This is a genomic window from Xanthomonas sp. NCPPB 1826 (genome assembly GCF_056725285.1).
In genome coordinates this window covers 4713974-4828876 of record NZ_CM161521.1, presented here as the reverse complement: position 1 = coordinate 4828876, position 114903 = coordinate 4713974, and the positions used below count along the sequence as shown (strand labels likewise).

General features: G+C 65.4%; 95 protein-coding genes, 3 pseudogenes and 1 riboswitch (1 of these 99 running past the window's edge). Of the genes and pseudogenes, 60 read left to right on the top strand and 38 right to left on the bottom strand.

Features of this window, described 5'->3' with window-relative positions:
* The first annotated feature begins 98 nt into the window (after window positions 1-98).
* From AC1PLA_RS20305 to AC1PLA_RS20275, 7 genes and pseudogenes are all read left to right on the top strand, one after another.
* On the top strand, window positions 99-4313 hold the full coding sequence (locus AC1PLA_RS20305) for an RHS repeat domain-containing protein (RefSeq protein ID WP_481105238.1): 4215 nt from the start codon (window positions 99-101) through the stop codon (window positions 4311-4313).
* Window positions 4314-4321: 8 nt separating this feature from the next.
* The gene (locus tag AC1PLA_RS20300; protein WP_481105237.1) at window positions 4322-5272 is read left to right on the top strand and encodes an RHS repeat-associated core domain-containing protein; all 951 of its coding nucleotides are present in this window, start codon (window positions 4322-4324) and stop codon (window positions 5270-5272) included.
* Between the two features lie 45 nt (window positions 5273-5317).
* Window positions 5318-5698: a hypothetical protein gene (locus tag AC1PLA_RS20295; protein WP_146096917.1), complete on the top strand. Its 381-nt coding sequence runs from the start codon at window positions 5318-5320 to the stop codon at window positions 5696-5698.
* A 279-nt stretch (window positions 5699-5977) separates the two neighbouring features.
* Window positions 5978-7090: pseudogene (locus AC1PLA_RS20290) on the top strand (IS3 family transposase).
* 636 nt (window positions 7091-7726) lie between these two features.
* Window positions 7727-8161 (top strand): hypothetical protein, encoded by a 435-nt coding sequence (locus AC1PLA_RS20285; RefSeq protein WP_481105236.1) that lies wholly within the window; start codon window positions 7727-7729, stop codon window positions 8159-8161.
* A gap of 10 nt (window positions 8162-8171) precedes the next feature.
* Entirely contained in the window at window positions 8172-8621 is a 450-nt protein-coding gene (locus AC1PLA_RS20280; protein WP_046345097.1) for a 3-dehydroquinate dehydratase, read from the top strand.
* Complete coding sequence (locus tag AC1PLA_RS20275; RefSeq protein WP_016903869.1) at window positions 8602-8829, top strand: hypothetical protein; 228 nt, start codon at window positions 8602-8604, stop codon at window positions 8827-8829. The genes AC1PLA_RS20280 and AC1PLA_RS20275 overlap by 20 nt, the downstream gene beginning before the upstream one ends.
* A 90-nt stretch (window positions 8830-8919) precedes the next feature.
* On the opposite strand, the gene AC1PLA_RS20270 is transcribed toward AC1PLA_RS20275, so the two are convergent.
* Entirely contained in the window at window positions 8920-10650 is a 1731-nt protein-coding gene (locus AC1PLA_RS20270) for an outer membrane protein assembly factor BamB family protein (RefSeq protein WP_481105235.1), read from the bottom strand.
* A 52-nt stretch (window positions 10651-10702) separates the two neighbouring features.
* On the opposite strand from AC1PLA_RS20270, the gene AC1PLA_RS20265 reads away from it, so the two are divergent.
* Window positions 10703-10933 (top strand): hypothetical protein, encoded by a 231-nt coding sequence (locus tag AC1PLA_RS20265; protein WP_481105234.1) that lies wholly within the window; start codon window positions 10703-10705, stop codon window positions 10931-10933.
* A 284-nt stretch (window positions 10934-11217) separates the two neighbouring features.
* Here AC1PLA_RS20265 and AC1PLA_RS20260 read toward each other — a convergent pair whose 3' ends face one another.
* Complete coding sequence (locus AC1PLA_RS20260) at window positions 11218-11802, bottom strand: gluconokinase (protein WP_065049481.1); 585 nt, start codon at window positions 11800-11802, stop codon at window positions 11218-11220.
* 158 nt (window positions 11803-11960) lie between these two features.
* On the opposite strand from AC1PLA_RS20260, the gene AC1PLA_RS20255 reads away from it, so the two are divergent.
* The 3 genes from AC1PLA_RS20255 to AC1PLA_RS20245 all read left to right on the top strand — a co-directional run bounded on the left by AC1PLA_RS20255 (window position 11961) and on the right by AC1PLA_RS20245 (window position 19469).
* A complete protein-coding gene (locus AC1PLA_RS20255) occupies window positions 11961-13343 on the top strand; it encodes an MFS transporter (protein WP_481105233.1) in 1383 nt (460 codons plus the stop codon).
* 2 nt (window positions 13344-13345) lie between these two features.
* On the top strand, window positions 13346-15760 hold the full coding sequence (locus AC1PLA_RS20250) for a GH36-type glycosyl hydrolase domain-containing protein (RefSeq protein WP_481105232.1): 2415 nt from the start codon (window positions 13346-13348) through the stop codon (window positions 15758-15760).
* A gap of 259 nt (window positions 15761-16019) precedes the next feature.
* Window positions 16020-19469 (top strand): hybrid sensor histidine kinase/response regulator, encoded by a 3450-nt coding sequence (locus AC1PLA_RS20245; protein WP_104555644.1) that lies wholly within the window; start codon window positions 16020-16022, stop codon window positions 19467-19469.
* Between the two features lie 95 nt (window positions 19470-19564).
* On the opposite strand, the gene AC1PLA_RS20240 is transcribed toward AC1PLA_RS20245, so the two are convergent.
* Complete coding sequence (locus tag AC1PLA_RS20240; RefSeq protein WP_039521230.1) at window positions 19565-20149, bottom strand: manganese efflux pump MntP; 585 nt, start codon at window positions 20147-20149, stop codon at window positions 19565-19567.
* Window positions 20150-20161: 12 nt separating this feature from the next.
* Window positions 20162-20324, bottom strand: a riboswitch (yybP-ykoY riboswitch).
* Window positions 20325-20919: 595 nt separating this feature from the next.
* Complete coding sequence (locus AC1PLA_RS20235; RefSeq protein WP_104595345.1) at window positions 20920-21669, bottom strand: IclR family transcriptional regulator; 750 nt, start codon at window positions 21667-21669, stop codon at window positions 20920-20922.
* Between the two features lie 180 nt (window positions 21670-21849).
* Here AC1PLA_RS20235 and fucP point away from each other — a divergent pair, with 180 nt between their 5' ends.
* Both fucP and AC1PLA_RS20225 read left to right on the top strand, forming a co-directional pair.
* Window positions 21850-23157: an L-fucose:H+ symporter permease gene (fucP, locus tag AC1PLA_RS20230; protein WP_481105231.1), complete on the top strand. Its 1308-nt coding sequence runs from the start codon at window positions 21850-21852 to the stop codon at window positions 23155-23157.
* Complete coding sequence (locus AC1PLA_RS20225) at window positions 23154-23522, top strand: L-fucose mutarotase (RefSeq protein WP_104575721.1); 369 nt, start codon at window positions 23154-23156, stop codon at window positions 23520-23522. Before fucP ends, AC1PLA_RS20225 begins: the two co-directional genes overlap by 4 nt.
* Before the next feature lie 456 nt (window positions 23523-23978).
* Here AC1PLA_RS20225 and AC1PLA_RS20220 read toward each other — a convergent pair whose 3' ends face one another.
* The 5 genes from AC1PLA_RS20220 to AC1PLA_RS20200 form a co-directional block, all read right to left on the bottom strand.
* Complete coding sequence (locus tag AC1PLA_RS20220; RefSeq protein ID WP_104647741.1) at window positions 23979-25298, bottom strand: L-fuconate dehydratase; 1320 nt, start codon at window positions 25296-25298, stop codon at window positions 23979-23981.
* A 497-nt stretch (window positions 25299-25795) separates the two neighbouring features.
* On the bottom strand, window positions 25796-26653 hold the full coding sequence (locus AC1PLA_RS20215) for a fumarylacetoacetate hydrolase family protein (protein ID WP_016901782.1): 858 nt from the start codon (window positions 26651-26653) through the stop codon (window positions 25796-25798).
* A 158-nt stretch (window positions 26654-26811) separates the two neighbouring features.
* Window positions 26812-27582 (bottom strand): SDR family oxidoreductase, encoded by a 771-nt coding sequence (locus AC1PLA_RS20210; RefSeq protein WP_039521219.1) that lies wholly within the window; start codon window positions 27580-27582, stop codon window positions 26812-26814.
* Entirely contained in the window at window positions 27579-28451 is an 873-nt protein-coding gene (locus AC1PLA_RS20205; RefSeq protein WP_349780275.1) for an amidohydrolase family protein, read from the bottom strand. The genes AC1PLA_RS20210 and AC1PLA_RS20205 overlap by 4 nt, the downstream gene beginning before the upstream one ends.
* Window positions 28448-29473 (bottom strand): aldo/keto reductase, encoded by a 1026-nt coding sequence (locus AC1PLA_RS20200; protein WP_481106237.1) that lies wholly within the window; start codon window positions 29471-29473, stop codon window positions 28448-28450. The genes AC1PLA_RS20205 and AC1PLA_RS20200 overlap by 4 nt, the downstream gene beginning before the upstream one ends.
* 337 nt (window positions 29474-29810) lie before the next feature.
* Here AC1PLA_RS20200 and AC1PLA_RS20195 point away from each other — a divergent pair, with 337 nt between their 5' ends.
* Window positions 29811-31439, top strand: coding sequence for a family 43 glycosylhydrolase (locus tag AC1PLA_RS20195; RefSeq protein WP_481105230.1), 1629 nt, complete (start codon window positions 29811-29813; stop codon window positions 31437-31439).
* Window positions 31440-31554: 115 nt separating this feature from the next.
* Here the strand turns inward: AC1PLA_RS20195 and AC1PLA_RS20190 are convergent, their stop codons facing one another.
* From AC1PLA_RS20190 to AC1PLA_RS20180, 3 genes are all read right to left on the bottom strand, one after another.
* Window positions 31555-31758 carry a hypothetical protein gene (locus AC1PLA_RS20190; RefSeq protein WP_481105229.1) on the bottom strand — a complete coding sequence of 68 codons (204 nt, stop codon included), beginning with the start codon at window positions 31756-31758 and terminating at the stop codon, window positions 31555-31557.
* Window positions 31759-31761: 3 nt separating this feature from the next.
* The gene (locus AC1PLA_RS20185) at window positions 31762-32325 is read right to left on the bottom strand and encodes a peroxiredoxin family protein (protein WP_179466138.1); all 564 of its coding nucleotides are present in this window, start codon (window positions 32323-32325) and stop codon (window positions 31762-31764) included.
* A 494-nt stretch (window positions 32326-32819) separates the two neighbouring features.
* Entirely contained in the window at window positions 32820-33740 is a 921-nt protein-coding gene (locus AC1PLA_RS20180) for a DUF4424 family protein (protein WP_481105228.1), read from the bottom strand.
* Window positions 33741-33884: 144 nt separating this feature from the next.
* On the opposite strand from AC1PLA_RS20180, the gene AC1PLA_RS20175 reads away from it, so the two are divergent.
* Window positions 33885-34382 (top strand): hypothetical protein, encoded by a 498-nt coding sequence (locus tag AC1PLA_RS20175; RefSeq protein ID WP_481105227.1) that lies wholly within the window; start codon window positions 33885-33887, stop codon window positions 34380-34382.
* Between the two features lie 82 nt (window positions 34383-34464).
* On the opposite strand, the gene AC1PLA_RS20170 is transcribed toward AC1PLA_RS20175, so the two are convergent.
* Together AC1PLA_RS20170 and acs are read right to left on the bottom strand one after the other, a co-directional pair.
* Window positions 34465-35133, bottom strand: a complete 669-nt coding sequence (locus AC1PLA_RS20170) for a response regulator transcription factor (protein ID WP_016901792.1) — start codon at window positions 35131-35133, stop codon at window positions 34465-34467.
* A gap of 208 nt (window positions 35134-35341) precedes the next feature.
* Window positions 35342-37285 (bottom strand): acetate--CoA ligase, encoded by a 1944-nt coding sequence (gene acs / locus AC1PLA_RS20165; RefSeq protein WP_047127634.1) that lies wholly within the window; start codon window positions 37283-37285, stop codon window positions 35342-35344.
* A 294-nt stretch (window positions 37286-37579) separates the two neighbouring features.
* Between acs and AC1PLA_RS20160 the strand changes: the two genes are divergently transcribed.
* The 6 genes from AC1PLA_RS20160 (at window position 37580) to AC1PLA_RS20135 (ending at window position 44458) form a co-directional block, all read left to right on the top strand.
* On the top strand, window positions 37580-38962 hold the full coding sequence (locus AC1PLA_RS20160; RefSeq protein ID WP_047125022.1) for a DcaP family trimeric outer membrane transporter: 1383 nt from the start codon (window positions 37580-37582) through the stop codon (window positions 38960-38962).
* A gap of 84 nt (window positions 38963-39046) precedes the next feature.
* Complete coding sequence (locus AC1PLA_RS20155) at window positions 39047-39364, top strand: DUF485 domain-containing protein (protein ID WP_039521212.1); 318 nt, start codon at window positions 39047-39049, stop codon at window positions 39362-39364.
* Window positions 39361-41088, top strand: coding sequence for a cation acetate symporter (locus AC1PLA_RS20150; protein WP_024937572.1), 1728 nt, complete (start codon window positions 39361-39363; stop codon window positions 41086-41088). Before AC1PLA_RS20155 ends, AC1PLA_RS20150 begins: the two co-directional genes overlap by 4 nt.
* Window positions 41089-41601: 513 nt before the next feature.
* The gene (locus tag AC1PLA_RS20145; RefSeq protein WP_243849993.1) at window positions 41602-42639 is read left to right on the top strand and encodes a glycerophosphodiester phosphodiesterase family protein; all 1038 of its coding nucleotides are present in this window, start codon (window positions 41602-41604) and stop codon (window positions 42637-42639) included.
* 152 nt (window positions 42640-42791) lie between these two features.
* Entirely contained in the window at window positions 42792-43631 is an 840-nt protein-coding gene (locus AC1PLA_RS20140) for a peptidylprolyl isomerase (RefSeq protein ID WP_481105226.1), read from the top strand.
* Entirely contained in the window at window positions 43628-44458 is an 831-nt protein-coding gene (locus AC1PLA_RS20135; protein ID WP_481105225.1) for a hypothetical protein, read from the top strand. Before AC1PLA_RS20140 ends, AC1PLA_RS20135 begins: the two co-directional genes overlap by 4 nt.
* Before the next feature lie 151 nt (window positions 44459-44609).
* Here the strand turns inward: AC1PLA_RS20135 and AC1PLA_RS20130 are convergent, their stop codons facing one another.
* Window positions 44610-45758: an ROK family protein gene (locus AC1PLA_RS20130; RefSeq protein WP_211921249.1), complete on the bottom strand. Its 1149-nt coding sequence runs from the start codon at window positions 45756-45758 to the stop codon at window positions 44610-44612.
* Window positions 45759-45917: 159 nt separating this feature from the next.
* Between AC1PLA_RS20130 and AC1PLA_RS20125 the strand changes: the two genes are divergently transcribed.
* Genes AC1PLA_RS20125 through AC1PLA_RS20110 form a run of 4 tightly spaced genes read left to right on the top strand, consistent with a single transcriptional unit; the run spans window position 45918 to window position 51061 of the window.
* A complete protein-coding gene (locus AC1PLA_RS20125; protein WP_481105224.1) occupies window positions 45918-48536 on the top strand; it encodes a TonB-dependent receptor in 2619 nt (872 codons plus the stop codon).
* Complete coding sequence (locus tag AC1PLA_RS20120; protein WP_481105223.1) at window positions 48526-49791, top strand: phosphodiester glycosidase family protein; 1266 nt, start codon at window positions 48526-48528, stop codon at window positions 49789-49791. The genes AC1PLA_RS20125 and AC1PLA_RS20120 overlap by 11 nt, the downstream gene beginning before the upstream one ends.
* Window positions 49792-49847: 56 nt before the next feature.
* Complete coding sequence (gene xth / locus AC1PLA_RS20115; protein WP_349780285.1) at window positions 49848-50627, top strand: exodeoxyribonuclease III; 780 nt, start codon at window positions 49848-49850, stop codon at window positions 50625-50627.
* Complete coding sequence (locus tag AC1PLA_RS20110; RefSeq protein WP_102581259.1) at window positions 50624-51061, top strand: GFA family protein; 438 nt, start codon at window positions 50624-50626, stop codon at window positions 51059-51061. The genes xth and AC1PLA_RS20110 overlap by 4 nt, the downstream gene beginning before the upstream one ends.
* Window positions 51062-51116: 55 nt before the next feature.
* Here the strand turns inward: AC1PLA_RS20110 and AC1PLA_RS20105 are convergent, their stop codons facing one another.
* Complete coding sequence (locus AC1PLA_RS20105) at window positions 51117-51368, bottom strand: GlsB/YeaQ/YmgE family stress response membrane protein (RefSeq protein ID WP_016901812.1); 252 nt, start codon at window positions 51366-51368, stop codon at window positions 51117-51119.
* Between the two features lie 126 nt (window positions 51369-51494).
* Here AC1PLA_RS20105 and AC1PLA_RS20100 point away from each other — a divergent pair, with 126 nt between their 5' ends.
* The gene (locus tag AC1PLA_RS20100) at window positions 51495-52091 is read left to right on the top strand and encodes a 4'-phosphopantetheinyl transferase family protein (RefSeq protein ID WP_349808984.1); all 597 of its coding nucleotides are present in this window, start codon (window positions 51495-51497) and stop codon (window positions 52089-52091) included.
* 111 nt (window positions 52092-52202) lie between these two features.
* On the opposite strand, the gene AC1PLA_RS20095 is transcribed toward AC1PLA_RS20100, so the two are convergent.
* Both AC1PLA_RS20095 and AC1PLA_RS20090 read right to left on the bottom strand, forming a co-directional pair.
* Window positions 52203-53789 carry an alkaline phosphatase D family protein gene (locus AC1PLA_RS20095; protein WP_481105222.1) on the bottom strand — a complete coding sequence of 529 codons (1587 nt, stop codon included), beginning with the start codon at window positions 53787-53789 and terminating at the stop codon, window positions 52203-52205.
* A 262-nt stretch (window positions 53790-54051) separates the two neighbouring features.
* A complete protein-coding gene (locus tag AC1PLA_RS20090) occupies window positions 54052-55680 on the bottom strand; it encodes an alkaline phosphatase D family protein (RefSeq protein ID WP_481105221.1) in 1629 nt (542 codons plus the stop codon).
* Window positions 55681-56032: 352 nt separating this feature from the next.
* Here AC1PLA_RS20090 and rsmG point away from each other — a divergent pair, with 352 nt between their 5' ends.
* The 8 genes from rsmG to rpmG all read left to right on the top strand — a co-directional run bounded on the left by rsmG (window position 56033) and on the right by rpmG (window position 66456).
* A complete protein-coding gene (rsmG, locus tag AC1PLA_RS20085) occupies window positions 56033-56674 on the top strand; it encodes a 16S rRNA (guanine(527)-N(7))-methyltransferase RsmG (RefSeq protein ID WP_481105220.1) in 642 nt (213 codons plus the stop codon).
* A gap of 139 nt (window positions 56675-56813) precedes the next feature.
* Window positions 56814-58634, top strand: coding sequence for a DUF885 domain-containing protein (locus AC1PLA_RS20080; protein WP_481105219.1), 1821 nt, complete (start codon window positions 56814-56816; stop codon window positions 58632-58634).
* Window positions 58635-59141: 507 nt separating this feature from the next.
* Entirely contained in the window at window positions 59142-59525 is a 384-nt protein-coding gene (locus AC1PLA_RS20075) for a hypothetical protein (protein ID WP_016902720.1), read from the top strand.
* 55 nt (window positions 59526-59580) lie between these two features.
* A complete protein-coding gene (locus AC1PLA_RS20070) occupies window positions 59581-60852 on the top strand; it encodes a TolC family protein (protein WP_481105218.1) in 1272 nt (423 codons plus the stop codon).
* Window positions 60853-61070: 218 nt separating this feature from the next.
* On the top strand, window positions 61071-62333 hold the full coding sequence (locus AC1PLA_RS20065) for an efflux RND transporter periplasmic adaptor subunit (protein ID WP_481105217.1): 1263 nt from the start codon (window positions 61071-61073) through the stop codon (window positions 62331-62333).
* A 323-nt stretch (window positions 62334-62656) separates the two neighbouring features.
* On the top strand, window positions 62657-65836 hold the full coding sequence (locus tag AC1PLA_RS20060) for an efflux RND transporter permease subunit (protein WP_481105216.1): 3180 nt from the start codon (window positions 62657-62659) through the stop codon (window positions 65834-65836).
* A gap of 202 nt (window positions 65837-66038) precedes the next feature.
* A complete protein-coding gene (rpmB, locus tag AC1PLA_RS20055; protein ID WP_002809459.1) occupies window positions 66039-66275 on the top strand; it encodes a 50S ribosomal protein L28 in 237 nt (78 codons plus the stop codon).
* 13 nt (window positions 66276-66288) lie between these two features.
* Window positions 66289-66456, top strand: coding sequence for a 50S ribosomal protein L33 (gene rpmG / locus AC1PLA_RS20050; protein ID WP_002809462.1), 168 nt, complete (start codon window positions 66289-66291; stop codon window positions 66454-66456).
* 376 nt (window positions 66457-66832) lie between these two features.
* Here the strand turns inward: rpmG and AC1PLA_RS20045 are convergent, their stop codons facing one another.
* The 3 genes from AC1PLA_RS20045 to AC1PLA_RS20035 all read right to left on the bottom strand — a co-directional run bounded on the left by AC1PLA_RS20045 (window position 66833) and on the right by AC1PLA_RS20035 (window position 69811).
* Window positions 66833-67855: an amidohydrolase family protein gene (locus AC1PLA_RS20045; protein WP_102584196.1), complete on the bottom strand. Its 1023-nt coding sequence runs from the start codon at window positions 67853-67855 to the stop codon at window positions 66833-66835.
* Between the two features lie 236 nt (window positions 67856-68091).
* Window positions 68092-69147, bottom strand: a complete 1056-nt coding sequence (locus AC1PLA_RS20040) for a 4-oxalomesaconate tautomerase (protein WP_481105215.1) — start codon at window positions 69145-69147, stop codon at window positions 68092-68094.
* On the bottom strand, window positions 69140-69811 hold the full coding sequence (locus tag AC1PLA_RS20035) for a 4-carboxy-4-hydroxy-2-oxoadipate aldolase/oxaloacetate decarboxylase (protein ID WP_166764836.1): 672 nt from the start codon (window positions 69809-69811) through the stop codon (window positions 69140-69142). The genes AC1PLA_RS20040 and AC1PLA_RS20035 overlap by 8 nt, the downstream gene beginning before the upstream one ends.
* Window positions 69812-69912: 101 nt before the next feature.
* On the opposite strand from AC1PLA_RS20035, the gene AC1PLA_RS20030 reads away from it, so the two are divergent.
* A complete protein-coding gene (locus AC1PLA_RS20030; RefSeq protein WP_481105214.1) occupies window positions 69913-71223 on the top strand; it encodes a LysR family transcriptional regulator in 1311 nt (436 codons plus the stop codon).
* Between the two features lie 13 nt (window positions 71224-71236).
* The gene (gene cls / locus AC1PLA_RS20025) at window positions 71237-72655 is read left to right on the top strand and encodes a cardiolipin synthase (RefSeq protein ID WP_349782760.1); all 1419 of its coding nucleotides are present in this window, start codon (window positions 71237-71239) and stop codon (window positions 72653-72655) included.
* Between the two features lie 10 nt (window positions 72656-72665).
* Here cls and AC1PLA_RS20020 read toward each other — a convergent pair whose 3' ends face one another.
* The gene (locus tag AC1PLA_RS20020) at window positions 72666-73061 is read right to left on the bottom strand and encodes a VOC family protein (protein ID WP_481105213.1); all 396 of its coding nucleotides are present in this window, start codon (window positions 73059-73061) and stop codon (window positions 72666-72668) included.
* Window positions 73062-73228: 167 nt separating this feature from the next.
* Here AC1PLA_RS20020 and AC1PLA_RS20015 point away from each other — a divergent pair, with 167 nt between their 5' ends.
* The 4 genes from AC1PLA_RS20015 to AC1PLA_RS20000 all read left to right on the top strand — a co-directional run bounded on the left by AC1PLA_RS20015 (window position 73229) and on the right by AC1PLA_RS20000 (window position 78691).
* Window positions 73229-74623, top strand: a complete 1395-nt coding sequence (locus AC1PLA_RS20015; RefSeq protein WP_481105212.1) for an FAD/NAD(P)-binding protein — start codon at window positions 73229-73231, stop codon at window positions 74621-74623.
* Window positions 74624-74929: 306 nt separating this feature from the next.
* Window positions 74930-77116, top strand: a complete 2187-nt coding sequence (uvrD, locus tag AC1PLA_RS20010; protein ID WP_102582151.1) for a DNA helicase II — start codon at window positions 74930-74932, stop codon at window positions 77114-77116.
* A 114-nt stretch (window positions 77117-77230) separates the two neighbouring features.
* Window positions 77231-77869 (top strand): hypothetical protein, encoded by a 639-nt coding sequence (locus tag AC1PLA_RS20005; protein WP_146093951.1) that lies wholly within the window; start codon window positions 77231-77233, stop codon window positions 77867-77869.
* 375 nt (window positions 77870-78244) lie between these two features.
* Complete coding sequence (locus tag AC1PLA_RS20000) at window positions 78245-78691, top strand: universal stress protein (protein WP_046346103.1); 447 nt, start codon at window positions 78245-78247, stop codon at window positions 78689-78691.
* 161 nt (window positions 78692-78852) lie between these two features.
* On the opposite strand, the pseudogene tagK reads toward AC1PLA_RS20000, so the two are convergent.
* Window positions 78853-79483, bottom strand: a pseudogene (gene tagK, locus AC1PLA_RS19995) (transcriptional regulator TagK).
* A 338-nt stretch (window positions 79484-79821) separates the two neighbouring features.
* Between tagK and AC1PLA_RS19990 the strand changes: the two are divergent.
* Window positions 79822-79949, top strand: a pseudogene (locus tag AC1PLA_RS19990) (type VI secretion system contractile sheath small subunit); the annotation flags it as partial.
* Window positions 79950-80325: 376 nt separating this feature from the next.
* On the opposite strand, the gene AC1PLA_RS19985 reads toward AC1PLA_RS19990, so the two are convergent.
* Both AC1PLA_RS19985 and AC1PLA_RS19980 read right to left on the bottom strand, forming a co-directional pair.
* On the bottom strand, window positions 80326-81015 hold the full coding sequence (locus AC1PLA_RS19985; protein ID WP_349782762.1) for a hypothetical protein: 690 nt from the start codon (window positions 81013-81015) through the stop codon (window positions 80326-80328).
* A 124-nt stretch (window positions 81016-81139) separates the two neighbouring features.
* Window positions 81140-81703: a TetR/AcrR family transcriptional regulator gene (locus tag AC1PLA_RS19980; RefSeq protein WP_047127615.1), complete on the bottom strand. Its 564-nt coding sequence runs from the start codon at window positions 81701-81703 to the stop codon at window positions 81140-81142.
* Between the two features lie 65 nt (window positions 81704-81768).
* Here AC1PLA_RS19980 and AC1PLA_RS19975 point away from each other — a divergent pair, with 65 nt between their 5' ends.
* Both AC1PLA_RS19975 and AC1PLA_RS19970 read left to right on the top strand, forming a co-directional pair.
* On the top strand, window positions 81769-82803 hold the full coding sequence (locus AC1PLA_RS19975) for an NADP-dependent oxidoreductase (protein WP_481105211.1): 1035 nt from the start codon (window positions 81769-81771) through the stop codon (window positions 82801-82803).
* Entirely contained in the window at window positions 82803-83186 is a 384-nt protein-coding gene (locus tag AC1PLA_RS19970) for a hypothetical protein (protein ID WP_047127613.1), read from the top strand. The genes AC1PLA_RS19975 and AC1PLA_RS19970 overlap by 1 nt, the downstream gene beginning before the upstream one ends.
* A 214-nt stretch (window positions 83187-83400) precedes the next feature.
* Here AC1PLA_RS19970 and AC1PLA_RS19965 read toward each other — a convergent pair whose 3' ends face one another.
* Window positions 83401-83541 carry a glutamyl-tRNA(Gln) amidotransferase gene (locus AC1PLA_RS19965; protein ID WP_481105210.1) on the bottom strand — a complete coding sequence of 47 codons (141 nt, stop codon included), beginning with the start codon at window positions 83539-83541 and terminating at the stop codon, window positions 83401-83403.
* A gap of 296 nt (window positions 83542-83837) precedes the next feature.
* Here AC1PLA_RS19965 and AC1PLA_RS19960 point away from each other — a divergent pair, with 296 nt between their 5' ends.
* The 3 genes from AC1PLA_RS19960 to AC1PLA_RS19950 all read left to right on the top strand — a co-directional run bounded on the left by AC1PLA_RS19960 (window position 83838) and on the right by AC1PLA_RS19950 (window position 87438).
* Entirely contained in the window at window positions 83838-84260 is a 423-nt protein-coding gene (locus AC1PLA_RS19960; protein ID WP_481105209.1) for a DUF2147 domain-containing protein, read from the top strand.
* Between the two features lie 131 nt (window positions 84261-84391).
* Entirely contained in the window at window positions 84392-84931 is a 540-nt protein-coding gene (gene ecfK, locus AC1PLA_RS19955; RefSeq protein ID WP_026064380.1) for an ECF-type sigma factor EcfK, read from the top strand.
* Complete coding sequence (locus AC1PLA_RS19950; RefSeq protein ID WP_481105208.1) at window positions 84910-87438, top strand: serine/threonine-protein kinase; 2529 nt, start codon at window positions 84910-84912, stop codon at window positions 87436-87438. Before ecfK ends, AC1PLA_RS19950 begins: the two co-directional genes overlap by 22 nt.
* A gap of 198 nt (window positions 87439-87636) precedes the next feature.
* On the opposite strand, the gene AC1PLA_RS19945 is transcribed toward AC1PLA_RS19950, so the two are convergent.
* Window positions 87637-87918 carry a DUF2782 domain-containing protein gene (locus AC1PLA_RS19945; RefSeq protein WP_039515413.1) on the bottom strand — a complete coding sequence of 94 codons (282 nt, stop codon included), beginning with the start codon at window positions 87916-87918 and terminating at the stop codon, window positions 87637-87639.
* A gap of 77 nt (window positions 87919-87995) precedes the next feature.
* Here AC1PLA_RS19945 and polA point away from each other — a divergent pair, with 77 nt between their 5' ends.
* Window positions 87996-90797: a DNA polymerase I gene (gene polA, locus AC1PLA_RS19940; protein WP_481105207.1), complete on the top strand. Its 2802-nt coding sequence runs from the start codon at window positions 87996-87998 to the stop codon at window positions 90795-90797.
* 429 nt (window positions 90798-91226) lie between these two features.
* Here the strand turns inward: polA and hemF are convergent, their stop codons facing one another.
* From hemF to AC1PLA_RS19920, 4 genes are all read right to left on the bottom strand, one after another.
* Entirely contained in the window at window positions 91227-92126 is a 900-nt protein-coding gene (hemF, locus tag AC1PLA_RS19935) for an oxygen-dependent coproporphyrinogen oxidase (RefSeq protein WP_024937543.1), read from the bottom strand.
* A 1071-nt stretch (window positions 92127-93197) separates the two neighbouring features.
* Window positions 93198-93776 (bottom strand): hypothetical protein, encoded by a 579-nt coding sequence (locus AC1PLA_RS19930; RefSeq protein WP_184353592.1) that lies wholly within the window; start codon window positions 93774-93776, stop codon window positions 93198-93200.
* Entirely contained in the window at window positions 93773-94489 is a 717-nt protein-coding gene (locus AC1PLA_RS19925) for a hypothetical protein (protein ID WP_102255129.1), read from the bottom strand. The genes AC1PLA_RS19930 and AC1PLA_RS19925 overlap by 4 nt, the downstream gene beginning before the upstream one ends.
* A 309-nt stretch (window positions 94490-94798) precedes the next feature.
* Entirely contained in the window at window positions 94799-97159 is a 2361-nt protein-coding gene (locus AC1PLA_RS19920; protein WP_481106236.1) for a S9 family peptidase, read from the bottom strand.
* Between the two features lie 367 nt (window positions 97160-97526).
* Here AC1PLA_RS19920 and AC1PLA_RS19915 point away from each other — a divergent pair, with 367 nt between their 5' ends.
* Entirely contained in the window at window positions 97527-98870 is a 1344-nt protein-coding gene (locus AC1PLA_RS19915) for an AMP-binding protein (RefSeq protein WP_026064401.1), read from the top strand.
* Between the two features lie 71 nt (window positions 98871-98941).
* Here the strand turns inward: AC1PLA_RS19915 and AC1PLA_RS19910 are convergent, their stop codons facing one another.
* Together AC1PLA_RS19910 and AC1PLA_RS19905 are read right to left on the bottom strand one after the other, a co-directional pair.
* Entirely contained in the window at window positions 98942-99949 is a 1008-nt protein-coding gene (locus AC1PLA_RS19910) for a chorismate transformation FkbO/Hyg5 family protein (RefSeq protein WP_166773871.1), read from the bottom strand.
* Window positions 99946-101328 carry an NAD(P)/FAD-dependent oxidoreductase gene (locus AC1PLA_RS19905; protein ID WP_481105206.1) on the bottom strand — a complete coding sequence of 461 codons (1383 nt, stop codon included), beginning with the start codon at window positions 101326-101328 and terminating at the stop codon, window positions 99946-99948. Before AC1PLA_RS19905 ends, AC1PLA_RS19910 begins: the two co-directional genes overlap by 4 nt.
* A gap of 291 nt (window positions 101329-101619) precedes the next feature.
* Between AC1PLA_RS19905 and xanC the strand changes: the two genes are divergently transcribed.
* The 10 genes from xanC to fabG all read left to right on the top strand — a co-directional run bounded on the left by xanC (window position 101620) and on the right by fabG (window position 109266).
* Entirely contained in the window at window positions 101620-101889 is a 270-nt protein-coding gene (gene xanC / locus AC1PLA_RS19900) for a xanthomonadin biosynthesis acyl carrier protein XanC (protein WP_011260626.1), read from the top strand.
* A gap of 37 nt (window positions 101890-101926) precedes the next feature.
* A complete protein-coding gene (locus AC1PLA_RS19895; protein WP_481106235.1) occupies window positions 101927-102610 on the top strand; it encodes a COG4648 family protein in 684 nt (227 codons plus the stop codon).
* A gap of 53 nt (window positions 102611-102663) precedes the next feature.
* Window positions 102664-103413 carry a lysophospholipid acyltransferase family protein gene (locus AC1PLA_RS19890; RefSeq protein ID WP_481105205.1) on the top strand — a complete coding sequence of 250 codons (750 nt, stop codon included), beginning with the start codon at window positions 102664-102666 and terminating at the stop codon, window positions 103411-103413.
* 11 nt (window positions 103414-103424) lie between these two features.
* Window positions 103425-103712 (top strand): ApeI family dehydratase, encoded by a 288-nt coding sequence (locus AC1PLA_RS19885; protein ID WP_102255125.1) that lies wholly within the window; start codon window positions 103425-103427, stop codon window positions 103710-103712.
* Window positions 103709-104683 (top strand): LpxL/LpxP family acyltransferase, encoded by a 975-nt coding sequence (locus tag AC1PLA_RS19880; protein ID WP_039524636.1) that lies wholly within the window; start codon window positions 103709-103711, stop codon window positions 104681-104683. Before AC1PLA_RS19885 ends, AC1PLA_RS19880 begins: the two co-directional genes overlap by 4 nt.
* Window positions 104607-105254: a LolA-related protein gene (locus tag AC1PLA_RS19875; RefSeq protein WP_039512723.1), complete on the top strand. Its 648-nt coding sequence runs from the start codon at window positions 104607-104609 to the stop codon at window positions 105252-105254. The genes AC1PLA_RS19880 and AC1PLA_RS19875 overlap by 77 nt, the downstream gene beginning before the upstream one ends.
* Before the next feature lie 42 nt (window positions 105255-105296).
* Window positions 105297-105572 (top strand): hypothetical protein, encoded by a 276-nt coding sequence (locus AC1PLA_RS19870; RefSeq protein ID WP_181143298.1) that lies wholly within the window; start codon window positions 105297-105299, stop codon window positions 105570-105572.
* Entirely contained in the window at window positions 105562-107928 is a 2367-nt protein-coding gene (locus AC1PLA_RS19865; RefSeq protein ID WP_166769561.1) for an MMPL family transporter, read from the top strand. Before AC1PLA_RS19870 ends, AC1PLA_RS19865 begins: the two co-directional genes overlap by 11 nt.
* Complete coding sequence (locus AC1PLA_RS19860; protein WP_481105204.1) at window positions 107915-108364, top strand: hotdog family protein; 450 nt, start codon at window positions 107915-107917, stop codon at window positions 108362-108364. Before AC1PLA_RS19865 ends, AC1PLA_RS19860 begins: the two co-directional genes overlap by 14 nt.
* A gap of 164 nt (window positions 108365-108528) precedes the next feature.
* Window positions 108529-109266 (top strand): 3-oxoacyl-ACP reductase FabG, encoded by a 738-nt coding sequence (fabG, locus tag AC1PLA_RS19855; protein WP_039512713.1) that lies wholly within the window; start codon window positions 108529-108531, stop codon window positions 109264-109266.
* 264 nt (window positions 109267-109530) lie between these two features.
* Here fabG and AC1PLA_RS19850 read toward each other — a convergent pair whose 3' ends face one another.
* The 5 genes from AC1PLA_RS19850 to AC1PLA_RS19830 form a co-directional block, all read right to left on the bottom strand.
* The gene (locus tag AC1PLA_RS19850) at window positions 109531-109761 is read right to left on the bottom strand and encodes a hypothetical protein (protein ID WP_228600172.1); all 231 of its coding nucleotides are present in this window, start codon (window positions 109759-109761) and stop codon (window positions 109531-109533) included.
* Window positions 109762-109958: 197 nt separating this feature from the next.
* Window positions 109959-111581, bottom strand: a complete 1623-nt coding sequence (locus tag AC1PLA_RS19845) for an NAD(P)/FAD-dependent oxidoreductase (protein ID WP_481105203.1) — start codon at window positions 111579-111581, stop codon at window positions 109959-109961.
* Window positions 111578-112399, bottom strand: a complete 822-nt coding sequence (locus AC1PLA_RS19840) for a glycosyltransferase family 2 protein (RefSeq protein ID WP_481105202.1) — start codon at window positions 112397-112399, stop codon at window positions 111578-111580. Before AC1PLA_RS19840 ends, AC1PLA_RS19845 begins: the two co-directional genes overlap by 4 nt.
* Window positions 112396-113169 (bottom strand): beta-ketoacyl synthase chain length factor, encoded by a 774-nt coding sequence (locus AC1PLA_RS19835; RefSeq protein WP_104593392.1) that lies wholly within the window; start codon window positions 113167-113169, stop codon window positions 112396-112398. Before AC1PLA_RS19835 ends, AC1PLA_RS19840 begins: the two co-directional genes overlap by 4 nt.
* A complete protein-coding gene (locus AC1PLA_RS19830; protein WP_024940579.1) occupies window positions 113169-114365 on the bottom strand; it encodes a beta-ketoacyl-[acyl-carrier-protein] synthase family protein in 1197 nt (398 codons plus the stop codon). The genes AC1PLA_RS19835 and AC1PLA_RS19830 overlap by 1 nt, the downstream gene beginning before the upstream one ends.
* 218 nt (window positions 114366-114583) lie before the next feature.
* Between AC1PLA_RS19830 and AC1PLA_RS19825 the strand changes: the two genes are divergently transcribed.
* Together AC1PLA_RS19825 and AC1PLA_RS19820 are read left to right on the top strand one after the other, a co-directional pair.
* Window positions 114584-114844, top strand: coding sequence for a YcgL domain-containing protein (locus tag AC1PLA_RS19825; RefSeq protein WP_039529613.1), 261 nt, complete (start codon window positions 114584-114586; stop codon window positions 114842-114844).
* A protein-coding gene (locus AC1PLA_RS19820; protein WP_481105201.1) for an ankyrin repeat domain-containing protein crosses the window boundary here: on the top strand, window positions 114837-114903 show its 5' end (the start). It continues 3254 nt past the right edge of the window; only the first 67 of its 3321 coding nucleotides appear in the window; the start codon lies at window positions 114837-114839; the stop codon falls past the right edge of the window. The genes AC1PLA_RS19825 and AC1PLA_RS19820 overlap by 8 nt, the downstream gene beginning before the upstream one ends.

Genomic DNA, 114903 nt, shown 5'->3' with positions numbered 1-114903 from the left:
AAAAATGGTCCGTTAATCCAATAAAAATCAGTTAAATGCAAATCCGTTGATGTCCATGCGCTAGACGTAGGATTGAAATAGAGATTAATGGAAGCCAAATGAAAAAAAGATCAAGCTACTATCCTAGTTCACTTATAATTCTAATGGTTGGGCTTTTCTCTTCGGTTCCTTCCGTTGCGGTGACACCGCAGCAGGAATACGAGCTACGCGTACGTGATAATAAAGGCGGACAAGGGGTAATCGATGGCGCGTTCGGCGAAAAGGTAAGTCTGTACAGCGGGTCTCTCATGTTTCAACAGATGGACATTGAGCAACCAGGGATCGGACTTCCAATCCAGTTGATCCGTACTTACGATGTCAAGGATTTAAAGCCTCAAAACGAACCAGCACGAGCTCTATCAGATTGGCGGCTAGAAGTTCCTCATATAGAAACACTGTTCGAAGCTTTCACCGAGCAAACCGACTATGTCGGAACATTTTTTAGTGGGAATCGTTGTACGAACTTCAAGAAAGCACCTGCAATTTCGATGAACACCGGGCCGACCACTCGAGTCACTTACACCCCGGAAGATTGGTGGGGGGGCTATCAACTGGTTATACCTGGGCTCGAAAACCAAGACCTTATGCTTCGTGATTCGTCTAACAACTTAACACCGCAAATGGCTGGGGGGGGAGGGCTGAGGAGCTTTCCAATTGTCAGCAATCAGCAATGGATGGTTAGCTGTTTAGCATCTACTTCCAATGGATTGTCTGGTGAAGGGTTTCTTGTTGTATCACCGCAAGGAATAAAATATTGGATGGATTGGCTGATATATCGGCCGTATCCAGAGCTCAATTTTGCCCAAGGTGGGCCGCAAGTCATGCGTCGAAAGACAGCGATGATGATGGTCTCGCGTATAGAAGACCGCTTTGGTAATTCACTAACTTACCAATATGACAGCGCAGGAAATTTAGCGAAAATCCAAGCGAGCGACGGACGAGTTCTAACGCTCGCTTACGAGACGTGGACTAATTCCAACAATTCCTCCTCAGGAAGCCGACTAAGCTCGGCCACCTTACAAGCTAGCGATGCTACTCCCAGAACTTGGCGCTACTCTTATCTAGTTGGGGGGGACTCCAGATCCAGGCTTGTAAACGTGACGCAGCCCGATAATTCCTCGTGGGCAATCGACTTTAGTGGATTTCAAAACTGGTCAGGATCGCCATCTACAGTCGGCAGCGGCTGTGTCCCGTCTTTAGTTAATGGAAATGGTACAAAAAGTGGGACAATACGACATCCATCTGGGATGTCTGCTACTTTTGTAATTGGCTCTATTCTAAGAGGCCGTTCGTACGTAAATTATAAGTGTGAAGCTCCGGATTCAAGTACAGCAGCAGGCCTAAGAAATTTCAATATTTATAGCGCTAACGCTATTCTAAGTAAACGGATTTACGGACCGGCAATGCAGGAGAAAATCTGGACATATCGATACTCAGCCCCTGGAAACAGCTGGGCGAAAGACTGCAGTCCGGCGTGTACAACTAATGTATGGACAGAGCTGACTGAGCCGGGTGGCGTAACATCACGCTATACCTTCAGTAATCGCTTTGACTCTAGCGAAGGTCAGCTGCTGCGTTTTGAAACATACGCGGCCGGCGTAGGGTCGCAAATGTTAAAAGACGAGTACTATCAATACGCGTCTTCATCTTTGGGGCCGTGGCCAACAAAGCTTGGAAATGGTTTTTTAGATACTCTCAATGATCAAATGCTATCCACGCTCTCACCACTTCAAAAGCGTAGGATATTCCAGGACAGCGTGGAATACACGACAGAGATGGCGGACTTTGATGCCTTCGCAAGGCCCACGAAAATATCTTCCTACAGCCCGTGGTATCGCCGCGACGACAAGATCGAATACCTAGATAACTTTGCAAAATGGATACTTGGGTCTGTATCTGCGTTGTCTAATATCAATACTGGAAAGGTTTCTGAAAGAAAAACATTTGATTCCAATTCAATGCCTTTGCAGGCATGGACATTCGGAAAATTGTCAAGCACCTCATCTTACAATGCAGACGGAACTCTCGCATCCATAAAAGATGGACGAGGGAATACTACAAATTATTCGAACTGGAAAAGGTCAACCCCTGGCCTAGTGTCTTATGCCGACGGAACTGCTTTGTCTAGGCAGGTAAATGACTATGGCTGGATTACGAGTGTTACGGATCAAAATAGAAATACCACATACTATGAATATGACGCGATGGGAAGGATCGCGAAACAACAATATCCCAACGGGGATTCAGTTTTGTGGAATCAAGCTGTCACAGAAACCGCATTCATAAATACGTCTGAGTACGAAGTGCCGCCTGAGCATTGGCGCACCGTAACTTCGATTGGCAACTCTCGCAAAATCACTTACTTCGATGGTGCACTACGTCCTATTTTGACGCGGGAATATGACGCGGCAAATGAGCCAGGTACTCAGCGCTTCCAAAGATTTTCATATGACCATAAGGGAAGAAGCACATTTATCTCCTATGTAGGAGAAGTGCCCAATATCGAAAAAGGGTTTTATATTCAATATGACGGGCTGGGGCGAGAGAGCTCGCTATCACAGAATTCCGAGCTCGGTTTGTTGAGGACGACGACCGAATATCTACCACAAGGCCAAAAGCGTGTGACAAATCCTCAGGGGCAAAGCACTCTGACGGGCTATCAAGTATTTGGTCAGCCATCTTATGACGACTTGGTCTGGGTTCAGCGTCCGGAAGGAGCTACAACGGAGATCACCAGAGATGTTTTCGGAAAAACACTTTCGATTAGTGCGCGTGACCAGAGCGGGTCAGTCACCAGCATTAGAAGGTACGTATATCATCCTGAATATCAGACGCTTTGCAAGGTCGTAGAACCTGAAACAGGTGCTACAGTGCTAAATTATGATGAGGCGGGAAATCTGACCTTGTCAGCTGGCGGCCTTGAATTACAGTCTGCCAGTGAGTGTAATTTGGCAGAGGCAACGGCTTCCGGTCGTAGTGTGACAAGGCTGTATGATAAATTGAATCGCCTTAGTGCAATCGATTTCCCTGGGGGAAATGGAAATCAATCGATAAGATACTGGCCTGGTGGGTTAGTTAGACAAGTAGATACGCTAAACGATGGCGTGGTGAGCTACAACAATTATTCTTATAATAAAAGAAATCAGTTGATCAATGAGGTCCAAGCACAAGCGGATGGCGAAGCCTTTTCAATGGCTTATGCTTACGACGCTAATGGACATCTGGAACGGAATCGATACCCATCAGGCCAAACGGTTGATTATTCACCGAATGCACTTGGACAACCTACCCAAGTGGGTCCTTACGCTAGGGACGTTAGTTACTATCCAAATGGTGCGATCAAACGGTTTATTTATGGGAATGGAATTGTCCACTCGATGGTTCAGAATGATCGTCAGCTTCCAGACATCAGTCGTGATTCCAGCGATGTCGACCTGACCCACTATGGCTACGATTATTATTTAAATGGGAATGTCGCCGCTATAAGCGACGGCGCCGCTGGGAATAGCCAGCGTGGTAATCTCACTATGACCTACGATTATCTGGATCGACTAACTTCGGTTTCATCCCCAATCTATGGCATAGCGAAATATAGCTACGATGCGTTGGACAATTTGATACATGTTGAAGCGAGAGGGCGTAATCAATTTTTCTGCTACGACCCAAGATGGCGGCTCACTAATGTGAAAATTGATGGATGCAACGGAGGCACTGTGGTAGGGATGGCCTACGATGCACAAGGCAATTTGATCAATAAAAATGGTCAAGCCTTTCGCTTTGATCTCGGGAATAGAATGCGTGAAGCAGTGGCTAAGGAAAGCTATCGTTACGACGCAAACGGTCGAAGGTCGCTGATATCGCGGTCTGCAGGAAATATTCAGACCTTTTACGATCGATCCGGTTATCTACGGTTTCGTAAAGATGGATCAAACTTTAAAACTGTAGATTACATCTACATGGGGAATAGTTTGGTGGCTGAAGCCGAATGGGCGTTTGGCTCCTCCCCCTCTGCAAAAGATTACTTAAGCTGGCAGCCGACGCCTGGAATAAAGGAGTACGTTGTCGAGGAAAGCATAGACGGAGTGGTCTGGACTTTGGTTTATAAAGGCAGCGCTAGCAGTTGGGCCTCCTTGTCGAGGCCCTCCGGAAAATACTTCTATAGAGTGTCTGCGTGCAGTGATGAGTCTAATTGCACCGCTGTTTCCAGCCTGGCGCATTCGCAGAGATCGAGCGCAAGCATCGTACCTGTTCTCTATCAGCTGCTACTCAACTAGGTTGCCGTATGAATAACCGACATATCTATCGGGTTTATGTATTAAAAAATACTTTCTTAATCTGGCTATTCACTATCTATTCGGTGGCCGAAGTTCAAGCACAGACGATACGCTACATACATACCGACGGACTGGGCTCGATTGTGCTCGTTACAGATCAGAATAAGAGTGTTGTTGAGCGACGAGAATATGAGCCGTATGGATCATTGCTAGGCGCTGTTGTTGATGGCCCCAGTTACACGGGTCATGTTGCTGATAGCAGTACTGGGCTTTATTACATGCAGCAACGCTATTATGATCCTGCAATAGGTAGATTTATATCTGTCGATCCAGTCTCCACCGACGTCGGGACAGGATTTAATTTCAATAGATACTGGTACGGAAATAATAGTCCTTACGCTTATATTGATCCAGATGGGCGTGCAACGGTGGCTATTGGTCGAAGCGGCAGCGCTATTGCGATCGGAGGTGTAACATATTCCGATCAATGGACATTTAGCTTTCCTTCAGGCGATCCTAGCACTTGGCGTTTAGGTCGCTTAATACAGGCCGGTGGGCAGGCGGGCACTAACATCGATGTTGGAGCTAACTATGTTTTTAGTTATTCAGAAGCAAATTCAGCGGAAGAAATGGCAGGTACAGGTTTGGAAGCATCAGTGGGGGGCGCTTTGAACATTGGAGAAGTGCTTGAACTATCTGTCGGTTATGACAGCACTGTTTGTTCAGGTTGTAAAAAAACGCAAACACTCTCGGTTGGCCCAAAATTAGGCTTGCTTCCTGCTGAAGTGCACGCATCAATAACGCGGGGCTTTGGGGTAACTCTTATAGGAAGATCCCCTTTTAGAACCCCTACCGTCACAGTGGGTGCTCCAGTTCCGATCACTGGACCCGTAGATATGCCTTCTAGGGTGCCGAGTGTTACAGTGGGAAGCCCGCAGCCTGAGCGACCTGGTAAGTAGTCTTATCGCAATTTATTCATTGATTATTTTCATTTGGAGAGTGTGGTGATATTTGAAAATCTTACACCAGGGTGGGGGTTTTTCTTTGGCGTTATCCCAGGGGGGGTCTTTATGGCAATTAATATGGTAAGGCTATCCGTGCTGGGTAGGAGGGTTCGCTCAATGGCGATATTGGAAGGTCAAGATTGGGATCTCAATAAGGATTTTCATCGACGCCTCCAGATATTAAAGGATCCTAGCTTGATTTTGTGCCCGGGCGAGAGTCAAAGTCTTTCCGATCTAAAGAAAATTCTCATTAAAAAGTATCCGGGGTTCATGGCAAAACACATTATTTCTGGATTTATGATGGCAGTAGGTGGTACAGCTGGGATGCTGATAGGTCTGTATACGCAAGAAGCGGTTCACGCAGTTGCAATCCATATTTAAAGACAGTCAAGTTTTATTAAGTTCCTAAAGTCTCGAGTTGCGTGCGACGTCCATTTATTTTTGAGTGGTCCCGGCTTGGATTCCAAATCCTAGCCTGGGGATATTAGGCGTGAAGAGGGGCTTCACCGAGAAACAGATCATTGGCTTCCTGCGTGAGGCTGCAGCGGGTGGAGCTTTCAGCCTCTAGTAAAATTGATCCAGCGAGACTTATAGGTCTCCGGGCACGCCAGAAACCGAGCAGATCAACGATGCGCAAGAGACAAGTTCACCAAGAGCCAGATTGTCGCCACGCTGAAGGAGGTTAAGGGCGGCCGCCAGATCAAGGATGTGTGCGTTGAACTGGGCATTTCCGAGGTGACGTACTAATTATAGAGGTCCAAGTACAGCGGCATGGAGGCAGCTGATGTGCAGCGCCTTCGCGACCTGGAGACCGAGCACAGCAAGCTCAAACGCATGTATGCAGAGCTCGCGATGGAAACCATGCACTCAAGGATGTCATCGTAAAAAAGCTGTAGACCCGGCGCACAAGCGCCCGCTTCTTGCCTGGCTCGTCGAGCAGCATGGCTGGAGCGAGCGCCGGGACTGTTCAGTGGTTGGCGTGGCTCAGGCGTGGCTCACTCGACAGCGCGCTATCGGTGTCGTCCCGATCGCGACCAAGAAGCCATTGCGCTGTTGTCCGAGTTGGCCGAGCGCCTTCCTGGGCGTGGTTTTGGAGAGCTGTTTCAGACCATCCGTTGTCGCGGACATGTGTGGAACAACCGGAGTGTTTGGCATGTGCGCTGCCTGATGAAGCTCAATCATTGTCATCGCAGCAGGCGCCGGATACCGATGCGTCAATCACAGCCGCTGGTATGCGGTGATCGAACCAATACTGGATGGTCGATCGATTTCATGTCCGATGCGCTATGGGACGGTCGACGGTTCCGCATGTTCAATGTCATCGACGATTTCAGTCGGGAAGCCTTGGCGATCGAAATGGACTTGAATCTGCCGGCTGCGTCATCCGAACATCGGAACGCATCGCGGCCTGGCCCGGTAATCTGAACAGGCTTCGTCTGGACGAAAGACCTTAATTTTCCGCGCTGACTTGGTCGAGTGGGCGGAGCGCAAAAGCATTGCATTGAATTTGATCGGGCCGAGGTGTTCGATGCAGAACTGCTTCATCGAACGTTCCAACGACACCTACCGAGGCGGCGTACTAGAAATGCACATTTTTTCCGCACCATGAGCGAAGTCCGCGATCAGACCTGGCATTAGCTGGCCGACTACAACCAACAGATCCCGCACGACAGCTTGGGCGGGCTAACGCCCGCCGAGTTCCGTGATCCATATATCCGCAGACCTCTAAATTCAAGCTGGCACTATTTATGGGAGTCCGCACCTGGTGTTTAAGTCTTCACTCATTCAGCTACAGTGAATGCCTTAATTTGCATTGAAGTTCCGTTGCAACCGTCCACGTAAATTTCTACCGTGTTCTTGCTTTGCAGAGATGTTAGTGCCATGGAAAGAATCTCTTTGTACATCAATGCGTTGGGTGTAATCATGAAACGATTTCCACCGCCGCAGCCTGTTCCCGCAGGTAGCGGGCCTTCAGTGACTATATATATGGCTTCTCCTCCCCATCCAGTGGCTATGTTCTTTATCTTCTGTCCCCCGAGTGAGTAGGCCGCGAAGCATTGGGAGCTTGCCAACATCAAAGTTAGAAAAACTAGTCTACGGATCATAAAAATACCGAAGTAAGGTGAATGAATTAATTCAAGCTGCGTTGTTCAATGCACTGCCGGTCCTGTACTTACAGATCCGGTGACTGGAATAATTTTTTCTTATCGCCCCTGTTCCCCTAACTCGAACCTACACGCCCCATGTCTAGGTTGCCACAGTGTGAGAACAGGTTCCAGTTGTGTTTGGTACTGCGCGTGGAAATTACTACGCATTCTTTATGCCCGACCACTAATCCGCAAATAGCCCCTTTATGCCCGGCAGGCCTACCTTGGCACTCCCGCACTGTGGTGCGTTGAGTCGAACACGATGTGTATCCTGATTTTGCAAGGTCCGCAGGCCGATCCGGCGCAGGTGGCGCCGATGCAGCTGCCCGAGTGTGCGGGACGTGCGTTGCGCACGCTGGCGTGTGCCGATGTCGGTGGCTTGATCGCCGGCTTGCAGGCCGCCGGTGGCGATGCCGAGGTGGAGCTGGTGTTGCTAGATTCGGGCGATTTGTCGGCCTCCGAGCGTGCGCAGGTGCATGCGAAAGCCTTGCGCGCAGCATTGGATGCGCTACCCACGCCGTACATCGAACTGCATACCGATGCCGATCAGGAGCTGGAGCCATGGCTGCATCCGCAGCACGCGCCGTTGGCGGTGGTGATTACGCCGCACGATGCGCCGCGCGCCTATGAGATGTCGCTGGGCATTGCCGCGCGTTGTCTGCCGTCGCTGTGCGCGCCCTTGCGCGCCGCTGCCTGAGGAAGCCACCATGTCGATCATGATCGTGCGTGGGCCGGAGGCGGCGATGCCGCTGGTGCGTGGACCGCAGCCATTGCCGCGGGCCGTCATTCGGCAGCTCGTGCAATGCGCCGGCGACGCGGGCAAGACGGTGGCCTTGCGTGCCTGCGGGTCGGAGCAGGAGCTGCTGGACGCCTTGCGTGTGGCCGGGCAGGCGCGGATGGAAATCGCGTTGATCGATCCGGGTAGCTGCGTGGACAGTGCGCGCCTGCACCGTGTGCTCAGCGCGTTGCCGTATCCGTTCGTGGAGGCTCACGACGATAGCGTGGACCGTCCGGAGCGTTGCCTGCCGGAGGGGTTCGGGCAACGCATTGCGACGGTGCGCGGTTACTGCGCGCAGAGCTATCTGCTCGGGCTGGAAATCGCGCTTGAACATCTGGGCTGCACGGAGATCCAGGGCGATGTCCACGTCGGTACCTGAGCTGCGCCAGCTGCATTACTTCGCCGACTACGAGGGTTATTGCGACGGTCGGCCGGTGCTGTGGGGGCAACTGGCCCACAGCGTGGACGTGCCTGCCGATGGCGTGCTGGATGCCGCCGGGCTGGTCACCGCGTTGCGCCGCCGTGCGGCGGAGGCGCATGGGCTGGAAGCGGGGCAGATCCGCTTGTGCCAGGTCACGCGGCTGTAGCGGCGTGATACACAACGACGCCACCCGAAGGTGGCGCCGTCGTTCTGCCGTGCTTGTGCGTCGCTCGACGCAGATCACAGGGGTTGACGCTTACTTGGCCGGGCTGGCCTCCGGCACGAACTTGGTCAGCTGGTTGGCCGTTGCGGCAGTGCCGAAGTTGAAGCGGCCGTAGCCGGCGCCCCAGTACAGCGCACCGTCCACGATGGCCGGCGAGCTGATCACCGAGCCGGTGGCGTCGTGGTTCCACAGCGTGGCGCCGGTGTCGGTATCCAGGGCGACCATGTTGCCGGCCATCGAACCGGCGTAGAGCAGGTTCGGCGACACCGTCAGCGAGCCCTGGCCACCGGCCGGCACATTCGGATTCACGCGGTTGATGCCGGGCACCTTGACCTGCCACTTGATCCTGCCGGTGGCGGCGTCCAGCGCTGCCCACGAGCCGCCGTTGTGGCTCTGGGTATTCGCAGGCCCCAGCGTATAGGTGGCGTTGGTGCTGTTGTTGATGGCCACATAGACCTGCGACTTGTACGGATCGAACGCAGTGCCCCACTCGACGCCGCCAGTGGTGCCGCCGGGGCCGACCTGAGTCGACCACACCTTGGCACCGGTCTTGGCGTCGAAGGCCCAGTAGATGCCGCTCTTCTGCCCTGCGCCGACCAGCTGCTGGGCCTTGCCATCGCGCCACACGGTGAACAGCTGCACGCCGGCACCGCCGAAGTCGTAATCAGGCCCGGTCAGGTTGGTTGCCTGGGTGTTCGGGCACAGGCCATTGGTAGGTGCCACGATGCACGACAGGTTCCAGGCGTCGTAGCCTTGTGCACGGTCGGCCCAGACCAGCTTGCCGGTGTCCAGATTCAGCGAGATCACCGAGTCGACGTAGTTGTCCGGTGCCATGCACGCCAGTTCATCCTGCACGGTGAGTTCGCTGCCGCGGTAGGAGCGTGCGTTGGACACGCAGTTACCCACGCTGGCGGGAATGTTGTAGTTGTTGCCGGTGCCGAAATACAGGCGGCGGCTGATCGGATCGATCGCCACCTGGCCCCACACCGATGCACCGGTATAGCCCTCGGGCACGTTGTAGAACTGCCACACCTTCTTTCCGGTGTTCAGATCCAGCGCCACCACGCTGCCGCGGAAGCTGAAGGTGTGGGTCGGGTCCAGGTTGCCCCAGTCGCCGGAGGACACGGGCACGTAAACGCGGTTGCCGTAGATCACCGGCGAGGAGGTGATGCGCGCCTGCGGGTTGGCTTCGGCGGCGGTCTTCCACAGCAGCTTGCCGGTCTTCTTGTCGATCGCCAGCACGGTGCCGGCGGCCTGGTCGCCGACGATGATGCTGTTGGCGCTGATGGCCGGCGTGTTGCGCGTCACCGAGTTGGCATTGCCGGTGTAGTCGGACAACTTGGCCTGCCAGTTCGGCTTGCCGGTCTGGGTGTCGACGCTATACAGCGTGCCGCCCCAATCGGGCACGTACAACGTTCCACCTTCCACGCTCGGCGTGGCCGAGATGTCGCCGGTGGTGGTCAGGGTCCAGGCCGGCTTGAGGCCTTTGACGGTGGTGCGGTTGATCTTCCACTCGCCCGGCGCAAAGCGCTGGTTCAAGTAGCCGCCGCCGGCGGTGGTCCAGCTGGTGGGGCTGGCGAACGGCAGCTGATTGCCGAAGCTGCGCCAGATCTGGCCGGAGCGTGCAAAAGCCTGGGTATCCAGCGACGACACCGACTGTTGTGCGGTTGCGGGGCCGGCCTGGGCGAAAGCCACTGCGCTGGCAAGCAGGCAGGGAATGAGCGTCAAACTGCGAAATCGCAAGCGGCGAGTTGAATTTGTCATCACGGCATGTCCATAGATGGAAGGAAGCGCTGGATCCCCCCGGATCTGCCGAGTGAAGATGGCCGATTGTGGCGAGCGTGCAACACACGCACCTTCCCGCATTCATTCAACGGTCGGGTCCGCTCGCATCTGGTGCCACCAGCTCGAAAAAATTGCGTTCAACGTGTTCGCTATTCGCACAAATGCTGATGATTCATCACGATCGGCGGCCGCTGCGATAGAAAAAATGATTGGCCGCGATGCATGCGTATTTGCACGCAAATCAATGGTCTGCAAAAAGTAACCAGGAAATTTTGCGCCACCTTGTGAGGCTGGCCACTGTGTTGAAAAGCCCTTCTTCCCGCGGGGCGAGATGACACGGTTTGCGCGCCACTGGCGCGCGTGCCTTGGAGCGCCCGCGTCGCAAACGCGGGCCGGGGCGCGGAGCGGGATTGGGGTGAGGGTACGGGGCGAAGCTTGTGTGTCGTCAAAATGCACGAGGCTTCGCACGTCCCCTCATCCGCCCCTTCGGGGCACCTTCTCCCGGAGGGAGACGGAAACAGCCATGTTGCTGCGCTATCCGGCGCGTTATGCGCTTTGCGGCGAGGGCACGGCGGTGTGCACTGCAGCGGGAGCGATCAGCGCCAACTGCGCGATCGCATCCTGCACCACCTCCGCCACCGTGGCGTCCACATCCACCGACACCACATCGGCTTCGTCCAACGGCAATTCCAGGGTCTGCAACTGGCTATCGAGCAGGCTGGCCGGCATGAAGTGGCCGGCGCGTGCGCTCAGGCGTGCGGCGATCACGTGCGGGGCCGCGTGCAGGAACACGAAGCGGATCGGAATGCCGCTGCGGCGCAGCAATTGACGGTGCGTGCCGCGCAAGCCCGAGAACGCGAGCACCACCGACTCGCCGGCCTGTACGCAGTCGCGCAAGGTGGCCGCCAGCAACTCAACCCACGGCAGACGCATCGCATCGGTGAGTGGCTGGCCGGCGGCCATCTGCGCGCGTGCGGCCACGCTGTGGTAGTCGTCGGCATCCAGAAAACGGTAGCCGTAATGCGCTGCCAGGGCCTGCGCGATGGTGGTCTTGCCGCTGCCGGAAACGCCCATCACCACGATGGCCAGGGGCGAAGCGGACGCGGGTGTAGCGGGGGCGGCGGTGTCCATCACGTCAGGTTATATCTCCGGATCGATTCGGCATTTTGCCGGATTTCACATTGGCGGCAGTCGATGCGTGGTGTAGCGTCGGCGCTCCTCGCCAGGTGAGCGGGCCGCCCAGCGTAACGGCGCGCTCGGCCGGGTTCAACGCACTCCAAGGTCTGCCGATGACGTCATCGCCTGCAACGTCTCCTGCATCGGCGCGCCTGCGCTGGCGCGAAAAGCTGGGCTACGGTGCCGGCGATCTGGGCCTGAATCTGTACTGGGCCAACATCTCCGCATTCCTGTTGATCTTCTACACCGACACCATGCATCTGCCGGCAGCAGCGGTGGGCACGATGATCCTGTTGACCAAGATCGCCGATGCGATCGCCGATCCGGCGATGGGTGCACTGGCCGATCGCACACGCAGCCGCTGGGGTAAATTCCGCCCGTATTTGTTGTGGGGCGCCGTGCCGATGGCGGTGACCGGCGTGCTCGCCTACACCACGCCTGCGCTGGATCAGAACGGGCGCATGTGGTGGGCCACAATCAGCTTCCTGGTGATGATGCTGGCCTACACGGTGGTGAGCATTCCGTACTCGGCATTGTCCGGCGTGATCACCGCCGACAGCAGCCAGCGCACCAGCTTGATCAGCCTGCGCTTCATCGCCGCGTTCGCCAGCACCACGTTGGTGAATTACTGCACGCTGGATCTGGTGGCGTGGTTCGGTGCCGGCAACGATGCGCTGGGCTGGCAGCGCACGATGATGCTGTACGGCGCAGTGGCCGTTGCACTGTTCGTCACCGTCGCATTGACCACGCGCGAGCGCGTGCAGCCACCGCCGCAACAGCGCACGCCGATCCGCCGGGATATCGCCGACCTGCTGCAGAACAAGCCGTGGTGCGTGCTGTTCGTACTGTCGCTGATCATCATGATCACCATTGTCATGCGCGGTGGTGCGGGCGTGTATTACCTCAAGTACTACGTGCAGCGGCCGGACCTGACCGGGCTGTTTCTGGGTGGCTATTCGGCGTCGCTGGCAGTGGGCGCGGCGATCACGCCGTTGCTGACACGGCATTGGGACAAGCGCCAGTTGATGACCGCGCTGATGGCGGTGGTGGGCGTGTTGAGTTGCCTGATGTTTTTCATTCCTGCCGATGCGGTGTGGGCGATCTTCGCGCTGAACATGCTGATCGGGCTGGCATTGGGGCCGAAGTCGCCGCTGGCATTTTCGATGTATGCCGACAGCGCCGACTACACCGAATGGCGCACCGGCCGGCGCGCCACCGCGATGACCTTCGCCGCCGCGACCTTCTCGCAAAAGCTCGGTGGCGCGCTGGCCTCGGCCGGTATCGCCTGGGTGCTGGCGGGCATGGGCTATGTGGCCAACAGCGCGCAGTCGGCGGGGTCGTTGACCGGCATCGTGCTGCTGCTGACGGTGATCCCGGGCGCGGTGGCGCTGCTGGCAGCCTGGACCATGCGTTTCTATCCGCTCGATGATGGCCTGTTGCGCCGCATCCAACACGAACTGGCCGCGCGCAAGCGCGACGAACAGGAGCACCGCTGACCGTGTCTGCACTCTCCCACGCCGATTCCAGGTCCACGTCCGACGACGATCTTTCCGCGTTGCTGGCGCCCAGCGCCGACGGCACGCGCTATGCGCTCTACAGCCCCACCGCGATGCCGAACGCGGGCGGATTCCTGTGGAACCGCCGCATGATGCTGCAGCTGACCTGCCGTGGTTACGCCACCGGGCAGTTCATGCAGCCGGAGCCGGCCAAGTACGCGCATGCGCCGCTGCTGGAAGCGCGCAACTTCATGATGCCCGAGCAGCCGTACTACGCGCATCATCCCGGGCGCTTCTTCTATCTCAAGGACGAAGACAACGGCGCGTTGTATTCGGTGCCGCACGAACCGGTGCGCGCAACGCCGGAGCAGTTCGCGTTTTCCGCGGGCAAGCACGATGTGCGCTGGCGGGTGCGCCACGACGGCATCGTGGTGGACCTGTGCGTGGCGTTGCCCACGGACGATGCAGTGGAGCTGTGGGAATGCCGCGTGCATAACCAGTCCGGGCGTACGCGCCGGCTCAGCCTGTATCCGTATTTCCCGATCGGCTACATGTCGTGGATGCATCAGGGCGGCGCTTACGAGCCGGCGCTGGGCGGCATCGTCTGCCGTAGCGTGGCGCCGTACCAGAAGGTGGACGACTATTTCCGTCAGCGCGATTTCAAGGACTGCACCTTCCTGTTGCATGAGCAGCCGCCGGTGGCCTGGGATGCGCAGCAGATGGCCTTCGAAGGCGAGGGCGGCCTGCATGCACCCTCGGCCATCCAGGCCGAGCAGCTGGGCAATAGCGATGCGCACTACGAGAACCCGGCCGCCGCGTTGCAGTATCGGCTGACGCTGGATGCCGATGCGGCAAACGTGTACCGCTTCGCGTTCGGGCCGGCCAAGGACGATGCGGAGATCGCCGCGCTGCGTACGCGTTATCTATCCGAAGCCGGCTTTGCCGCCGCCGCGCGCGATTACACGCAGTATCTGCAGGGCGGGCAGGGTTGCGCGCAGATCGCCACGCCCGATCCGGCCCTGGACAACCTGGTCAACCATTGGTTGCCGCGGCAGGTGTTCTATCACGGCGACGTCAATCGCCTGACCACCGATCCGCAGACGCGCAACTATCTGCAGGACCACATGGGCATGGCCTACCTGCAGCCGGCCACCGCACGTGCGGCGTTGTTGCACGCGCTCTCGCAGCAGGAGCCCAGCGGTGCGATGCCAGATGGCATCCTGCTGGTGGAAGGCGCCGAGCTGAAATACATCAACCAGGTGCCGCATACCGATCACTGCGTGTGGTTGCCGATCTTCCTGAGCGCCTATCTGGCCGAAACCGGCGATGCCAGCGTGCTCGATGCGGTGGTCCGCACGCACGATGGACAGGCGCTCAGTGTGGCCGAGCGACTGGATGCGGCGATGCAGTGGCTGCTGGATGCACGCGATGCACGTGGCTTGAGTTTCATCGCGCAGGGCGATTGGTGCGACCCGATGAACATGGTCGGCTGGCGCGGCAAGGGCGTGTCCGGCTGGCTCACCGTGGCCACCGCGTATGCGCTGCGGCTGTGGTCGGGCATCTGCGCAGCGCATGGGCGAAGCGCGCAGGCGGAAACGTTTGCGCAGGCCGTGCAGGCGATCAACGCCGATGCCAACCGCGAGCTGTGGGACGGCAACTGGTATGCGCGCGGCATCACCGACGATGGCGTGCGCTTCGGCATCGCCGAGGATGTGGAGGGACGCATCTATCTCAATCCGCAGAGCTTTGCGCTGCTGGCCGGCACCGCCGACAGCGCGCAGCGCGCGGCCTTGCTGGAGGCGGTGCGCGAGCAGCTGCATACGCCGTACGGGCCGGTGATGCTGGCCCCGGCCTACACGCACATGCGCGATGACGTGGGCCGGTTGACGCAGAAGTGGCCGGGCGCCGCGGAAAACGGCGCGGTCTACAACCACGCGGCGGCGTTCTACCTGTACAGCCTGTACCAGATCGGCGAAGCCGACCGCGCCTGGGAGATCCTGCGCGCGCTGCTGCCCGGCCCCACCCGCGAGGACGTGCTGCAGCGCGGCCACCTGCCGGTGTCGCTGCCCAACTACTATCGCGGCGCCTGGCACCAGTATCCCCGCACGGCCGGGCGTTCCAGCCAGCTGTTCAACACCGGCACGGTGGCCTGGGTGTATCGCTGCGTGCTGGAAGGGCTGTTCGGCCTGGTCGGCGAAGGCGATGCATTGGCGATCCGCCCGCAGCTGCCGTCGCACTGGCCGCAGGCCCGGGTGACGCGCCAGTTCCGCGGCGCGCAGTTCGAGGTGACGCTGACGCGTGAACCGGGGCGTACGCACGTCGACGTTGAGGTGGATGGCACCGCCTGCCCGGACCAGCGCGTGCACGGCATTGTCGCCGGACGCACGTACCAGGTGCAGGTGCGGCTACCGGGCTGAGCGGCCCGCCAGGTGCGGCGCCTGATTGGGGCAACTGCGATAACTGCCAAGCTGGTGTAGGAGCGCGCTTGCGCGCGATGAGGCCTTCCCGCCGGTGTGCTGCCGCGCGCAAGCGCGCTCCTACGGGCGATGAGGCTTTCCCGCCGGTGCCCTGTCGCGCGCGAGCGCGCTCCTACGCATGTGCGGCCAGGCGTGCTGTTCCCCACTCCCGATTCCCCACTGCGTAAACTCCCCGTTCGCATCGGCCTAGGAACGCCCCTTGGTATCAAGCTGGATCCTGCTGCTGGTCTCCGTCGGCTATGCCGTGCTGTTGTTCGGCGTGGCTTGGTGGGGCGACCGTCGTCCGCTGTACCCGGAGCGGCCGTGGCTGCGGCCGGCGGTCTACAGCCTGGCGCTGGCGGTGTACTGCTCGTCGTGGACCTTCTACGGCGCGGTCGGGTCGGCGGTGCGCAACGGCATCGGCTATCTGCCGATCTACCTGGGCCCGCTGCTGTTGCTGCTGTTTGGCTGGCGCATCATCGAGCGGCTGGCGCTGATCGCACGCGCCGAAAACACCGTCTCCATCGCCGATTTCATCTCTTCGCGCTATGGCCGCTCGCGGCGGCTGGCGGCGCTGGTGGCGGTGATCGCGCTGGTCGGCATCGTTCCGTACCTGGCGCTGCAGTACAAGGCGGTGGCGATGAGCCTTGAGGTGCTGACCGGGCATAGCAGTGCCGGGCGCGGCATCCTTGCCGATCCGGCGCTGTACGTGGCGCTGTTGATGGCCTTGTTCGCGACCTTGTTCGGCACCCGCCAGGTCGATGCCACCGAACACCACCGCGGCATGATGCTGGCGATCGCGCTGGAGTCGGTGATCAAGCTGATCGCCATCGTCGCGGTGGGCCTGTTCGCCTGGGTGTGGCTGAGCGACCACCAGGTGCCCATCGCCGACTCGGCGCGCACCTTGTTCGAGCACACCCCGTCGGTGGGTTTCATTTCGCAGACCTTGCTGAGCTTTCTGGCGGTGATCTGCCTGCCGCGCCAGTTCCATGTGGCGGTGGTGGAATGCAGCGACGTCGGCGACATCCGTCGCGCGCGCTGGTTGTTCGGTGCGTACCTGGTGATCATCTCGGCGATGGTGGTGCCGATCGCATCGGCCGGCGTGGCCTTGTTCGGCAAGGGCAGCACGGTGGTCGACGACGCGGTGGTGCTGGCGCTGCCGCTGAGCCAGGGCAACACCGTGCTGGCATTGGTGGCCTATGTGGGCGGGTTCTCGGCCGCCACCGGCATGGTGATCGTGGCCAGCATCGCGTTGGCCACCATGGTCAGCAATGACCTGGTGATGCCGGTGCTGCTGCGCCGCCGCGGCAGCGCCGATGCGCGCGCGGCGGTGGCCTCGCGGGTGTTGTGGATCCGTCGCGTCGCCATCCTGTTGCTGGCGCTGATCGCCTACGGCTACCACCGCAGCGTGGCCAACGACACCACCTTGGCGGCCTACGGCCTGATGGCCTTTGCGGCAGTGGCGCAGTTCGCCCCCGGCGTGATCGGCGGGTTGTACTGGCGCGGGGCCAGCCGCAAGGGCGTGGAGACCGGCATGGTGCTGGGCTTCATGACCTGGATCTACACGCTGCTGCTGCCGGCCGCCACGCGCGCCGGCTGGCTGCAGCCGGAGTGGCTGGTGGACGGGCCGTTCGGCATCGCCTGGTTGCAGCCGCAGCAGCTGTTCGGCATGCGCGGCTGGGACCCGCTGGCGCATGGCACGTTCTGGTCGCTGCTGATCAATGTCGGCGCGATGATGCTGGTCTCCGCACGCTGGCGCCCCGGGGTGGACGAACGCCTGCGCGCCGCGCCCTTCCTGGACCCGTACGCACAGCGGCCGGCGGTGGCCGGCGACTGGCCCGGGCATGTGCGTGTGGCCGACCTGCAGGCCCTGGCCGAGCGCGTGGTGGGCGAGCGGCATGCGCACCGCGCCTTCGTCGACCAGGCGGTGCTGCTGGAGCGCGAGCTGCAACCCACCGTGGTGGCCGACCGCGCCTGGGTGCAGTTCACCGAACGCCTGCTGGCCGCCTCGATCGGCGCGGCCTCCGCACGCCTGGTGCTGACCAGCCTGTTGCGCGGCTCGGGCATGGACCTGGGCGAGGTGGTGGCGGTGCTGGACGAGGCCGGCCAGGAGCTGCGCTTCAATCGCGAGATCCTGTCCACCACGCTGGAAAACATCAGCGCCGCGGTCAGCGTGGTCGACCCGGAGATGCGCCTGACTGCGTGGAATCGCCGCTATCAGCAGCTGTTCGGCTACCCGGACGGCATGCTGTATGTCGGCCGCCCGGTGGCCGATCTGATCCGCTACAACGCCGAGCGCGGCGAGCTGGGCGAGGGCGATATCGAAGATCAGATCGATCGTCGCATTCGCCACATGCGCGCCGGCTCGCCGCATGTGTTCGAGCGCACCCGCAGCGACGGCAAGGTGATCGAGATGCGCGGCCAGGCGCTGCCCGGCGGCGGTTATGTCACCAGCTACAACGACATCACCGACTACAAGCGTGCCGAACGCGCTTTGCTGGACGCCAACGAGAACCTGGAGCAGCGCGTGGCCGACCGCTCGCGCGAGGCCGAGCTGGCGCAGCAATCCAAGACGCGCTTTCTGGCCGCGATCAGCCACGACGTGTTGCAGCCGCTCAATGCCGCGCGGCTGTTCGCCTCGGCCCTGCGCGAGAGCCATCAGAACAACGAGGAACAACGCCATCTGGCCGAGCGCGTGGATGCCTCGCTGCGTGCGGCCGAGGAGTTGCTCGATGGCCTGCTCGACGTCTCGCGGCTGGATGCCGGCGGCCTGCGGCCCACGGTCGAGGATTTCGATGCCAGCGCGCTGATGCACGAACTGGCCGCGCAATACGCGCCGGTGGCTTCCAGCCGCGGCCTGCAGCTGCAGGTGCACAGTCGCCCGTTGTGGGTGCGCAGCGACCGCCGCCTGCTGCGCCGGGTGATGCAGAACTTCCTCGCCAATGCGCTGCGCTACACGCGCCAGGGCCGCATCGTGCTGGGCATGCGCGGACGCGGCGCGCACGTGGAGCTGCAGGTATGGGATACCGGCCCGGGCATTCCCGAGCACCACATGCGGCAGATCTTCGAAGAATTCCGCCGCTATCAGCAGCCGTTCGACTGGGGCGAGCAGGGCCTGGGGCTGGGCCTGTCGATCTGCCAGCGCATCTCGCGCCTGCTCGACCACGACCTGAGCGCACGCAGCCAGGTCGGCCGTGGCAGCATGTTCTCGATCCTGCTGCCGCGCGTGGCGGCGGTCCCGCTGCCGCCGGTGCTGCCGGTGGCCGTTGCGCGCGCGCTGCCCAGCGGCGATTCGCTGGCAGGCCTGCGCGTGCTGTGCGTGGACAACGACCGCGAGATCCTCGACGGCATGCGTGCGCTGCTCGGTCGCTGGCAGGTGGAGGTGATTACCGCCAGCACCGTGGACCAGGCGCTGGAACGCGCGCGCGAACAACCGGACCTGATGCTGGTGGATTACCACCTGCACGACCGGCTCGATGGCCTGGACACGCTGGATGCGCTGCAGGCCGTCGCCACCGCGCCGATTGCCGGCGCCCTGCTCACCGCCGACGGCCGCGACGAACTCAAGCAGCTCGCGCGTGCGCGTGGCTATCGCCTGTTGACCAAACCGGTGAAGCCGGCCTCGTTACGCGCGTTTCTGAGCGCGCATCACGATGCGAAAACGCGCTGACCGATGCGATTGCAGCGTAGGAGCGTGCCTGCGCGCGACGAAGCTTTATCGATAACGCCCGGTCGCGCGCAGGCACGCTCCTACGAGGGAGGTGCTTACGCTGCGCCGCTGAGGTGTTCGTAGAGGATGACGCTGCCGACGATCACCAGGATCAAGCCGCCGAGGATCTCGGCGCGCTTGCCGATCAGGTTGCCGAGCACGCGGCCCAGCATGACGCCTGCGGTGACCATGCTGAAGGTGCACAACCCCACCACCACCGCTACCACGCCGATATGCACGTCCAGAAACGCCAGGCTCACGCCGACCGCCATCGCATCGATGCTGGTGGCAAAACCGGTGGTGGCCAGTGCCAGCAAGCCGTGCCGTTTCGGCGTCTCAGACGTTGCTTCTTCAGCGTCGTCCGCATCGTTTCGCAGCCCGGCCACGATCATGTGCGTGCCCAGCGCACCGAGCAGCACGAAGGCGATCCAGTGGTCGTAGTCGGACACATAGCTGGACGCCGCGCGTCCCAGCAGCCAGCCGATCACCGGGGTGATCGCCTCGATGCAGCCGAAGATCAAGCCGGCGCGTAGCGCATCGCGCCACTGCGGCTTGCGCATCGCCGCGCCCTTGCCGATCGCCGCGGCAAACGCATCGGTCGACATCGCGAAACCGATCAAAACAATGGAAAAAGGGGACATCGACATTCTCGGGTTGGGCACGGTCACAACGACATGCGCCCGCGCCAACCTTCGTCGTGCACGCATGCCGCTGGTCTCGCCAAACCGGAACTGGTTGCCTGCACCACGGCGCAACGGCCGAGTATGTTGATGCAGGCGCTTCCGACGATGCGAAAGCAGGCTACTCCCCAAGGGGCGCGCAGTGTACCAACGCATGGCCGCGTTCGGTGCGCCTGCACTGCACGCGAAGGTCGGTCTGATCTTTATAGCCGTGGCTATTGCGAGCAGGGGTGACGCAGTTTTTGCCTTGTTTTCAGGCGTCAAAGCCAGACAGGCATGTCCACGCAACGGCGCGATGTGGCGCCCGATAGCCTTGGCTATAGCGACGAACGGTCTGCATGCCGGTGAAGCAGGTAGCGAAAAACGCTGGGAAAGCTGCTGACGTGGGTGTGCTGCAAGCAGTGCGAGTGGAAACGTCATGCTTGGATGCGCGTGCATGAGCCAGCGCCTGCGTCGTGCTGGCTTTCAAGACGTCGTGCAGGAGTGCCGCGATCGACAACGATGCTGCGATCTCCCCGGCGTCTCGATTTGCACGGCTTGCGATGCCGCAGGTGCTGCCTAAGCGGTTCGGGTGGACGGCGATGGTCAGGCTGCCATCGCAGCGCTGCGGAAAGAGCGCGCTGCGCTCCACGACAGGGCCGGCCGCGCTGCGGGAGGACCGCAGAAGTCAGCCTCCGGAAGCGAGCAACAGAAACACCAGCGCCGACGCAGACTCCCGGCGTGGGCTGCGGCTACATCAACGCAGCGGAAATCTCTGCCGTTGCCGCACACAGGGCCTGCAAGGCCGCATGCGGGCCGACCAGCTCGGGGCGGCGCGCGATGAAGGGCACGGTGAGCGTGTAGGTGGCACTGCCGCGTTGCAGGATCGGTGCGGTCAGGTCGACCACGCCTACCACCGCTTCGCTGGGCTGCATGGCGTAGCCATCGTTGCGCGCCTGCGCGGCGGCGGCGAGGAACTGCGCACGCTCGAACGGCACCTCGCTGGCATCGAGCATGTCCAGCCAGCGCGCCTGCACCTCCGGCTGCTGGAACGCGAACAGCACCAGCCCGGAGCTGGAATGGGTCAATGGGCGGCGGTGGCCCGGGCGCACCACCAGGCCCAGGTCGCTGGGCACGTCCATCTGCGCGATCACCACGATCTGGTCGCCGGACGGCGCCACCAGGTGGCAGGGCTGACAGATCGCATCGGCCAGCCGGCGCATCACCGGTAGTGCCGCTTCGCTGATGCTCTGCACCTGCGGCTGCTGCATGCCGAGCATGAACAACCGATTGGTCAGCACATAGTCGCCCTCGCCGTCGCGGGTGAGATAACCGCGCTCCTCCAGCACCTGCAGCATGCGGAAGATCTCCCCGCGCGAGCGCCCGATGCCTTGCGAGATCGCGCCCATGCTCATCGGCTGCGCCTGGCGGGCGAGCAGCTCGAGGATGTCCAGACCCTTGTCCAGGGCAGGGGCGCGGTACTTGGCGGGTTCGGTGCTCATCCGTTTGCGGCTCCAGGCAAGGCTGCGGCGCGCCAGGGTACAGGCATCGCGGGCAGCGGTGAGAAGTGGCGCTTGCGTGCAAATATAAACAAAGTTTTTATATTTGCATGGCGCTGGCGTGCGCAGTACGCTCGCCGCACAGCAACGCAAGCGCCACAGCCTTGGGAGGGGATCGGTCGCATGCATCACAGTGACATTGCCGCGTCACCGCGCGGCAACCTGGCGCGTACCGCCATGGTTCCCCTGTTGTTGATCGTCAGCCTGTTCTTTTTGTGGGGCATGGCCAACAACCTCAACGACATCCTGATCAAGCAGTTCAAGAAGGCCTTCGAGCTGACCGACCTGCAGGCAGGGCTGGTCCAGAGCGCGTTCTACCTGGGCTATTTCGTGTTCGCGATGCCGGCGGCGATGTTCATGCGCCGCTACAGCTACAAGGCGGCCGTGGTGCTGGGCCTGCTGCTGTATGCGTGCGGCGCGTTCCTGTTCTATCCGGCCGCGCAGGTGCATACCTACTGGCTGTTCCTGCTGGCCTTGTTCGTCATCGCCAGCGGCCTGGCCTTCCTGGAAACCACCGCCAATCCGCTGGTGACCGTGCTCGGCCCGGCAGAAGGCGCGGCGCGGCGGTTGAATCTGGCCCAGGCATTCAACCCCTTGGGCTCGATCACCGGCGTGCTGGTCGGCCAGCACTTCATCTTCTCCGGGGTGGAACACACCCCGGCCGAACTGGCGGCAATGGCGCCCGCCGCGCGCGAGGCGTTCTTTGCCGCCGAATCCTCAGCCGTGCAGACGCCCTATCTGATCATCGGCGCAGTGGTTGTGCTGTGGGCGATCCTGATCGCGCTGGTGCGCTTTCCCACCGGCGCGCCGGAGAGCGATAGCGGCGTGGCGCCCAAGCGTGCACGCTTCGGCGAACTGCTGCGCAATCGGCGCTTCATGTTTTCGGTGGTGGCGCAGTTTTTCTACGTGGGTGCGCAGGTCGGTATCTGGAGTTATCTGATCCGCTATCTGCAGGATGCGGTGCCGGGCACGCCCGAAAAAACCGCCGCCACCTACCTCACCATCTCGCTGGTGCTGTTCATGGCCGGCCGCTTCATCGGCACCGCGCTGTTGCGCTATCTGGCGCCGGCCAGGTTGCTGGCGAGTTTTGCCGCGATCAATCTAGTGTTGTGCGCCGTAGCCATCGCGTTGCCGGGTTGGACCGGCTTGTACGCGCTGGTGGCTGCCAGCGTGTTCATGTCGGTGATGTTCCCGACCATCTTCGCGTTGGGCCTGGATGGCATGCATGACGATGCGCGCAAGCTGGGCTCGTCGTTGCTGGTGATGTCCATCATCGGTGGCGCGCTGCTGACGGCGGTGATGGGCGCGGTGTCGGACATGGCCGGTATCCACTGGGCGATGGTGGTACCGGGTGGGTGCTTTGCGGTGATCCTGCTGTTCGCGTTGCGTGCGCGCCGCGCTGCGCCTGCAGTTGCAGGAGCGGGCGCATGAGCACGCGGCGTCTGTGTTACGTGCTGGATCTGCACGACGACCCGCAGTTGATCGCCGAGTACGAGCGGTGGCATCGGCCCAGCGAGGTCTGGCCGGAAGTGGTGGCCTCGCTGCAGCAGGCCGGCATCCAGGAGCTGGAGATCTTTCGCAGTGGCGACCGCCTGGTGATGCTGATGGAGGTCGGCGATGACTACGATCCGGCGGCCAAGGCGGCGCGGGATGCGGCCGATCCGCGCATCCAGGCCTGGGAAGACTTGATGTGGCGGTTTCAAAAGCCGTTGCCTGGCAGTGCGCCGGGAGAGAAGTGGCGCGAGGCCGGGCAGATTTTTGCCTTGAGCGCGGCGGTTGGAGCCGGGCAGGGTTAGGGTGTTGGCCTGCGTTTTTTGCGGATTTGTTGGCTCCGCAGTGAGGCGTTGGTCTTGAGTGTCTTTGCTGCCGCTGCCGCCGGGTGTCGAAACAGGTGTCTTTTGCGGGCGCAGCGTGAGTGGCGCAGCGCAGGCGTGACAGCTGCATCGCAGATGCGCCAGGCAGAAGCGGCCTCGGTCGCGATCGGGCAATCGGGAACGCCTGTCGCGGCTTGAGCCGCTCCTACAACACGTCCTGCGATCAGGTGATGTGGCGCGTTTGGCCACGCCTTCGCCGCGGGCAGGTCTTCGACCCGGAAACGGCTGTCGGGTGGCGGAAATCTGCGATCTGCAGCCGTCGTGCGCGCGCTACATGCACAAGCGGCTTCGGTCGCGATCAGGCAATCGGGAAAGCCTGTCGCGGCTTGAGCCGCTCCTACGACACATCTTGCGATCCAGGTGATGCGGTGTGTTGGATTAGGCCTTCGTCGCGGCCAGGTCTTCGACCCAGAAGCGGCCGTCGGGGTAGCTGAATTCTGCGATGGAGGCCGGGTGCATCTCGGCGGAGAAGCCGGCGGCTTGCGGGGCCAGGTAGCGGCCGTGCTGGATGCGCACCGGGTCCAGGAAGTGCTGGTGCAGGTGGTCGACGAATTCGATCGCGCGGTCTTCCATCTTGCCGGTGATGGCGACGAAGTCGGCCATGGCCAGGTGTTGCACCAGTTCGCACAGGCCGACGCCGCCGGCATGCGGGAACACGCGGATGTTGAACTTGGCGGCCAGCAGCAGGATGGCGAGGTTTTCGTTGACGCCGCCCACGCGCGCGGCGTCGATCTGGATCAGGTCCACCGCACCGGCCTGCAGCAACTGCTTGAACACCACGCGGTTCTGGGTGTGCTCGCCGGTGGAGACCGGCACCGGGGTGATGCCCTGGCGGATCGCGGCGTGGCCGAGCACGTCGTCCGGGCTGGTCGGTTCCTCGATCCAGGCGATGTCGAATTCGGCCAGCTGGCGCATCCAGTCGATCGCCGGGCCCACGTCCCAGCGCTGGTTGGCATCCACTGCCATCGCGATATCCGGGCCGATCGCCTCACGCGCCAGGCGGCAGCGGCGGATGTCGTCCTGCACGTTGGCGCCGACCTTGAGCTTGATGGTGCGGAAGCCATCGGCGACGGCTTCTTTTGCCAGCCGCACCAGCTTTTCGTCGGAGTAACCGAGCCAGCCGGGCGAGGTGGTGTAGGCGGGATAGCCCTGTTCGATCAGCGTGGCGATACGTTGCGCACGCTGCGGTTGCGCAGCGCGCAGGATTGCCAGCGCTTCGTCGCGGGTGAGCGCGTCGGTGAGATAGCGGAAGTCGATGGTGTCGACCAGCTGTTCCGGGCTGAGCTCGGCGATATAGCGCCACAGCGGCTTTTTCGCCGCGCGTGCGGCCAGGTCCCAGGCGGCGTTGATCACTGCGCCGATCGCCATGTGCATCACGCCCTTTTCCGGGCCCAGCCAGCGCAGCTGCGAGTCGTTGGTGAGCCGGCGCGCGAACGCACCCAGATCGGCAATGACCTCCTCGACCGACAGGCCGACCACGTGCTCGGCCAGTGCGGCCACCGCGGCGGTCTGCACATCGTTGCCGCGGCCGATGGTGAACACCAGGCCGTAGCCGGCCAGGTCATCCGGCGCATCGGTGCGCAGCACGACGTAGGCGGCCGAGTAATCCGGATCCGGATTCATCGCATCCGACCCATCCAGCTCGCGCGAGGTGGGGAAGCGGACGTCGTGTGTGTCGAGGGCGATGATGGTGCTCATGGAAGTCCTGGGCGATGGAAACGGGAATAAAACGCGCGAAATAAAACGGAAACGGAGAACGGAAACGGGCGCTAGAGCCCCTCTCCCCCCGGGAGAGGGGTGAGGGTACGGACGCGAAGCGCCGACTATGTTGAAGCGCTGCAGGTACGCATGCTTTTGCAACGCAGATCAACGAACAACACAGATCAACGAACAACACAGATCAACGCATCACTGCACGACCAACTGCGTGTGGATACCAACGCGCGACAGCGCCTGGAAGTTCAACGCTCTCGCACGCCGCTTGAAAAATTTGCGCATGACACATCAACACACATGCCGACATGTCACGCCTGACGGCAAACGAATATCGCGACGAACTGCTTGGATATGTCGCTACGTACCCTCACCCCGATCCTCGCTACGCGCCCCGGTCCGCGCTTGCGGCGCGGGCGCACCAACGCACGCGCGTCAGGGGCGCGCAAGCCGTGCCTTAGTGCCCCGGTGGGAGAGGGGCTTTAGGCAGCATCACGCGGATGCGCCACCACCGGCTGGCGCTGGCGGCCCAGGCCTTCGATCTCCAGCTCCATCACGTCGCCGGGCTTCAGGTACACCGGCGGCTTCTGGCCCAGGCCCACGCCCGGCGGGGTGCCGGTGCTGATCACATCGCCCGGCATCAGCGTCATGTAGCGGCTGATGTGGCTGACCAGTTCGGCCACGCCGAACACCATCGTGCGGGTGCTGCCGTTCTGGTAGCGGTGGCCGTTGACCTCCAGCCACATCGACAGGTTCTGCGGGTCGGCGATTTCGTCGCGGGTGACCAGCCATGGGCCGATCGGGCCGAAGGTATCGGCGCTCTTGCCCTTGACCCACTGGCCGCCATGTTCGAGCTGGAATTCGCGCTCGGACAGATCGTTGATCACCGCGTAGCCGGCGACGTGGTTCAGTGCTTCGTCCACCGCCACATCGCGCGCCACATCGCCGATCACCACGCCCAGTTCCACTTCCCAGTCGCTCTTGACCGAGCCGCGCGGGATGATCACGGTGTCGTTGGGGCCGGTCACCGCAGTGGTGGCCTTCATGAAAAGGATCGGCATCTTGGGCACGTCCATGCCCGATTCGGCCGCGTGGTCGGCGTAGTTCAACCCCACGCAGATGAACTTGCCGATCTGCCCTACTGCGGCGCCATAGCGCAGCTCGCCTTCGAGCAGCGGCAGCGTGGACACGTCCAACGCACGCAGTTTGTCCAGGCCGGCATTGGTGATGTGCTCGCCGGCCACATCGTCGATCACGCCGCTCAAATCGCGGATGCGGCCTTCGCCATCGATCAGGCCGGGACGTTCCTGGCCGGGGGCGCCAACGCGTACGAGTTTCATGCAGTCTTCCTTTGCAGGTGAGGAATGGAGCGGCCAGCAACGCTAGCGCGCATGCATCGGGTGGATAAGGACGGCGTGCTCAAATCAAGCCACTACAAGTCGCATCCGGCACTGGCCGCCCACATTGCGGTACGCGGCACGGCGGTGCGTTGCCGCGATCAGTTGGACCAGCCGCCATCGATGATGTGGGTCTGGCCGGTGGTGAACGACGATTCGTCCGAGGCCAGGTACACCACCAGCTGTGCGATCTCGCGCGGGTCGCCCAGGCGGCCCATCGGCTGGCGGTCGGTGAAGCTCTTCCACACCGCCTGTTCGTCGCCGCCCAGTGCCTTGACGCGCTGGCCCAGCGACGGCGTCTTGATGGTGCCGGGGCAGATCGCGTTGCAACGCACGCCCTGGGCCACGTAATCGGCGGCAATGGCCTTGCTCAGGCCGATCACGGCGGCCTTGGTGACGCCATAGACGAAGCGGTTGGGCACGCCCTTGATGCTGGAGGCCACCGAGGACATGTTGATGATGCTGCCGCGGCCGCGTTCGAGCATGCCCGGCAGCACCGCCTTGCAGGTGTAGTACATCGCATCGACGTTGATCGAGAACGAGCGCCGCCAGGCCGGCTCGTCGCAATCGAGAATGCTGCCCTGGTGCACGAAGCCGGCGCAGTTAAACAGCACATCGAACGGGCCGTGCGCCGCGACCAGCGCGGCAACCGCCGCCGCGTCGGTGACATCCAGCAGCTGGGTGGTGATGGCCTCCGATTCGGCCGCCAGCGCCTGCAGGGCAGCGGCGTCGATATCGGTGGCGATCACCTGCGCACCGGCGCGTGCGCAGGCCAGTGCGCTTTCGCGGCCGATGCCGGCGCCAGCGGCGGTGATCAGGCAGCGCTTGCCATGCAGGCGGTCGTTGGGAGTTGCAGGGATCGAGACAGTCATACCGAAGAGGTTCCGTAGGTGGGGGCCGCCGGCCGTGGCAGACGATAGAACGTGCGTGCGTTGTCGCCGAACACCGCTCCGGCATGGCCGTCGGCGTATGTGGCGACCAGGTGCTGTGCGATGTCGAACCACTGCGCGTAATCGGCGCGCTGGGTCAGCACCGGCCAGTCGCTGCCCCACAGCACACGCTGCGGGCCGAAGCGTGCGAACAGATGCGCGACATACGGTGCCAGCGCCTCCACGCCGGCGCCGCGCGCTGCTTCGGTGAGCAGGCCGGAGAGTTTGCAGTGCACGTTGGGATGCTGCGCCAGCGCAGCCATGCCGGCGGCCCAGGCGACGAATTCGCCCGCGGCGATCTGCGGCTTGCCGCCGTGATCGACGACCACGCGCAAGCCAGGGTGACGCTTCAGGCGTGCCTGCAGCGCCGGCACATGCACGCTGCGGATCAGCGCGTCGAAGGCCAGGTCGTGCGCGATCAGCGCATCGAAGGCGGCATCCAGTTCGGGCTGGGCCAGCCATTGCACATCGGCGATGTCCTGCACCATGGGGCGCAGGCCCTTGAGCACGCCGCCGCCGGCCTGCACCAGCGCGTCGATGCGCGCGGCGGCATCGGGCGCGGCGAAATCGACCCAACCGACCACGCCGGCAATACGCGCTTCGGCGCGCGCCAGCTCGAACAGGTAACGGGTCTCGGCCTCGGTCGCGGCCGCCTGCACCACCACCACGCCCTCAATATCGGCAGCGTCCAGCGCCTGACCGATATCGGCGGGGCCGAAGTCGCGATACAGCGGCGCCAGCTCGGGCGTCAGCCAGTGGTAGTCGCCACGGGCCAGCTGCCAGAAATGCAGGTGTGCGTCGATGCGGCTCATGGCGTGGGCAGGTCCGCGTCCAGCAGGCCGCCATCGCGCAGGCGCTGCCACAGTGCCGGTGCGATCGCCGCCTGCAGGCGCGCGGCGGCCGATTGCACCTCGGCCACCGTCCGCATGCCGGCCACCACCGTGGTCACCGCCGGATGTGCCAGCGGAAACTGCAAGGCCGCCGCGCCGATATCCACCTCGAATGCCGCGCAGGCCGCGTACAGGCGCTGCGCATGCTGCAGGGTGGCGGCGTCGACCGGGGCGTAGTTGTAGGTGGCGCCGGGGCCGCGTGCGTCGCTGAGCAGGCCGGAGCTGTACGGGCCGGCCGACAGGATCGCCACGTTGCGCTGCTGCGCCTGCTCGAGCAGGGCGCGCGCGCCGTGCTGTTCCAGCAGCGTGTAGCGGCCGGCCAGCATCACGCAGTCGAGCGGAAAGCGTGGCAGCACCTCCAGTGCCACGTCCTGCTCGTTGACGCCCAGCCCGATCGCCCCGCAGGCACCGGCCGCCTTCAGCTCCGCCATCGCCGGCAAGGCCTCCTCCAAGGCCTGGCGCAGCACGTTGGCGTGGTTGTCGCCGTGGGTCAGCGCACCGATGTCGTGCAGCAGCAGCACGTCGACGTAGTCGGTGCCCAGGCGCTCCAGGCTGGAGGCGAACGCGCGGCGCACGCCGTCGGCGCTGTAGTCGAACTCGGCGCGGCGGCCCGCCACTGCAAAGCCGTCGCGCCCGGCGGCGGCCTGCGCATCGTCGTAGATGCAGCGGCCGACCTTGGTCGACAGCGTATAGGCGCCGCGCGGCACGCCGGCCAAGCCACGGCCCAGGCGGGTCTCGCTCAGCCCGTAGCCGTAGTACGGCGCGGTATCGAAATGGCGGATGCCGGCCTGGAACGCAGCCGCCACGGCGGCCAGTGCCTGGCCCTCGTCGACCTCGGCATACAGGTTGCCGATCGGCGCGGCGCCAAAGCCCAGTGCCGAGAGCTGCACGTCGGTGTTGCCCAGACGCTGCCGTGCAATGGTCACGCTGCACGCTCCGCGCATCTGGCGGTCGCCGAACAGGTGCTCACGCAATCCTTGAAGCAGTCACTGGGCATCGCAACGTCCACCAGCCGGCCGATGCCGGACTGTTCGCATATGAATATCGCAATCATAAGTGAACAGATCACGCTGCAGTGCAGCATTGCAGCTGGTGGTGTTCAGCACGTGGGTCCTGCATGGATTCCAGCACCCTTGCCCGATCGCAAGCTCCATACGCCACAGCAGCTGATATGTCGAAATCCGCAGCTGGCATGAGCGCTTCCTATAACGCCGCCTGCGCGGTTGCCCCGGTCCGATGCCTGGGGCTAGATACCAGCCCGTCCCGCACGAACGCGCACCCATGCCAACCACCACCCGCCGGGACCTGTTCAAGGTGCTTGCCGCCGGCGCCGTCGTCGCCCCGCTGTCGCCGAGCGCACTGACGGGCGACGCGCGCGCGGCCTGCACCGGCACCCCGCAGTGGGCGCGCGGTATCGAAGGCCAGCGCAAGGCAGACCTGGGCAACGGCACTTACCTCAATCCCATCGTGGCCGGCGATCACCCCGACCCCACCATCCTCAAGGATGGCGACGACTACTACATGACGTTTTCGTCGTTCCTTTCCTATCCGGGCATCGTGCTGTGGCATTCCACCGACCTGGTCAACTGGACGCCGCTCGGCCCGGCGCTGCGCAAGCAGCTGGGCACGATCTGGGCACTGGACCTGTGCAAACACGATGGCCGCTATTTCATCTACATCCCGGCCAATCCGGACGACACCGGCTGGTCGATCTTCGTGATCTGGGCCGACGACATCCGCGGACCCTGGAGCGACCCGGTCGATCTGCAGATCGCCGGCTGCATCGACCCCGGCCATGTGCTGGGCGAGGACGGCAAGCGCTACCTGTTCGTCAACGGCATCCGCAAGGTGCGCCTGCGCGACGACGGCCTGGCCACCGACGGGCAGGTGGAACCGGCCTACGCGCCCTGGCGCTATCCCGACGACTGGATCGTGGAGAACTTCGCCCCCGAAGGCCCCAAGCTGACCTGGCACGATGGGTGGCTGTACCTGGTCACCGCGGTCGGCGGCACCGCCGGTCCGGTCACCGGGCATATGGTCATCGCCGCGCGTGCGCGCTCGGTGCATGGGCCATGGGAGCACTGCCCACACAACCCGCTGGTGCGCACCCAGTCCGAACAGGAGCCGTGGTGGTCGCGCGGGCATGCCACGCTGGTGGAAGGGCCGCGTGGCGACTGGTGGATGGTCTATCACGGCTACGAAAACGGCTTCCGCACGCTGGGCCGGCAGACCCTGCTGGAGCCGATCGAATGGACCGCCGATGGCTGGTTCCGCGCCACCGGTGGCGATCTGTCCAGGCCATTGCGCACGCCTGCACGCGCAAACGCCACCGGCAACGCGACGCTCAGCGGCTTCGCCTTGTCGGACGGTTTTTCCAGCGACAGGTTCGGCACCCAATGGAGCCTGTATGCGCCCGGGCCCGGCGAACAGGCGCGCGTGCATCGGGCAGATCGGTCGCTCACGTTGGCCTGTTCCGGCAGCTCGCCGGCCGACAGCTCGCCACTGACCTGCGGCGTGCCCGACCGCGGCTACGTCGCCGAGGTCACGCTGGAACTCACCGGCAATGCCGAGGGCGGCCTGTTGCTGTTCTACAACCACAAGGCCTTCGTCGGCATCGGCGTTACGCCTGACACCATCAAGACCTATGAGTACTCTGAAGAGTTGGTGTGGGCACGCGCGCCCAACACGCACCGACGCATCCGCCTGCGTCTGAGCAACGAGGCGCATGTGGTGACCTTCGACTATTCGTTCGACGATGGCCGGCAGTGGATCCGCCACCCCACGCGCATGGAAATGTCCGGCTTCCACCACAACGTATTCGGCGGCTTCCTGAGCCTGCAGCTCGGCATCTACGCCGCACAGCAGGGCGCAGCGGTGTTGCGCGATTTCCGCTATCGCGCGCTGCGCTGAGGGCGGAGCTGCCGCACGCGGCGATGCCGGCAAACGGCGGGGCCCGGGGGGACCCCGCCGTCAGACCTACAGCGACCGACCAAGCGTAACTGCGCAGTAGGTGTGATAGCCGCTGTCAGCCGCAGCAGTAGCAGACGTTGCCCTGCCCCAGGTCGCCGCCAAACTCCGGACATTCGGCTTTGCAGGCCCACGCACTACACGATTCGGTCTTCGGCTGTGCGTTATCGACCGCCATCACCTGAAACGCACCGAAACCGATACTGGCCAGGAACGTGGCCGCCATCAACGCCGTCCGCAAGGTACCCCAACGCTTCTTCATGCATTACTCCTTCACCGTTGCCAAAGCCGCTGGCGCATCCGTGCGGCGCAAGGCGGCGACCAGGTCCTGCACCTGCTCCGTGGTATCGAAGACGCCAAGACGGGAATGGCGCACGCGCCCCTGCCCGTCGATGGCCATCAGCAGTGGCACGTTGCGCGCGCGAAACAGCATCAACGCGCGACGATCGGTCAACGTGACCACCGGAAAATCGAAGCCATGCACATGCGCATAGCGCGCAGCCTGCGTCGCATCGCACTGGCATACGCCGAGTAACTGCGGACGGCCGGGCAGATTGGCCTGCAGCTGCCGCGCCGCACGCAGCACGGTAGGGGCCGAGCGCTGGCAATACGGGCAGGTGGTGGTGAAGAAGAACAGCACCTGCGCCTGTCCCTGCGGTACGCCGAGCAGATGACGCTGGCCGGCGGTATCGGTGACTTCGATGCGCGGCACGTACATGCCGTCATACGGCGCGCTGATGCGGGCCTGCAGCAACTGCTGCTGCGCGCGCAGCTGCTTGTTCTGCCATGCCAGCACCGCGATCAATGCACAGGCAATCAGCAGCCCGATCCAGAGCCAGGGGAAACGTCGCGCCATGCCAGCTCCGTTAGCGTCATCAAGCCCGAGCCTTGCCCAGGCATGAGCTGATGGTCAATGGTGATATCGACAACTGCGATGTCGCGCGGTGCGGGGTTGTGGAGGGGGTCACGCCGCTGCGCTTGGGCTTGCCAGTGACGCAGCGGTCGGCAGGCAGCGATTGCGCAACTGTGGTGTGTCGATCAACAGCAGTGCGCCGTGTCTGCGGGGCACGCAGCACCATCCGAACCATCGATGAAAGAGTGCCTGCGGCGACTGCGCGTGTTCCTGCGATCAGTGGCTGCGAGCGTTGCCACCGTCATCTGATTCCTGCCGCTGGCACTGACCATTGCCGACCGATGACGCGGCGCCCTGCCGCCAGGCGAACACAAGCGGTGCGCGATCCATCAGCGCTGATCTGCAGTGCGTCTGCAACGCGCCGACAGCAGGCAGACGCGCGTTCGGCTAGCCGGTGCTGGCCCCGCCGGTCACTCCACGCCGCGCACGAACAGCAGCTCCAGATCGCGCATCGGCACGAAGTCGGCCTGCCTGAACTGGAAGGTCAGCGGATCGATCTTCTTCAGCGCGCCGTCGAAGCATAGGCTGAGGATGTCGCTGGCGGCCTGCTTGCGGATGGTCAGCTGGAAATCCTTGATCGGGCCGTTCCAGTTCTTGCCGGTGGTCAGCACATAACGCAGGTTGGCCCAGCCCAGGCCGTGCGCACCCTCACGCCGCTGCATGCTGGCCTTGGTGGCCGGTTCGATGCAGGTGCGCTTTGCATACGACTCCAGCAGGAACGCGCTGCCCTGCGGTACGCCGGTGGACAGGCTGGGCGCGTAGGCATGCCGGATCTGCACGCTGCCACGTGCGGGGAAGACCTGTTGCCAGACGAAGTACTCGCTGAGCGTGAAGCGTGGTTGCTGGTCCCGGTCGATCCAGCGCGCCGGCAACGGCGTGCGCCCGGTCGGCACGTTGCCCGATTCGACGAACGCGGCGATATCGTCGGCGCTCCAGCCGGTGGCGGCAAATGCCTTGGAGATGTCGCTGCCATCGTCCAGCAGCACCACCAGCTTGCGCGTGGTGGTCACCGGCTTGCCGTCCACCCACAGGTTGAAAGCGGTCAGTTCGCTGTGATCGGCCATGCCGAAATACATCGGCGGCATCGGGAAGGCGATTGGCACGCTCAACACGCGCGCGCTGTGGTTGGTGAACACGTAGTCCACCTGCACGCGCTCCTCGCTGAGCAGCAGCGCTTCCTTGTCCATGCTGATATCGGGCTGATGCAACAGCCGGATGGTGCCGTTGTCGTCGCCGAAGCTGCTGTCGTTGGCCTGCGCACTGCCGCAGCCGAGCGCGGCCAGCGCAAGGAGCAGCCCGAGCGGGCCGCGCGGAAAAGAGAGTGGCTGCATGGATCCCCTGGCACTGGCACGCACCGACGCGCCGCAGGCGCACAGCATGCCACGCACCTGCCGATGCCGCAGCGCGGGCATGCATGGCATCAACTGCGCATGGCGTACAGTCGCACGCCCTGTGCACTCCAAGCCCACGCTCCGATGCCTTCCTACGTTTCCCTGCTGACTGTCGCCGCCTGCCTGTTGCTGCCGCTGCAAGACAGCCTCGCTGCTGCGGCCGATCGCAGCCAGCCCGCCGCCGTGGTCTCAAGCTGCACCGCCGATGCGTACGGCAGCTGCCCGTCCTGGATGCCGTCGCAGCGTGAGATGCGCACGGTGCTTGCCGATTACTTCTGCGAGGCCGCCGATCGCGGGCTGGTCCGGCCACGCGTCAGTCGCGTGGTGCGCGCGGAGACCTCGCAGGTCACCTGCGCTGCCCTGGGGCCGGAAACCAATTCCAATATCGTGTGCGGAGGCGACATGCATTTCATCGGCCCCGACGGCCGCACCGATTTCGTCACCTTCAGCCCCACCATGCATCGCCAGGACGATGGGCGCTATGCGATCTATGAAGGCGAGGACGAAAACGAAAACGCGGTGTGGCATGTGCCCTCGCCGCAAGGAGCGTCGAAGGTCTGCACGGGCCAGCCGTTGCGCTGATTGCCGTCTGCGGTGGTGACCTCACGCGACGCTTCGCCGCGGCGATCGGCCTACACAGACGCAGGCCAGCTGTCGAAGACGCTCAATCTTCTTCAGGCGGCGGCAGCACGATGCCGTCGGCATCGATGGCGAGCTTGCCGGCCATCAGCACCGCCTGGGTGCGGTTGGTGACGCCGAGCTTGCGCAGGATCGCGGTGACATGCGCCTTGATGGTGGCCTCGGACACGCCCAGGTCGTAGGCGATCTGCTTGTTGAGACGCCCGGCGCCGAGCATCTGCAGCACGCGGAACTGTTGCGGAGTGAGATCGCGCAGGCGCTGGCCCACTTCGCGTTCTTCGCTGTCGGTCGGCGGCAGGTTCTGCGCTTCGGCCGGGATCCAGCGCTCACCATCGAGCACCGTGGCCAGGGCGCGGCCGATGGTGTCCGAATCGGCGGACTTGGGAATGAACCCGAACGCGCCATGGTCGATTGCACGCCGCATCACCGTCGGTTCTTCGCGTGCCGACACCACCACCACCGGCAGCTGCGGATGCAGCGAACGCATGTGCACCAGCGCGCTGAATCCCTGCGCGCCCGGCATGTTGAGATCCATCAACAACAGATCGGCATCCGGTTGCGCATCGGCCAGGGTGTACAGCGCATCCACCGTGTCGGCCTCGAACAACTGCACCCCCGGCATCACGCGCTGCACAGCCCCGCGCAAGGCCTCACGGAACAGGGGATGGTCATCGGCGATCAGCAGGGTGGTCATTGAGGGGCTGGGATTGGGGATGGGGGGAGTGGGGATTTGCAGAAGCACGGGATGGGGGGATTCGGGAGTCGGGATTCGCAATAGCCGGCCTGAGAGCGCCGTCTGCGTTCCGATTGCTGTTCAATACTGGATACTCGAAGGAGCAACGGCGAAGGACTGGGAACCCGCTTCTGCGAATCCCCACTCCCGAATGCCCAATCCCCGCCCCTCAGCGCGCCAACCGCTCGCTCACCAACGAATCCACCACCGACGGATCGGCCAGGGTCGAGGTGTCGCCGAGTTGATCGGGTGCGTTTTCAGCGATCTTGCGCAGGATGCGGCGCATGATCTTGCCCGAGCGGGTCTTGGGCAGGCCCGGTGCCCATTGCAGGTGATCGGGCGAGGCGATCGGGCCGATCTCCTTGCGCACCCAGGTCACCAGTTCCTTGTGCAGTTCCTCGCTCGGGGTTTCGCCGGCGATCAGGGTGACATAGGCATAGATGCCCTGGCCCTTGACGTCGTGCGGGAAGCCGACCACGGCCGCTTCGGCGACCTTCGGGTGCGAGACCAGCGCGCTTTCCACCTCGGCGGTGCCGATGCGGTGGCCGGACACGTTGATCACATCGTCCACGCGGCCGGTGATCCAGTAATAGCCATCGGCATCGCGGCGGCAGCCGTCGCCGGTGAAGTAGCTGCCCGGATAGGTGCGGAAGTAGGTGTCGATGAAGCGCTGATGGTCGCCATAGACCGAGCGCATCTGACCCGGCCACGAATCCAGCAGCACCAGGTTGCCTTCGGTGGCGCCTTCCAGGATCTTGCCTTCGGCATCCACCAGCGCCGGCTGCACGCCGAAGAACGGCAGGGTGGCCGAGCCGGGCTTGAGATCGACCGCGCCGGCCAGCGGCGAGATCAGGATGCCGCCGGTTTCGGTCTGCCACCAGGTGTCCACGATCGGGCAGCGGCTGTCGCCGACCACCTCGTAGTACCAGCGCCAGGCTTCCGGATTGATCGGCTCGCCGACGCTGCCGAGCAGGCGCAGGCTCTTGCGCGAGGTCTTCTTGACCGGCTCCTCGCCATCGCGCATCAGCGCGCGGATCGCGGTGGGCGCGGTGTAGAAGATGCTGACCTTGTGCTTGTCGATCACTTCCCAGAAGCGCGACACGTTCGGGTAGTTCGGCACGCCTTCGAACATCACTGCGGTGGCGCCGTTGGCGAGCGGACCGTAGACGATGTAGCTGTGGCCGGTGACCCAGCCCACGTCGGCGGTGCACCAGTAGATGTCGTCCTCGCGCAGGTCGAACACCACCTCATGCGTGTAGCTGGCAAACAGCAGGTAGCCGGCGGTGGTGTGCAGCACGCCCTTGGGCTTGCCGGTGGAACCGGAGGTGTAGAGGATGAACAACGGATCTTCCGCGTTCATGCGCTCGGGTTCGCACTCGGCCGGCTGGCCGTCGACCACATCGTGGAACCAGCGATCGCGCGGTGCCTGCATCTCCACCGCACCGCCGGTGTGGCGCACCACCAGTACCGTTTCCACGGTGTTGGTGCCGGGCAGTTTCAGCGCCGCATCGACATTGGCCTTGAGCGGAATCTTCTTGCCGCCACGCAGGCCTTCGTCGGCGGTGATGATCAGCTTGCTCTGGCAATCGACCACGCGGTCGGCGATCGAGTTGGCGGCAAACCCGCCGAACACCACCGAGTGCACCGCACCGATGCGCGCACAGGCGAGCATGGCCACGGCGGCATCGACGATCATCGGCAGATAGATGGTGACGCGGTCGCCCTTCTTGACGCCGAGATTGCGCAGCGCATTGCCGAGCTTGCAGACGCGCTCGTACAGCTCGCGATAGGTGACCGGGTAGGACTGTGCGTCCGGGCTGTCGGGTTCGAACAACAGCGCGGTCTTGTCGCCGCGCGTGGCCAGCTGGCGGTCCAGGCAGTTGACGCTTGCATTGAGCTCGCCATCGCCGAACCAGCGGATATGGAAATCGTCCAGCGCGTAGCTGACGTCCTTCACCTGGGTGGGTTGCTTGAACCATTCCAGCCGCTGCGCGGCCTTGCCCCAGAATTGCTCGGGGTGTTCGATCGATTCGCGGTACAGCGTTGCGTACTGCTCGCGCGTAATGCGCGCATCGGCGGCGAACGCAGGATCGACGGGATAAACATCAGCCATGGCACCCTCACTTGCGATGAACTTGTCGGGAGAGGACGTTGCGGCTGCCCTCGGTAGGCAATCAGTGTGCCGCATCCATTCTGTCCCGGCGTTCAACCGCGCCTTAGACCTTGGTCTTAACCGCCGCAGCGCGCGATCGGCAATCCGTTGCCGGCCCTGGTGCGACGATTGGTCACCTTGCGGAATGCTGCGTTGCAGCTACGACCAAAGGCGAATAGGCTCCAAAGCGCGGACTGCCTCACGCTCCGCACAGCATCGCCATCAAGCGCGAGGCCTTATCGGGGAGAGGGGTCCATGACACACCGTACTGCACCGTTGGTGCGCCATCCGCTGGCGGCTGCCTTGTTCGTGGCGAGCATCCTGCCGGGCGTGGCGTTCGCGCAGACCGCCAAGGAAAAGGCGCTGGAAGCACGCATTGCCGAGCTCGAGCGTCAGGTCCAGCTGCTGGTGTCGGCGCAGCAACAACAGCAGGGCCAGATCACGCAGACGCAGACCCAGGTGACCGAGGTGCGCGCCGCGCAGGCACAGGCACCGGCCGCGCCTGTGGTGCCGGCCGGCAAGCGGCCGATCCAGCTGACCAGCATCACACCGAACGCAGCGGCGGGGACAACGTTCCGTTACGGTGGTTTCATCAAGGCCGACTTCATGACCACCCGCACCTCCGACGGCGCATTGCCCGAAGGCGCGGTGGGCCGTTACCTGTACATCCCGACCCAGACGCCGGTCGGTGGCCAGGCCTCGAGCACCGATACCGACTTCCATGCCAAGTTCTCGCGCTTCAACCTGGGCGTGGACACCGTCACCGAAAACGGCGACAAGATCACCGGCTTCATCGAACTGGATTTCTTCGGCAACGCGCTGGCCAATCAGGTCAACAATCTGTACGGCGGCACCTTGCGCCACGCCTACGTGAGCTGGAACAACTGGCTGGCCGGCCAGACCTGGTCCAACTTCATCGATTCCACGATCCTGCCCGAGGCCGCCGACATCGTCGGACCGACCGACGGCGCACTGTTCAGCCGTCAGACCCAGATCCGCTACACCCGTGGCGCCTTCAGCGTGTCGGCGGAAAATCCCGAGACGCTGACCACGCCCTACCAGGGCGGAAACACCATCCTGGCCTCCGACCACGGTGCGATGCCGGACCTGACCGCGCGCTACAACTGGAAGGGCACCTGGGGCACGTTCGGCCTGTCGGCGATCGCGCGCCAGTACCGCACGCGCAGCGCGCTGACCAACGACACCGACTTCGGCGGCGCGATTGCCGGTGGCGGCCGCTGGATCATCAATTCCAACAACGATCTGCGCTACCAGCTCAGCTACGGCGAGGGCCTGGGGCGCTATCTGGGCCTGGGCAACGGCTCGGATGTGGAGATCGACATGGACGGCAATATCCAGACCGTCAGCACGATCGCCGGCTGGGTGGCCTGGCGCCACGACTACAACGCCAAGCTGCGCAGCACGATCATGTATTCGCGCGTGAACTACGACCACGACATCGCCAATACCGGCGCGCTTGCGAGCAAATCGCAGCAGAGCATCCGCGCCAACGTGTTCTATTCGCCGCTGCCCAAGGTCGATGTGGGCGCGGAGCTGATGTATGGCCGTCGCGAAGCCGAGAACGGCGACAGCGGCGACATTTCGCGCCTGCAATTCACCACCAAGTACAGCTTCTAGTTTCTGCCACCGGCGGCTCGTTCCACTGCGGTGGGACGGGCAAGGCCACCGTCGTTTTACCAGCGCTCTACCAGGAGACAGACAATGACCGTCTCGAATGACGCACTGATCGCCAAGATCGATGCCAATCCGAAGTACCACGCACTCAAGCGCCAGCGCAACGCGCTGGGCTGGACCCTCACCGTGCTGATGTTGCTGGCCTATTACGGCTACATCGGCCTGATCGCCTTCGACAAGGAATTCCTCGCCAAGCCGATCGGTGCCGGCGTGACCTCGATCGGCATTCCGATCGCGATCGGGGTGATGGTGTTCACCATCGTCATCACCGCCATCTACGTGCGCCGCGCCAACAACACCTATGACCAGCTGACCGCGCAGATCCTCGAGGAAGCCCGCAAATGAGCAAGTATTCGCGCCTTCTCCTGATCCTGGCCGGGCTGATGCCGGCCGGCATCGCGCTGGCCGCCGGCGGCGACATGGGCCAGGTCGACAAGCAGCCCACCAACTGGGTGGCGATCGGCATGTTCGGCTTCTTCGTGCTGGGCACCTTGTGGATCACCAAGTGGGCGGCGGCCAAGACCAAGTCGGCCTCCGACTTCTACACCGCCGGCGGTGGCATCACCGGCTTCCAGAACGGCCTGGCGATCGCCGGCGACTTCATGTCGGCGGCCTCGTTCCTGGGCATCACCGCGGCGGTGATGGCCAATGGCTACGACGGCCTGATCTATGCGATCGGCTTTCTGGTCGGCTGGCCGATCCTGACCTTCCTGATGGCCGAACGGCTGCGCAACCTCGGCAAGTACACCTTCGCCGACGTGGCCGGCTATCGCTTCGCGCCGACCGCCATCCGCAGCTTTGCCGCGTCGGGCACGCTGGTGGTGGTGCTGTTCTATCTGATCGCACAGATGGTCGGTGCCGGCGCCTTGATCAAGCTGCTGTTCGGCCTGGACTACTGGGTGGCGGTGACCCTGGTCGGCGTGCTGATGATGGTCTACGTGCTGTTCGGCGGCATGACCGCCACGACGTGGGTGCAGATCATCAAGGCGGTGCTGCTGCTGACCGGCGTGACCTTCATGGCGGTGGCGATCATGTGGCACTTCAACTTCAGCTTCGAGGCGCTGTTTGCCGAGGGCGTGCGGGTGAAGACCGCGATCGCGGCCAATGGCGGCGCATCGCCGGAGGACGCGGCCAAGGCCGGCCTGTCGATCATGGGCCCGGGCGGCTTCGTGAAGGACCCGATCTCGGCGATCTCGTTCGGCATGGCGCTGATGTTCGGCACCGCCGGCCTGCCGCACATCCTGATGCGCTTCTTCACCGTTCCCGATGCCAAGCAGGCACGCAAGTCGGTGCTGTGGGCCACCACCTGGATCGGCTACTTCTACATCCTGATCTTCATCATCGGCTTCGGTGCGATCGCGCTGGTGCTGACCAACCCGCAGTTTGCGGACGTCACCACCGGCACCATCCACGGCGGCAAGGGCGCGGCCAACATGGCGGCAGTGCTGGTCGGCAATGCGGTCGGCGGCAACGTGTTCATGGGCTTCATCTCGGCGGTGGCCTTCGCCACCATCCTGGCGGTGGTCGCAGGCCTGACCCTGTCCGGCGCTTCGGCGGTGTCGCATGACCTGTACGCCACGGTGATCAAGAAGGGCAATCCGGCGCCGGGTTCGGAGCTGAAGGTCTCGCGTGCCACCACCCTGGTGTTGGGCGTGATCGCGGTGCTGCTGGGCATCGTGTTCGAGAAGCAGAACGTGGCCTTCATGGTGTCGCTGGCGTTCGCCATCGCGGCCTCGGCCAACTTCCCGGTGCTGATCCTGTCGTTGTTGTGGAAGAACTGCACCACCCGCGGTGCGGTGGTCGGCGGCTTCCTGGGCCTGGTTTCCTCGCTGGTGCTCACCATCCTGTCGCCGTCGGTGTGGGTGGACACGCTGGGTAACGCGGCCGGTTCGGCGCCGTTCCCGTACACCTCGCCGGCGCTGTTCTCGATGACCATTGGTTTTGTCGGCATCTGGCTGTTCTCGATCCTGGATCACAGCCCGCAGGCGGCCAACGAACGTGCCGCGTTCAAGGCCCAGCAGATCCGTGCCGAAACCGGCCTGGGTGCCAGCGGTGCGTCGGGTCACTGACGCATCGGTCCATCGCTGGATGTAGCGCAGAACGCCGGCCTTGTGCCGGCGTTCTGCGTTTTGGCAAACGCTTGCGGTCAGCTGCACAACGCCCGCTGCGCGGGTATGCGGAGCTGCAACTTTGGTGGAGCCGCCAAGCACCAACGTGCTGCTGCCGCGTGCATCGCAGCGCAGGCCATGCATCGCTGCGCATCGCATCGCATCGCATCGCATCGCCACACCGCACATGCGCGACAGATCGCCATCTCGCAGAAACAATTAATTCATGGATAGTGACTAAATTGGCGGGCAAGCCGAGCGCTGATCACGCGCGGCTTGGCCTCCCCCCCGGTATCGACCGGCTGGCGAGTGCGCTGCAAGCGAGTCCGCCGATGGTGTCGACCCCTCGGCTCTCGTCCATCCCTTGCCTTTCCTGCCTCTATAACCGGGACATAGACCATGCCGACCGCTCTCGTTCCACATCCGCTTGCCCGCGCCTGCCGCCTGCTTGGCGCACTGGCCGTGCTGGCTGCAATGCCGCAACTCGCTGCGGCATCGTGCGGCAACACCGCCCACAAGATGGCCGAAATCCTCAACGACACATTCACCGCCGACACCCTGGTCCTGGCCCATCGTGGCCTGTGGGGCAAATATTCTGGTGATGCAGCGCTTCCGGAAAATTCCAGCCGCGCCGTGCTCACCGCCGACGTCCAGTGCATGGACGGTGTGGAGCTGGACGTCAAGATCACCCAGGACGGCATGCCGATACTGATGCACGATTTCAATCTCGGCCGCACCACCGACGTGTATGCAGTGGTGGGCGGTGGAAAGTACAACCCGGCAACCAATCAGGGCGCCAACCCGACCGTCAGCAGCCTGCCGCTGGCCACGATCAAGAGGCTGCATCTGCTCACGCCCGACCGCAGCACCGTCACCGGTTGGCAGGTCTACAGCCTGGACGAGCTGTTCGCGTACTGGAAGAACAACAACATGCAGCTGCCGTTGATCTTCGACGTCAAGACGGCCGATGGCGTACGTGCCGTGCATACCGCTGCATTGCGCGCATTCCCCAACCATCCCGAGCAGGTGGTGGCGATGAAGGTCAATGCCACGCTGTTCCCGCATCCGGCCGCATTTGTCGGCAATTCCCGGTACGTGCACGCCATCCCGGTCTACACCACCAACATGCTGTCGAGCATCGACGTGCCGGCCAGCCGGGTCGAGTGGCAGAGCTATGCACATACGCTGGAGATCAACGTCAAGCAGGACGATGGCCTGCTGCAAGGCCAGAAGAATGCCGCGCGTGCCGAAGGCAAGCGCATCGGCGTGTTCCAGGCCATTCCAGACGGTCCGGTGGCCGGCAAGTTCTACAACAACAACGGCTCGTGCTGTTACACGCTGGCGGAAAAATTCGCGCCGGCTTACCAGGGAAATGCCGACACCGCCGACCATCGCGGAGATATCGGCTTCCTGATGTCGCAGCGCTTCGGGCTGATCACCACCGACGACCCGAAGACCACCATGCGCGTGCTCAAGACCAACGGCCGACGCGTATCGCATTACGCGCCGTAACAGGCTGATCGTATGAGAGGTGTCCCGGAGTAGAGGCTCGACTTTGCACCGGGCACCGCATGGCATTCGATCGCCGCGATGCGACTTTTGAAGGAAACCTCATGTCAGATGCTGGAGTGGTTTCAATGACGTCGGCAAGCAGGAAGATTGGTTTGCGTTGGCTGCTGGGCGCAACGACGACCGTTACCTGTCTGCTCGCTGCGCTGCTGCCTCTGTCGGCCGGCGCAGTCTCCGCAGGCGATGCTGCGCCGGTCGGGCAGGATTCGCACCCGGGCCAGGACCGCGCTGCCTCGCAGATCGAGCGCGAGGTGTTGGCCGAACGTGCCAGGGCAGATGGGCTTGCCGACGACCCGCAGCTAGCGGCGATGGTGCGCGCCGATCCCGATCCGGACACGGTGCTGGCCCAGGCCGAACGCAATCGCCTGTTGCTGGATGCGACGATCACCCAGGCCCAGATCGCGCAACGCTTTGCTGAGCGGCCCGGCGATTTCGACGAGTTCCGGCTCAGCCATCTCTTTATCGCAGAGCAGCCCGGCAGCGGTGCGCGTGCCGGGCATCCATTGAGTCAGGCGCAGGCACTGGCGCGCGCGCAGGAACTGCGTCGCCGCGTGGACGCCGGAGCGGATTTCGGCCAGCTGGCCAGCAGCGACTCCGACGATGCGGCCACTGCGCACGAGGGCGGCCAGCTGTCGTCGATGTTCGGCCTGTATCTGGCCAAACCGTTCGAGGCGGCGGTGCGTGCGTTGACACCCGGTCAGGTCTCACCGCCGGTGCGTGGGCCGGGCGGGTATCACCTGATCCGGCTGGAGGAAAAACACGTTGCGACCCTGGACAACGTCGGCGCCATGATCGAGGCGCAGCTACGCGAAGAAGCACGTGACCGCGCCATCGCGCAGCTGGTGCAGGCGCGTTCGGCCCGGTTGGACGCTGCCGCTGCGGCGGGCCATGCAGCGCAGCCTGCCGACAACCGCGCCCGTCAGGCCCTGCAATGATCGCGCAGTGGGCCACGCATGCACGCTGGCTCGGATTGGCATGGGCCGCGGCGCTGTGCGGCTGTGGCGCGCCTTCGCCACCGGCGCCGATGCACAACGACACCCCAGCGCAGGCGACATCTGCTGCAGACGCGGATTCGCACGCTGCGGTGGCGATTGCATCGGGCAGCGCTGCGGCCGGCTACGCGCGTGCGCAACGGTATGCGCGCTGCGCATTGATCGCCGAGACGTCGCAGCCCACGCGTGATGGGATCGAGCTGGACGACATCGACCGGCTCGGCGACGCTGCGACCGCAGGCGCCGGGAACCGGTTGGACCCGCAGGCGCTGCAGCGCGCAGCATGCCGTCATGTCGGGGCCGGCGAATACGCACAGGTGGATCAACTGCTGCGTCAGTCGGCTGCCGCCGGCAATGTGGATGCGCAGATCGAGCTGCTGCGTCGCCGGGCAAGCGCCGTGCTGGAGCGTCAGGTGCCTGCGGTGGCAGACGGCCTGTTCCCGCCGCCGTCTGCTTCCGATCATGCCGAGGCAGACCAGGTGCTGGCGGCGCTGGAAGACTTGGCCATGCGTGGTCATCGCGCCGCCATGCCGGTGCTCGATCAACTGCTGTCCTCGCCGCTGCCGGGCACCGCCGAACCGCTGTATGGCGACGCCTGGCGGCTGGTCGCCGAGCAGCCGTTTGGGCATCCCTTGCCGGCCACACAACCGCTACGTGGCGAAGCGATGTTCGACGACATGGATGCGCACACCGAACAGCAGGTGGTTGCACTGGCCCGCGAACTGCACGCGCACTGCTGTGCGGGTCAGGGCGCCGGCCAACGGGAGTGAAGCAGGCCTGTGCGGTTGTCGCAGCGTCGTCTGCGCATCGCGTCCAGCCCCTGATGGCGTTGCCTCCGCTACGCGGTCTCGTGCTGAAGCATCGCCAATGGCGCGCTGCGCTCGCCCGCGTCCGATGACGCAGCACGCATTGCGCCAGCACTCAACGGAAATACCGCGCCTGCAGCGGTAGCGTCGCCGCACCGATCGCGCAGGCATCGGCCGGTGCTTCGGCCGGCAGCAGTAGCGGCATCGGCCTGGCCTGACCGCGACGCGGCAGGTTGTCGATCTGCACGGCGGCGATCAGGCGCCGGGCCAGATCGGCCGGCAGGCGGCCACCGAACACGATCGCTTCCGGGTCGCACACCGCAGTGATCGCCGAGACGATCAACGACACCCCCGGCGCGCTGCGCGCGATCCAGCGCTCGATCGCCGGCCAGGTCGGGTCGTAGGCGGCCAGCAGGCTGCGCACGTCGGCAAACGCCACGCCGTCGTCGGCCAGCAGTTCGCGCAGCAGTTCCAGCGTGGCGCGTTCGAGCTTCTGCGCCGGCAGCATGCCGGCGAATTCACCGGCATTGCCGCGCGCACCGCGCATGACCTGGCCGTCGATGACCAGGCCACCGCCGAACCCGTAGCTGAGGTAGAGGTAGGCAAAGTCGCGATGTCGACGGCCCACGCCCAGCATCGCTTCGCCGGCGGCGGCCACGCTGCCGTCGTTGTCCATCCACACCGGCTGCGCGCAGGCCTGCGCCAGCCACGGTGCCAGGGCGAACTCGCCAAGCGCACGCAGCGGCTCTGGCGGATTGATGCGCCCGTCCTCGCCGGTAAAAAACCCGCTCATCGCCAGCCCGATCCCCAGCCGCGGCCCCACCGCGTGCTCCAGGCCTGCCAGCAGCGCCGCGTCGCCGGCCTGCAGCTGCAGCAACACCGCGTCGGCACTGCGTGCATCCAGCGGCAGCTCGCTGACCGCCAGCACCTGGCCGGCGAAGTCCACCAGCGCCAGGCTCAGCGCGTCGGTGGCGATGGAGACGCCCAAGGTGTGGCCGTGCGCCGGATTCAACGACACCGCCACCCCCGGCTTGCCGCGCCCGGCGCGTGCCACGCCGCTGCCCATGTGGACCATGCCGCGCGCCTGCAGGCCTTCGATCAGGCGCACCGCGGTCTGCACGGTCAGCCCGGTGCCGCGGCTGAGGTCGGCGCGGGTGAGCACGCCGGCCAGGCGCAGGCGGTCGAGCATGTCGCGCTCGTTGCGGCTCAGGCTGGGGAAGTTCGGCGAATGCGGCGGCAATGCGACGGTGGCAGTGGACGGCATGGCGAGCGGTGGCACGGGGGAGGCGCTAGCTTACCCGGTCCGGCTGAAATAATTAATTCACAGTAAGTTATTAAATTGGCGACCTCTGCCACCGCCGGTCATCCCATGTCACGTTTGTGCACCCGTCCATGTCCCCGCCGCTGCCTGCTGGCCCTGTGCGTGAGCGCCAGCCTGGGCGCCCATGCCGCCGAGCCCGCGATTGCCGCGCCCGCCAGCGACACCGCCCCGGTGCAGCTGGATGCGGTGCAGGTCTCCGGCCAGCACCTGTCGATCCGCCAGGCGATCGGCGCCAAGCGCGAGGCGGCCGTGGTGTCCGACGGCGTGGCTGCCGACGATATCGGTTCGATCCCGGACTTCGGCCTGGGCGAGGCGCTGCAGCGGGTGCCGGGCGTGTCGATGGTGGTCAACAACGGCCGCGGCGAGGCGCAGTTCATGAGCCTGCGCGGCTTCAATCCGGACTACAACAACGTGCTGATCGATGGCGTGGCGCTACCGTCCACCGAGACCAGCCGGCGCGTGCAAGCGCTGGACGTGATTCCCGCCTCGCTGGCGCAGCAGGTGGATATCTACAAGACCTTCAACGCCGACATGGACAGCAATGCCATCGGCGGCATCGCCGCGCTGCGCACGCGCAGTGCCTTCGATCACGACGGCCGCTTTGCCACGGTGCGCGCCAACCTGGCCGATTGGGAAAACCGCCGGCATCTGCAGGGCAGCACGCCGTCCGGGCAGGTGCAGGGCAGCTTCAGCGACACCTTCGGGCCGGACCAGCGCTTCGGCGTGGTGCTGTCGGCCGATTACTTCCGGCGCGATTCCTCCTCGCTCAATACCGCCATCGACAGCTACAGCTATTACGCCAATGGCGTGCGCCAGAACCTCACCCCCGGTCTGGATCCGGACGGCCTGGCGATCGCACCGGACCGTTTCCGCCCGCTCAGTTACGACAACCTGCGCCAGCGCCGCAGCATGTTCGGCAAGCTGGAATATGACGATGGCCAGGACCTGAAACTGGCTTTCAGCGCCGGCACCTTCGAGCACAGCAACGACGAGCAGCGGCGCTCGCAGTGGATCAACCGCGTCGGCAACGCCACGATCACCGATGGCGACCGTGGCCGCTATGCGCAGGGCAGCGCGCAGGTGGATGCCAACCGCTTCGATCAGACCCGCACACTGCGCTACGCGCAACTGGGCGGCAGCTTCCGGCTCAACCCGGAAGGCCACGTGGATGTCGTGCTCAACCGCGCCACCGGCAAGTATCAGCAGGACACCCGCGAGGATGTGTTCAGCGCCGCCGCTTCCGCGCGGCTGGGCTTTGCGTATGCGCTCGGAGATGCTGCGCGCCCGCGCATCGCCTTGAACGACCCGGGGTATTACGGCAATGCGGCCAACTACACGCAGCAGTATTTTCTGACCCGCGTGGAAAAGAGCAGCACGGACACGACAACATTCAAGCTGGACTACAGCCAGAACGCCGATGCCGATGCGCGCGGTTGGGGCATGCGGACCGGCCTGCAATATCGCGACCTGCAGCAGCGCTACAACCTCGATGAAGTACGCCGCAATCCAGCCGGCCGGGTGAGTCTGGCGACGATCGGCACCGATGACGCACGCATCTGCCCGTATGCGGATTTCAGCTGCCTGTTGCTGGTCGACCCGGCCAGGGTCGCCGCCTTCGCTGCCGCCTCGCCAGGCGCCTACGTGCTGGCCAACACCAATGCACGCAACAGCGCGATCAGCGACTTTGGCATCGACGAGCGCAACGGCGCCGCCTATCTCATGGGTACCTGGCATGGCGAGCGAACGCTGGCCACGGTCGGCCTGCGCAACGAATACCTGCAGCGCGCCGTACGCAGCGCGGTGCCGCAGCCCTTGAACAGCACCAGCAACTACGTGCAGCAATCGGCCGACAGCGATCGCCGTTTCCTGCTGCCCTCGGCCAACGTTGCCTGGGACATCACCCCGGCGTTGAAACTACGCATGGCCGGCAGCCGCACCATCGGCTTGCCCACCTATGCCGATATCGGCCAGAACAGCAGCCCGGTGGTGGATGTCACCGGCTTGACCATCAACCGCAGCATCGCCAATCCGCTGCTGCGCCCGCGCCGCGCGGACAATCTGGACCTGTCGCTGGAATGGTATCCGGACCGCGATTCGCAGCTGTCGCTGGCGCTGTTCCACAAGCGCATCGGCGATGAAATCGTGCGCCTGACCAGCACCGATACCCAGCGCGACCCCGGTGGCCTGGTCGGCAGCTACCAGGTCACCACCACCCAGGCGATCAACACCGGTGCTGCGCAGGTGCAGGGCATCGAATTGACCGCCATCGACACGCGCTTCGATTTCCTGCCCGGCGCCTGGTCCAACCTGGGCGCGATGTTCAATGCGACCCTGCTCGACCCGCGTACCGCCGACGTGCAGATGGCCGACGGCACGCGCCGCGCGTTGCCCGGCCTGATGGAATCGCCCAAGCGCAGCGCCAATGCCTCGCTGCTGTACGACATCGGCCGGTTCAGTGCGCGCGTCAGTGCCAACTACACCGGCCAGCAACTGCTGTCCGCCGCCACCGACAACCGCGTCAACGACCGCTATTACGATGCGATCACCAGTTACGACGCGCAGTTGGCGTGGAGTTTCAGCAAGCAACTGCGCCTGACCGTCCAGGGCCGCAATCTCAGCAATGCGCGGCTCACCCGCGTGATCGGCGCCGACCAGCAACTGCTGCGCGAGCAGCTCGACAACGGCCGTGCCTACTACCTGGGAGTGGACTATGCGTTCTGATTGCCGCGCCGCATCGGCGCTATTGCATGCAGTGCTTGTACTGCTGGCAACGCTGGCCGGCAGCGCCACGGCCGACGATGCTGCAATGCCGCCAACCGATGCGCCCTTCGTGCCGATGGAGACCCTGGTCAGCGGCGACTGCTGGGGCCAGTGGCCAGACGATGTGCTGGCCGCGGTAAGCCGCTGCAAACCGGCCGAACACAATCGCATCGCCTTGCAGGTGCCGGACGATGCCGATGGCCCGGCACGCGTCGGCGTCGATGCCAAGGCCTGCAGCGGCGCGCGCTGCGCCGGCCTGGCGCAGGTGTTGCAAACCGCGCCCACCCAGCGGCTGCTGCTGCGCACGCCACCGGCGCGCATCGACGCGGTGCTGGCCGCGCTGGATCAGGCCCATGCCCGCGCGCGCGTCAGCATCGAGCCGCTGGTGCAGCCGGTACCGGCGCCCGGCGCGCCGATCACGCTGGCGCCGGGCATCCGCTACTGGCGGCAGGCCGTGCGTGGGCCGCAACCGGTGATGCTGCATATCGCCGAAGTCGATCTCGCCACACCCGGGCTGCAGCTGGTCGGCACGCGCGGCGAGCGCAGCGGCGGTGGCGAGTTCCTGGCCAACCCCACCACCGCGTTCGTACGCGACGGCGATCTGGCCCTGGCGATCAATGCCGATTACTTCCTGCCGTTCGATGGCGGGCACCTGTTCGACAAGGCATTCGTGCCCGCTGCAGGGCAGGGCGTTACTGCCGAAGGTCTGGCGATCGACGCAGGCCATCTCGATTCGGCCGCCGCCACCAGCGATGCACGCGTCAACGCGGCGTTGTGCGTGAGCACGCGCAACGCGGTCGGCATCGTGCGCGGCAGTTGCCCGTCCGGCACCCGTCTGGGTGTGGGTGCCGGCCCGCTGCTGCTGCTCGACGGCAAGCGCCAGCCACGCGAGGCCAGCCGCGCCGAGTACTACGACGGCCCCGAGCCACGCAGCGCGCTGGGCCTGGATCGCGCGCGCAGGAAGCTGTGGATGGTGGTCGCCGATGGCCGCCAGCCCGGCTATAGCGCCGGCATCAGCCTGGACGCGCTGACCGCAGTGCTGCAGCAACTCGGCGCCACATCCGCCATCAACCTGGACGGCGGCGGCTCCAGCACCCTGGCCGCGCGCGTGGACGGCCGCGTGCGCGCCCTCAATCGCCCCATCCACACCGGTATCCCGGGGCGCGAGCGCCCGGTCGCCAACCAGCTCGGCGTGCGCATCGCCCCGCGGCCCTGAGCACACTCCGGCGGCGCGGTACCATTGGTGGTTTGAACCACGGTCCGCGCCACGCCATGAAGATTGCCTCCTGGAACGTCAACTCGCTCAATGTGCGCCTGCCGCACCTGCAACAGTGGCTGGGCACGTTCGCCCCCGACGTGGTCGGCATCCAGGAAACCAAGCTGGAGGACCACAAGTTTCCGGATGCGGCGCTGGCCGCTGCCGGCTATCGCAGCGTGTTCTGCGGGCAGAAGACCTACAACGGCGTGGCGATCCTGTCGCGCTCGCCGGCGCTGGACGTGCAGATGGGCATCCCCGGTTTCGACGACGTGCAGCAGCGCGTGATCGCCGCCACCGTCGATGGCGTGCGCATCGTCAACCTGTATGTGGTCAACGGCCAGGACGTGGGCACCGACAAATACGCCTACAAGCTGCGCTGGCTGGCCGCGGTGCACGACTGGCTGGCGCAGGAACTGCACAAGTATCCGCAGCTGGTGGTGTTGGGCGACTTCAACATCGCCCCGGATGCGCGCGATGTGCACGATCCGGCAGTGTGGAACGAGCACCACATCCTCACCTCCACCGCAGAGCGCGCCGCGCTGGAACAGCTGCTGGCGCTGGGCCTGCACGATGCGTTCCGGCTGCATTATGAAGACGCCGAGCAGTTCAGCTGGTGGGATTACCGCCAGGCCGGGTTCCGCCGCAATCTGGGCCTGCGCATCGATCTGACCCTGGTCTCGGAGGCCTTGCGCGTACGCGCGGTGGAAGCGGGCATCGACCGCGAACCGCGCACCTGGGAGCGCCCCAGCGACCATGCACCCGCCTGGGTGCGCCTGGCCGAGGCGGGCGCATGAGCGAGCGGCATCTGCGGCGTAGCACGCACAAGGTCGGTGAGGTCACCCTGGGGCCGGTGCATCGGCTGAGTTGCCACTGCGGCGCGGTGCAGATCGATCTGGATCTGCCGCATGGCCTGCTCGATCCGCGCCGTTGCGACTGCTCGATGTGCCGCCGCCGTGGTGCCATCGTCGCCTCGGTGACGCTGGATGGCCTGCACGTGCGGCAGGGCGAGGATGTGCTGCGGCTGTATCAGTTCAACACGCATGCGGCGGCGCATTATTTCTGCGGCGTGTGCGGCATCTACACGCATCACCGGCGGCGCTCCAATCCCAACGAGTACGGCTACAACGTCGGCTGCCTGGAGGGCGTCAATCCCTATGCGTTGAACATCGCCGTGCCGGTGGAAGATGGGGTGCACCATCCGCTGGATCGTGCTCCGGTCGATGGCTGAAACGACAACGCCCGGGCAAGCCCGGGCGTTGGATGTTCCATCAGTGGATGCGTGCTTAGCGCACGCGGCCACGGGTGAACAGATTGACGATTGCCAGCAGGATCACCGCGCCCACCAGCGACCATACGAAGGTCCACAACGTGATGGCCTGATTGATGCCGCCACCGAACAGGAACCCGGCAATCAGCGCGCCGACGATGCCGACCACGATATTGAGAATGATGCCTTGCTGCGCATCGCGACGCATGATGATGCTGGCCAGCCAACCCACGATGCCGCCGACGATCAACCAGATGATGATGCCCATGTTGCCGAACTCCTCATGCGATTGCACCGGAAGTAGTGCATGGGCGCCATTCAACGCAGGCCGGCGTGAAGTGACTGTCGAGCGCGGTCGCACGCGCATGCGGCTGTTGTGCTTGGTGCACGCAGCGTGACAGCGCACGCAAGCTGGCATATCGGCCCGGTGCAGCTGTGGCTGCGTCCGCACCGGCATGGCGAGCGTGGCGAACCACAGGCGCGCGAGTTGCTGGGCCAGGCCCTGGCGCTGGAACCTGCCCAGGTGCCGCTGCGGCGTGACGAGCGCGGGCGGCCTTCGCTGCAGCCGGCCCTGCCCGACCGGGACACCGGCTGGAGCCATAGCGGCGATTATCTGCTGGTCGGCCTGGGGCAGGGCGTGCGGCTGGGCGTGGATCTGGAGCGCATCCGCGCGCGCCCGCGTTTGCTGGAAATCGCGCAGCGATTTTTCCATGCCGACGAAATCGCATTGCTGGCCGGCCTGGCACCGGACGCGCAACAGGCGCTGTTTTTCCGCCTGTGGTGCGCCAAGGAAGCGCTGCTCAAGGCGTACGGGCATGGCCTGTCGTTTGGCCTGCATCGGCTTGCCTATGCAGTGGCACCCGACGGCGCATTGCAGTTGCAGTGGTGCGACCCCGCGCTCGGCCAGGCCACGCAATGGCAGTTGCACGAATGGTGGGCCGCACCGGACTGCCGCGCTGCGCTGGCGTTCTACCCGTTGCCGGCCGAATAGGCACGGAGATCGCTTTACTGCGTGGCTGCAGCGCGGGTGCGCGCTGCGTCCTGGACCGGGGTGCAGCACGTGCCTGACATGGATGCTTGCGTTGCTGGCCCGACCGGCGTTTCAGGCATGTTCCGGCCGCGTCGCAGCGTGCGGCAAAATCGGCTGACGGAACTGCGCCACCCCATCCAGATTGCGCAAGGTCACCGTCAGCACGCCGGTGCGTGCATCGATCTCCACTTCGCCAAAGAACTGAAATCCTGCCAGTGGCGACAGGTTGGGCGCCGGCGGTGCTTTCTGGAAGATCACCGTCGGGCCAAAGGTGGCATCGAGTGCATTCGGGCCGAAGCTGCCGGCATTGAGCGGCCCGGCCACGAACTCCCAGAACGGCTCGAATTGCTGAAACGCCGCGCGATCCGGGTGGTAGTAATGCGCCGCGCAATAATGCACATCGGCGGTCAGCCACAGCGTGTTGCGAATGCGCGCTGTGCTGATGAAACGCAGCAGCGTGGCGATCTCCTGTTCGCGCCCACGCGGCACGCCCGGATCGCCATTGGCGATCGCCTCCCAGCGCGCGCGGCCTGCGGCGTCCTGCCCATCAGGTACCTGCAGGCCGATCGGCATGTCGGCGGCAATCACCTTCCATTGCGCGCGCGAGCCGGCCAGTTCGCGCTGCAGCCAGGCCAGTTGCTGCGGGCCCAGAAAGGCCGCGTCCGCGCCCGGTTGCGGCTGCAGGTTGTCGCTGTTGGCGCCGCGATAGCTGCGCATGTCCAGCACGAATACATCCAGCAGCGGGCCGTAACTGATCTTGCGGTAGATGCGGCCGTTGCCATCGGCATGCACACCGCGCATCGGCGCGTATTCCAGAAATGCCTGACGCGCACGACCAGCGAGCACCCCGATATCGCGCACCTGATAGCGCTCGTCCAGCTGCTTGCCGGGCGACCAGTTGTTGGTGGTTTCGTGGTCGTCCCACTGCCAGACCTGCGCCACCTCGGCATTGAAGCGACGCACATGCTCATCGAGCAGGTTGTAGCGGTAGTTGCCGCGGAATTCGTCCAGCGTTTCGGCCACCTTGCTCTTGGCCGCAGTGGTGAGGTTGCGCCAGCGCTTGCCCTCTTCCACGATCAGCTCGGCCGGGATCGGGCCGTCGGCATAGATGGTGTCGCCGCTGTGCAGGAAGAAATCCGGGTTGCGCTCGCGCATCGCGCTGTAGATGCGCATGCCGCCGATGTCCGGATTGATGCCGAAGCCCTGGCCGACGGTGTCGCCACTCCAGACAAAGCGCACATCGCCACGCGCCTGCGGCGCACTGCGCAGATGGCCGTGCACGGGTGCGCTCAAGACGCCGTTGTCGGCATCTTCGAAGCGCACCCGGTAGAAGATGTCCTGATCGCGCGGCAATGCACCCAGATTCACCCGGGCAGTGAAATCGTGCGCCGGCGAAGCCACCGGCCCATCCACGCGACGCGCCTGACGCAGGCTCGGGCGCGTATCCCATTCCACCCGCAGCCGCGCCGGCCGATCGCAGCGGCTCCACAGCAACGCCCGGCCATCCACGACATCGCCGCTCTGCACCCCATCGGTGATCAGCGGCCGCCCGGACGGCGCAGCCAGACTACGCGTGGACCAACCGGCGGTGGCCGGCAACAACAGGCCGGCACCCAACCCTTGCAACACGCGGCGGCGGGCGGGATCGGAGGCGGTCATGGCATCCTCGAACGTCTGGCAGCGGCGCCCAGATATAGCGCCGCCTTCTTACCGGCGCGTGTCCATTGCGCTGCACGACGCGCCCGGCCTGTGGGGATGGATGGAGTCACCGCGTTGCGCAGCACGCACCGCAAGCTCTGCGCGGCAAGGTCGTGGCAAGGCGGTTCACGCGTGCGGTGAAGGTTGTGGAGATCGGCAAAGGCAAGTTGTGGTGGATGGTGTGGCAGGAGGTCGCCACCACCCGTGGCAGCGCAGCGCAGGCTCACGCCTCCACCGCACCGGCCTTGCCGTCTTCGACCACAAAGCGCTTCAACGTCGAGACGGTGGCGTCGCGGTCGCGGCGGTCGGAGATGCCTTGCAGGCGCGTGTCCATCCGGCCCGGCGTCAGCGTTACCGAGACATAGCCGCGGGTTTCGCCTTCGGCGTAGTGCACGTGTGGATTGAGCGCCATGGTCTGTTGCAGCTCGGCGTTGCTCTGGCCATCGGAGGTGATCGAGGTGCCGACGAATTCGGTGGCCAGCGTCGGCGAGTCGGGATTGGCCGGATCGGCCTTCAGATCGGTGACCCAGTACGAATGGATGTCGCCGCCCCAGAACACCGGGTTGCGCAGTCGGGTCCTGGTAATTGCATCGAGCATGCGCGTGCGCGTCGCCGGGTAGCCGTCCCAGCCGTCGGTCCACTGCCCGAGCACGCCGTCGCGGCCGTGCTGGTTCATCGGTGCCACCAATAGATCCTGCGCAATCACGTTCCAGCGCGCGGCCGACTGCGCGAAGGCGCCATGCAGCCAGCGCTCCTGTTCCCAGCCGAGCATGCTGCGGCGTGGGTCGGTGCGTTCGTGGCAACTGTCATCCACCACATGCCCGCCGCGCCAGCCGTTGGGCTGCGGGCAGGGTTGTTCGCTGCGGTACTGGCGCCCGTCGAGCACATAGAAACGCGCCAGCTGGCCGTAGTCCAGCGAGCGGTAGATGCGCATGTCGGCGCCATGCGGGCGACTGCGCGCGCGCAGCGGGAAGTGTTCGTAGAAGGCGCGGTAGGCGGCCGCGCGCCGGGCCAGGAACGTGTCGACCGCAATCGACGGGTCCTGCGACCAGCGGTTGGCGTAATCGTTCTGCACCTCGTGGTCGTCCCAGGTCGCCACGCAGGCGCTGCCGGCGTGCAGCGCCTGCAGGTCGGGATCGGTGCGGTACAGCGCATAGCGGTTGCGGTAGCCGGCCAGATCCAGGCACTCGCCGCTGCCGTGCGGGCGCACGATCTTGTTCGCTGCCTCGCCGTGGTTGCTGTATTCGTAGATGTAATCGCCGAGGAAGAACACCAGGTCCGGCTGTTCGGCGGCCAGGTGGCGGTAGGCGCTGAAATAGCCCAGCTCCCAGTGCGAGCAGGACACAAAGCCCAGCCGTGCGGCATCCGGCAACTGGTGCGGCGCCGGCAAGGTGCGCGCGCTGCCGATGGCGCTACGCGCGCCCAGCGCCTGGAAGCAGTACCAGTAAGGGCGATCGGCGGCCAGGCCGGCGACCTCCACATGCACCGCATGGCCCCAGGCCTGGCTGGCGACGGTCTGGCCCTGGCGCACGATGTGGCGCATGCCCGGGTCGCTGGCCACCTGCCAGCGCACCTGCACCGGGGCGGTCAGCCCGCCGCGTCCGTCCGGCTCCAGCGGGCGCGGCGCCAGCCGGGTCCAGATGACAAAGCCGTCGGCCAGCGGGTCGCCCGCGGCCACGCCCAGGGTGAACGGGTCCGCGCTGCCACTGGCCCGCGCGAACGGGCTGAGCAGTCCGGCGGCCGCCAGCCCGGCGCCAGCAACGAGAAGACGGCGGCGGCCATGATCCACGGCGGCAGCTGTGTTGCCGGGGCCAGGCAGGGGCGATGCAGACGACGGGTCGATCGAGGACATGGGCACACAGGCGATCTGGCGAACGCGACCATAGTGCGACGGGCGGATGTCCGTTCAATGGCAGCGGCAGTGGTGTCGCTGCTGGCGCAGGCTTGCGTGCGTCATCGGCTGCCGATGGCGGATACGGATACGGGTGTGCCACCGTGGCGGGTGACCCTGCCCACAGCGATGCCCACACGCCGGTGCAGCGGCGGCTGTGGTGGGTGGCAGGCCTTGCGGCACCGCAGGCCTGGACGTTGTGCTGGGCAAGTTCACATACGTCGGCTTGCGGCCCACGCGCTCACGCGCCACGCATCGCCACCATGCGCGTCACGCACGCACCTGCACGCCAGCCAGCTGCGATAATCGCGGCATGAACGATGCCGTACTTCCCCCCGATGTAGCCGCTGCGCTGGCCAACGGCCTGCAGGCCCAATCCCTGGATGCGGCCTTCGCCGCGCCGTTGTTGCGCTATCTGACGCTGCTGGTGCGTTGGAACAAGACCTACAACCTCACCGCCGTACGCGACCCGCGCGCGATGGTCACCCGCCATCTGCTCGATTCGCTGGCCATGCAGCCCTACATCGCCAGCGGCACGCTGGCCGATCTGGGCACCGGCCCCGGCCTGCCCGGCATTCCGCTGGCGATCACCCGCCCGCAGCTGCAGGTGACCCTGGTGGAAAGCAACGGCAAGAAGGCCCGCTTCATGCGCGAGGCGCTGCGCCAGCTGGCGCTGGGCAACGCGCGCGTGGCCGAGTCACGCGCTGAGGCGCTGGACGAGCCGGCCGCCTACGACCATCTCACCGCGCGGGCGCTGGACACGCTGGCCGGCATCATTGACGTCGGCGGCCACCTGCTGCGCCCGGGCGGCAGCCTGCTGGCGATGAAGGGGATCTACCCGCACGACGAGATCGCCGCGCTGCCCGCCGGCTGGACGGTGGGCGAGGTGCATCCGCTGCAGGTGCCCGGCCTGGACGGCGAGCGGCATCTGGTGGTGGTGCGCAAGGCAGGCTGAAGCGGCCGGCCTGTCCGGTCGCGCGCATTCACTCTGCAACCCCCAATCCCCAATCCCCGCGCTGGGACTTCCGGCCCATGGCAGCTGCCGCCCGGGCTGCCATGATCGAACGTTCGATCCGAACGCAGGCCGCCCGCACGTGACATCTCCTCTCGCCGCCGCACTTTCGCTCGCCCTGCTGGGCGCAAGCTTCGCCGCCACCTCGGCGCAGGCCGCCGCACCGACACCAGCGGCGCCCGCCACGCTGACCGCCGAGCGCCCCGCCGATGCGCGCTTCCGCGCCATCTACGAAAAAGAGTGGAACTGGCGCCAGGCCGAGACCGGCCAGGCCGACGAAGACAGCGACACCACCGGCGACAACACCCATCTGCCCGATGTCGGCCCGGCCGCGCAGCAGGCGCGCCTGGCGGTATGGGACGGCGTGCTCAAGCAGCTCGACGGCATCGACCCGAAACAGCTCTCGCCCGCCAACCAGGTCAACTACGCCATCTACCGCCCGCAGGTGGAAAACCTCGCCGCCGAGGTGCGCCTGCGCCTGTACGAGATGCCGTTCAATTCGGACAGCTCGTTCTGGTCCAACCTGGGCTTCATGGCGCAGCGGCCGATGAAGACCGCTGCCGAGTACCGCGCCTACATCGCGCGCCTCAACGACGTGCCGCGCTATTTCGATCAGCAGACCGCCAACATGCGCGCCGGCCTGGCGCGCGGGTTCAGCGTGCCGCGCGCGGTGCTGGATGGCCGCGACGTTTCCATCGCCACCGTGGCCGATGTCAAGGATCCCACCGCGTCCAGCTTCTACGCGCCGTTCAAGCAGCTGCCGGCGCAGATCCCCGCTGCCGAACAGGCACAGTTGCGCGAACAGGCCAAGGCCGCGCTGAGCACGGCCGTGCTGCCGGCCTACAGCAAGCTGCTAAGCTTTTTCCGCGACGAGTACATGCCCAAGGCGCGCACCACGCTGGCGGCCGAAGCGCTGCCCGACGGCAAGGCGTTCTATCGCCAGCAGATCCGCGAATACACCACGCTGGACCTGACCCCGGAGCAGATCCACAAGATCGGCCTGGACGAGGTGGCGCGCATCCAGGCGCAAATGGACGCGATCATCCAGCAGGTCGGTTTCAAGGGCAGCTTCGCGCAGTTCCTGGCCTTCCTGCGCACCGATCCGCAGTTCTACGCCAAGACCCCGCAGGAACTGCTCGATCGCGCCGCGTGGATTTCCAAGCGGGTGGACGGGCAGGTCGGCAGGTTCATCGGCACGCTGCCGCGCGGGCGCTTCACCATCAAGCCGGTGCCGGACGATATCGCCCCGTTCTGGACCGCCGGCCGCGGCGGCGCCACCACCTATTGGGTCAACACCTACAACCTGCCGTCGCGGCCGTTGTACAACCTGCCGGCGCTGACCCTGCACGAATCCTCGCCCGGGCATTCGCTGCAGGGCTCGCTGGCGCTGGAGCAGGGCGACCAGCCGGCGTTCCGCCGCGAAAACTACATCTCTGCTTATGGCGAAGGCTGGGCGCTGTACACCGAAAAGCTCGGCCAGGAGATGGGCATCTACGAGACCCCGTACGAGGAATTCGGCCGGCTCACTTATGAGATGTGGCGCGCCTGCCGGCTGGTGATCGACACCGGCGTGCACCACGACGGCTGGAGCCGCGAGCAGGCGCTGGCTTACCTGCGCGACCGCACCGCGCTGAGCGAGCACGAGGTCACCACCGAGGTGGACCGCTACATCTCCTGGCCCGGCCAGGCGCTGAGCTACAAGCTGGGCGAGATCAGCATCGTCAAGCTGCGTGCCGAGGCCGAACAGGAACTGGGCGACCGCTTCGACATCAAGGCCTTCCACGACGCGGTGCTGAAGCAGGGCTCGGTGACCTTGCCGGTGCTGGAGCAGCAGGTGCGCGCCTTCATCGCCGAGAGCAAGGCGCGCCCGGCAACGTCCAAGCCCAGCGCCGCCGCGCCCTGACCCAGGCCAACGGTCCGCTCCACGTAGGAGCGGACCCGGCCGCGACGTTGTCCCGACCCGGCGCCGTCCTGGCCTCGATCCCAAGTCCAGGTAATCGTCGGCCGCTTCTCGCCGGCCCGGGCGCTGTCTGCGATCAACCAGCATGTAGGCGGAGCGCCATCGCGCTGACCAGGACGGCGTCGCGGCCAGGTCCGCTCCTACGACCGTCCGTGTTGCTGCGTCGCGCCCGCCTGTTGCGCCTGATGGCGCTGGCCAAACGGTCCGCTCCACGTAGGAGCGGACCCGGCCGCGACGCCGTCCCGACCCTGGCGCCGCCATGGCCTCGATCCCAGGTCCAGGTAATCGTCGGCAGCTTCTCGCCCTCCCGGGCGCTGTCTGCAATCAACCAGCATGTAGGCGGAGTGCCATCGCGCTGACCAGGACGGCGTCGCGGCCAGGTCCGCTCCTGCGATGCTGCGCGGCAGGCATGCGATTGTGTAACTGCCCCGGCCCCGATAGGCTGCGCCCATGCTGCTGCGTCGCGCCCGCCTGTTGCACCCCTTGCTGCGTCTGATGGCGCTGGCGGTGTTGGCCATGGGCGTGCTGGTCGCACCGGTGGCCTGCGCACTGGGCGATGTGCATGCGCTGGCGCACGACCAGATGCACCTGGAAGACACCGCACCGCACGGCCATGACGGCGCCGACGAAGGCGATGCCGGCGAGCGCGATGGGGCCGGCCTGATGCACGCCCTGATGCATAGCGGCTACTGCCACGGCCAGAATCCGGCCGTCTTGCCGGCGCTGGCCTGGCTGCCGTTGTCCACGCACACGCAGGCCCAGCCCGTGGCCGTGCTCGCGTACTACCGCTCGCACCTGAGCGAGACCGGATTGCGTCCCCCGATCGCGGCCTGATGCATCGCCGGCAGCTGCCGGCCTGTCCATCGATCCCGATTCCGGAGACACCCTCATGTGGTTGCGACTGACGGCACTTGCCGTCTTCGCGGTCGTGCCGTGCGCCATGGCGCAGGACGTACCGCCCAAGCCCGTGCTGACCCTGGACGACGCCATCACGCGCGTCGCCCGGCAGCACCCCGACCTGCGTCTGGCCGATGGTCAGCGCGCGGTCCTCACCGCTGAAGCCGAGCGCGACGCGTTGCGTCCGCCGTTGCGCATCGGCGCCGAACTGGAAAACGTGTTCGGCAGCGGCCCGACCCGCGCGCTGGACCAGGCCGAACTCACCGTCACCCTGGCCGGCGTGCTGGAACGCGGCGGCAAGCTGGACGCGCGCCGCACCCTGGCCCAGGCACGCATCGACGCACTGGCGCCGCAACGTGCGCTGGCGCGCCTGGACGTGCTGGCCGAAGTCGCCCGGCGCTATCTGGCCATCGGCATGGCCGCGCAACGGCATGCGGCCGCGCTGGAAACCCTGGCCCAGCGCCAACGCACCGTCAGTGCCGCGCGCCAGCGGCTGCAGGCCGGCGCATCGCCCGAATCGGTGCTGCTGACCGCCCAGGCCCTGCAGGCGCGCGCGGAACTGGAGCGCGATCGCGCCCAGCAGGAACTGCTGGCCGCACGCCGCCAGCTGGCGGTGTTGTGGGGCCAGCGCACGCCGGACTTCGGCGATGTCACCGGCGACCCATTGCAGCTGCCGGCGATTCCCGAATTCGAGGTGCTGGCGCAGTTGCTCGATGCCACCCCCGAACTGGCGCGCTTGAACGGTGAGCAGCGCGTGCGCGAGGCACGGGTGCGGCTGGCACGCAGCCAGGCGCGCCCGGATCTGGACTGGCAGGTGGGCGTGCGCCGGCTCGAAGCCAACGATGCCACCGCACTGCTCGGCAGCGTCTCGCTGGCGCTGGGCAGCGCCGCGCGTGCGCAACCGGAGATCCGCGCCGCCGAAGCGGAGCTGTCGTTACTGGAGATCGAACGCCAATCGCAGGCACTGACGCTCTACACCACGCTGGCCGACGCGCATGGCCGCTACCGCGCCGCGCAGCTGGAAGTGGCGCGCATGCGCAGCGATGTGCTGCCCGCACTTGCGCGCGCCGATGCCGCCGCCGAGCGCGCGTACCGCGCCGGCGCCACCAGTTATCTGGACTGGGCGCAGCTGCAGGCACAGCGCAGCGATGCACGCCAGCAGCAACTGGCCGCCGCGTTGGAAGCGCAGACCGCATTGATCGAAATCCAGCGCCTGACCGGGCAGCCGTTCGTGGCCGACAGCACTGCGCAGGTGGGGCCATGAGCGCTACCTCCGCTGCGCATTTTCGCCCTGCCTGCCCGCGTCCGCCTGGAGCCGCTGCGTCGGTATCGGCCTCGGCGCTTGCAACCGCATCGGCATCCAGCAGTCGCCAAGCGCTGCTCGCGCCTACCGCGCCTACTGCGCATCCAAGACATCTGGCGCACACCATCTTCGTTCGTTCGCCCGACGCACAGCGTCGGCGCCAACCAGGATTTTCTTCGATGACACGTTTTCTGCTCGCGCCGCTGTTGTTGGTGCTGCTGCTGGGTGGCTGCGGCCGCAACGGCGAACAATCGCATGACCACGCAACGCCCGGCGCCGAGGGCGACGCCGACGCACATGGCGAGGAAGCCGAAAAAGGCACGCACGGCGGGCGCTTGCTGCACCAGGACGGCGACAGCGTGGAACTGGCGATTGCCGAAGACGGCACACCCCCCACGTATCAAGCTTGGCTGTATCGCGATGGCAAACTCTTGCCGCCCAGCGCCGGCAGTGTCGAAGTGCGCCTGACCCGGCTCGGCGGCGTCAACGAAGTGCATCGATTGCGCGCGCGCGACGACGGTAGCCTGTTGGCCGACAGCACGGTCGGCGAGCCGCATTCATTCGATGTGGAAGTAAGCGCCACCGTGCAGGGCAAGTCGCATCGCTGGGCCTATCCCAGCTATGAAGGGCGCACCACCATCGCGGCCAAGATCGCGCAGGACGCCGGCATCCGGGTTACGCCGGTCGGTCCCGGCAGCATCGCCGACCAGCACGAGGTGCAAGGCCTGCTGACGCCGGCAGAAGGTGCGCAGGCGCAGGCCACCGCCCGCTTTCCCGGGCCGGTGCGCAGCCTGCGCGTCAACGTCGGCGACCAGGTGCGCGCCGGCCAGGTGCTGGCCACGGTGGAGAGCAACCTGAGCCTGACCACGTATTCGGTCAGTGCACCGATCAGCGGCACCGTGCTCGCCCGCAATGCCAGCCTGGGCAGCAACGCCAGCGAAGGCCAGGCGTTGTTCGAGATTGCCGACCTGTCGAGCCTGTGGGTGGATCTGCATATCTTCGGCGCCGATGCCGGGCACATCACCGCCGGCGCACCGGTGACGGTGACCCGCATCAGCGATGGCGTGGTGGCGCAGACCACATTGGAGCGCGTGTTGCCGGGCACGGCCACCGCGAGTCAGAGCACGGTGGCGCGCGCGGTGCTGCGCAACAGCGATGGCTTATGGCGGCCGGGTTCGGCGGTGAAGGCGCGGGTGACGGTGGCGCAGCAGCCGGCGGCGATGGTGGTGCCGGTGGGGGCCTTGCAGCAGTTTCGCGACTGGGAGGTGGTGTTCGTGCGGGTGGGGGATGTGTACGAGGTGCGGCCGGTGAAGTTGGGCGCGCGCGATGCACAGCAGGTGCAGGTGGTGTCGGGTCTGACCGCGGGTGACGCGGTGGTGGTGGAGCAGAGTTATCTGGTGAAGGCGGATATCGAGAAGTCGGGGGCATCGCATGATCATTGATCGCTGCGCTTCCGGTTTGCGTCTGCCTCGACCGCAAGCGCGTGCTTGCGACCGGTTCGTCCATTCTTCGGCGAAACGTTTTTTACGTCGTCCACGCACTCACGGCGCAGGCGATCACGCCAGCAACAGCGTGAGAATCTGCGCGGCAAAGGTCGGATGCGTCGGGGGCGAGCGCGATAGCGGCGAGGGTCCGGATCCTGGCTGCAGTGCCGCCGGCCGACGGCAGCCCGCTGCGATTGCACAGGCGTCGTGCGTGCGTACGCACGCACTGATCGACGTGGCTGCGCACGCCGTTGCGCCGAGCGTGCGCGGAGGTGTGCGCCATGCTCACTAACATCATTCGGTTCGCGATCGCGCAGCGGTGGCTGATGCTGGCGTTGACGGCGGTGCTGATTGCGATCGGGGCGTGGAGTTTTTCGCGCCTGCCGATCGATGCCACCCCGGACATCACCAATGTGCAGGTGCAGGTCAATACGGCCGCGCCGGGGTACTCGCCGTTGGAGTCGGAGCAGCGGGTGACGTTTCCGCTGGAGACGGTGCTGGCGGGCTTGCCGGGGCTGGAGTCCACGCGCTCGTTGTCGCGCTATGGCTTGTCGCAGGTGACGGCAGTCTTTGCCGATGGCACGGACCTGTATTTTGCGCGGCAACAGGTGGCCGAGCGGCTGCAGCAGGTCAAGTCGCAACTGCCGGCCGACCTGGAGCCGCAGCTGGGGCCGATCGCGACCGGGCTGGGCGAGATCTTCATGTACACGGTCGAAGCCAAAGCGAATGCGCGCAAGCCCGATGGCAGTGCGTGGACGGCCACCGATCTGCGCACCCTGCAGGACTGGGTGGTGCGCCCGCAGTTGCGCAATGTGCCTGGCGTCACCGAGGTCAATACCATCGGCGGCTACGCGCGGCAGATCCATATCACGCCGGATCCGGCACGCCTGGTTGCCCTGGGTTTCACGCTGGACGATGTGGCGCGCGCGGTGGAGGCGAACAACCGCAACACCGGCGCCGGCTATATCGAACGCAACGGCCAGCAGTTCCTGGTGCGGGTACCGGGGCAGGTGGACGACGTCGCGCAGATCGGGGCGATCGTGCTGGATCGGCGCCAAGGCGTGCCGATCCGGGTGCGCGATGTGGCGCAGGTCGGCGAGGGGCGCGAGTTGCGCACCGGTGCGGCCACCCAGGACGGCACCGAAGTGGTGCTCGGCACGGTGTTCATGCTGGTCGGCGCCAATAGCCGCACCGTGGCGCAGGCCGCAGCGCAGCGGCTGGAAGTGGCCAATGCCAGCTTGCCGGCCGGCGTGCAGGCGGTGCCGGTCTACGATCGCACCGCGCTGGTGGACCGCACCATCGTCACCGTCGCCAAGAACCTGATCGAAGGCGCGTTGCTGGTGATCGTGGTGCTGTTCCTGCTGCTGGGCAATGTGCGTGCGGCCCTGATCACCGCAGCGGTGATTCCGCTGGCGATGTTGTTCACCCTCACCGGCATGGTGCGCGGTGGCGTGTCCGGCAACCTGATGAGTCTGGGTGCGCTGGATTTCGGCTTGATCGTCGATGGCGCGGTGATCATCGTGGAGAACTGCCTGCGCCGCTTCGGCCAGGCGCAATTGCGCCTTGGGCGGGTGCTCGAGCGCGACGAACGTTTCGAACTGACCGCCGAAGCCACGGCAGAGGTGATCCGGCCCAGCCTGTTCGGCCTAGGCATCATCACGGCGGTGTATCTGCCGGTATTCGCGCTCACCGGCATCGAAGGCAAGATGTTCCATCCGATGGCGATCACCGTGGTGCTGGCGCTGAGCGGTGCGATGCTGCTGTCGCTCACTTTTGTCCCCGCAGCGATCGCCTTGTTGCTCGGCGGCAAGGTGGCCGAGCACGAGAACCGCGCGATGCGCTGGGCGCGCGGTGTGTATGCGCCCTTGCTGGATCGCGCGTTGCGTCACGGCCGTTGGGTCGGTCTCGGTGCGGTGGCGGCGGTGGCGCTGTGCGCGGTGTTGGCCACGCGCCTGGGCAGCGAGTTCATCCCGAACCTGGACGAGGGCGACATCGCGCTGCACGCCTTGCGCATTCCCGGCACCAGCCTGGAACAGGCCATCACCATGCAGTCCACGCTGGAAAAACGCATCAAGCAGTTTCCGGAGGTGGCGCATGTGTTCGGCAAGCTCGGGACTGCCGAAGTGGCGACCGATCCGATGCCGCCATCGGTGGCCGATACGTTCTTGATCATGCATCCGCGTGCGCGATGGCCGGACCCGCGCAAGCCCAAGGCGCAGTTGGTGGCCGAGATCGAGGAAGCGGTGAAGCAGCTGCCCGGCAACAACTACGAGTTCACCCAGCCGATCCAGATGCGCATGAACGAGCTGATTTCTGGCGTGCGTGCGGATGTGGCGATCAAGGTCTACGGCGATGACCTGGACACGCTGGTCAAGCTGGGGCAGCGCGTGCAGGAAGTCGCCAGCACGGTGCCGGGTGCGGCCGACGTGAGCCTGGAGCAGGCCACCGGCCTGCCGATGCTGGCAGTGGTGCCCGATCGCGCCGCACTGGCCGGGTACGGGCTCAATCCCGGTGTGGTGCAGGACACGGTGTCGGCGGCGGTGGGTGGGCAGGCGGCCGGGCAGTTGTTCGAAGGCGACCGCCGGTTCGACATCGTGGTGCGCCTGCCCGAAGGCCTGCGGCAGGACCCGACGGCGCTGGCCGATCTGCCGATCCCGCTGCGTGGCGATGGCGAGCGCGCCGATGTCGACGAGTCCAGCCGCGCGGCCGGCTGGCGGAGTGGCGAACCGACCACGGTGCCGCTGCGCGAGGTCGCAAAGCTACAAACCGTGCTTGGGCCCAACCAGATCAATCGTGAAGACGGCAAGCGCCGCATCGTGATCACCGCCAATGTGCGCGACCGCGACCTGGGCGGGTTCGTCGCCGAGGTGCAGCAGCGTGTGCAGGCCGAGGTCGTGCTGCCCACCGGTTACTGGATCGGCTACGGCGGCACCTTCGAGCAACTGATCTCCGCCGGCCAGCGCCTGGCCTGGGTGGTGCCGGGCACCTTGCTGCTGATCTTCGCGCTGCTGTACTGGTCGTTCGGTTCGCTGCGCGATGCGTTGGTGGTGTTCAGCGGCGTGCCGCTGGCGCTGACTGGCGGTGTGGTGGCGTTGGCGCTGCGCGGCCTGGCGTTGTCGATCTCCGCCGGTGTCGGCTTTATCGCGCTGTCAGGGGTGGCGGTGCTCAACGGCCTGGTGATGATCGCCTTCGTGCGCAGCCTGCGGGCCGAGGGCATGTCGCTGGAGCAGGCCTTGCGCGAAGGCGCGCTGAGCCGCCTGCGCCCGGTGCTGATGACTGCGCTGGTGGCCGCACTGGGCTTTGTGCCGATGGCCTTCAATGTCGGCGCCGGGGCCGAGGTGCAGCGCGCGCTGGCCACGGTGGTGATCGGCGGCATCGTCTCGTCCACCTTGCTGACCCTGCTGGTGCTGCCGGTGCTGTATCGCTGGCTGCACCGCGAGCGGGCGGGAAGTGCAGGCTAAGTGCTTGCGGCACATAGGAAAGCCGTGCATAATGCGCGGCTCGCTGTGCCCGGATCGCTCCGGATGGCGGCACCCAGCGCGATGGGGTTGCCGGCTTGTTCCCAGCGTAAGTTCTTGATTCCCAACGTTGCGTGGCAGCTTGACGCTGTCGGGGCCGCCGCTCCCCAGGCTATGGGTGGCAATTCATTTATCGAGGTGCGTAATGTCCCGCGTATGCCAAGTATCCGGCAAGCGTGTGCAGACGGGTAACAACGTCTCCCACGCAAACAACAGAACCCGTCGTCGCTTCCTGCCCAACCTGCACGAGCGCCGCTTCTGGGTCGCCAGCGAGAACCGTTGGGTGAAGCTCCGTGTCTCCGCGCATGCATTGCGCACCATCGACAAGAACGGGATTGATGCCGTTCTGAAAGAGCTGCGTGCGCGCGGCGAAAAGGTCTGAGGAGTAAGCAGTCATGGCAAAAGGCAAGCGTGACAAGATTCGTATGATTTCCTCGGCCGCTACCGGCCACTTCTACACCACGGACAAGAACAAGAAAAACACTCCGGGGAAGATGGAAATGATGAAATACGACCCGGTCGTGCGTAAGCACGTGATGTACAAGGAAGGCAAGATCAAGTAATCCACCGATTACCCGATCTGCATCCAGGCAAACACCCGCCGCAAGGCGGGTGTTTGCGTTTGTGGAGTGTTGCGGGGTTGATCGCAACAATGGGTTAAATCCGCACACTTCCTGGGCCGCTCCATCTCGGCGGACTGCATCCCCTCTCCCTCCGGGAGAGTGGGTGGGGTGAGGGTACGGGGCGAAGCCACTCGCAAGCGAGACGTCGTTTTTCCGATTGCACGCACCGTCAGTCGCTGGCAGTTCGAGGCGAAGCAGCCGGCGTTTCACTTCTGAAGGCGCGTGGCGACGCGTTTGACATCGCAGACGGTGACCGCTCTCCGAGGCGCCCCTCATCCGCCCCTGCGGGGCACCTTCTCCGGCAGGTAAGAAAGAGTCACAGCCCGCGCGCACGCAATTGCGCATCCAGGCGTGGATACACCCGTCGCGCATTGCCTTCAAACACCTTGCGCTTGTCCGCGTCGGGAATCGCCAAGGCATCGATGTAGCGCTTGGTGTCGTCGAAATACTGGCCGGTCTGCGGGTCGATGCCGCGCACCGCACCGACCATCTCCGAGCCGAACAGGATGTTGTCGATGTCGATCACCTCGAACAGCAGATCAATGCCGGGCTGGTGATACACGCAGGTGTCGAAGAACACATTGCGCATCACATGCGTGGACAGCGGCGGCTTGCCGAGCATGTCGGCCAGGCCGCGGAAGCGACCCCAGTGATATGGCACCGCGCCGCCGCCGTGCGGGATGATGAAGCGCAAGTCGGGGAAATCAGCGAACAGATCGCCTTGGAGAAACTGCATGAACGCGGTGGTATCGGCATTGAGATAATGCGCGCCGGTGGCGTGGAAGTTGGCGTTGCAGCTGCCCGACACATGCACCATCGCCGGCACGTCGAGCTCGACCATCTTTTCGAAGAACGGATACCAGGCGCGATCGGTCAATGGCACCCCGTTCCAGTGCCCGCCGGACGGGTCAGGATTGAGATTGCAGCCGACAAACCCGAGTTCGCTGACGCAGCGTTGCAGCTCGGCGATCGACTGGGCGATCGGCACGCCCGGCGACTGCGGCAACTGACACACGCCGATGAAGGTCTGCGGATACAGCTGCACCACGCGCGCGATCAGGTCGTTGCAGTGGCGAGTCCACACCTGGCTGACCGCTTCGTCGCCGATATGGTGCGCCATGGTGCTGGCGCGTGGCGAAAAGATCGTCATGTCGGCACCGCGCTCGCGCAACAGGCGCAGCTGGTGCTGTTCGATGCTTTCGCGCAATGCGTCGTCGGAGATGGACGGATACACCGGCGCGGGCAGGCTTGGGTCGTCGTACTGCGCGATCTGCGCCTTGCGGAAGGCATCGTGCGCCGCGGGCGCGGTGGTGTAGTGACCGTGGCAGTCGATGATCATGGCAAGGGTCTTGTTGAGGCGGCGGGATCGGTGAGTAAAAACGACCACGTACGCGGAAGGCGGACCCGCCCGGTGCGCGGAACCTGCAGGTGCCCACGTAGGGTGTGGTGCGCGCATGGATGCTCACGCGCAGGTCGCTGCGGCACGCGGTGTCAGCCACGCCGCGCGGCAGGCGCAGGTCGTGGGCCGGGCATGGCCGATGGCGATCGATCCAGCGTGGTGGCGCATCCATCCGCTCAGCCATACAACTGCCCATCGAACAGCTTGCGTGCAGTGCGCAGCACGGCGGTGCGCACCACCTCGCCGTGCGAATCGACCGTGATCACGCAACTGCTCGCGCCGCTAGGATGCTCGACCTCCAGCTGCTGGGTGGTGCCGCCAGGCAGCTGCGCCAGGGCATGCGCGGACGAGCCGGGCAGCAGGCAGGCAGTGGCCACGGTGACGGCGCCGAGCACGCCGATCGAGGCGTGACAGCGGTGCGGAATGAATGAGCGCACGCTGATCGCGCCGCCATGGCGCGGGGCGGCGACCAGCATCATCTTGGGCACGGTGGCCTCGGCAACATCGCCCAGCTGCATCAACGGGCCGGCCTGCAAGCGAAGCGATTCCAGGCGGGTTTTCAGTGCCTCGTCTGCATCGAGGGTGTTGCGGTCTTCGTAACCGCTGATGCCGAGATCGCTGGCGCGCAGCACCACGCAGGGCATGCCGTTGTCGATCAGCGTGACCTCCACGCCATCCAGGATATCGACGCTATTGCCGGTGGGCAGCAACGCACCACAGGAAGAGCCGGCGATGTCGGCAAATGCCAGCGCAATCGGCGCCGCGGTGCCGGGTACGCCGTCGATGCGCGCGTCGCCGTCGTAGCGCACCTGGCCGCCGGGCGTCTGCACGCTGGCGGTGGCCAACGTGCCGGTGTTGCGCATGAAGATGCGCACCTCGGTTTCGCCATCGCGTGCGGGCAACAAGCCCCGCTCCAGCGCGAACGGCGCAACGCCGGCCAGCATGTTGCCGCAGTTCTGCGCGTCGCTGACCTGTGCCTGGTCCACCGACACCTGCAGGAACAGATAGTCCACGTCGGCATCGGCGCGTGCCGAGCGCGACACCACCGCGACCTTGGAAGTCAGCGGGTCGGCGCCGCCCATGCCGTCGATCTGGCGGACATCCGGCGAGCCGTAGGCGCGCAGCAGGAAGGCATCGCGTGCGGCGCGCTCGTCCGGCAATTCGTCGGCCAGGAAAAAGCCGCCCTTGGAGGTGCCGCCGCGCATCCACATCGCGCGGACCTGCTCAGACATAGCGCAGGCCCTTGGCCGCCAGCCGCTCGCGCATGGCATAGATGTCCAGGCCCAGTTCGCCGCGTGCCAGGCGCTCGCGTTTGCGCAGTTCGCGCGCTTCGCGTGCCTGCGCTTCGGCCAGCACCGCGTCGGCGCTGGCGCGCGGCACCACGCACACGCCATCGTCGTCGGCCACCACCACATCGCCCGGCTGCACCAGCGCGTCGGCGCAGACCAGCGGCACGTTGACCGAGCCCAGCGTCTCCTTGATGGTGCCCTGCGCGCAGATGGCGCGGCTCCAGGCGGGGAACTGCATCGCCGTGAGGTCGCGCACATCGCGTACTCCGGCGTCGATGATCAGGCCGCGGCAGCCGCGCGCCTGTGCCGAGGTGGCGAGCAGGTCGCCGAAATAGCCATCGCAGCAGGCGCTGGTCGGGGCGACCACCAGCACATCGCCGGGCTGCAGTTGCTCGATGGCCACATGCATCATCCAGTTGTCGCCGGGCGGGATCGACACGGTGACGGCGGTGCCGGCGATGCGGCAGCCGGCGTAGATTGGGCGCAGGCGATGGTGCAGCAGGCCGCTGCGCCCCTGCGCCTCGTGCACGGTGGCCACGCCGGCCTGCGCAAGCCCGTCGACGACGGCCAACGGAGTGCGCTCGATCCGGGTGACGACCTGGCTCATCCATCCATCCTCGTTAGGGGTGCACCGAGTCTGTGCGGCGAGCGCCTGCTGGCTCAAGATTCATTTGAGGTATGCATATTGGTTTTGCTTATAGTTAGAGCATGCCGCCGACTCCCGAGCCGAACCTTCGCCATCTTTACGCCTTGGTGGTGGTGCACCGGCTGGGCAGCATCAGCGCGGCCGCGCCGCAGGTGAATCTGTCGCAACCGGCATTGACCCAGGCGGTGGCGCGGCTGGAACAGCAGCTCGGCGTGCGCCTGTTCGAGCGGCATCCGGGCGGCATGGTGGCTACCGAGGCCACGCAGTGGCTGGTGCCGCGCATCGCACGGGCGTTGGAGCAACTGAGTCGCGGCATCCGGGTGGCGCGGCGGGCGTTGCGATTGCCGGCCCGGCCCGGCCTGGAGCGACGGGTCTCGCTGGGCCAGCTGCAGGCGCTGGTCGCGGTGGATGTGGCCGGGAGTTATTCGCTGGCGGCGGCGCGCGCCGGGGTCTCGCAACCGGCGATCTACCGCGCGGTGCAGTCGCTGGCCGATGTGATCGAGGTACCGCTGACGATGCGCCGCGGCAAGACCATGCAGGCCACGCCGGTGGCCACGCGGCTGCTGCGGCAGGTGCGCCTGGCGCTGGCCGAATTGCGCGCCGGCCTGGACGAAGTGAGCGCGTTGCGCTCGCAGCACGCCGGCCGGATCGCACTGGGGGTGATGCCGCTGGCGCGGGCGATCCTGCTGCCGCAGGTACTGGCGCGGTTTGCGCGCGCGCATCCCGGTGCCAGCGTCAACGTGGTCGAAGGCCCGTATGACGAATTGCTGGCGCATCTGCGCGAGGGCGGGCTGGACCTGCTGATCGGTGCGTTGCGCGAGCCGTTGCCGGTACGCGATGTGCTGCAGGAGCCGTTGTTCGACGACGAGCCGGTGATCGTGGCGCGCAGCGGGCATCCGCTGGCCGGACGCGCCTATGCGTTCGCGCAGTTGCTGGACTATCCCTGGGTGATCGCCACCACCGGCACGCCGGTGCGCGCACGCTGGGAGCAGATGTTTCGCGATCAGCGGATCGAGCCACCGGCGCTGCGCATCGAATGCGGCGCGGAGCTGACCATCCGCGGGCTGCTGCTGGAAGGCGACTGGCTCACGCTGATGTCGCGCGACCAGTTCCTGTTCGAGCGCCGCGCCGGCTTGCTGTGCGAGATCGGCCGCGCCGGGCCGCAGCTGCGCCGCCAGATCGGCATGACGCTGCGCAGCGACTGGCATCCCACCCGCGCGCAGTCGGCGTTCGTGCAGACGCTGCGCCAGGTCTGTGCCGAGCGCGTGCAGCCGGCCGATGCGCAGGGCGGGCCGTTTCGCTATTGCGCGCCGATCGACGCGCCCGCCCCGTTGCGTTCACGCACCGGCCGGTCAGAATCGGAGCCTTCTTGAGAACGGATCGCTGATGCTGCCTGACTGGTTGCAAGGGACCTGGCTGTTGGCACTGGACTGGGCGATTCGCCTGGCCGCGCTGTTGTGGATTCCGGCCCGCACCACGCCGGGTGCGGCACGCAGCTGGTTGCTGCTGATCGGCTTCGTGCCGGTGGTCGGCCTGCCGCTGTATCTGCTGTTCGGGCATCCGTGGCTATCGCGGGTGCGGGTGGAACGCCAGGCCACTGCCTCGCAGGTGATCCGCGAGCAGCAACTGCCGCTGCATGCTTTGCGCTGGACCCCGCAGGCGGACACCAGCAGCGCCGAGGTGGTGCCGCTGATCGAACGCCAGGGCGATTTCATGCCCACGCTGGGCAATGCGGTGGACTTGCTGGACGACTACACGCAGTCGCTGCAGGCCTTGATCACCGCGATCGACATGGCGGAAAAGCGCGTGCATCTGCTGTATTACCTGATGTTCGACGATGCGGTGGGCGACGCGGTGGTCGCCGCGCTGCTGCGTGCCGGTGCGCGCGGCGTGCGCTGCCGCGTGCTGCTGGATGCGGTGGGCGCCAAGCGCGGTCTGCGCCATTACCGCAAGCAGCTGCAGGCCGGTGGAGTGGACGTGCTGGCGGTGTTGCCCGGCGGCCTGCGCTGGCGCCGCAGCGGGCGCATGGATCTGCGCAACCATCGCAAGATTGCGGTGATTGACAATCAGGTGGGCTTTGTCGGCTCGCAGAACCTGGCCGAGGCCGGGTTCATCAATGGGGTGCCCAACCGCGAGCTGGTGGCGCGAGTGCGCGGGCCGGTGGTCAATCATCTGGAAGCGGTGTTCGCCAGCGACTGGTTCACCGAAACCGGGCAGCGCCTGGACGTATGGCCGGATGCGCCGGTGTGCGAGGCCAACATCGCCACGCAGCTGCTGCCCAGCGGGCCGGCGTATCCGTTCGAGAATGCGCGCGATGCGATCAACGCGGTGATCCATCTGGCGCGGCGCAAGGTGGTGCTGGTGACACCGTATTTCGTCCCCGACGAAGCCTTGCTCAGTGCCTTGCGCATTGCTGCCGTGTCGGGCGTGGATGTGCAGCTGATCCTGTCGGAGAGCAACAACCAGATCCTGGCGGCCTGGGCGCAGGAGGCGTATTTCGAAGAGCTGCTGCGTTGCGGGGTCAAGATCGCGCTGTATCGCCCGCACTTCCTGCATGCCAAGCACCTGAGCGTGGACGAGGACATCGCACTGGTCGGCTCGATCAACCTGGACATCCGCTCGTTCGCGCTCAATGCCGAGATCGGCATGCTCTGCTACGACCAGGGCGTGGTGCAGCGGCTGCGTGCGATCGAGCAGGATTACCTGGCCAACGCACGCCAGCTGGAGCTGGAGCAGTGGCGCACGCGCCCGGCCTGGCGCCGCAGTCGCGAAGGCATTGCGCGGCTGGCCGATGCGTTGATGTAGCGGCCTTACGTCAGTCCAGGCGCATCACCTGGAAGACGTTGCCCTCCGGGTCGCGGCCGTCGTACATCTGGTACGCAAAGCCGGCGTAGCGTTTGAGCTCGCCCACCGGTACGCCTGCGCTGCGCAATTGCTCGCGATGGGCCGCCAGGTCCGAGGTGATGGCAAAAACCAGCTTTGTGGTGGAGCCGGCCGCCGGTCGTGGCGGATCCGATGCCGGCGATGCCGGCAACTGGCGGTACCTGTCGCCGACCAGGTGCAGCGCCAGCTCGATCTGCCCTGCGGCCAGGACGACCCACTGATCGGCGATCTCTTCGCGGACGGGGAGTGAGAAATGGGCCTGGTAAAAGGCCTTGATTGCCGCGACATCGTGGACGTAGATGATGAGCCTGACCAATGCAACAGACATGCTGTGGGGCCTCCCAGGGCCTTTGCCGAGCGTGCGCAGCCAATCGTAAGCGCTTGTGATGCCGGGCGCGCGGAAACTTGGCAAGCCGGAGGCCGGCCGGCGAGGCGCCTGCGCAGCCAGGACACGGCGATCGGGGGTCCGGCGCAGCCATCGCCTACAATGCCGCAATGAACCCAGTGCGTGATTCCGGCGATGCAACGATCGCCATCGTCGGCGGTGGCGCATCCGGTGTGCTGGTGGCGCTGCAGCTGTTGCGTCAGGCCGCCGCGCCGCGACGGATCGTGTTGATCGAGCCGCATCCGTTGCTGGGCGAGGGGGTGGCGTATTCCACCACGCGTCCCGAACACCTGCTCAATGTGCCGGCCGCACGCATGAGTGCGCTGATGGATGCACCGCAGGATTTTGTCGACTATTTGCGTACGCACGCATGTTGCCCGGAGCTGGACGATACGCAGCTGCCGCAGCAGTGTGTCGGGCGCAGGCATTACGCCCCGTATCTGCACGATCGTCTGCAGGCCGCGCGTGCAACCAGCGCTGCCGCCCTGATCGTGCGTACCGCACGCGTACAGACCTTGCAGCCCAACGCAGACGGTGCGCTGTTGCATCTGGACGACGGGCACACGCTGCAGGCCGCCGCCGTGGTGCTTGCGGTTGGTAACGCGCTGCGCCCGTTGCCGTTGCGTGGCGCCACCGGCCTGTCGGCTGCGCAGCGGGTGGAAGCCTGGGACACCGAGGCGGTGGCCGCGTTGCCGCAGGACGCTGCGGTGTGCATCGTCGGTTCGGGGCTGAGCATGGCCGACACCGTGGTGACGCTGGCCGCGCAGGCCCATCGCGGCGCGGTGCATGTGGTGTCGCGGCACGGGCTGTTGCCCTTGCCGCATGCGCATGGCGCGGTGGCCGTGTTCGACCCGCAACCGCTGCTGGCGCTGCCGTTGCGTGCGCGCATGCGCGCGTTGCGCCGGCACGCCCGCCTGGCGCTGGCGCAGGGGCTGCCGTGGCAGGGCGTGATGGAACGCATCCGGCCCTTGAGTCAGGCCTTGTGGCAGACCTTGTCGGTCGCCGATCAGCGCCGTTTCCTGCGGCATGTGGTGCGTTACTGGGATGTGCATCGCCATCGCGTTGCCGGGCCGGTGCATGCGCAGTTGCAGGCGATGCAGGCGCGCGGGCAACTGCAGTTGCATCGCGCGCGGCTGGATGTGGCGTTTGAGGTCGGTGCATGCGTGCGCGTGAGTGCGGGCGCTGCCCGTGCCGGGCATGCCTTGCAGCTGGATGTGCAGACGCTGGTCAACGCCACCGGCGTGGAAATGCGCGTGCAGGCGATGCGCAACCCGCTGCTGCAGCAGCTGCTGGGGCAGGGCATTGCGGTGGCCGGGCCGCATGGGATCGGGGTGGATACCGCTGCCGATGGCTGTCTGATCGACGCCGAGGGGCGCGCCAATCCGCGGTTGCGGGTGATCGGCAGCCTGCGGATCGGGTCGTTGTGGGAGAGCCTGGCAGTGCCGGAGCTGCGTGAGCAGGCAGCGGCGATTGCGCCGGATGTGTTGGCATTGCTGGGGCGGTGAGGGGCCATTGTTCCCTTCTCCCGCCGGGAGAAGGCGGCGCGTAGCGCCGGATGAGGGCGCCTCAGACCTCTATCAGTGCCTGCAGTGACAAACGCGTCGCCACGCGCCTTCGGAAGTGATGCACCGACTGCTTCGCCCCGTACCCTCACCCCAATCCCTCTGCCGATGGGAGAGGGGCTTACTCCCTTCTCCCATCGACAGAAGGTGCCCCGCAGGGGCGGATGAGGGTACGTGCGAAGCCCCGCATTCCCAACCGCTTCATCGCAATCTCAGCCGCAGCGACGCCACAACCGGTAAAATACGGCGGTGGATGTCTCTCATTTGCTCGATCATTTAAACCCCGCCCAGCGCGAGGCCGTTTCCGCGCCGCCGGGGCACTACCTCGTGCTGGCCGGCGCCGGCTCCGGCAAGACGCGCGTGCTGATCCATCGCATCGCCTGGCTCAACGAAGTCCAGGGCGTGCCCAACCACGGAATCTTCGCGGTGACCTTCACCAACAAGGCCGCCGGCGAAATGCGCCACCGTACCGACCTGCAGCTGCGCAACGGCAGCCGCGGGATGTGGATCGGCACCTTCCATGGGCTGGCGCATCGGTTGTTGCGCCTGCACTGGCAGGATGCGCGGCTGCCGGAAGGCTTCCAGGTCATGGACAGCGACGACCAGCTGCGGCTGGTCAAGCGCGTGGTGCAGGCGCTGGAGCTGGACGAGGGCAAGTATCCGCCCAAGCAGATGAGCTGGTGGATCAACGAGCAGAAGGACGAAGGCCGCCGTCCGCAGCATATCCAGCCCGAACCCAACGATGATTGGACCGAGGTGCGCCGGCAGGTGTACGCGGCCTACCAGGAACGTTGCGACCGCTCCGGCCTGCTCGATTTCGCCGAGTTGCTGCTGCGCGCGCACGAACTGCTGCGCGACACCCCGGCCCTGCTGGCGCATTACCGTGCGCGCTTCCGCGAGATCCTGGTCGACGAATTCCAGGACACCAACGCCATCCAGTACGCCTTCGTGCGCGTGCTGGCCGGCGAGACCGGCCACGTGTTCGTGGTCGGCGACGACGACCAGGCCATCTACGGCTGGCGCGGCGCCAAGGTCGAGAACGTCCAGCGCTTCCTGAAGGATTTCCCCGGCGCGCAGACCGTGCGGCTCGAGCAGAACTACCGCTCCAGCGCCAATATCCTGGGCGCGGCCAATGCGGTGATCGCGCATAATCCGGACCGGATCGGCAAGCAGCTGTGGACCGATTCCGGCGACGGCGATCCGATCGACCTGTATGCGGCCTACAACGAGGTCGACGAGGCGCGCTATGTGGTCGAGCGCGCGCGGCAGTGGGTGCGCGACGGCGGCAGTTATGGCGAAGTGGCGGTGCTGTATCGCAGCAACGCGCAGTCGCGCGCGCTGGAAGAAGCGCTGATTTCCGAGCAGCTGCCGTACCGTGTGTATGGCGGCATGCGCTTCTTCGAGCGTGCCGAAATCAAGGATGCATTGGCATACCTGCGCCTGCTCACCAACCGCAGCGACGATGCCGCGTTCGAGCGCGCGGTCAACACGCCCACGCGCGGCATCGGCGATCGCACGCTGGATGAAGTGCGCCGCCTGGCACGCGCCAACGCGTTGTCGCTATGGGAAGCGGCGATGCTGTCCACGCAGGAAAATACCCTGGCCGCCCGCGCCCGCAACGCGCTGGCCACGTTCCTGAGCCTGGTCGGCCAGCTGCATGCCGAAACCGGCGACATGGAACTGGCCGAACGCATCGACCATGTGCTGATGCGCTCGGGCCTGCGCGAGCATTGGGCCAAGGAAAGCCGCAGCGGGCTGGATTCGGAATCGCGTACCGAGAACCTGGACGAACTGGTGTCGGTGGCCTCGCGCTTCACCCGCCCGGACGATGAAGACAGCCAGGGCATGACCGAGCTGGTGGCCTTCCTGGCCTACGCCTCGCTGGAAGCCGGCGAAGGCCAGGCCCAGGCTGGCGAAGAAGGCGTGCAGCTGATGACGCTGCATTCGGCCAAGGGCCTGGAATTCCCCATCGTGTTCCTGGTCGGCCTGGAAGACGGCCTGTTCCCGAGCGCGCGTTCGCTGGAAGAAAGCGGCCGGCTGGAAGAAGAGCGCCGCCTGGCCTACGTAGGCATCACCCGCGCGCGCCAGAAGCTGGTGCTGTGTTACGCCGAATCGCGGCGCATCCACGGCCAGGACAACTACAACGTGCCCTCGCGCTTCCTGCGCGAGATTCCGCGCGAGCTGCTGCACGAAGTGCGCCCGAAAGTGCAGGTCTCGCGCACCGCCTCGCTTGGCGCGACCCGCGGCGGACCGGTACATGGCGTGGTCGAAGCCGCACCGATCAAGCTCGGTGCCAATGTCCAACACCCCAAGTTCGGCGGCGGCGTTGTCGTGGACTACGAGGGGGCCGGTGCGCACGCGCGGGTGCAGGTGCAATTCGATGACGTCGGCGCCAAGTGGCTGGTGATGGCGTATGCGAATTTGACGGTGATGTAAGCGTTTCTTCTACTACGGGGAGACGCACTGTGGTGGCCGCTGCTGATTGGACAACGAGGTTTTCCCTTCTCCCATCGGGAGAAGGTGGCGCGCAGCGCCGGAGGAGGGTACGTCGTGGCTGGCAGTGGCGATGCGCGAATTTCCACAGGACGGAGCGAAGCAATGATGGTGGAAGCGACGATAAAAGCTTTTGTGGAAGCCTCGATTTCTGCAGAGGAATTTGAACGCAAGATTCAGTCAGATGCATCCTTCGAACGTCTTCTAAAGAATGAAGTTCAACTTCCTGCCTACATCCAGGAAGCTGATCTCTACACGCATCTGATCAGTCAGGACTACAGCCGGATCGGCTCTGTCTACAATGTTCAAAAACTACTTTGCAGCTTCTTGAAGAAACACAAGGTTGCGCATGTCTGTAGTGAAAAATATAGCGAGTTACTCGAGTTGACACTGAAAGCTCAGCCCAAATGGCTTGATCTTCCATCCTGGTACTTCTCCCTTGCTATCGAAGGTCAGGGCGATAGCAATGGAAAGGAACTGGTGAGAATTTTAAAAGACAAGATCGCGCAGGATTTTCGTTTCTTGAAATCGGCGCCGAAGTGGCTGCAAGGCCCTGATTGGCCTATCGTTGAAGGACGGCCGTTGGTGTTTGTAGGGCAGATCGATATTGGCAGCCTCCGTCACGACACTGCGCAGCTATACATTTTCTATGATGATCACACTGGAGCATTCGTAAATTTCAGCCAGTCCTGCTAGAGGCTGCCGAGCTGGCAATACCAGCGGCCAGTGAAAGTTTTCATGTCATGCGTACACGTGCAACGCATCCGACAGCAGACGAGCGCGTTGCATCTACGCATTGCGGTCGTAAATTGGACATGTAACCGTCACTACGAGCGTGCCGTTGTGCGCTGCCCGATGCATTCACAGCATCATCCGTGACACCCTGCGATCGAATCGAACGCAGAGCAACAGACGGCAGGATGCGCAGAAAATGCGTCGGGCGAGCTCTACAACCCTGCTTGAGCAACTGTGCGACCGCCGCAGCTGGATTGATCCACATCAATGTCTGCGTCGCTGGACCCTGTCAGGCTGCCATCACCGGCGATGCTGCCAGTCACTTCGGAGATCACCATGTACAAACGTATCCTGATCGCCATCGATGCATCCGAGCTGTCGCATCGTGGTTTGTTCCAGGGCCTTGAACTGGCCAAGGCGACTGGCGGCAAGGTCGATATCGTCACCGTGTCCGAGCCGTGGGCGATGGGCATGTATGACGCGATGGGCTGGAGCGTGGGCTACGAGGCAAGTCCGGAGTACCGCAAGGAACGCGAAGCTGCCGCAGAGAAGATCCTGCGCCCGGCGCTGGAGCTGGCGGCCGCGGCCAATATCAAGGCCACGTCGCGCCACGTGCTGGACCGCTTCGCCGCCGAAGGCATCGTGCAGACCGCCAAGGAGTGCAACAGCGATCTGATCATCATGACCTCGCACGGCCGCCGTGGCATGCGCCGCATGCTGCTGGGCAGCCAGACGGTGGAGGTGCTCACGAACAGTTCGATTCCGGTGCTGGTGATCCGCTGATCGTTGGATGTTTTGCTGCGCCAGAGCAGATGCAAGGCGTCCTACGTTCCAAGTCGCACAATCTCCCGTAGGAGCGCGCCTGAGCGCGACGGGGCGTTATCGGTAAAGCCTCATCGCGCTCAGGCGCGCTCCTACGCGGATGGCGGATTGCGAATTGGAGGTCAGCTTTCCATTGGTGCCGGCTGTGCAAGACGCCGTAGCGCTTCGGTATGCGCCAGCGTGGCGGGCTGCACCGGCAGCGTGCCGGCACGCACCGGCGCGTCATCCTGGCGCGTGTGCTGGCTGAATTCGCGCATGAAGCGCCACACCGGCATGTAGTGTCCGCGGCGTGGCGATTGCGTCGGCGGCGCGGCGCGGCACTGGCGGCGCCATTGCATCGGCGGCATGCCGAAACGCTGCTGGAAGCAGCGTTGGAACTGCCGCTCCGACGCAAAGCCCATTTCGTACAGCAGCCAGGTCAGGCCGCACTCCGGGTAGGCCTGCAGATAACGGTACGCGGCGCACAGGCGCTGCTCGCGGATATAGCTGGCCACGCCCCCGCGCGACTGGAACAGCCGGTACAACGATGCACGCGACAGCCCGAACGCCTGCTGCAGGGACTCGGTACCGAGCTCGGCCTCGCCGATGTGCTGCTCGATGTAGGCCAGCAGCTCGATCATCAGCGATGCATGCGCCTCCATGGTCGAGGCCGCTTGCGGAACGATGGCGTTGTAGTAGCTGATGCTCATGCGGTACTGCCTGCGGCCCACCTCCGGGGCCTGTCCTTCGATCAACCGAAAAAAGCATCGCCAACCCATCACGTCTCTTTCATGAAGTCGGCCGCGCATCACGCATCGGCACGAGTGAGAGGATTTGTCGGTTGTGTGCAGGGGCATTCCTTAGACTCGCCGCACTGCTGAAGAGGCGTCATCGCACGGCCTGTCGCTTGGGTCCGCGTGGTGCGGTAGTTGCGGGCAGGCCAGCAGCAGCGGCGTCACGCAGGCTCCAGGCGATCGGCCGGGCCGGCGATATCCAGGCCACAAGACTGCGCACGTGACCCGCACGTTGGCGCAACGGGCAAGCTCAATCGGAAATCAGGCATGGCCAGCCGTCAGAAGTTCATCGCCCGCAATCGGGCGCCACGCGTGTAGATCGAATACGACGTGGAGGTCTACGGCGCGCAGAAGAAAGTGCAGATTCCGTTCGTGATGGGCGTGATGTCGGACCTGTCCGGCGCCAATCTGAGCTGCCGTCGCTGGGCGATCGCAAGGCATTGCAGTCGCTGGCGTCAGCGGCCAAGCCTGCCTCCGAACCGGAAGGGGCCTGACGGAGCTGGATCAGAACAGCACGATGTTGCCACCCAGCGATTGGGACGCCTACCTGCCCATCGCCAAGTCCACCTGGTTCAATCGCAAGCTATGCGAGGCGGCCATGCGCTGAGCATGAGGCGGCCTGTGTCCTTGCGCGCAAGTAAGCGTTGTCAGATCGCGTCGCGCCGATGGGCGGTCGTGTGCGACCGAAATGGTGCTGGAATCGTCGGCCGCCAACGTGCTCACCGAAGATCACTGCACGCATCATCTCGAAGGCAGTGTTGGACTTCGGGAGACTGAGCCGTTTTCCAGGCGCTCCCGAGTAAAGCGCAATGCATAGCCCGGTCAGTGAATCGTCGTTTTCTCAGTGATCGCTGGGTTGCTCGGCGGCCCATGCGCTGCCTGTGTAGCCGCCCTGTGTGCCTCAGCAATCAAGGCTTGCCTGATCATTTCTTGTTGGTAGGTCTTGGAGGCGCTTTCAGCCAACTGAGGTTCAACCTGCAATAAGTGGTCATTGAGAAAGGCACGCTGTAGACAATACGCATCGTACAGAGGCGCATCACGCATCAGTGCTTCATGCATGACATTCCAATGCGACCTGGCAAGTTCCTGCACCAACGCGTCGTCCTGAAGATCGATCTTTTCAAAGCCTTCTAGACGTGGTTGTGCTGGAACCCAGGCGGGTATGGCGGGGGGTTTAGGCCACTGGTCATAGCCAAGAAAGCGCTGGGACCAGATGCCCAGCTTCATGAGGGCTAGTGAAAACGGAAGGGGCAAGATCACCAATATCATCCAGTAATTGCGCTCGATTGCCTCAACTTGTGTCGGGATGATGCTAGCCAATTGATCCAATAAAGCGTTGGCCAGTGCGATGCCGATGGTATGACAAATAGGATAGGCCAATGCTCGATGGAGCCAACGACGCCAACGGACACGATGCCCCAAGTTGGGCGCAGAACTGGGCTCCATAAAGAGCAGATAATTGATGAAAAGAAGTGCCAGAAAGAAAATGCCGACGGCTTTGGACAGTTCCATGTCGCTTGTTCTCTTTATCAGGGGGCGTCATCGTGACCAGGTAAGCACAGCTGCCCGAAGTTGCTGAAGAAAGGGCGTCGGGTCAGACGCGTCGGTCGTTGCAACGCTGCTGCTCCTAGCTTATCTACTGCGTCGCTGCAGGGGCACCAACGAGAATCGCCCCGGTCACGACCTCGAACAAGCGGCCGGACCGATCAGTATGCGATGGCTGTTCGCGAAGCCAGGCCAACGCGGCGATGAGGTCGAACAGTTCGTCTCCGTCGATGTCGGCACGCGCCTTGCCATCTGCCTGGGCTCGCGCCAGCAGTGCCGCGCCAGCGCAGCGTAGCCTGACGCAGGAGCCGTGCAACGCGGAGGATTCGTCTTCGATGGCCGACATCATCGGCGCAAGGACGCCGCGCTGGCGGTGCGTGAAGTCGATGATGTCCTGCAGCCACAGCACCAATGCCCGGTCCGATGCGTCTGCGTGCTGCAAGCCATCGGCCTTGGTCGCCAGGTCTTCGAAGCTGCTGCGCAATAGCGCTTCCAGCAACGCCTCACGTGTGGGGAAGTGCCGGTACAAGGTGCCCAGCCCGACTCCGGCACGGCGGGCGATGTCGCGCAGCGATGCCTCCGCTCCTGATTCTGCGAGGGCTTGCCGCGCCACGTCCAGCAAGCGCTCATAGTTCTTTTGTGCGTCGGCTCTCATATCCACCCTGTACATTCGGAGCAGTGCTCCGTATATTCGGAGCACCGTTCCGTTAAGGGTATCGCATGCAAGCCACTGCAGAAAAGATCAAGACGATGAAAGCCATCCGTCAGACCGCATTCGGCGGGCCCGACGTGCTCCGCTACGAAGATTCGCCTATGCCTGCGCTGCAATCGGGCGAGGTGCTGATTCGGGTGCGCGCCGTCGGCTTGAATCCCCCCGACTGGTACCTGCGTGAGGGCTACAAGGCGCTGCCCGCGCAGTGGCGCCCGGCGGTGGATTTTCCGTTGATTCTGGGCACGGACGTGTCAGGCGTGATCGAAGCAGTCGCCGACGACGTCGAAGGGCTGTCGGTGGGCGAGGAGGTCTATGCGATGGTGCGCTTTCCGAGCGGATTGGCCGGAGGCAGCCGGGCGTATGCACAGTATGTGACCGCACCAGCGGGCGAGGTCGCCGTCAAACCGTCCGGGATCGATCATGCCCACGCTGCGGGTGCGCCCATGTCGCTGTTGACGGCCTGGCAGTTCATGGTCGAACAAGGGCATAACGCACCCAATCCGCTGCAACCGATGCCGCATGTGCCGGTGGAGCTGCACGGCAAGACCGTGGTGGTCAACGGTGCCGCCGGCGGCGTCGGTCACTTTGCAGTGCAGTTGGCGAAATGGAAGGGTGCACACGTGGTTGCGATCGCCTCAGGCAGACACGAAGCATTCGTGCGTGAGTTGGGCGCAGATGTATTCATCGATTACACCCGGGTAACGCCGGAAGATGCCATCAGCGAGGCAGATCTGGTCGTGGATGCCGTGGGCGGTCCGGCGACGGGGCGATTCCTCCACACGCTCAAACGTGGTGGAGCGCTGTTTCCGATTTTTCCGCTCGGATTTGATGGCCGGCAAGCCGCCGGCACCTTGGGTGTGAGCGTCTCCACCACCCAGGTCAGGTCCAGCGGCGCACAACTCGCTGCGCTGGCCACGCTATTGCAGTCCGGTGTCGTGCGCGTAGCCATCGACAGCAGCTTCGATCTGTCGCAGGCGCGGCAGGCACACGAACGCGCCGCGCAAGGCCACATCCAGGGCAAGATTGTGATGACCGTTGAGTGATGGACGACCGCCAGGCACTCCTGCATACGAATGTTCTCAAGGCCGCTGTCGATGACCTGCTCAACAATCGCCAGCTGAGCGTGGAAGAGGCCATGGACCGGCACTTCAGCCCCGACTTTCGTCAATGTACCAACGGCCTTTGGGAAGACCGCGCTGCCGTGCGCGAACGCATCATGCAGCTACGCGAAGATCTGCAGCACGCCACGTTTGTTGTACGCGACGAGTTTTGTTGCGGCAATCGCTATGCGCAGCGGCACACGATTGCCCTTGCGATGCGAGATGGCGCAGCGGCTGCGCTCGATGTCTACGTGTTCGCCGAGCGCGATGCCGATGGGCGGTTTCTGTGGATCGAGGAAGCGGTTCATTCAGTTGCAGTGGCATAAGCCAACTTGTCATGACGCCGGAGAGCAGCAACAAGCACTGCAGCGCTCATTGCCAGGTACGCGCAGCCGGTGTGTAGTGCGGCATGTAACACGTGTATACCCAGATTCTGGGTGCGTCTTCCACACCCGCCTGATGACGGCCGTTGCGTGTTGTAGGCCGCTTGCCCGCGTCGAACTGAAAGCGCCCGGGAGTGGCCAACTCCGGGCGCTGTCGTCACGGCACCGGATGCAGGTTGCGTACGGAACTGACGCTCTTCAGTAGCGCAGCGAGGTGCAGGATGGCGGATTCCGCCTGCCACTTGCCGACGATCTGCACGTTGATCGGCAGACCTTCCCTGCTCGTGCCGAACCACATCGCAACGCCAGGCAGGCGGCGACATTGAGCGGCACGGTTGCGCCCTGGAGATAGGCGGCGTCCATGGTCTTGCCGTCGATGCTGAATTCGGCGACGCCGTTGGTCGCTGGTGCAATGGATCAGACAGAAACCTTGAGAGCTTCCTGCGAAGTTCCAGGTTTCTAATCATCTCCCAAGACCGCGTCGCTACGCTTCGATTCGCTTGATCCAACGCAAGCTGCAGCGGCGGCAGTGGCACCGCCGTAGCTTGTCAATCCGCGTGCCATACGCGTCGTATCGACGTCTGGGGAAATCCGATGAACCCGATCTCAGTCATAAGCTGTCTTGCGTTTGCCTTTGCAACGTTGAGTGCACCGACATTCGCCGCCGAACCAATCACCGGGAAATGGTTCACCGACAACCAGCAGGCCCTGGTGGAAATCCGGCCCTGTGGCGCGTCGCTCTGCGGCACCATCATCAAGGTCTTGAGGAGCAAGCCCGGTAGTGCAAAGACCGATGTCTTCAATCCGGATCCGGGCAAGCGCAACAACCCGATGGAAGGCACGGTGATCCTCAGCGAGCTGGTGGATGCCGGGGATCTGTGGAAAGGCAGGATCTACAACCCCGAGTCCGGCAAGACCTACAACGCCAAGCTCACGCGCGGGGCGGATGGCTCCTTGAAGGTGGAGGGCTGCGTGGCCTTCATCTGCCAGGGGCCGACCTGGCAGCCCGCACCTTGATGGCTGCCTGACCTGCGGCCCCACGCGCGCTTGCCAGGGACGGCGCAGGCGAGCTAAACCGTTTGGTTTTGAAATGCCTACCCGGTCGCCAATGCGGGATACTGCGCTTCCACGCAGGCGAGATGGACCGGATGTCCGAGCTGCCGATCACCGAGTTGTTGCAGGCCTGGCAGCGCGATGAGCCCGGCGCGGGCGACGCATTGGCGCGGCAGGTCTACGAGGTGCTGCGCGCCACCGCGTTGCGCGAGCTGCGGCGCGATGCGCGTGCCGGCCTGCAGGCGACCGAGGTGGTGCACGAGGCCTGGATGCGGCTGGAGCAGGGCCAGCAGGCGTTTCGCTCACGCACGCATTTCTATGCGGTGGCGGCACTGCAGATGCGCCATCTGCTGGTGGATCTGGCGCGCCAACATGCCAGCGCCAAGCGGCTGGGGCAGGCGGTGACCTTGACGATCAGCCTGTCCGACGGCGCGCCACGGCCGGAGGCCTTGATGGTGGTCGCCGATGCCTTCGACAAGCTGGCGCGGGTGGACGAGCGCAAGGCCAAGGCCTTCGCGCTGACCGAGCTGGTGGGTTTCAGCGTGGCCGAGGCGGCCGAGCAACTGGAGGTGTCGGTGCCGACGCTGGAGCGCGACCTGCGCTTCGCGCGGGTGTGGCTGGCGGCGCAGCTGTGAGCAGTGCCGCCACCTCCTGGCAGCGATTGGAGGCCTTGTTCCATCAGGCCTGTCAGCTGCCGGTGGAAGCGCGCGAGGCATTCGCGCGTACGCAAGCCGGCGACGATGCAGTGCTGCGTGATGAGTTGCTGGCGATGCTGGCGGTGGAATCGCAGGCCACGCTGCGCGTGCGTGCGCCGCTGCAACAGGCCGCTGCTGCACTGCGCGCGCCGCTGCCGGAACTGCCGGCCGGCACGCGCTTCGGTGCATGGGCGATCGACCGCCTGATCGGCGCCGGCGGCATGGGCCAGGTCTATCTGGGCCATCGCGCCGACGGTGCCTACGAGCGCGAGGTGGCGATCAAGCTGGTGGCCGCCGAAGCCCTGGATGCGCAGGGCCGCGCCTTGTTCGAATTCGAATGCCGGCTGCTGGCGCAGATGGTGCACCCGGCTATCGCGCAGATCCACGACGTGGGCACCGATGCGCACGGCCGTCCGTATCTGGTGATGGAGTATCTGCGCGGCGAGCCGATCACCTGGTGGTGCGATGCGCACCTGCTGTCGCTGCAGGCGCGCGTGCTGCTGATGCTGCGGGTTGGCGAGGCGGTGCAGCACGCCCACCAGAAAGGCGTGATCCATCGCGATCTCAAGCCGAGCAACGTGCTGGTCAGCGCGGTCGACGGGCGGCCGATGCCGGGCGTGATCGATTTCGGCATCGCCATCGATGCGTCCAACCCCGGCATGACCTCCGCGCACGGTCGCGGCACGCCCGGCTACATGAGCCCGGAACAGGCGCGCGGCGCGCCGGAGGTGGACGCACGCAGCGACATCTATGCGCTGGGCGCGATGTTCTACGAACTGAGTTGCGGGCTGGCCCCGGTGGCAGACCGCGACGGCGTGCCGCAGCCGCCATCGCAGCGGGTGGCTGCGGTGCCGGCCGATGCGCGCGCGCGGATCTGCGCGGCCCGTGCGACGACCCACGGCAAGCTGCAGGATCAGCTGCGCGATGGCCTGGATGCGATCGTGCTGCGTGCGTTGGCGCCGGAACCGGGCGCGCGCTACGCGTCGGTGTCGGCCTTGCTGGACGATCTGCACCGTTGGCTGGATGGTTATCCGCCACATGCGTTGCAGGCCGGCGGCTGGTTGCGGCTACGCAAGTTCATCCAGCGCCATCGCAGCGGCGTGCTGGCTGCTGCACTTGTTTCGATCGCGCTGGTTGCCGGCCTGGGCGCAACACTGTGGTCGCTGCAACACGCTGCGCGCGATGCGCAACGCGCGCAGGTCACCGGCGACTTCATGAGTTCGGTGCTGTCCAGCGTGGACCCGGGCATTGCGCAGGATCTGGACAAGACGCTGATGCTGCGTGTGCTGCAGCAGGCCTCGCAGCGTGCCGCGCGTGAGTTGGCCGATCAGCCGGATGCTCGTACGCAGGTGGAGCTGACCCTGGGCCGGACGCTGATCGCGCTGGGCGATTATCCGCAGGCAGTGCTGCATCTGCGCATCGCCCAGACCTTGGCGCGGCAGCACATGGGCGCGGCTAGCGTGCCGGCCCTGAAAGCGGCCTCGATGCTCGGCCAGGCACTCACCGGCGCCGGTAAGGCCAGCGAGTCCGAGCACGTGCTGCGCCAGAGCATCGCGCTGGCGGCTGGCGGCAACGCAGAACAGCAGGCGCTGGGCAACGAGATGCGTGCGCGCTTGGCCTGGGCGTTGCGCGACCAGGGCCGCATGGCCGATGCCATGGCAGAGAGCCGGCATGCCTATGTCGCCGCCCTCGCCAACGGTGCCACCACCGCCGATCAACGCATCGATGCCGGCAATGTCTATGCCGGCCTGCTGGCCGATGTCGGCCAGCTGCTGCCGGCGATCGCCCTGCAGCGCAGCCTGCTGCGCGAGCGCATCGCCATGCGCGGGCCGGAGCACCCGCTGGTGCTGTCGATGCGCAACAGCCTGGCGGTGTTCCTGCTGATGCAGCGCGACTTTGCCGCTGCCGAAACCGAACTGGCCTCGTTGCTGCGCCTCACCCGCAAGCTCTACGGCGACAACGCCGCCGACACCTTGATGGTGGAAAGCAACCTGGCCGACGCATTGCGGCAGCAAGGCAAGCTGGCCGACGCCGGCCCGCATTACCGCGCAGTCCTGGAGCGCGCGCGCACCCTGTTCGGCGACGATGCGCCGGCCACCATCGCCTATCGCAGCAACCATGCGTTGTGGCTATTGGACAGTGGTCAGCTTGATGCCTCGCTGGCCGAACAGCGCGCATCGCTGGCGTCGTCCATGCGGGTGCTGGGCCGCGCGCATCCACAGACCGCCGAGATCCTGCGCGGCCTGTCCGAAGCCGAGCGCAGGCTCGGCCAGATGGCCGCCGCGCGCGACCACGCGCAGCAGGCATTGCAGATTCTGACCGGCATCTACGGCGATGCCGAACAACCCTTGCGCGCCGCACGCCAGACCTTGACGCTGGTCGCCCCGGCCAAGGCGCTTCCCGCAACCTCCAGCGCAGAAACCACGGCGTCGGTGGCGCAACGCTAGATGAGGATCTGGTTGGTCTAGTGCCGCCGGCCGACAGCTGCCGCAGGGCGACAGCACAGGAAATCCCTGTCGCCATGCGGCGGCGTACCGAAACCATCGGCCATCTAGCCCGGCACTAGGCTGTCACCGAAACCAGCGCCGCAAGACCCGCCAGGCTTACGCTCTACGATTCCCGATTCCCGATTCCCGATTCCCGAATCACCAGCTATACAGCTTCCAATACACCTTGTTGACCTTGTCCTTCTCCGCATCGGTATGCCCGTCGTGATCGCGGTCGTACAGGAAGTAGGGCGCACCGCGTGCAGGCGTCACCCGCACCATTTCCAGCTGGCCATTGACCCGGTACTCGTCGACCTTGTCGCCGTTGCCCATGGTCTTGCTGGTGACATCCGCGCCGGCCGGCACATCGCCGACCGCGCCGCTGGTGGCGCAGCCGCCGAGCAGCAGTAACGGCAGCAGCAAAAGACTCGCTCTCTTCATCGTCGTCATCCGTTCTAGGTCGTCGGCAAGTATGCGCCGGCACGGTGTGGCGTGAGCGTGCAGCGTAGAATTGGCGCATGAGCAGATTAGTCCTGATCGACGGGTCCAGTTACCTGTACCGCGCGTTCCACGCGCTTCCGCCGCTGACCAATGCCCAGGGCGAGCCCACCGGTGCCTTGTTCGGCGTGGTCAACATGCTGCGCGCCACCCTGAAGGAACGCCCGGCCTATGTCGCGTTCGTGGTGGACGCGCCGGGCAAGACCTTCCGTGATGACTTGTATGCCGACTACAAGGCCAATCGCCCGTCTATGCCCGACGACCTGCGCGCGCAGGTGCAGCCGATGTGCGACATCGTGCATGCGCTGGGCATCGACATCCTGCGCATCGACGGCGTGGAAGCCGACGATGTGATCGGCACGCTGGCCCTGCAGGCCGCCGCCGATGGCCTGAGCGTGACCATCTCCACCGGCGACAAGGACTTTGCCCAGCTGGTGCGCCCGGGCATCGAACTGGTCAACACCATGAGCGGCAGCCGCATGGATTCGGACGAGGCGGTGATCGCCAAGTTCGGCGTGCGCCCCGACCAGATCGTCGACCTGCTGGCGCTGATGGGCGACACCGTGGACAACGTGCCCGGCGTGGAGAAGTGCGGCCCCAAGACCGCCGCCAAATGGCTGGCTGAATACGACTCGCTCGATGGGGTGATCGCCAACGCCGACAAGATCAAGGGCAAGATCGGCGACAACCTACGCGCCGCGCTGCCGCGGCTGCCGCTCAACCGCGAACTGGTCACCATCAAGACCGACGTGGCCCTGGCCAGCGGCCCGCGCGCGCTGGACCTGCGCGAGCCCAACGCCGAAACGCTGGCGGTGCTGTACGCACGCTACGGCTTCACCCAGGCGCTGCGCGAACTCGGCGGTGCAGCCGCCCAGGCCGGCCTGCTGACCGAGCCGATGCCGTTGGGAGCCGCCGCTGCCAGCGCCCGCACCGAACCCGGCCGCGCGCGCGGCACGGGCTTCGTGTCCGGCCCGGTCAGCGCCCCGGTGGAAGTGGACCCTGCGCTCTCGGCGCCCGGCCAGTACGAGACCATCCTGACCCAGGAACAGCTCGACAGCTGGATCGCGCGCCTGCGCGCCGCCGGCCAGTTCGCCTTCGATACCGAAACCGACAGCCTGGACCCACTGCAGGCGGACCTGATCGGCCTGAGCGTGGCGGCCGAGCCCGGCCAGGCGGCGTATCTGCCGTTCGGCCACAACTTCCCCGACGCCCCGGCCCAGCTCGACCGTACCCAGGCGCTAGCGCAGCTGGCGCCGTTGCTCACCGATCCTGCAGTGCGCAAGCTTGGCCAGCACGGCAAGTACGACCTGCACGTGATGCGCCGCCACGGCATTGCCCTGGCCGGCTACAGCGACGACACCCTGCTGGAGAGCTTCGTGCTCAATTCCGGCAGCGCCCGCCATGATATGGACAGCCTGGCCAAGCGCTACCTGGGCTACGACACGGTCAAGTACGAGGACGTCTGCGGCAAGGGCGCCAAGCAGATCCCGTTTGCCCAGATCAGCCTGGACGACGCCACCCGCTACGCCGCCGAAGATGCCGACATCACCCTGCGCCTGCACCAGGTGCTCGGCCCCAGGCTGGCGGCCGAGCCGGGCCTGGAGCAGGTCTACCGTGAGATCGAGATGCCGCTGGTGGAAGTACTGGCACGCATCGAAGCCAACGGCGTGTGCGTGGACGCGGCCGAACTGCGCCGCCAGAGCGCGGACCTGTCCAAGCGCATGCTCGCCGCCCAGCAGAAGGCCACCGAGCTGGCCGGGCGCAGCTTCAACCTGGATTCGCCCAAGCAGCTGCAGGCGCTGCTGTTCGACGAGCTCAAGCTGCCCGCCGTGGTCAAGACGCCCAAGGGCCAGCCTTCGACCAACGAAGAGGCGCTGGAAGCCATCGCCGACCAGCACGAGTTGCCGCGGGTGATCCTGGAATACCGCGGCCTGACCAAGCTGCGCAGCACCTACACCGACAAGCTGCCGGAGATGATCCACCCGCAGTCCGGGCGCGTGCACACCAGCTACCACCAGGCCGGCGCGGCCACCGGGCGGCTGTCCTCGTCCGATCCCAACCTGCAGAACATCCCGATCCGCACCGAAGACGGCCGCCGCATCCGCCGCGCCTTCGTCGCCCCGGCCGGGCGCAAGCTGATCGCCTGCGATTACTCGCAGATCGAACTGCGCATCATGGCCCACCTGTCCGGCGACCCGGGCCTAGTCGGCGCGTTCGAGTCCGGCGCCGACGTGCACCGCGCCACCGCCGCCGAGGTTTTCGGCCGCACCATCGACACCGTCAGCGCTGACGAGCGCCGCGCCGCCAAGGCGATCAACTTCGGCCTGATGTACGGCATGAGCGCGTTTGGTCTTGCCCGCCAGCTCGGCATCGGCCGTGGCGAGGCGCAGGACTACATCGCGCTGTACTTCAGCCGCTACCCGGGCGTACGCGACTTCATGGAAACCACCCGCCAGCAGGCGCGCGACAAGGGCTACGTGGAGACGGTGTTCGGCCGCCGGCTGTATTTGGACTTCATCAACGCCGGCAGCCAGGGCCAACGCGCCGGCGCCGAGCGCGCCGCCATCAACGCACCGATGCAGGGCACCGCGGCCGACATCATCAAGCGCGCCATGGTTAGCGTGGACAGCTGGATCGCCGACCACGCCGAGCGCGCGCTGATGATCCTGCAGGTGCACGACGAACTGGTGTTCGAAGCCGAGACCGACTTCGTCGACACACTGCTGCGCGAAGTGACCACGCGCATGTCGGCCGCGGCCGAATTACGCGTGCCGCTGGTGGTCGATTCCGGGGTCGGCGATAACTGGGATGAGGCGCACTGACGCTGCAGATAAGGCTGATATGCTGAACGCGCAGACCAGACATAATACGAATCGAGCCTGCGCCGATGGAATGAATAACCGCTAAATTCTACATATTTTTAACAGTTATCTTCACGATCCATCAATGTAGAAAATGGTGTTATATCCCTCGACGGGCGCAACGCCTGTCGGCAGATCTCTCCCATCCCCTGGAGCAGATCTCGGAACGGAAACTACTCCCCAAGTTTCCGTTCCCTGGCCCCGCCGACCTCCCCCTGGTCTGCGGGGCTTTTTATTTCCGGCCTGCAATTATTTTGCTACGCAACATAACCGGTTCATCGTATTGCACGATTCACTGGCGGCGCTGGAAATCACAAATTTAAATAGGCCGAATAAACTCGATCAATCAACACAGCGTTTCATTAGCGCTGTGTTTTTTAATTGACCGATTCAACCGAGCCAATCGCGTGGGACCAGATAGTCCATCAGCCGTGCCTCGGCGCTGCCCGGTTCCGGCGTGAAGCCGTATTCCCAGCGCACCCGCGGGGGCAGGCTCATCAGGATGCTTTCGGCCCGCCCGCCACTTTGCAGGCCGAACAGCGTGCCGCGGTCGTAGACCAGGTTGAACTCCACGTAGCGGCCACGGCGGTAGAGCTGGAACTCGCGTTCGCGTTCGCCGTAGGGCGTGTCCTTGCGGCGCTCGACGATCGGCAGGTAGGCATCCAGGAAGCCGTCGCCGACCGCGCGCTGGTAGGCGAAGTCGCGTTCGAAATCCTGCCCCAGGTCGTCGAAGAACAGCCCGCCCACGCCACGCGTCTCGTTGCGGTGACGCAGGAAGAAGTACTCGTCGCACCAGCGCTTGTGCGCGGCATAGCGCTCCTCGCCGAATGGCGCGCACAGCGCCTGCGCGGTGCGGTGCCAGTGCAGCACGTCCTCGTCCACCGGATAGAACGGGGTCAGGTCGAAGCCGCCACCGAACCAGGCCGCCACCACCTCGCCATCGCGCTCGGCACGGAAGTAGCGCACATTGGCGTGGGTGGTGGGGATGTGCGGATTGTGCGGGTGGAATACCAGCGACACGCCGCAGGCGCGCCAGGTCGCCCCTGCCAGCTCGGGCCGGTGCGCACTGGCCGAAGGCGGCAGGCGCGAGCCGGACACATCCGAAAACCCGATGCCGGCCTGCTCGAACACCGCGCCATCGCGCAGGATGCGGGTGCGCCCGCCACCGCCTTCCTCGCGTTGCCAAAGGTCTTCGGCAAAACGCGCGCTACCATCGATGGCTTCCACGGCAGCGCAGATACGGTCCTGCAGGCCGGTCAAATAATCGCGTACACGGTCGAATTCGTTCATGCCACGATTCTAAGCGGTGCATCGCGCTTCATGCAGTCGGGCAAACGCGCCCGTTTGTCGCAGGGCGAGGCGCTGCGTCGTGTAGGCATCGGGTGCTTGACCAGTCAGGCTTTGCCGGCTCGTCCCACGCCAGGATTCATATGCCGGCTGTTTTCTAGTCGGGACCGGGTAGTGTGGGCGAGGCAGCAGCAGAAGCGGAAGAGAAGAGGAAGCAGAAGCAGAAGCAGGGCATGCGATCTGCGGTCTGGCTGCAGGGCCCTTGCCCGCCCACCCTCGCAGGGCACGCCGCAAGTACGTCCTTGTAGGCTCTTACGCGGCATCCATGCCGCGTAAGGTCCCGCGACGGTGGGCGGGCAAGGACCCGTCGGGATGGTCGGTTCGCATGGTTTTCAACAAACAGCATGCAACCGGTGCGGTGTCCTCGCCGCTGTGAGTTTGCTGCAGGGCCCTTGCCCGCCCACCATCGCGGGACACGCCGCAAGTACGTCCATGTAGGCTCTTACGCGGCATCCATGCCGCGTAAGGTCCCGCGACGGTGAGCGGGCAAGGACCTGTCGAGATGGTCGGTGTGCATGGTTTTCAACAAAACAGCCGGCAACCGGTGCGTTGTCCTCGCCGCGTCCTCGACGCTGTGAGTTTGCTGCAGGGTCCTTGCCCGCCCACCCTCGCGGGACACGCCGCAAGTACGTCCCTGTAGGCTCTTACGCGGCATCCATGCCGCGTAAGGTCCCGCGACGGTGGGCGGGCAAGGACCACCAGAGATGGTTGGTGTGCAGGTTGCAAGCGGAGCATGACGTGCGTTGTCGTAACAGCGCGCCCAATCAGTCTTCCAAGACGAGCCGAGCAATCAGCAGGCTTTCAATGAAGCAACCTAAGAACATCCTGGTGCGGTGTCCTTACGGTTCCGGGACCCTTGGCGGCATGGATGCTGCCAGGAAGCCTCCACAGACGGATTCACGGCGTGTCCTGGAAGTGGGTTAGGGCATCGCGCCCTCGACTCACCGAACTTGATTCAGGCCCGCGCCGTGTCTAACGGTCGCCACGGCTCGACGTCTCGACGTCTCGACTCCCTCATGCGTTGCGCCCGCGCGAGGCGGCAAATTCGGCGCGCACCGCAGGCGTGCATAACCGCCATGCCAGCGCTGCGTGGAGACAGCCGATTGCCAGCACGCCCAGGCCTGTCAGCAGCAACGCCGCCTGGCGGGTCGCCTGCAGGCGTGCCTGCAGCTGCGGCCATTCGGGGCTGTGCACGACATCGGCAGGCAGCATCGCCTGCACGCCCTCGAACAGCGGCCCGATCAAGGCCAGGCCACCGACATTGAGCAATGCGGTCACCAGCAACACCGCCACGAACCCGACCCGCGCCCACTCGCGTCGCTGCAGCAAGGCCCAGCTCAACCATGCGAAGGCCACCGACAGCACCACGCCTACGACGGACAACGACAACGCATGATCGATCAGCCACTGCAACGAGGTGGGCAGTGTGATTCCTTCGGGCAAGCCCAGCGCCGCCGCGTCGGGCATCAGCACGATCATCGCGATCTGCAGCAGGTTGGACATCGCGCTGACGACACCCAGCAGCAGGGACACCCATGCCAACGGCGTGACGAAGCCGCCGCGCGGTCGAGGGCGCGGTGTCGGCGCGCTCATTGCAGCGATGCGATATGGGCGGCCACTGCGGCCTGGCCAGCCGGATCCAGGGCCGGCTGCAGTTGCGCGTACCAACCGGGCAGCGCGTCGGCCGGCAGGCACTGGCGCAACAACGGTGTGCTGCGCTCCAGGAAGGCTTCGAAGAAGGGCAGACCGCGCACGTAGAGGAAGTGGCTGTCGGTGATCGACATGCCGGCGTAGGCCTCGCGCAACCACTCCAGATGCGGCAACGCGTGCGCGCCGTGACCGGCGCGGGTCAGCGCGGTGAGGAAACTGGTGCGTGCGGTGGCCGGCGAGGTGGAGCGCTCCTGCGCATTCAGATCGTCGAAGGTCAGCAACCACTGTTCGCCACGATCGATCTCGTTGCACATCACCGAAGTGGTCGCTAACTGCAATGCGTTGTGGGCGGTGGGCTCGAGTTCGTACAGCGTCAGCCAGTGCGGATACGCCTCGCGATAGCGGTCCAGCGCGCTCAATGCCAGCGCGCACAGGCGTTGCGCGTCGGCACCCAGGTGCAGCTGCGCTTGCGCAGCGTTGTAGGCCCCAAGCTGATCGCCGCGTTGGAACAGGCTCAGTGCGGGCTGCAGTGCCGGGTCGATCTGGACCTCGGTATCGGTGTCATCGGCTGCAGCTGCCGGCGCTGCGGTCGGTTCGGCTCGGGGCGTCTTCGCCACCGGGGTCTTGCGTCCAAACAAACGGTCCCACAGGCCCATCGCGATTACCTTCTGCGCGCCGCGAATCGGAAACCGCTGCGGTGCCGGCGGCGCTCCGGTCGGGCGGCGGGCCGGCAGAGGGGAGCGCGATGCGCCAGCGATCTGCCGATCCTGCGCCAAGCTTAGGGCCAGTTGCGTACGTGCAGGTGAGTGCCGGGCAGGGTGACGCATGGCGATGGGTGACGCAGTAGCGCATCACGCGTACAACTTGGTGATCTGTCGCTTGCTGCAGCATGGGGATGCTGGCGCCCCGCGCCATGTCATCAGCCGGGCGATGCAGCACGCATCGCCCGGCCGCAGCGGCATGGCTTACGGCTTCACCTGCTCATTGAACAGCTTGAGGATGCGCTTGTATTCGTCCAGCCATGAATCGGCACGCGTAAAGCCGTGGCGTTCCAGCGGATACGGCGCCACCTGCCAGTTGTCCTTGTGCAGCTCCATCAACTTCTGGGTCATGTCGACCGAGTCCTTGAAGAACACGTTGTCGTCGATCATGCCGTGCGCGATCAGCAGATGGTCGCGCAGTCCATCGGCGTAATTGATCGGCGATGAGGTCTTGTAGGCCTCGGGATCGAGCTCGGGCGTGTTGAGGATGTTGGAGGTGTACTCGTGGTTGTACTGCATCCAGTCGCCGACCGGACGCAGCGCCGCGCCGGCCTTGAAGGTGCCGGGGCTGCGGAACAGTGCCATGTAGGTCATGAAGCCGCCGTACGAGCCGCCGTAGATGCCGGCACGCGCGCGGTCGCCCTGCTTCTGCGTCACCAGCCACTCCAGCCCGTCCAGATAGTCTTCGAGCTCCGGGTGGCCCATGTTGCGGTAGATCGCGGTGCGCCAGTCGCGGCCGTAGCCTTCCGAGGCGCGGTAGTCCAGGTCCAGCACGATGTAGCCCTGCTGCACCAGCAGGTTGTGGAACATCTGCTCGCGGAAATACGGCGTGTAGCGTTGCGAGACGTTCTGCAGATAGCCTGCGCCGTGCACGAACATCACGATCGGATACTGCTTGCCAGGCTCGGGGTTCTGCGGCCCGTAGTACTTGCCCCAGACCGTGCCGGCGCCATGCTTGGACGGTACCTGCACGTACTGCGGTGCGATCCACGGCTGCGCCTTGAAGGCGGGCGTGCGGGTGTCGGTCAGCAGCGTGGCCTGGCCGCCTGCGGCCGGCACCACCGCCAGCTGCGGTGGCAGGTAGCTGCCTGAGTAACGCACCAGCAGTTGCTGCCCGTTCGGCGACAGGCTGAAGCCTTCCACGCCATTCAACGCAGTGACCTCGCTGAGCTGGTCGCTGCGCAGGTCCAGCTTGCACACCTCGTAATCGCCCGGCCATTTCTGGTTGCACAGGAAGAACATGCTGCTGCCGTCGGCGCTGGGCACCGGCATCGACACTTCCCACTTGCCGCGCGTGCGCTGGCGCGGCTTGCCGTTGCCTTCCACGGTGTACAGCTGCGAATAGCCGGATTCTTCCGACAGCAGCCACAGCGTGCGGTTGTCGGGCAGCCAGCCGAAATCGTTGAAGTCCCAGTTGATCCAGGCGCTGTCGCTCAGGCGGTGCCGCGGCTGCAACGTGGCGTTGGCCAGGTCCACGCTGGCGATCCAGCGGTCCTTGTTGTCCACCGCGCGAATCTCCACCGCCACATTGCGCCCGTCATCGCTCCAGTGCACCGCCGGCCCGCTGCCGTCGCCGTCGCTTTCCACACGGACGGCGCGGTTGCCCTTGAGCGCGTCACGCTTGGCGGCCTTGCGCAGCGCGGCCAGCGGGTCGGTGGTGATGCCCGGCAGGGTGTCGAAGGACAGCGGTCTTGCAGTGCCGGCGCTGACATCGACCAACCACAGCGCATGCGCCACCGGCGCATTGCGACCGACGCGGGTGCGCACTTCCTGGAATTCCTCGTAACCGGATTCGGTCACGTACTTGGGCATCTTGCCGGCCTGGCCCTCTTCGGCACTCTTGGCCTGGGTGACCACCAGCAGGTGGCGGCCGTCCGGCGACAACGCGCTGTCGACGATCTCCACCTCATCGCCCAGGTACACCGGCGCTGCCGCACGCGTGGCATCGGCGCGGCGCCAGGCGTCTTCCTGGGTGCGTAACGCATCGCGCTGCTCACGGTCGCGCCGCAGCGTGGCCAGCGTGGCCAGCTGCTGCTCGCGCAACACGTCGGCTTTGGGCGCAGCGTTGGGATCGCGCTCGGCCTTGACCACTGCAACCTGCGCAGTGCCACCGTCGGCGCGCCAGTGGTACCAGTTGTTGCCCGCGCGCCAGATCGCGCCGCCATCGCTGGCAAATTGCGGCCGCGATTCGACTTCGTTGCTGCGGGTCAGCTGGGTCAGCGCCCCGGAGCGCAAATCGCGCAGGAAGATGTCGCCATTGCGCGCGAACAGCATGCGCTGACGGGTCGCATCGTAGCTCGGGTTATCCGCATCCAGGCCGGCGCGTGCGTTGTCGGCCACGCGTTCGGCGCTGCCGCCGCCGGCGCCCTGGCGATAGGTGTCGCGCACCGGGGAACCGTCGCGCTTGAGCAGGTATTGCACCTGTTTGCCGTCCCACTGCCACCAGGCCTGATCCACCGACGGCCCGATCCAGTCCGGATCGGCCATCACCTGTTCGATGGTGAGCGGTGTGGCGGATTGCGCATGCGCGGTGACAGCCAGCAACAACAAGGACAGCGGCAACAATCTGGGCATCGGTAACAACTGGACGCAACGAGGAGCGGACAAGCCTAGCAGCTCGCTTCCGCCGGGGGCTTGGGCCACAGGTCATGTGCGCGTGGGGGCGAGCGCGTTATCAAATAGGCAAGGCATGGCCGAGTGGCGGACGCGACCATAAACAGTTGTGCGCGCGTTGGCCCGCAGGGTGCGTACGCGCTTGACGGCCAATGCACTCCAGCTGCGATGCGCAGCTGCAATGAGTTGGAATGTGCTTCGCGCATGGGCCTCGCCGAGGTTCCCGACCGCGGCCCTCGTGGCGCAGCCGGAAACCTCCCGACTTGCCAGCAGGGCAGGTGGCGGCCAAGCTAGCGCGCTTTTGCGATTGCCGGTTCCCATGTCCAGCCTGCCTGTTCCTGCCGTTTCCCACCCGATGGCCGTCGGCGCGCCCGGCCGGCCGCTGGCCTGGCGCGCGGGGCAGTCGGTTGATCTGGCCACCTTCATTGCACACGTGCATGGCCTGGCGCAGCAATTGCCGGACGGTCGCCACGCGGTGAATCTGTGCGAAGACCGCTATCGCTTCATGGTCGCGTTCTATGCGTGCGCGTTGCGCGGGCAGGTGTCGCTGCTGCCGTCATCGCGCGCGCCGGCCGTGGTCGGCGAAGTGCAGGCGCGGCATGCCGATGCGTATTGCCTGGGCGATCTGGCGCTGGAGCTGGCACCGCCGCGCTATTGGCAGCTGCCGGCCGAGTTGCCGCAGGCCGCAGGCCCGATTCCGCAGCTGGCCGACGATGCCCTGGTGGCCATCGGCTTTACCTCCGGCAGCACCGGCAGCCCGCAGCCCAACCCCAAGACCTGGGGCAGCTTCCTGACCAGTACGCGTCAGGATCTGGTCGCGCTGGAAAGCCTGTGGGCGCACACCGATGCGGTGCCGCACGTGGTCGCCACGGTGCCGCCGCAACATATGTACGGCATGGAATTGTCGGTGCTGCTGCCGATGGTGACCGAGCTTGCGGTGCATGCGGGCCGCCCGTTCTTCCCGGACGATGTGGCGCGCGCGCTGTCGGACATTCCTGCCCCGCGCGTGCTGGTGACCACACCGGTGCACCTGCGCGCGCTGGTCGAATCCGGCGTGGCGTTGCCGCCGCTGGTCGGCATCGTCTCGGCCACCGCGCCGTTGGCGCAGGAGGTGGCCGCGGCCGCCGAAGCGCGGTTTGGCGGCGAGGTGCGCGAGATGTTCGGTTCCACCGAAACCTGCGTGTTCGCGGTGCGCCGCACCGCGCTGGAGGCGGCGTGGACACCGCTACCCGGTGTGCGCCTGGAAACGCAGGCGGCAGGCACCTTGGTGCATGCACCGCATCTGGCCACGCCGGTGCTGTTGGCCGACATGATGGACGTGGCTGCCGACGGCACCTTCCAGGTGCGTGGCCGGCAGGCCGATCTGCTGGAAATCGCCGGCAAACGCGCCTCGCTGGCCGATCTGACCCGTCGCCTGCTGGCCATCCCCGGCGTCGTCGACGGCACCATCGTGCAGCTCGCACCCGAGCCCGGTCAGGCGGTCGGCCGCATCGCCGCACTGGTGGTCGCCCCGACCCTGGACGAAGCGCAGATCCTCGCCGCCCTGCGTGTCAGCGTCGACCCGGTGTTCCTGCCGCGCCGCCTGCGCAAACTCGCCGCACTGCCACGTAACGAAACCGGCAAGCTGCCACGCGATGTGGTGCTGGGTTTGCTCAACGGCTGAGCGCGGGTCTCGCCACCGAGCATTGCTGCCGCGTGGCTGCAGCGGGCATCAGTACTGACGCCCGCAATCGCTCACCCATGCACCCCATCGATCTCCACCGCCAGCTCGTCGCGGCAGATCACCGCGTGCAGCAGCAGACGCGGCACCGCGTCGCCGAAGCGGGCGTCCAGCGCCTGCGCGACCTTGGGTAGATCGTCCTGTTCGCGCACGTAGACCTTCAGGCGGGTGCCGGCGCCGAACTGCGCGGGCAGGGCGGGGGCATGCTGGCGGGCGGCGCCGAGCAGGGCATCGAAGTTGGCGAAGGTCTCTTCCAGCTGCGCCAGCAACTGGCCGGTGTGCATCGAGGCATGCCCGACCACGGCGGCGGTGCCTGACAGCAGCAGCGGCATGTCGCTGCCGGCCGGCGGCAACATGGCGCGCGCGAAACTCGGCGGCTGCGGGCCGTATTGGCGCGGGTAGTTGTAGGCGCTGACCTGGCGCGGATTTTCCAGCGGGGTGCCGGCGTCGCTGGCGGCCAGCCAGTAGATCTGGATGATGCGCTCGGCATCGCAGCGTCCCACCGCGGTGGCGGCCGGCAACTGCGCATTGTCGAAGGCGCCCAGGCCGCGCGCACGGCCCACGCAGAACTGCCGGTAGCGTTCGCGGTCGCCACTGCCCAGGGTGATGGCGTCCAGATAGTTCCAGATACGCAGCAGGCGCGGAGTCTGGCTGCCGGTGACGAAGGCGGTGATTTCCGCATAGGCCCTGGCGGCGGCGGCTTCGATATCGACATCCTGCTCGTCGATTTCGATCACGCCGAACTGCAGGCGGCCGTCGCTGGCCCAGGCGATGTTGCCATCGCGGCCGCTGTGCACCGCCGCATCGCTGCGCCACACCTCCAGCACGTCGGCCTGATACGGCTGCAGCGGCACGCGCAGGTAGCGTGGGTCGTCCAGGCGCGGCGCCGCCGTGCCGAAGCCGAACACGGCCAGCACCTGCGGATCGGCCAGCAGCGCAGACGGGTCGGTCTGATCGACATAGTCGACCTGCAGGCGGGGATGGCGCACGGTGTGCGTGGTCTGGGCCTGGGAAGCGGTCATCGCGTATCTCGTTGTTGCGTGTCGCGTTGCAAGGTGTCGCCGTCGAAGCCGAGCGTGGCCTGACGTCGGCGTTGGCGCCAGGACTGCCAGGCGCGCGGCATCATCGACAAGGTGGTCAGTGCATAGATGGCGCGGAACGCGCGCAGGCGCAGGCGCACCCTGGGGCTGTCGAACACATCGCCGGCCAGCATCGCCACCACCGCTTCCTCGATCTGCCAGGTGTTCTGCGGTTGCGCGAACAGGGCGCGCATGGTCGGCGAGGTGAAGCGGTAGATGAACCACTTGAACTCGTCCACGCCGCGCTTGAGTTCGCGCTGCAAGGCGCGCTGCAGTTTCGCCTCGTGCTGCGGCATGCGCAGGGCCTGGTCCACCATCGCCGCACCGCGCTCGGCGCTGTGCATGGCCAGGAACACGCCCGACGAAAACATCGGGTCGACGAAGGTGTAGGCATCGCCCAGCATCAACCAGCGCGGGCCAGACATGCGCGTGCATTCGTAGGCGTAATTGCCGGTGGCATGCACCGGGGCCACGCGTTCGGCGCCGAGCATGCGCGCGTTGAGCTCGGCATTGAGCGCAAGCGTGCGCATGAAGAAGCCTTCGCTGTCGCCTTTGCGGGTCTTCATGTATTCCGGATAGCAGACTGCGCCCACGCTCATGATGTCGTCCGGCAACGGGATCAGCCACATCCAGCCATGCGCGTGGCGGTAGATGCTGATGTTGCCGGCATCTTCGCCCGGTCGGCGCGTCACGCCGCGGAAGTGGCTGAACAATGCGGCCGATTGATGCCTGGCATTGGCGCGCTTGAGCTTGAAGCGGTTGCCCAGAAAGGTGTCGCGGCCGCTGGCATCGAGCAGATAGCGCGGGCGGAACTGCTGCATCCCTGCCGCGCCTTGCGCCTGCAGTACCGGCTGCTGCCCGTCGAATTCCACCGCTTCGACCTTGACCTGATCGCGCGCATCCACGCCCACCGCCCGCGCGCGCTTGAACAGCACCTGGTCGAACTGCGCACGCGGCACCTGGAAGGCGAAATCGGCCTTGGCATCCAGCGCATGCGAGAAGCGGAAGGTGTTGTAGCCGCCGCTGTCGTTGGGAAAGTCCGCACCGCGCTTGAGCACGCCGATGCTGCGCACCTCTTCCAACACGCCCAGGCGTTCGAGAATCGGCATGTTCATCGGCAGCAGCGACTCGCCGATATGGAAGCGCGGATGCTGCGCCTTCTCCAGCAAGGTCACCTGCCAGCCCTGCTGGGCCAGGACGATGGCGGCCGCGCAGCCTGCCGGCCCGCCGCCGATGATCAGGACATCCGGGCACTCGGGTCCGGGAGCCGGCCCGGCTGCCGGCTTGGCGGTCGGGGTAGGGCCAACAGCGGTGGAAGTCATCCTGGAACGAACCTGCAGCGGGCGAGCGTCATGCAGTCATGATAGCCTGACCGGCGGCCCGGACAGGTATGCCGGCCGCCGAATCGCTGTTGCACAACCATCGACACCCTCGACAATGTGGCCGCAAGGCCGGCGTGGCGAGTGCTCGGAATCGGCCGTCACGGCGACGTACACTGTCTGTGTTCCGCAGCATCGCCGATGCCGACCTGACGGTTGTCCGCGCCGCTGTGGTGGTTGTTCTGCAATTTCGCTGTGAATCTGTCGCCCGACCCTCACCTGGAAGCTCTCTGGATGTCCTCGCAAACCGCTGCCGAACGTGAACTGGCCGAACTCCTGGTCGAAAGCCTGAACCTGGAAGACGTCCAGCCCGCCGACATCGACCCGGAGGCGCCGTTGTTCAACACCGGGCTGGGACTGGATTCGATCGACGCGCTGGAACTGGCGCTGGCGATCAGCAAGCGCTATGGCTTCCAGCTGCGCTCGGACAATGACGAGAACCGTCGCATCTTCGCGTCGCTGCGCGCATTGTCGGCGCATGTCGAAGCTAACAAGACCGTCTGAGGTTGCGACCGCCGCGCCCGGCGATGCGCCCCCGTGGGTGCTGGGGCTGGGCGTGCTGCTGGCGGTGGCGTATTCGCCGCTGGCGCATTGGGCCAACGCCAGCCATCGCCCGGAGCTGGCCGTCATCGCCGGTGGCTTGCTGGTGCTGATGGTGCTGATCGAGCCGATGGTTGCGCGCCGGGCCTGGGCCTGGGCGCTGGCCGTGCTGACCTTGCTGGGCCTGAGCGCGTTGTGGCACTCGCCGTACGCGATGCTGGTGCTGGCCGCGCCGCCGGTGGTGTTCACCGGCTGGATCGCCTGGTTCTTCGGCCGCAGCCTGCGCCGCGGGCGCACGCCGCTGATCACGCGCATTGTCGAAGGGCTGTATCGCCAGGCCGGCATGCCGATCACTCCGGAGCAGTACCGCTACACGCGCCGCCTCACCCTGGCCTGGGCGCTGCTGCTGTGCGCGCTGACCCTGGTCAACCTGGTGCTGGGCCTGTGCGCCGAACCCAGTGGCGTGCTGGCGCAACTGGGCTATGCCTCGCCGCTGCCGATCAGCGACGCGCGCGCATCGTTGTTCGCCAATCTGCTGGCGTACGGGGTGGTTGGCGGGTTCTTTGTAGGCGAATATCTATTCCGCGGCCGCTGGTTTCCACAGCGCCCCTATCGTAATCTGCCAGACTTCTTGCGCCAGATGGCGCGGCTCGGGCCGGAATTCTGGCGCGATCTGCTGCGCTGAGTGCGTGGCCAGGGGCAGCGACGTACGTGCATATTTTCGGGGACAAGACAAAAATGCCGCTGGCAAGGATGCCGTCGCGCCTGGCGTGGGCCGTGTTCAATCTGCTGCAACTGGCCTTCACGCTGACGTTTACCGCTGGCGGAATTGTCTATGCGCTGGCGTTGCTGGCGATCACGCGCGATGCCGACCGCCTGCTGCGCATGGGCGCGTGGATGTGGTCGCCGGTGCTGTTTCGCGGCGCCGGCGCCACGGTGATCGTGGAAGGCCGCGAGCGCGTGGACTGGTCCAGGAACTATCTGTTCGTCAGCAACCACCAGTCGATCATCGATATCTGCGCGTTGTTCTACGCCTTGCCGGTGCCGCTGCGCTTCCTGCTCAAGGACGAAATGCTCAAGGTGCCGTTCGTGAACTGGTATGCGCGGGCCACCGGCATGCTGTTCCTGGACCGCGACAGCCGCCGTGCCGGCGCGATGGTGCGCCGCCAGGCTGCCGCGCTGCTGCGCGAGGGTAAGCAGTTGTGTCTGTTTCCCGAAGGCACCCGCAGCCGCAGCGGCGCATTATTGCCATTCAAGGCCGGGCTGTTGCAGGCCGCTATCGATGCTGGCGTGCAGGTGGTGCCGGTGGCGGTGGATGGCTGCGGCAAGGTGCTGCCGGTGGAGGGTATGTTCAGGGTGCGCCCGGGCATCATCCGGGTGCGGATCGGCGATCCGATCCCGGTGACCGGGCCGGGCGCGCCGGACCGCCAGCAATTGACCGAGCAGGCACATAACGCCGTGGCTGCGATGCTCCAACCCAGGATTTGAGTTACCCGCTTATGGATTTCGTCGTGCCGCATGATCATCCCTGCCTGCCCGGGCACTTTCCGGGGCGCCCCGTGGTGCCTGGTGTGGTCGTGCTCGACCATGTGCTGCAGGCGGTGGAGGCCGCGCATGGCCCACGCGCGGCGGCACGCCTGCCGCAGGTGAAGTTCGTGCAGCCGTTGCTGCCCGGGCAGACGGCATCGGTCACGCTGGACGGCGCCGGCCCGCGCTGGCGCTTTCGCGTGCAGCGCGCCGACGAGCTGCTAGTCAGCGGCGAACTGGTGGCGGAGGCGGCGCAATGAGCAGTCAGTGGAAGCAGCGCCCGGAAGGCGGCGGACGTTTCGCGCTGTGGCTGATCCGCGGCATCGCCCAGCACGCCGGGCGCGCGGTGGGGCGCGCGTTGCTGTACCCGATCACGCTGTACTTCCTGCTGGTGCGTGCGCCCGAGCGCAGCGCCTCGCGTGCCTATCTGACGCGCGTGCTGGAGCGCCCGGCCACGCTGCGCGATGTGGCGCGGCATATCCACACCTTCGCCTCGACGATTCTGGACCGCGTGTACATGCTGTGCGGGCAGATGCAGCGCTTCCGGGTCGACATCACCGGGCTGGACCAGCTGCATGCGCAGATGGATCGCGGCCGCGGCGTGCTGATCTTCGGCTCTCACCTGGGCAGCTTCGATGCGCTGCGCGTGCTGGCCACCGAGCGGCCGGACGTGCAGGTCAAGGTGGTGCTGGACAAGGCGCACAACCGCGCCATGACCGAGCTGCTGGGCGCGCTGAATCCGCAGCTGGCCGCCAACATCATCGACGCCGGCATGGACGCCACCTCGATCGTCATGGCGATCAAGGACGCCACCGACGCCGGTGCGCTGGTGGCGCTGCTGATCGATCGCCCGCGCGAGGGCGACCCGGCGTTGCCGGCGACGTTCCTTGGCCGCAATGCGATGTTCCCGACCTCGCCGTGGCTGATCGCCGCAGCGCTGAAAGTGCCGGTGGTGCTGGCGTTCGGCCTGTACCGCGGCGGCAATCATTACGAGCTGGCGTTCGAGACCTTCAGCGAGGGCCTGGACGTGCCGCGTCGTCAGCGCGCACCGGTGCTGGCGGTACTCATGCGCGATTACGCGGCCAGGCTGGAACATTACACACGCTACGCGCCGTACAACTGGTTCAACTTCTACGATTTCTGGAACACCCACCATGCCGATGTGCCGCACCCTGCCGTGGATGCTGATACTGCTGTTCAGCGCCGCACCGCTATGCGCCGCACCGCCTGAGACGCTGGACGTCGGCCAGGTGCTGCAGCGCCTGGCACGCCCCGCACCGGTCAGTACCGAGTTCGTCGAACTGCGTGGCTCGGCGTTGCTGAAGACGCCGTTGCGCGTGCAGGGCCATTACCGTCGCCCGGACGCGCAGACCCTGGTGCGCGAGGTCAGCGCGCCGTATCGCGAGACCACCACGTTGCAGGGCGACGAAGGCGTGCTGGAACGCGAAGGCAAATCGCCGCGGCGGTTTTCGCTAAGCCGGGTGCCCGAACTGGCCGGCTTGAAGTCCGGCTTCGGCGCATTGCTGGCCGGCGACCGCGCGCTGCTGGAGCAGCACTACCGCATCAGCGGGCAGGGCCAGCCGCAGGCCTGGCAACTGACGCTGCAGCCCAAGGACGCTGCCGTGGCCAAGCAGGTGCGCGAGTTGCGGCTGTACGGGCGCAATGACGAGTTGCGCTGCATCGAGAGCCAGCCGGCCAAGGGCGACGTGCAACGCACGCTGCTGGCCGGTGCGGCGCGCGAGGCCGCAAGCGTGACCGATGCGGCGGCGCTGACCACGCTATGCCACGGGTCGGGCGCGTGACGCAGCGCGCCCACGGCGCAAGCAAGCCGCCCGCACAGCCCGATGCCGCGCGCGCGGCCGGTGGACGTTCCGCTGGCACAGCGAGGCTTGCGCATGGCGTTTAAGTTGAACGCAAACCGCCGCATCGGCCTGGCGCTGCTGTGGCTGGCGTTGCTGGCGGTGGCCGGGTTCTGGTTGAGCGAGACGCTCAAGGTCACCGGCGATCTGCGCAAATTCATGCCCGCCCGCAGCAACGGGAAGGCGCCCGCACAGCCCGATGCCGCGCGCGCGGCCGGTGGACGTTCGGCTGGCACAGCGAGGCTTGCGCATGGCGTTTAAGTTGAACGCAAACCGCCGCATCGGCTTGGCGCTGCTATGGCTGGCGTTGCTGGCGGTGGCCGGGTTCTGGTTGAGCGAGACGCTCAAGGTCACCGGCGATCTGCGCAAATTCATGCCCGCCCCACGCACGCCGGCGCAGAAACTGCTGATCGAAGAACTGGGCGAAGGCCCCGGCTCGCGCCTGTTGCTGATGGCGCTGTCCAACAGCGACCCGGCCACGCTGGCCACGCAGTCGCAGGCCCTGCAGCAGGCCCTGGCTGCGCAGCCGCAGCTGTTCGAGCTGGTCGGCAATGGCGGTACTGCGGGGCTGGATGCGATCCCCGAGCGCCTGCTGCCGTATCGCTATCTGCTCAGCGACAGCTTCGACACTACGCCGCTGGATGCGCACACCCTGCAAGCGGCATTGCAGTCGCGCGTGCAGGATCTGGGGTCGCCGGCGGCGGCGCTGGTGGAGCCGTTGCTGCCGCGCGACCCCACGCTGGAAGTGCTGCATCTGGCCGAAACCCTGCAGCCGGCCGCGGCGCCGCAGACGCGCAACGAGGTGTGGTTCGACCGTGCCGGCACCTCGGCCTTGCTGGTCGTGCAGACGCGCGCAGCTGGCTTCGATCCCACCGGCCAGCAACTGGCCTACGACGCAGTGCAGGCGGCCTTCGCCAAGGTCAGCAAGGGCAGCACGACCCGGCTTACCTTGACCGGCCCCGGTGCATTCGCCGTGGAAATCACCGCGCGCACGCAGGGCGAGGCGCAATGGATCGGGACGCTGGATACGGTGGGACTGGTGTTGTTGCTGCTGGTCGCCTATCGCAGCTGGAAGATTCCGGTGCTCGGCGTGCTGCCGTTGGCCAGTGCCGGCCTAGCCGGTCTGGCTGCGGTGGCGCTGCTGTTCGATGGCGTGCACGGCATCACCGTGGCCTTCGGCTTCACCCTGATCGGCGTGGTGCAGGATTACCCGATCCACCTGTTCAGTCATCAACGTCCGGGTCTGGATCCGCGCGACAACGCGCGTCATCTATGGCCGACGCTGGCCACCGGCGTGGTGTCCACCTGCATTGCCTATGTGACCTTCCTGTTTTCCGGTGTGGACGGCTTGCGGCAGCTGGCGGTGTTCACCATCGCCGGGCTGGCGACCGCCGCGATCACCACGCGGTGGCTGTTGCCGTCGTTGATCGACCCGGCGCCGCGCGACTACGCCGATTCGCGCATGCTCGCCGCGCTGTGGCGCGGTATCGCGCGCCTGCCACGGCCGCGCATCAGCCTGGCAGTGATTGCGCTGATCGGCATCGCGGTGATCGCGTTCGCGCCGGGGCAGTTCTGGCAGAACGATCTGTCGAAATTGACCCCCGTGCCGCCCAAGGCCCTGGCGCAGGACACGCATCTGCGCCAGGAACTGGGTGCCCCCGACGTGCGTTACGTGCTCGCGCTGACTGCCGCCAACGACGAGGCTGCGCTGCAGGCCAGCGAGCAGTTGCGCCCGCGCCTGGATGCCCTGGTGCGCGCCGGCGCATTGACCGGTTACGACATGGCTGCACGCTATCTGCCCAGCATCAAGACCCAGCATGCGCGTCAGGCCGCGTTGCCGGATGCTGCGCAAGCGCGCGCATTGACCGACAGTGCGGTGGCCGCCACACCGTTTCGTAGCGACGCGTTCGCGCCGTTCCTGCAGGACCTGGACGCTGCCAAGCGCGCCGCGCCGCTGTTGCCGAAGGACCTGGCCGGCTCGCCGCTGGCAACGTCGGTCGGCGGGCTGCTGCTGGGTCGCGGCGATCGCAGCACTGCGTTGGTGTCGTTGACCGGCCTGCGCGATCCGTCGGTACTGGCTGCCGCCGTGCAAGGCAGCGGCGCGCAGTTGCTGGATCTGAAGGACGCGTCCGAGTCCCTTGTGGCCGCGTATCGCGGACGTGTGCTCGGCGCGCTGGTGCTGGCCGCGCTGCTGCTGGCGGTGACGGTGGCGATCGCGTTGCGCAGCCCGCGCCGGATCGTGCGCGTATTGCTGCCGATGGCGCTGACCACGGTGCTGATCCTGGCGATCCTGCGCGGCATGGGGGTGGAGCTCAACCTGTTCCATCTGATCGCGCTGATCCTGGCGGCAGGCCTGGGCCTGGATTACGCGTTGTTCTTCGACCATGCCGGCGACGATCACGCCGACCAACTGCGCACGCTGCATGCGCTGATCGTGTGCAGCCTGATGACGCTGCTGGTGTTCGCGCTACTGGCTGCCTCCAGCATCCCGGTGTTGCGTGCGATCGGCAGCACGGTGGCGCTGGGGGTATTGTTCAATTTCATCCTCGCCTTGCTGGTATCGCGCGAGCCGGCGCTGGAGCGCGCAAGACACGGAGATGCACATGCAGGGACGTGAGGCAATTGCCGCGCTGATTCCGCACCAGGGCAGCATGTGCCTGTGGGAAGCAGTGCTGGAATGGGATGCGCAGCGCATCGTGTTGCGCAGTGATGCCCATCGCAGCGACACGCATCCGCTGCGTTGCAATGGCCGCCTGCGCGCGCTGCATCTATGCGAATACGGCGCGCAAGCCATGGCCGTGCATGGCGGCTTGCTCGGCCGGGAATCGGGCAAGCCGGTGCGCCCAGGCATGCTGGTGGCGCTGCGTGCGGTGGACCTGCACGTCGCGTATCTGGACGACCTGCCCGATGCGATCGTCTGCGAAGCGCAGGTGTTGCTGCAGGGCGAGGATAGCCAGCAATACAGTTTTCGCCTGAGCCACGGCGCGCAATTGCTTGCCGAAGGGCGCGCCACGGTCATGCTGGGCGCCGCGCAGGCCATCGAGGCCTCGTAGGAGCGCGCTTGCGCGCGATGGCTTTAGCGCTGATGCCGCATCGCGCGCAAGCGCGCTCCTACATGAAGTGGGCGATCAATGCTGGATCTATTCCTGCGCCTGCTGCGAGTCGTTAGGATGAGGCTCTTTCCGCCGTCGTGTCTGCGGCTTTCATCGAGGCTTCCATGAGCACTTCCATTCCACAGCGCCGCGCACTTGTCACCGGCGGCAGCGGCGATCTTGGTGGTGCGATCTGCCGTCAGCTGGCGGCGCAGGGGCGCCATGTGATCGTGCATGCCAATCGCAATATCGCCCGCGCCGATGACGTGGTTGCAGCGATCGTGGCCGACGGCGGCAGCGCCGAGGCGGTGGCGTTCGATGTCGCCGATGCGCAGGCCAGTGCGGCGGCGCTGGCAAGCCTGCTGGAGGGCGGTCCGATCCAGATCGTGGTCAACAACGCCGGCATCCACGACGATGCACCGATGGCGGGCATGAACGCCGAACAGTGGCATCGGGTCATCGACGTATCGCTGCACGGGTTCTTCAATGTCACCCAGCCGCTGCTGCTGCCGATGGCGCGTACGCGCTGGGGCCGCATCGTCAGCGTGTCGTCGGTGGCGGCAGTGCTGGGCAATCGCGGGCAGACCAACTACGCCGCGGCCAAGGCCGCCTTGCACGGCGCCAGCAAATCGCTGTCGCGCGAGATGGCCAGCCGCGGCATCGCCGTCAACGTGGTCGCGCCGGGCGTGATCGAAAGCGAGATGGTCGGCGAAAGCTTCGCGCCGGAAGTGATCAAGCAACTGGTACCGGCTGGCCGGGTTGGCAAGCCCGACGAAGTGGCCGCATTGGTCGCGTTTCTGTGTTCGGAGTCAGCCGGTTACATCAACGGCCAGGTCATCGGCATCAATGGTGGGATGGGCTGAGAGCGGCTGATCTGCTGGTTTGCTGCGGGGGTCCTTGCCCGCCCACCATCGCAGGACACGCTGCAAGTACGTCCTTGTAAGCTCTTACGCGGCATCCATGCCGCGTAAGGTCCCGCGACGGTGGACGAGCAAGGACCAGTCGAGATGGTCGGTGTGCATGGTGCAAGCAATGCACGCTGCGCGGCCCTTCGATGAGGTGCGGTCTGGGATCAGCTCAGTTTCATCCGAACACTGCGCTGCACATCGACAGCAGTGCATACCGAATTAGCCACCGGTCTCGTCGATCCTCATGACCAGATCGCGCTCGTGCGCACCCCGCGCGGCGCTGCAATGCACCGACACGGTATTGCCATTGGCACGCAGGCGGCCGTCGACATACAGGCCATCGCCGCGATCGTGATAAGACGCGGTCCAGTTGTAGATGCTGGCACCTTGCGCGAGGTAATGCGTTTCAGCGGCGCGTCGACACACTGGCACCAGGTCGCTGCCATTCATGAGCAGCGGCTCGGGGGTGTACTGCACAACGTTCTGCGCGACAGCCTGGGCACTGATAACGCCAGTGATTGCCACGACAAGCGAATAGAGCAGTCTTCGATACACGGGTCACCTCCTGTGAATGCGGATGCCCGAAGTATAAATGCCACGACTGAATGCAGAAACGAACGCGCCGTTGCCGGCGCGTTCGATCAAACTCACGCCGCATCGGCGTACCAGGCGGCGGTGAGGATCGGCTCGCCGATGGCGTTGGCGGTCAAGGCGTCCAGCCCGTGGTCCGGCAGTGCGGCATGGCGCTGGCGTGCCTGCTGCAGGATCTCGCGTGCCAGCACCGCCATCTGCGCGACGTTGCTGTGGATGCGTGCGGCAAAGGCGTCGTCGTCGAGGGTGTCGTTCAGGGCGCCATTGAGTTCGTTGAACCAGCCGATCAGGTATTGATCGAGCAGGCGCCCATCGTCGGTGGCCAGGCCCTGTGCAGTGTTGTGCTGGCCCCAGTCGTGCAGCACACGCTGCATCGCCAGATTCATGTCGCGCGCATAGAAAAAATCGGACTTCATGCGTGAGAGCAGGCTGAGGTCGGCGATGCGTCCGGAGCAGAACAGCGGCGCCAGCAGCGACCAGTAGTAGGTGTAATCCCAGATCACCTTGACCGGCATCACCTGCGCGTCGCCGAACAGCGCGTACTGATCCTGGTACAGGGTCAGGGTATTTTCGTAGAACGAGAAATACAGCTGCTGATACAGCTCGACATACGGGCTGAGCGATCTGCCGGCGCGGTCGCGGCCGATCAGTTCGCAGATGTAGGTATTGGAAATCGCAATGAAGTCGCTGCCGGGCGAATAGAACGGGTCCAGGAACAAGCCCGCTTCGCCGGTCAGCGCCCAGCGCTGCGGCGAGAACACCTGCTTGCAGCCATAGGAGAAGTTACGCAGGAACAGGAAGTCCTGCAGCCGGTAGTCGGCCTTGTCGAGCGTGGCGGCGACCTGCGGCTGATGCGTGCGCAGCCAGGTCATCGCCTTGTCGTGGGTGTTCATCGTGTCCAGCGGGTGCATCGTTGCATCGCAGACGATGCCCAGCGAATGCGCGCCGGACGACAGCGGAATCAGCCAGAACCAGTAGCCCGGCCCGCACATGTGGTTGGTCGAGCGCCAGCGGTCCGGCGGCGTGCAACGCTGCAGCCAACTGCTGTCCTGCGACCAGCCATTGGGGTCGATCAGGCCTTCCACACGCCACCACACCGCATTGGCGTCGTGCGCATTGTCCTGCGCCAGGCCGAGCTTGCGCTTGAGCAGGCCGGCGCGGCCGCTGGCATCCACCACCCAGCGTGCGCTCAGCGTGCCGGCCTCGCCTGCGCGCTCGTAGCGCACGGCGTGGTCGGCTTGGTCCTCGGACAGGTCCACGCCCTTGACGCTGCAGTTGTCGACAAACGTGATGCCCTGCGCGCGGGCGCGCTCGCCGAGGAAATTCTCGAAGCGGCCACGGTCGATCTGCCACGACGGCGTCGGCAGGATCTGGCTCACGCCCAGCTCGGTGCAGCGGTCGATGTCCTCGCGCTTGTCGGAGAAGAAGAAGCGGAACCCGAACTTGCGGATCTGCTCGGTCTCCAGATGCTCGCGCAGGCCCAAGACCTCGGCGAAGTAATGCGCGCCGATCTCCACCGTGGACTCGCCCACCTTGAATGCCGCCTCGCGCACCGGGTGCGCACGGCGCTCCAGCACGGTGATCGCCAGCGCGGGATCGCGTTGGCGCAGCTGCAGGGCCAGACTCAGGCCGGCCAGGCCACCACCGGTGATAACGACATCGGCACGCTGTGCATTCATGGGGTTGGCTTGCCCTTGGTAACCGCGGGCACAGTAGCAAATTCGCCGTCAGCGTCGTCGATCAGTACCGGGTTGGCGCGCACGCGGCGGTACTCGCGCCAGATATGCCCGTAGCTCCAGGCCTGGACCACCACATGCGAGGTGATTTCCCACAGATCGCGTACCAGGCGGAAATGGCTCTTGCGGAACGTGCCCGGCGAGGTGCCGGCGTAGCGGGTTTCGATCGGCACCGCGACCACGCGCGCGCCGGCCTGGCGTGCGGCGGAAATCAGCAGCTGCGCTTCGAACACGAAGCCTTCGCCGGGCACGTCGGGCAGGGTGAACACCGAGGCCGGATACAGGCGCTGGCCGCTCTGGCTGTCGACCAGTTGGAAGCCGCAGGCCCAGGCGATGCCCCAGTCGCCGAAATCGTTGCCGATGCGGCGGATGGTGGGCTGGGTGGCGCGCTTGCGCATGCGGGCGCCGACGATGACGCAGCCGGGGTGGCGGTTGGCCGCCGCCAACAGGCGCGGGAAATCGGCGGCCTTGTGCTGGCCGTCGCCGTCCATGGTCATCACCGCGCGCATGCCCATCCGCTGCGCCTGCGCAAACCCGCTACGCAACGCCGCGCCCTTGCCCCTGCGCTGCGGATGCCGGATCAAGGTGATCGGCAGACCGGCGATGCAGTCGGCGGTGCCGTCATCGGAGCCGTCGTCGATCACGATCACGTTAGAACAATAGGTCAGCGCATCGTTGACCACTTCGCGGATGCGCAGCGACTCGTTCAGCGCCGGCACCAGGATCGCGGTGTCCTCGCGGGTCAGCGGCTGCCGGCTCACTGCTGGAGCTCCACACGCAACACCCGGCCCGGGCCGGCGTACAGCGCCACGCGTTCGCCGCCAGTGGCGATCAGGTCGAACAACGGCAGCATCGGCGCCATCGCATTGGCGGCGACATGCCGCGCCAGCGGGCCGGCGCCCGGCGTCGGCGTGCCGTCGTCCAGCCGCGCCCGCAACTGCGGCTTGCCGGCCTGGCCGGGCGCACCCAGCACCAGCGCGCCACCGAGCAGCCCCTGGCTGGGGGCGACCCGGCCCAGCGGCCCGACCGAGCGGGCGTCGTAGCCGGCCAGCAGCACTGCGTCCATGCCGGCGGCACGTTGGACCAGCGCCTCCAGCAAGCCCTGCGCGAAGCTGCCCAAACTGGCGCTGATCGCGGTGGCGGGGGTCATCGCCCCGGCGCCGATGGTCCAGTAGCCGGCCGCAGCGTTGTGCACCGAGTTGTGGAACTTGGTCGGCGAGATCGCCGTGGGGTCGCTGGCCAGGGTGGTGCACATGTAGTCGGAGATGGCCAGGTCGCCGTACGTGGAAGTGAAGATCGACGGCAGGCTGGCCGGCTCGCGGCCGGCGGCGGTGCAGGCGGCCAGCGCGGCCTCTAGCGAAACCGCCACCGTGTCCGGTGCGCGACGGCGCTCGTTGGCGGCCAGCAGCTGCGGCGCCGGGCGTGCTCCGGTGTCCTGCAGCGCGCCGCCGCGCACGAACGCCGCAGCGGCATCCCAGCTCGGCAGGCCCTGGGTCCAGAAGCCGATCCCCTCGATGGTGGCAGCCAGCATCAGCGGGCCTGCCCGAACAGCAGCGAGCAGTTGTTGCCGCCAAAACCGAAGGAGTTGTTCATTGCGTAATCGATCTTGGAATGGGCATTGTCGAAACGGATCTGCGGGCCGCAGGCGGGGTCGGGCACTTCGCTATTGAGCGTGCCCGGCAGCACGCCGTCGCGCAGCGCCAGCAGCGCGATCACCGACTCGACGATGCCGGCTGCGCCCAGGGTGTGGCCGGTCCAGGCCTTGGTCGAGCTGGCGTGCAGGGTGGCCGGGAAGATCGCCGCCACCGCGGCGGCTTCGACGCTGTCGTTGGCCGGGGTGGCGGTGCCGTGCAGGTTCAGATAGCCCACCGCGGCCGGCTCCAGGCCGGCGCGTTCGAGCGCGCCGCGCATCGCCAGCTGCGCGCCCAGGCCCTGCGGATGCGGGGCGGACATATGGTGCGCATCGCTGGATTCGCCATAGCCGTACAGCCACAGCGTTGCGTCCGGCGCGGCAGCGGTGCGTTCGAGCATGGCAAAGCCGCCGGCCTCGCCCAGGCTCAGGCCGACCCGGCGCGCATCGAACGGCTGGCACAGCTCTGGCGCCACTACCTGCAGCGAGTTGAAGCCGAACAGCACGCTGCCGCACAAGGTATCCACGCCGCCGACCAGGGCGGCATCCACCACCCCGGCGTCGATCAGGCGCGCGGCCTGCGCAAACACCTTGGCGCTGGACGAACAGGCGGTGGCCACGGTCACGCTCGGGCCGCGCAGGCCGGTGGCGTGCTGCACAAAGTCGCCCAGCGAGTGCGGGGTGTGCACGATCGGGCGATCCAGGTCGTCGGGGAAGCGCGCGCCGTCGGCGTCTTCGACCAGCCGCGTGTAGGCCTCTTCGCTGGCGCCGATGCTGGAGGTGGAAGTGCCGATGATCACCGCCACGCGCTCGGCGCCGTAGCGCTGCGCGGCGGCCTGCACCGCCTCGGCCATGCCGTCCTGCTGCAGGGCCAGCCAGGCCAGGCGATTGTTGCGGCAGTCCCAGCCTTGCAGGGCCTCCGGCAACACGATGTCTTCCACGCCGTCGACGCGGCCGATCCAGCACGCCAGCGGCTGCGGGCCGAAATCGTTGCGACGCATGCCGCTGCGGCGAGCAGTCAGGGCGGCGGCCTGGGCATCGAGCCCGGCGCCGAGCGCGGTGGTGGACGTAAAAGCGGTGACGGCGACCGGGGCCATCTGGGACGAATGCTGCGCTTGGCTCACGGTGGTCTGGCTGGCAAGAAGTGGACTCAGTATATCGATGGCGGGTGCGCCTCCCGTCGATGGCGCAACTGAACGTGCCGGTCATGTCGCTGACGGGGCTGGAGTTTTCGCGCGTTGCCGCGCTTTCGCCATCGGCGCAATTGGGACACAATCCTGCGACACACTTGCCGATCGAGCGCGACCACGCGCGCATGCACGCCTACGTCTATAAAAGCCAACGCAAGCAGGACACCTTCGTCTATCTCGCCACGCGCGACGACTTCTCCGGTCTTCCCGCCGCCGTGCACGCGCAGCTGGCGCCGTTCGCGTTCGTGCTGGAGGTGGCGTTGACGCCGGAGCGCCGTCTGGCGCAGGCCGACGTGGCCACGGTGCGCGAAGCGCTCGCCAGGCACGGCTTCTATCTGCAACTGCCCAAGACGGTGGTGCTGGCGGGCGAGTGCGACTATGACTGAGGCCGCACGGGCCGCACGCTTGCGGGCCGCAGCGCTGGCCGGCCTGGCCGGCGTGGCGT

Coding starts and splice junctions, on each gene's coding strand:
- AC1PLA_RS20160 (WP_047125022.1), top strand. CDS start 37,580: ATGACACACCGTACTGCACCGTTGGTGCGCCATCCGCTGGCGGCTGCC.
- AC1PLA_RS20260 (WP_065049481.1), bottom strand. CDS start 11,802: ATGGACACCGCCGCCCCCGCTACACCCGCGTCCGCTTCGCCCCTGGCC.
- xanC (WP_011260626.1), top strand. CDS start 101,620: ATGTCCTCGCAAACCGCTGCCGAACGTGAACTGGCCGAACTCCTGGTC.
- AC1PLA_RS19875 (WP_039512723.1), top strand. CDS start 104,607: ATGCCGATGTGCCGCACCCTGCCGTGGATGCTGATACTGCTGTTCAGC.
- AC1PLA_RS20145 (WP_243849993.1), top strand. CDS start 41,602: ATGCCGCAACTCGCTGCGGCATCGTGCGGCAACACCGCCCACAAGATG.
- AC1PLA_RS19985 (WP_349782762.1), bottom strand. CDS start 81,015: ATGGAACTGTCCAAAGCCGTCGGCATTTTCTTTCTGGCACTTCTTTTC.
- acs (WP_047127634.1), bottom strand. CDS start 37,285: ATGGCTGATGTTTATCCCGTCGATCCTGCGTTCGCCGCCGATGCGCGC.
- AC1PLA_RS20215 (WP_016901782.1), bottom strand. CDS start 26,653: ATGAAACTCGTACGCGTTGGCGCCCCCGGCCAGGAACGTCCCGGCCTG.
- hemF (WP_024937543.1), bottom strand. CDS start 92,126: ATGAACGAATTCGACCGTGTACGCGATTATTTGACCGGCCTGCAGGAC.
- AC1PLA_RS19930 (WP_184353592.1), bottom strand. CDS start 93,776: ATGAGCGCGCCGACACCGCGCCCTCGACCGCGCGGCGGCTTCGTCACG.
- AC1PLA_RS19845 (WP_481105203.1), bottom strand. CDS start 111,581: ATGAATGCACAGCGTGCCGATGTCGTTATCACCGGTGGTGGCCTGGCC.
- fabG (WP_039512713.1), top strand. CDS start 108,529: ATGAGCACTTCCATTCCACAGCGCCGCGCACTTGTCACCGGCGGCAGC.
- AC1PLA_RS19850 (WP_228600172.1), bottom strand. CDS start 109,761: ATGAATGGCAGCGACCTGGTGCCAGTGTGTCGACGCGCCGCTGAAACG.
- AC1PLA_RS19835 (WP_104593392.1), bottom strand. CDS start 113,169: ATGCTGGCTGCCACCATCGAGGGGATCGGCTTCTGGACCCAGGGCCTG.
- AC1PLA_RS20095 (WP_481105222.1), bottom strand. CDS start 53,789: ATGACCGCCTCCGATCCCGCCCGCCGCCGCGTGTTGCAAGGGTTGGGT.
- AC1PLA_RS19870 (WP_181143298.1), top strand. CDS start 105,297: ATGCCGCGCGCGCGGCCGGTGGACGTTCCGCTGGCACAGCGAGGCTTG.
- AC1PLA_RS20270 (WP_481105235.1), bottom strand. CDS start 10,650: ATGACAAATTCAACTCGCCGCTTGCGATTTCGCAGTTTGACGCTCATT.
- AC1PLA_RS20035 (WP_166764836.1), bottom strand. CDS start 69,811: ATGAGCCAGGTCGTCACCCGGATCGAGCGCACTCCGTTGGCCGTCGTC.
- AC1PLA_RS20135 (WP_481105225.1), top strand. CDS start 43,628: ATGATCGCGCAGTGGGCCACGCATGCACGCTGGCTCGGATTGGCATGG.
- AC1PLA_RS20180 (WP_481105228.1), bottom strand. CDS start 33,740: ATGCAGCCACTCTCTTTTCCGCGCGGCCCGCTCGGGCTGCTCCTTGCG.
- rpmB (WP_002809459.1), top strand. CDS start 66,039: ATGTCCCGCGTATGCCAAGTATCCGGCAAGCGTGTGCAGACGGGTAAC.
- AC1PLA_RS20170 (WP_016901792.1), bottom strand. CDS start 35,133: ATGACCACCCTGCTGATCGCCGATGACCATCCCCTGTTCCGTGAGGCC.
- AC1PLA_RS19970 (WP_047127613.1), top strand. CDS start 82,803: ATGGACGACCGCCAGGCACTCCTGCATACGAATGTTCTCAAGGCCGCT.
- AC1PLA_RS20190 (WP_481105229.1), bottom strand. CDS start 31,758: ATGAAGAAGCGTTGGGGTACCTTGCGGACGGCGTTGATGGCGGCCACG.
- AC1PLA_RS19910 (WP_166773871.1), bottom strand. CDS start 99,949: ATGACCGCTTCCCAGGCCCAGACCACGCACACCGTGCGCCATCCCCGC.
- AC1PLA_RS20240 (WP_039521230.1), bottom strand. CDS start 20,149: ATGTCCCCTTTTTCCATTGTTTTGATCGGTTTCGCGATGTCGACCGAT.
- AC1PLA_RS20030 (WP_481105214.1), top strand. CDS start 69,913: ATGCCGCCGACTCCCGAGCCGAACCTTCGCCATCTTTACGCCTTGGTG.
- rpmG (WP_002809462.1), top strand. CDS start 66,289: ATGGCAAAAGGCAAGCGTGACAAGATTCGTATGATTTCCTCGGCCGCT.
- AC1PLA_RS20060 (WP_481105216.1), top strand. CDS start 62,657: ATGCTCACTAACATCATTCGGTTCGCGATCGCGCAGCGGTGGCTGATG.
- AC1PLA_RS20015 (WP_481105212.1), top strand. CDS start 73,229: ATGAACCCAGTGCGTGATTCCGGCGATGCAACGATCGCCATCGTCGGC.
- AC1PLA_RS19975 (WP_481105211.1), top strand. CDS start 81,769: ATGCAAGCCACTGCAGAAAAGATCAAGACGATGAAAGCCATCCGTCAG.
- AC1PLA_RS20045 (WP_102584196.1), bottom strand. CDS start 67,855: ATGATCATCGACTGCCACGGTCACTACACCACCGCGCCCGCGGCGCAC.
- AC1PLA_RS20255 (WP_481105233.1), top strand. CDS start 11,961: ATGACGTCATCGCCTGCAACGTCTCCTGCATCGGCGCGCCTGCGCTGG.
- AC1PLA_RS19960 (WP_481105209.1), top strand. CDS start 83,838: ATGAACCCGATCTCAGTCATAAGCTGTCTTGCGTTTGCCTTTGCAACG.
- AC1PLA_RS19905 (WP_481105206.1), bottom strand. CDS start 101,328: ATGACTTCCACCGCTGTTGGCCCTACCCCGACCGCCAAGCCGGCAGCC.
- AC1PLA_RS20275 (WP_016903869.1), top strand. CDS start 8,602: ATGTCCACGTCGGTACCTGAGCTGCGCCAGCTGCATTACTTCGCCGAC.
- AC1PLA_RS20120 (WP_481105223.1), top strand. CDS start 48,526: ATGCGTTCTGATTGCCGCGCCGCATCGGCGCTATTGCATGCAGTGCTT.
- fucP (WP_481105231.1), top strand. CDS start 21,850: ATGCATCACAGTGACATTGCCGCGTCACCGCGCGGCAACCTGGCGCGT.
- AC1PLA_RS20150 (WP_024937572.1), top strand. CDS start 39,361: ATGAGCAAGTATTCGCGCCTTCTCCTGATCCTGGCCGGGCTGATGCCG.
- AC1PLA_RS20105 (WP_016901812.1), bottom strand. CDS start 51,368: ATGGGCATCATCATCTGGTTGATCGTCGGCGGCATCGTGGGTTGGCTG.
- AC1PLA_RS20075 (WP_016902720.1), top strand. CDS start 59,142: ATGCTGCTGCGTCGCGCCCGCCTGTTGCACCCCTTGCTGCGTCTGATG.
- AC1PLA_RS19860 (WP_481105204.1), top strand. CDS start 107,915: ATGCAGGGACGTGAGGCAATTGCCGCGCTGATTCCGCACCAGGGCAGC.
- ecfK (WP_026064380.1), top strand. CDS start 84,392: ATGTCCGAGCTGCCGATCACCGAGTTGTTGCAGGCCTGGCAGCGCGAT.
- AC1PLA_RS20065 (WP_481105217.1), top strand. CDS start 61,071: ATGACACGTTTTCTGCTCGCGCCGCTGTTGTTGGTGCTGCTGCTGGGT.
- AC1PLA_RS19880 (WP_039524636.1), top strand. CDS start 103,709: ATGAGCAGTCAGTGGAAGCAGCGCCCGGAAGGCGGCGGACGTTTCGCG.
- AC1PLA_RS20200 (WP_481106237.1), bottom strand. CDS start 29,473: ATGCGCGGAGCGTGCAGCGTGACCATTGCACGGCAGCGTCTGGGCAAC.
- AC1PLA_RS20305 (WP_481105238.1), top strand. CDS start 99: ATGAAAAAAAGATCAAGCTACTATCCTAGTTCACTTATAATTCTAATG.
- cls (WP_349782760.1), top strand. CDS start 71,237: ATGCTGCCTGACTGGTTGCAAGGGACCTGGCTGTTGGCACTGGACTGG.
- AC1PLA_RS20235 (WP_104595345.1), bottom strand. CDS start 21,669: ATGAGCACCGAACCCGCCAAGTACCGCGCCCCTGCCCTGGACAAGGGT.
- AC1PLA_RS20205 (WP_349780275.1), bottom strand. CDS start 28,451: ATGAGCCGCATCGACGCACACCTGCATTTCTGGCAGCTGGCCCGTGGC.
- AC1PLA_RS20225 (WP_104575721.1), top strand. CDS start 23,154: ATGAGCACGCGGCGTCTGTGTTACGTGCTGGATCTGCACGACGACCCG.
- AC1PLA_RS19925 (WP_102255129.1), bottom strand. CDS start 94,489: ATGGGCCTGTGGGACCGTTTGTTTGGACGCAAGACCCCGGTGGCGAAG.
- AC1PLA_RS19915 (WP_026064401.1), top strand. CDS start 97,527: ATGTCCAGCCTGCCTGTTCCTGCCGTTTCCCACCCGATGGCCGTCGGC.
- AC1PLA_RS19980 (WP_047127615.1), bottom strand. CDS start 81,703: ATGAGAGCCGACGCACAAAAGAACTATGAGCGCTTGCTGGACGTGGCG.
- AC1PLA_RS20175 (WP_481105227.1), top strand. CDS start 33,885: ATGCCTTCCTACGTTTCCCTGCTGACTGTCGCCGCCTGCCTGTTGCTG.
- AC1PLA_RS20070 (WP_481105218.1), top strand. CDS start 59,581: ATGTGGTTGCGACTGACGGCACTTGCCGTCTTCGCGGTCGTGCCGTGC.
- AC1PLA_RS19825 (WP_039529613.1), top strand. CDS start 114,584: ATGCACGCCTACGTCTATAAAAGCCAACGCAAGCAGGACACCTTCGTC.
- AC1PLA_RS20020 (WP_481105213.1), bottom strand. CDS start 73,061: ATGTCTGTTGCATTGGTCAGGCTCATCATCTACGTCCACGATGTCGCG.
- rsmG (WP_481105220.1), top strand. CDS start 56,033: ATGAACGATGCCGTACTTCCCCCCGATGTAGCCGCTGCGCTGGCCAAC.
- AC1PLA_RS19885 (WP_102255125.1), top strand. CDS start 103,425: ATGGATTTCGTCGTGCCGCATGATCATCCCTGCCTGCCCGGGCACTTT.
- AC1PLA_RS20040 (WP_481105215.1), bottom strand. CDS start 69,147: ATGTCTGAGCAGGTCCGCGCGATGTGGATGCGCGGCGGCACCTCCAAG.
- xth (WP_349780285.1), top strand. CDS start 49,848: ATGAAGATTGCCTCCTGGAACGTCAACTCGCTCAATGTGCGCCTGCCG.
- AC1PLA_RS20090 (WP_481105221.1), bottom strand. CDS start 55,680: ATGTCCTCGATCGACCCGTCGTCTGCATCGCCCCTGCCTGGCCCCGGC.
- AC1PLA_RS19830 (WP_024940579.1), bottom strand. CDS start 114,365: ATGGCCCCGGTCGCCGTCACCGCTTTTACGTCCACCACCGCGCTCGGC.
- AC1PLA_RS19865 (WP_166769561.1), top strand. CDS start 105,562: ATGGCGTTTAAGTTGAACGCAAACCGCCGCATCGGCTTGGCGCTGCTA.
- AC1PLA_RS20285 (WP_481105236.1), top strand. CDS start 7,727: ATGTGTATCCTGATTTTGCAAGGTCCGCAGGCCGATCCGGCGCAGGTG.
- AC1PLA_RS19945 (WP_039515413.1), bottom strand. CDS start 87,918: ATGAAGAGAGCGAGTCTTTTGCTGCTGCCGTTACTGCTGCTCGGCGGC.
- polA (WP_481105207.1), top strand. CDS start 87,996: ATGAGCAGATTAGTCCTGATCGACGGGTCCAGTTACCTGTACCGCGCG.
- AC1PLA_RS20110 (WP_102581259.1), top strand. CDS start 50,624: ATGAGCGAGCGGCATCTGCGGCGTAGCACGCACAAGGTCGGTGAGGTC.
- AC1PLA_RS19890 (WP_481105205.1), top strand. CDS start 102,664: ATGCCGCTGGCAAGGATGCCGTCGCGCCTGGCGTGGGCCGTGTTCAAT.
- AC1PLA_RS20220 (WP_104647741.1), bottom strand. CDS start 25,298: ATGAGCACCATCATCGCCCTCGACACACACGACGTCCGCTTCCCCACC.
- AC1PLA_RS20210 (WP_039521219.1), bottom strand. CDS start 27,582: ATGACTGTCTCGATCCCTGCAACTCCCAACGACCGCCTGCATGGCAAG.
- AC1PLA_RS20000 (WP_046346103.1), top strand. CDS start 78,245: ATGTACAAACGTATCCTGATCGCCATCGATGCATCCGAGCTGTCGCAT.
- AC1PLA_RS20280 (WP_046345097.1), top strand. CDS start 8,172: ATGTCGATCATGATCGTGCGTGGGCCGGAGGCGGCGATGCCGCTGGTG.
- AC1PLA_RS20300 (WP_481105237.1), top strand. CDS start 4,322: ATGAATAACCGACATATCTATCGGGTTTATGTATTAAAAAATACTTTC.
- AC1PLA_RS20130 (WP_211921249.1), bottom strand. CDS start 45,758: ATGCCGTCCACTGCCACCGTCGCATTGCCGCCGCATTCGCCGAACTTC.
- AC1PLA_RS20195 (WP_481105230.1), top strand. CDS start 29,811: ATGCCAACCACCACCCGCCGGGACCTGTTCAAGGTGCTTGCCGCCGGC.
- AC1PLA_RS20155 (WP_039521212.1), top strand. CDS start 39,047: ATGACCGTCTCGAATGACGCACTGATCGCCAAGATCGATGCCAATCCG.
- AC1PLA_RS19965 (WP_481105210.1), bottom strand. CDS start 83,541: ATGTGGTTCGGCACGAGCAGGGAAGGTCTGCCGATCAACGTGCAGATC.